At 70.7% G+C, this 115,343-nt stretch carries 93 protein-coding genes and 3 pseudogenes (1 of these 96 running past the window's edge); 44 read left to right on the forward strand and 52 right to left on the reverse strand.

The annotated features are described in order from the left end of the window. A pseudogene (locus tag ABZT04_RS24655) lies at positions 1-272 on the forward strand (DinB family protein); the annotation flags it as partial. A gap of 12 nt (positions 273-284) precedes the next feature. Here the strand turns inward: ABZT04_RS24655 and ABZT04_RS24660 are convergent. Beyond that, positions 285-1,277 carry a phospholipase D-like domain-containing protein gene (locus tag ABZT04_RS24660; RefSeq protein WP_356059136.1) on the reverse strand — a complete coding sequence of 331 codons (993 nt, stop codon included), beginning with the start codon at positions 1,275-1,277 and terminating at the stop codon, positions 285-287. Positions 1,278-1,549: 272 nt separating this feature from the next. Here ABZT04_RS24660 and ABZT04_RS24665 point away from each other — a divergent pair, with 272 nt between their 5' ends. Further along, entirely contained in the window at positions 1,550-2,092 is a 543-nt protein-coding gene (locus ABZT04_RS24665) for an FABP family protein (protein ID WP_356059137.1), read from the forward strand. A 158-nt stretch (positions 2,093-2,250) separates the two neighbouring features. Continuing rightward, a complete protein-coding gene (locus tag ABZT04_RS24670; RefSeq protein WP_356059138.1) occupies positions 2,251-3,660 on the forward strand; it encodes a condensation domain-containing protein in 1,410 nt (469 codons plus the stop codon). 10 nt (positions 3,661-3,670) lie between these two features. Here the strand turns inward: ABZT04_RS24670 and ABZT04_RS24675 are convergent, their stop codons facing one another. Continuing rightward, on the reverse strand, positions 3,671-4,618 hold the full coding sequence (locus ABZT04_RS24675) for an ADP-ribosylglycohydrolase family protein (protein WP_356059139.1): 948 nt from the start codon (positions 4,616-4,618) through the stop codon (positions 3,671-3,673). Between the two features lie 56 nt (positions 4,619-4,674). Between ABZT04_RS24675 and ABZT04_RS24680 the strand changes: the two genes are divergently transcribed. Continuing rightward, the gene (locus tag ABZT04_RS24680; RefSeq protein WP_356059140.1) at positions 4,675-5,196 is read left to right on the forward strand and encodes an adenylate kinase; all 522 of its coding nucleotides are present in this window, start codon (positions 4,675-4,677) and stop codon (positions 5,194-5,196) included. A 4-nt stretch (positions 5,197-5,200) separates the two neighbouring features. On the opposite strand, the gene ABZT04_RS24685 is transcribed toward ABZT04_RS24680, so the two are convergent. Then, on the reverse strand, positions 5,201-6,385 hold the full coding sequence (locus tag ABZT04_RS24685; protein ID WP_356059141.1) for an acyl-CoA dehydrogenase family protein: 1,185 nt from the start codon (positions 6,383-6,385) through the stop codon (positions 5,201-5,203). A gap of 91 nt (positions 6,386-6,476) precedes the next feature. Then, positions 6,477-6,968 (reverse strand): hypothetical protein, encoded by a 492-nt coding sequence (locus tag ABZT04_RS24690; RefSeq protein WP_356059142.1) that lies wholly within the window; start codon positions 6,966-6,968, stop codon positions 6,477-6,479. A 199-nt stretch (positions 6,969-7,167) separates the two neighbouring features. Here ABZT04_RS24690 and ABZT04_RS24695 point away from each other — a divergent pair, with 199 nt between their 5' ends. Both ABZT04_RS24695 and ABZT04_RS24700 read left to right on the forward strand, forming a co-directional pair. Beyond that, on the forward strand, positions 7,168-9,321 hold the full coding sequence (locus ABZT04_RS24695; protein WP_356059143.1) for an MMPL family transporter: 2,154 nt from the start codon (positions 7,168-7,170) through the stop codon (positions 9,319-9,321). A 224-nt stretch (positions 9,322-9,545) separates the two neighbouring features. Then, the gene (locus ABZT04_RS24700; protein WP_356059144.1) at positions 9,546-9,881 is read left to right on the forward strand and encodes a hypothetical protein; all 336 of its coding nucleotides are present in this window, start codon (positions 9,546-9,548) and stop codon (positions 9,879-9,881) included. A 292-nt stretch (positions 9,882-10,173) separates the two neighbouring features. Here ABZT04_RS24700 and pepN read toward each other — a convergent pair whose 3' ends face one another. Continuing rightward, a complete protein-coding gene (pepN, locus tag ABZT04_RS24705) occupies positions 10,174-12,606 on the reverse strand; it encodes an aminopeptidase N (protein WP_356059145.1) in 2,433 nt (810 codons plus the stop codon). Positions 12,607-12,923: 317 nt separating this feature from the next. Next, positions 12,924-13,673 (reverse strand): helix-turn-helix domain-containing protein, encoded by a 750-nt coding sequence (locus tag ABZT04_RS24710; protein WP_356059146.1) that lies wholly within the window; start codon positions 13,671-13,673, stop codon positions 12,924-12,926. Between the two features lie 171 nt (positions 13,674-13,844). Here ABZT04_RS24710 and ABZT04_RS24715 point away from each other — a divergent pair, with 171 nt between their 5' ends. Further along, positions 13,845-16,715, forward strand: a complete 2,871-nt coding sequence (locus tag ABZT04_RS24715) for a BTAD domain-containing putative transcriptional regulator (protein WP_356059147.1) — start codon at positions 13,845-13,847, stop codon at positions 16,713-16,715. On the opposite strand, the gene ABZT04_RS24720 is transcribed toward ABZT04_RS24715, so the two are convergent. Then, positions 16,693-17,931, reverse strand: a complete 1,239-nt coding sequence (locus ABZT04_RS24720) for an MFS transporter (RefSeq protein ID WP_356059148.1) — start codon at positions 17,929-17,931, stop codon at positions 16,693-16,695. The genes ABZT04_RS24715 and ABZT04_RS24720 overlap by 23 nt on opposite strands. A 131-nt stretch (positions 17,932-18,062) precedes the next feature. On the opposite strand from ABZT04_RS24720, the gene ABZT04_RS24725 reads away from it, so the two are divergent. After that, positions 18,063-18,548: an Lrp/AsnC family transcriptional regulator gene (locus ABZT04_RS24725; protein ID WP_356059149.1), complete on the forward strand. Its 486-nt coding sequence runs from the start codon at positions 18,063-18,065 to the stop codon at positions 18,546-18,548. Between the two features lie 14 nt (positions 18,549-18,562). Here ABZT04_RS24725 and ABZT04_RS24730 read toward each other — a convergent pair whose 3' ends face one another. After that, positions 18,563-19,111 (reverse strand): CGNR zinc finger domain-containing protein, encoded by a 549-nt coding sequence (locus ABZT04_RS24730; RefSeq protein ID WP_356059150.1) that lies wholly within the window; start codon positions 19,109-19,111, stop codon positions 18,563-18,565. 106 nt (positions 19,112-19,217) lie between these two features. Here ABZT04_RS24730 and ABZT04_RS24735 point away from each other — a divergent pair, with 106 nt between their 5' ends. Then, positions 19,218-20,411, forward strand: coding sequence for an MFS transporter (locus ABZT04_RS24735; protein ID WP_356059151.1), 1,194 nt, complete (start codon positions 19,218-19,220; stop codon positions 20,409-20,411). Between the two features lie 143 nt (positions 20,412-20,554). Continuing rightward, positions 20,555-22,945 carry an excinuclease ABC subunit UvrA gene (locus ABZT04_RS24740; protein WP_356059152.1) on the forward strand — a complete coding sequence of 797 codons (2,391 nt, stop codon included), beginning with the start codon at positions 20,555-20,557 and terminating at the stop codon, positions 22,943-22,945. Between the two features lie 43 nt (positions 22,946-22,988). On the opposite strand, the gene ABZT04_RS24745 is transcribed toward ABZT04_RS24740, so the two are convergent. Together ABZT04_RS24745 and ABZT04_RS24750 are read right to left on the reverse strand one after the other, a co-directional pair. Then, positions 22,989-24,758: an MFS transporter gene (locus ABZT04_RS24745; RefSeq protein ID WP_356059271.1), complete on the reverse strand. Its 1,770-nt coding sequence runs from the start codon at positions 24,756-24,758 to the stop codon at positions 22,989-22,991. A gap of 68 nt (positions 24,759-24,826) precedes the next feature. Next, a complete protein-coding gene (locus ABZT04_RS24750) occupies positions 24,827-25,255 on the reverse strand; it encodes a MarR family transcriptional regulator (protein WP_356059153.1) in 429 nt (142 codons plus the stop codon). 114 nt (positions 25,256-25,369) lie between these two features. On the opposite strand from ABZT04_RS24750, the gene ABZT04_RS24755 reads away from it, so the two are divergent. The 3 genes from ABZT04_RS24755 to ABZT04_RS24765 all read left to right on the forward strand — a co-directional run bounded on the left by ABZT04_RS24755 (position 25,370) and on the right by ABZT04_RS24765 (position 28,111). Beyond that, complete coding sequence (locus ABZT04_RS24755; protein ID WP_356059154.1) at positions 25,370-26,251, forward strand: PfkB family carbohydrate kinase; 882 nt, start codon at positions 25,370-25,372, stop codon at positions 26,249-26,251. An 80-nt stretch (positions 26,252-26,331) separates the two neighbouring features. Beyond that, positions 26,332-26,523, forward strand: a complete 192-nt coding sequence (locus ABZT04_RS24760) for a hypothetical protein (RefSeq protein ID WP_356059272.1) — start codon at positions 26,332-26,334, stop codon at positions 26,521-26,523. A 121-nt stretch (positions 26,524-26,644) separates the two neighbouring features. Beyond that, positions 26,645-28,111, forward strand: coding sequence for an FAD-binding protein (locus ABZT04_RS24765; protein ID WP_356059155.1), 1,467 nt, complete (start codon positions 26,645-26,647; stop codon positions 28,109-28,111). On the opposite strand, the gene ABZT04_RS24770 is transcribed toward ABZT04_RS24765, so the two are convergent. From ABZT04_RS24770 to ABZT04_RS24780, 3 genes are read right to left on the reverse strand one after another with little or no spacing between them, the layout of a single operon-like run. Next, positions 28,096-30,897 carry an AAA family ATPase gene (locus ABZT04_RS24770; protein WP_356059156.1) on the reverse strand — a complete coding sequence of 934 codons (2,802 nt, stop codon included), beginning with the start codon at positions 30,895-30,897 and terminating at the stop codon, positions 28,096-28,098. The two genes, ABZT04_RS24765 and ABZT04_RS24770, sit on opposite strands and share 16 nt — an antisense overlap. Before the next feature lie 38 nt (positions 30,898-30,935). Then, the gene (locus tag ABZT04_RS24775; RefSeq protein WP_356059157.1) at positions 30,936-31,718 is read right to left on the reverse strand and encodes an SDR family oxidoreductase; all 783 of its coding nucleotides are present in this window, start codon (positions 31,716-31,718) and stop codon (positions 30,936-30,938) included. A gap of 27 nt (positions 31,719-31,745) precedes the next feature. Beyond that, the gene (locus ABZT04_RS24780; RefSeq protein WP_356059158.1) at positions 31,746-32,945 is read right to left on the reverse strand and encodes an acyl-CoA dehydrogenase family protein; all 1,200 of its coding nucleotides are present in this window, start codon (positions 32,943-32,945) and stop codon (positions 31,746-31,748) included. Between the two features lie 215 nt (positions 32,946-33,160). Between ABZT04_RS24780 and ABZT04_RS24785 the strand changes: the two genes are divergently transcribed. Then, positions 33,161-34,414 (forward strand): FAD-dependent monooxygenase, encoded by a 1,254-nt coding sequence (locus ABZT04_RS24785; protein ID WP_356059273.1) that lies wholly within the window; start codon positions 33,161-33,163, stop codon positions 34,412-34,414. Between the two features lie 249 nt (positions 34,415-34,663). On the opposite strand, the gene ABZT04_RS24790 is transcribed toward ABZT04_RS24785, so the two are convergent. Beyond that, positions 34,664-36,067, reverse strand: coding sequence for a DHA2 family efflux MFS transporter permease subunit (locus ABZT04_RS24790; protein ID WP_356059159.1), 1,404 nt, complete (start codon positions 36,065-36,067; stop codon positions 34,664-34,666). 193 nt (positions 36,068-36,260) lie between these two features. On the opposite strand from ABZT04_RS24790, the gene ABZT04_RS24795 reads away from it, so the two are divergent. Continuing rightward, a complete protein-coding gene (locus tag ABZT04_RS24795; RefSeq protein WP_356059160.1) occupies positions 36,261-36,692 on the forward strand; it encodes a MarR family transcriptional regulator in 432 nt (143 codons plus the stop codon). 9 nt (positions 36,693-36,701) lie between these two features. Here the strand turns inward: ABZT04_RS24795 and ABZT04_RS24800 are convergent, their stop codons facing one another. The 6 genes and pseudogenes from ABZT04_RS24800 to ABZT04_RS24825 all read right to left on the reverse strand — a co-directional run bounded on the left by ABZT04_RS24800 (position 36,702) and on the right by ABZT04_RS24825 (position 42,351). Beyond that, a complete protein-coding gene (locus ABZT04_RS24800) occupies positions 36,702-37,064 on the reverse strand; it encodes an NUDIX hydrolase (RefSeq protein WP_356059161.1) in 363 nt (120 codons plus the stop codon). A 138-nt stretch (positions 37,065-37,202) separates the two neighbouring features. Beyond that, positions 37,203-37,724 (reverse strand): annotated as a pseudogene (locus tag ABZT04_RS24805) (YciI family protein); the annotation flags it as partial. A 51-nt stretch (positions 37,725-37,775) separates the two neighbouring features. Beyond that, on the reverse strand, positions 37,776-38,765 hold the full coding sequence (locus tag ABZT04_RS24810) for an alpha/beta hydrolase (protein WP_356059274.1): 990 nt from the start codon (positions 38,763-38,765) through the stop codon (positions 37,776-37,778). 90 nt (positions 38,766-38,855) lie between these two features. Continuing rightward, positions 38,856-39,497 carry a molybdopterin-dependent oxidoreductase gene (locus ABZT04_RS24815; RefSeq protein WP_356059162.1) on the reverse strand — a complete coding sequence of 214 codons (642 nt, stop codon included), beginning with the start codon at positions 39,495-39,497 and terminating at the stop codon, positions 38,856-38,858. Between the two features lie 89 nt (positions 39,498-39,586). Then, positions 39,587-41,734 (reverse strand): tetratricopeptide repeat protein, encoded by a 2,148-nt coding sequence (locus ABZT04_RS24820; RefSeq protein ID WP_356059163.1) that lies wholly within the window; start codon positions 41,732-41,734, stop codon positions 39,587-39,589. Positions 41,735-41,931: 197 nt separating this feature from the next. After that, entirely contained in the window at positions 41,932-42,351 is a 420-nt protein-coding gene (locus tag ABZT04_RS24825; protein ID WP_356059164.1) for a TOBE domain-containing protein, read from the reverse strand. Between the two features lie 323 nt (positions 42,352-42,674). Here ABZT04_RS24825 and ABZT04_RS24830 point away from each other — a divergent pair, with 323 nt between their 5' ends. The 4 genes and pseudogenes from ABZT04_RS24830 (at position 42,675) to ABZT04_RS24845 (ending at position 45,797) form a co-directional block, all read left to right on the forward strand. After that, entirely contained in the window at positions 42,675-43,406 is a 732-nt protein-coding gene (locus ABZT04_RS24830; RefSeq protein ID WP_356059165.1) for a type 1 glutamine amidotransferase, read from the forward strand. A gap of 39 nt (positions 43,407-43,445) precedes the next feature. Beyond that, positions 43,446-43,949, forward strand: a pseudogene (locus tag ABZT04_RS24835) (methyltransferase domain-containing protein); the annotation flags it as partial. A 238-nt stretch (positions 43,950-44,187) separates the two neighbouring features. Continuing rightward, positions 44,188-44,877 carry a M24 family metallopeptidase gene (locus ABZT04_RS24840; RefSeq protein WP_356059166.1) on the forward strand — a complete coding sequence of 230 codons (690 nt, stop codon included), beginning with the start codon at positions 44,188-44,190 and terminating at the stop codon, positions 44,875-44,877. A gap of 56 nt (positions 44,878-44,933) precedes the next feature. Next, entirely contained in the window at positions 44,934-45,797 is an 864-nt protein-coding gene (locus ABZT04_RS24845; protein ID WP_356059167.1) for an MOSC domain-containing protein, read from the forward strand. 8 nt (positions 45,798-45,805) lie between these two features. On the opposite strand, the gene ABZT04_RS24850 is transcribed toward ABZT04_RS24845, so the two are convergent. The 5 genes from ABZT04_RS24850 to ABZT04_RS24870 all read right to left on the reverse strand — a co-directional run bounded on the left by ABZT04_RS24850 (position 45,806) and on the right by ABZT04_RS24870 (position 52,198). Further along, entirely contained in the window at positions 45,806-46,420 is a 615-nt protein-coding gene (locus ABZT04_RS24850) for a dihydrofolate reductase family protein (RefSeq protein ID WP_356059168.1), read from the reverse strand. A 116-nt stretch (positions 46,421-46,536) separates the two neighbouring features. Continuing rightward, the gene (locus ABZT04_RS24855) at positions 46,537-47,268 is read right to left on the reverse strand and encodes an ATP-binding cassette domain-containing protein (RefSeq protein ID WP_356059169.1); all 732 of its coding nucleotides are present in this window, start codon (positions 47,266-47,268) and stop codon (positions 46,537-46,539) included. Further along, complete coding sequence (locus tag ABZT04_RS24860; protein WP_356059170.1) at positions 47,265-50,060, reverse strand: branched-chain amino acid ABC transporter permease/ATP-binding protein; 2,796 nt, start codon at positions 50,058-50,060, stop codon at positions 47,265-47,267. Before ABZT04_RS24860 ends, ABZT04_RS24855 begins: the two co-directional genes overlap by 4 nt. Positions 50,061-50,091: 31 nt before the next feature. After that, positions 50,092-51,366, reverse strand: coding sequence for an ABC transporter substrate-binding protein (locus tag ABZT04_RS24865; RefSeq protein WP_356059171.1), 1,275 nt, complete (start codon positions 51,364-51,366; stop codon positions 50,092-50,094). 364 nt (positions 51,367-51,730) lie between these two features. After that, positions 51,731-52,198 carry a hypothetical protein gene (locus tag ABZT04_RS24870; protein WP_356059172.1) on the reverse strand — a complete coding sequence of 156 codons (468 nt, stop codon included), beginning with the start codon at positions 52,196-52,198 and terminating at the stop codon, positions 51,731-51,733. A gap of 99 nt (positions 52,199-52,297) precedes the next feature. On the opposite strand from ABZT04_RS24870, the gene ABZT04_RS24875 reads away from it, so the two are divergent. Beyond that, a complete protein-coding gene (locus tag ABZT04_RS24875; RefSeq protein WP_356059173.1) occupies positions 52,298-52,768 on the forward strand; it encodes a cupin domain-containing protein in 471 nt (156 codons plus the stop codon). A 56-nt stretch (positions 52,769-52,824) separates the two neighbouring features. On the opposite strand, the gene ABZT04_RS24880 is transcribed toward ABZT04_RS24875, so the two are convergent. Together ABZT04_RS24880 and ABZT04_RS24885 are read right to left on the reverse strand one after the other, a co-directional pair. Then, the gene (locus ABZT04_RS24880; protein WP_356059174.1) at positions 52,825-54,252 is read right to left on the reverse strand and encodes an aromatic ring-hydroxylating dioxygenase subunit alpha; all 1,428 of its coding nucleotides are present in this window, start codon (positions 54,250-54,252) and stop codon (positions 52,825-52,827) included. Positions 54,253-54,289: 37 nt separating this feature from the next. Next, a complete protein-coding gene (locus ABZT04_RS24885; protein ID WP_356059175.1) occupies positions 54,290-54,610 on the reverse strand; it encodes a ferredoxin in 321 nt (106 codons plus the stop codon). 188 nt (positions 54,611-54,798) lie between these two features. Here ABZT04_RS24885 and ABZT04_RS24890 point away from each other — a divergent pair, with 188 nt between their 5' ends. Continuing rightward, positions 54,799-55,782 carry an NAD(P)/FAD-dependent oxidoreductase gene (locus ABZT04_RS24890; RefSeq protein ID WP_356059176.1) on the forward strand — a complete coding sequence of 328 codons (984 nt, stop codon included), beginning with the start codon at positions 54,799-54,801 and terminating at the stop codon, positions 55,780-55,782. 59 nt (positions 55,783-55,841) lie between these two features. Here ABZT04_RS24890 and ABZT04_RS24895 read toward each other — a convergent pair whose 3' ends face one another. Next, positions 55,842-57,431 (reverse strand): FAD-dependent oxidoreductase, encoded by a 1,590-nt coding sequence (locus ABZT04_RS24895; protein WP_356059177.1) that lies wholly within the window; start codon positions 57,429-57,431, stop codon positions 55,842-55,844. Between the two features lie 32 nt (positions 57,432-57,463). After that, entirely contained in the window at positions 57,464-58,027 is a 564-nt protein-coding gene (locus ABZT04_RS24900) for a VOC family protein (protein WP_356059178.1), read from the reverse strand. A 153-nt stretch (positions 58,028-58,180) separates the two neighbouring features. Between ABZT04_RS24900 and ABZT04_RS24905 the strand changes: the two genes are divergently transcribed. The 4 genes from ABZT04_RS24905 to ABZT04_RS24920 all read left to right on the forward strand — a co-directional run bounded on the left by ABZT04_RS24905 (position 58,181) and on the right by ABZT04_RS24920 (position 60,765). After that, entirely contained in the window at positions 58,181-58,648 is a 468-nt protein-coding gene (locus ABZT04_RS24905) for a HepT-like ribonuclease domain-containing protein (RefSeq protein ID WP_356059179.1), read from the forward strand. A 9-nt stretch (positions 58,649-58,657) separates the two neighbouring features. After that, the gene (locus ABZT04_RS24910) at positions 58,658-59,164 is read left to right on the forward strand and encodes a MarR family transcriptional regulator (RefSeq protein WP_356059180.1); all 507 of its coding nucleotides are present in this window, start codon (positions 58,658-58,660) and stop codon (positions 59,162-59,164) included. 77 nt (positions 59,165-59,241) lie between these two features. After that, positions 59,242-59,859, forward strand: coding sequence for a TOPRIM nucleotidyl transferase/hydrolase domain-containing protein (locus ABZT04_RS24915; protein ID WP_356059181.1), 618 nt, complete (start codon positions 59,242-59,244; stop codon positions 59,857-59,859). Between the two features lie 261 nt (positions 59,860-60,120). Next, positions 60,121-60,765 (forward strand): class I SAM-dependent methyltransferase, encoded by a 645-nt coding sequence (locus ABZT04_RS24920; protein ID WP_356059182.1) that lies wholly within the window; start codon positions 60,121-60,123, stop codon positions 60,763-60,765. A 37-nt stretch (positions 60,766-60,802) separates the two neighbouring features. Here ABZT04_RS24920 and ABZT04_RS24925 read toward each other — a convergent pair whose 3' ends face one another. From ABZT04_RS24925 to ABZT04_RS24940, 4 genes are all read right to left on the reverse strand, one after another. Beyond that, the gene (locus tag ABZT04_RS24925; protein ID WP_356059183.1) at positions 60,803-61,606 is read right to left on the reverse strand and encodes a class I SAM-dependent methyltransferase; all 804 of its coding nucleotides are present in this window, start codon (positions 61,604-61,606) and stop codon (positions 60,803-60,805) included. Between the two features lie 170 nt (positions 61,607-61,776). After that, positions 61,777-63,225, reverse strand: a complete 1,449-nt coding sequence (locus ABZT04_RS24930; RefSeq protein WP_356059184.1) for a glycosyltransferase — start codon at positions 63,223-63,225, stop codon at positions 61,777-61,779. A 12-nt stretch (positions 63,226-63,237) separates the two neighbouring features. Continuing rightward, a complete protein-coding gene (locus ABZT04_RS24935) occupies positions 63,238-64,056 on the reverse strand; it encodes a glycosyltransferase family 2 protein (protein ID WP_356059185.1) in 819 nt (272 codons plus the stop codon). An 81-nt stretch (positions 64,057-64,137) separates the two neighbouring features. Then, positions 64,138-65,298 (reverse strand): glycosyltransferase family 2 protein, encoded by a 1,161-nt coding sequence (locus tag ABZT04_RS24940; RefSeq protein WP_356059186.1) that lies wholly within the window; start codon positions 65,296-65,298, stop codon positions 64,138-64,140. 460 nt (positions 65,299-65,758) lie between these two features. On the opposite strand from ABZT04_RS24940, the gene ABZT04_RS24945 reads away from it, so the two are divergent. From ABZT04_RS24945 to ABZT04_RS24965, 5 genes are all read left to right on the forward strand, one after another. After that, the gene (locus tag ABZT04_RS24945; RefSeq protein WP_356059187.1) at positions 65,759-66,433 is read left to right on the forward strand and encodes an ABC transporter ATP-binding protein; all 675 of its coding nucleotides are present in this window, start codon (positions 65,759-65,761) and stop codon (positions 66,431-66,433) included. Next, a complete protein-coding gene (locus tag ABZT04_RS24950; RefSeq protein ID WP_356059188.1) occupies positions 66,430-67,110 on the forward strand; it encodes a hypothetical protein in 681 nt (226 codons plus the stop codon). Before ABZT04_RS24945 ends, ABZT04_RS24950 begins: the two co-directional genes overlap by 4 nt. Before the next feature lie 150 nt (positions 67,111-67,260). Beyond that, positions 67,261-68,346, forward strand: a complete 1,086-nt coding sequence (locus ABZT04_RS24955) for a hypothetical protein (RefSeq protein WP_356059189.1) — start codon at positions 67,261-67,263, stop codon at positions 68,344-68,346. A 43-nt stretch (positions 68,347-68,389) separates the two neighbouring features. After that, on the forward strand, positions 68,390-69,205 hold the full coding sequence (locus tag ABZT04_RS24960; protein ID WP_356059190.1) for a geranylgeranylglyceryl/heptaprenylglyceryl phosphate synthase: 816 nt from the start codon (positions 68,390-68,392) through the stop codon (positions 69,203-69,205). Next, complete coding sequence (locus ABZT04_RS24965; RefSeq protein ID WP_356059191.1) at positions 69,202-70,020, forward strand: Moenomycin biosynthesis protein MoeN5; 819 nt, start codon at positions 69,202-69,204, stop codon at positions 70,018-70,020. Before ABZT04_RS24960 ends, ABZT04_RS24965 begins: the two co-directional genes overlap by 4 nt. Before the next feature lie 4 nt (positions 70,021-70,024). On the opposite strand, the gene ABZT04_RS24970 is transcribed toward ABZT04_RS24965, so the two are convergent. Genes ABZT04_RS24970 through ABZT04_RS25000 form a run of 7 tightly spaced genes read right to left on the reverse strand, consistent with a single transcriptional unit; the run spans position 70,025 to position 80,126 of the window. After that, complete coding sequence (locus ABZT04_RS24970) at positions 70,025-71,620, reverse strand: carbamoyltransferase C-terminal domain-containing protein (protein WP_356059192.1); 1,596 nt, start codon at positions 71,618-71,620, stop codon at positions 70,025-70,027. Then, positions 71,620-72,885: a hypothetical protein gene (locus ABZT04_RS24975; protein ID WP_356059193.1), complete on the reverse strand. Its 1,266-nt coding sequence runs from the start codon at positions 72,883-72,885 to the stop codon at positions 71,620-71,622. The genes ABZT04_RS24970 and ABZT04_RS24975 overlap by 1 nt, the downstream gene beginning before the upstream one ends. Continuing rightward, a complete protein-coding gene (locus ABZT04_RS24980) occupies positions 72,875-74,392 on the reverse strand; it encodes a radical SAM protein (RefSeq protein ID WP_356059194.1) in 1,518 nt (505 codons plus the stop codon). The genes ABZT04_RS24975 and ABZT04_RS24980 overlap by 11 nt, the downstream gene beginning before the upstream one ends. A 47-nt stretch (positions 74,393-74,439) precedes the next feature. Further along, positions 74,440-75,948 (reverse strand): asparagine synthetase B family protein, encoded by a 1,509-nt coding sequence (locus tag ABZT04_RS24985; RefSeq protein WP_356059195.1) that lies wholly within the window; start codon positions 75,946-75,948, stop codon positions 74,440-74,442. Continuing rightward, positions 75,945-77,156 carry a Moenomycin biosynthesis protein MoeGT1 gene (locus ABZT04_RS24990; protein WP_356059196.1) on the reverse strand — a complete coding sequence of 404 codons (1,212 nt, stop codon included), beginning with the start codon at positions 77,154-77,156 and terminating at the stop codon, positions 75,945-75,947. Before ABZT04_RS24990 ends, ABZT04_RS24985 begins: the two co-directional genes overlap by 4 nt. Then, positions 77,146-79,086 (reverse strand): asparagine synthase (glutamine-hydrolyzing), encoded by a 1,941-nt coding sequence (gene asnB / locus ABZT04_RS24995; RefSeq protein WP_356059197.1) that lies wholly within the window; start codon positions 79,084-79,086, stop codon positions 77,146-77,148. The genes ABZT04_RS24990 and asnB overlap by 11 nt, the downstream gene beginning before the upstream one ends. A gap of 17 nt (positions 79,087-79,103) precedes the next feature. After that, complete coding sequence (locus tag ABZT04_RS25000) at positions 79,104-80,126, reverse strand: NAD-dependent epimerase/dehydratase family protein (RefSeq protein WP_356059198.1); 1,023 nt, start codon at positions 80,124-80,126, stop codon at positions 79,104-79,106. A 384-nt stretch (positions 80,127-80,510) separates the two neighbouring features. Here ABZT04_RS25000 and ABZT04_RS25005 point away from each other — a divergent pair, with 384 nt between their 5' ends. The 3 genes from ABZT04_RS25005 to ABZT04_RS25015 all read left to right on the forward strand — a co-directional run bounded on the left by ABZT04_RS25005 (position 80,511) and on the right by ABZT04_RS25015 (position 86,621). Then, entirely contained in the window at positions 80,511-82,238 is a 1,728-nt protein-coding gene (locus tag ABZT04_RS25005) for an ABC transporter ATP-binding protein (RefSeq protein ID WP_356059199.1), read from the forward strand. Between the two features lie 12 nt (positions 82,239-82,250). Continuing rightward, entirely contained in the window at positions 82,251-83,972 is a 1,722-nt protein-coding gene (locus ABZT04_RS25010; RefSeq protein WP_356059200.1) for an ABC transporter ATP-binding protein, read from the forward strand. Between the two features lie 345 nt (positions 83,973-84,317). Continuing rightward, a complete protein-coding gene (locus tag ABZT04_RS25015) occupies positions 84,318-86,621 on the forward strand; it encodes an FUSC family protein (protein ID WP_356059201.1) in 2,304 nt (767 codons plus the stop codon). A 91-nt stretch (positions 86,622-86,712) separates the two neighbouring features. On the opposite strand, the gene ABZT04_RS25020 is transcribed toward ABZT04_RS25015, so the two are convergent. After that, entirely contained in the window at positions 86,713-87,306 is a 594-nt protein-coding gene (locus tag ABZT04_RS25020; protein ID WP_356059202.1) for an NAD(P)H-dependent oxidoreductase, read from the reverse strand. Positions 87,307-87,417: 111 nt separating this feature from the next. On the opposite strand from ABZT04_RS25020, the gene ABZT04_RS25025 reads away from it, so the two are divergent. Beyond that, complete coding sequence (locus ABZT04_RS25025; protein ID WP_356059203.1) at positions 87,418-88,254, forward strand: helix-turn-helix transcriptional regulator; 837 nt, start codon at positions 87,418-87,420, stop codon at positions 88,252-88,254. A gap of 283 nt (positions 88,255-88,537) precedes the next feature. Next, positions 88,538-88,984: an ATP-binding protein gene (locus ABZT04_RS25030; RefSeq protein WP_356059275.1), complete on the forward strand. Its 447-nt coding sequence runs from the start codon at positions 88,538-88,540 to the stop codon at positions 88,982-88,984. 52 nt (positions 88,985-89,036) lie between these two features. On the opposite strand, the gene ABZT04_RS25035 is transcribed toward ABZT04_RS25030, so the two are convergent. The 8 genes from ABZT04_RS25035 to ABZT04_RS25070 form a co-directional block, all read right to left on the reverse strand. Then, complete coding sequence (locus tag ABZT04_RS25035) at positions 89,037-89,813, reverse strand: alpha/beta hydrolase (RefSeq protein WP_356059204.1); 777 nt, start codon at positions 89,811-89,813, stop codon at positions 89,037-89,039. Beyond that, positions 89,813-91,402, reverse strand: coding sequence for a glycoside hydrolase family 43 protein (locus ABZT04_RS25040; RefSeq protein WP_356059276.1), 1,590 nt, complete (start codon positions 91,400-91,402; stop codon positions 89,813-89,815). Before ABZT04_RS25040 ends, ABZT04_RS25035 begins: the two co-directional genes overlap by 1 nt. Before the next feature lie 25 nt (positions 91,403-91,427). Beyond that, complete coding sequence (locus tag ABZT04_RS25045; protein ID WP_356059205.1) at positions 91,428-92,609, reverse strand: alginate lyase family protein; 1,182 nt, start codon at positions 92,607-92,609, stop codon at positions 91,428-91,430. A 107-nt stretch (positions 92,610-92,716) separates the two neighbouring features. Further along, positions 92,717-93,886, reverse strand: coding sequence for a hypothetical protein (locus ABZT04_RS25050; RefSeq protein ID WP_356059206.1), 1,170 nt, complete (start codon positions 93,884-93,886; stop codon positions 92,717-92,719). Then, positions 93,883-95,667, reverse strand: coding sequence for a hypothetical protein (locus ABZT04_RS25055; RefSeq protein ID WP_356059207.1), 1,785 nt, complete (start codon positions 95,665-95,667; stop codon positions 93,883-93,885). Before ABZT04_RS25055 ends, ABZT04_RS25050 begins: the two co-directional genes overlap by 4 nt. A 10-nt stretch (positions 95,668-95,677) precedes the next feature. Next, positions 95,678-96,559, reverse strand: coding sequence for a carbohydrate ABC transporter permease (locus ABZT04_RS25060; protein WP_356059208.1), 882 nt, complete (start codon positions 96,557-96,559; stop codon positions 95,678-95,680). Then, a complete protein-coding gene (locus ABZT04_RS25065; RefSeq protein WP_356059209.1) occupies positions 96,556-97,509 on the reverse strand; it encodes a sugar ABC transporter permease in 954 nt (317 codons plus the stop codon). Before ABZT04_RS25065 ends, ABZT04_RS25060 begins: the two co-directional genes overlap by 4 nt. A gap of 39 nt (positions 97,510-97,548) precedes the next feature. After that, positions 97,549-98,871: an extracellular solute-binding protein gene (locus ABZT04_RS25070; RefSeq protein ID WP_356059210.1), complete on the reverse strand. Its 1,323-nt coding sequence runs from the start codon at positions 98,869-98,871 to the stop codon at positions 97,549-97,551. Positions 98,872-99,224: 353 nt separating this feature from the next. Here ABZT04_RS25070 and ABZT04_RS25075 point away from each other — a divergent pair, with 353 nt between their 5' ends. After that, positions 99,225-100,238 carry a hydroxyacid dehydrogenase gene (locus tag ABZT04_RS25075; RefSeq protein WP_356059211.1) on the forward strand — a complete coding sequence of 338 codons (1,014 nt, stop codon included), beginning with the start codon at positions 99,225-99,227 and terminating at the stop codon, positions 100,236-100,238. 1,287 nt (positions 100,239-101,525) lie between these two features. On the opposite strand, the gene ABZT04_RS25080 is transcribed toward ABZT04_RS25075, so the two are convergent. Further along, positions 101,526-103,718, reverse strand: coding sequence for a glycoside hydrolase family 36 protein (locus ABZT04_RS25080; protein WP_356059212.1), 2,193 nt, complete (start codon positions 103,716-103,718; stop codon positions 101,526-101,528). Positions 103,719-103,828: 110 nt separating this feature from the next. Between ABZT04_RS25080 and ABZT04_RS25085 the strand changes: the two genes are divergently transcribed. The 3 genes from ABZT04_RS25085 (at position 103,829) to ABZT04_RS25095 (ending at position 107,302) form a co-directional block, all read left to right on the forward strand. After that, on the forward strand, positions 103,829-104,935 hold the full coding sequence (locus tag ABZT04_RS25085) for a LacI family DNA-binding transcriptional regulator (protein ID WP_356059213.1): 1,107 nt from the start codon (positions 103,829-103,831) through the stop codon (positions 104,933-104,935). Between the two features lie 85 nt (positions 104,936-105,020). Next, entirely contained in the window at positions 105,021-106,577 is a 1,557-nt protein-coding gene (locus ABZT04_RS25090) for a DUF4038 domain-containing protein (protein WP_356059214.1), read from the forward strand. Further along, positions 106,574-107,302, forward strand: coding sequence for a DUF6193 family natural product biosynthesis protein (locus ABZT04_RS25095; RefSeq protein ID WP_356059215.1), 729 nt, complete (start codon positions 106,574-106,576; stop codon positions 107,300-107,302). Before ABZT04_RS25090 ends, ABZT04_RS25095 begins: the two co-directional genes overlap by 4 nt. 157 nt (positions 107,303-107,459) lie before the next feature. Here the strand turns inward: ABZT04_RS25095 and sigJ are convergent, their stop codons facing one another. After that, entirely contained in the window at positions 107,460-108,398 is a 939-nt protein-coding gene (gene sigJ, locus ABZT04_RS25100) for an RNA polymerase sigma factor SigJ (RefSeq protein ID WP_356059216.1), read from the reverse strand. A gap of 148 nt (positions 108,399-108,546) precedes the next feature. Between sigJ and ABZT04_RS25105 the strand changes: the two genes are divergently transcribed. The 4 genes from ABZT04_RS25105 to ABZT04_RS25120 all read left to right on the forward strand — a co-directional run bounded on the left by ABZT04_RS25105 (position 108,547) and on the right by ABZT04_RS25120 (position 113,365). Continuing rightward, positions 108,547-109,632 (forward strand): nuclear transport factor 2 family protein, encoded by a 1,086-nt coding sequence (locus ABZT04_RS25105; RefSeq protein WP_356059217.1) that lies wholly within the window; start codon positions 108,547-108,549, stop codon positions 109,630-109,632. 220 nt (positions 109,633-109,852) lie between these two features. Next, on the forward strand, positions 109,853-111,589 hold the full coding sequence (locus tag ABZT04_RS25110) for a diacylglycerol kinase family protein (RefSeq protein WP_356059218.1): 1,737 nt from the start codon (positions 109,853-109,855) through the stop codon (positions 111,587-111,589). After that, positions 111,590-112,543: a YihY/virulence factor BrkB family protein gene (locus ABZT04_RS25115; RefSeq protein ID WP_356059219.1), complete on the forward strand. Its 954-nt coding sequence runs from the start codon at positions 111,590-111,592 to the stop codon at positions 112,541-112,543. It begins immediately after the preceding gene. Positions 112,544-112,546: 3 nt separating this feature from the next. Then, on the forward strand, positions 112,547-113,365 hold the full coding sequence (locus ABZT04_RS25120; RefSeq protein WP_356059220.1) for a phosphatase PAP2 family protein: 819 nt from the start codon (positions 112,547-112,549) through the stop codon (positions 113,363-113,365). Positions 113,366-113,546: 181 nt separating this feature from the next. Here the strand turns inward: ABZT04_RS25120 and ABZT04_RS25125 are convergent, their stop codons facing one another. After that, positions 113,547-114,203: a ScbR family autoregulator-binding transcription factor gene (locus tag ABZT04_RS25125; RefSeq protein WP_356059221.1), complete on the reverse strand. Its 657-nt coding sequence runs from the start codon at positions 114,201-114,203 to the stop codon at positions 113,547-113,549. Between the two features lie 273 nt (positions 114,204-114,476). On the opposite strand from ABZT04_RS25125, the gene ABZT04_RS25130 reads away from it, so the two are divergent. Then, positions 114,477-115,343, forward strand: partial view of an NAD(P)H-binding protein gene (locus ABZT04_RS25130; RefSeq protein WP_356059222.1) — the 5' portion only. It continues 15 nt past the right edge of the window; 867 of the gene's 882 nt are visible here — the first part of the coding sequence; it begins with the start codon at positions 114,477-114,479; its stop codon lies beyond the right edge, outside the window.

Consider the following 115,343-nt stretch of genomic DNA (forward strand, 5'->3'; position numbering starts at 1 on the left):
GACCGAGCCGAGGGCGGAGACGGCGGTGGACATCCACACGGGGGAGTTGTTCAGCGGTCGCGGCCTTCGACGCCGCCGCCGGTGCCTGGCGGAAGGCACTGCTGAGCGTCGACGACGCCGCGCTCGACACCGTCGGCTACTGCACCTATCCGCACGGCAGCGACGCGGAGGAGCCGTTCATCGACATCGTGTGGTGGGTCAACCAGGAAGTGCTGTACCACGGAGCCGAGATCGCCCTGCTGCGCGACCTGCACTACGCGGGGCAGCACTGACCCCACCCGGTCCTAGGCGGCCGTGCCGCCCGCGTAGTCGTTCTTGAACGTGGTCTCGATGGTGGTGGCGACGGACTGGGCCACACCCGTGCCGGTGAGGATGATGCCCAACTCCCTGTTGTTGGAGAGCGAGTTGCTGCTGATGTTCATCGAACCCGCCTCCACCTCCTGGGTGGACAGCCCGTAGTCGGCGACCATGGCCTTGGCGTGGATGTAGAAGCCGTTGGGGTCGGAGTAGCCGACGACCGTGCCGCCGGCCGCCTTGATCGCGGACACCTCGCTGGAGTAGCTCGACGGGGTCTCCAGCACCACCCGCACGGTCACGCCCGCCTTCGCCCTGGCCACGATCGCGTTGACCACCGTGCTGTCGCTGAACTCCAGTTCCTCGACGTCCAGCGTCTTGGTGGCCGCGTTGATCACGGTCAGCAGCCGGCTGCGGGAGTCGGTGGGGGACCAGAGCAGATGGTCGCCGTCGGTCGGGGTGACCGAGGTGCCGGCGTAGTCCGCGTTGAACACCTTCTCGATCGCGGCGACGTCACGGGTGTCGTCGGTGAAGACGCCGTAGTCCCGGCCGGTCGCGTAGTACTGCGAGGTCAGATTGCCGGTCAGGACAAGGGACTTGGTGCCGTCGACCGTGATCGTCTTCTGGTGCGTGTAGACGAAGCTGGACGGCGACCACACCACGCCCACCCCCGCGTTGGTGAGGGAGGTGTAGGCGGAGTTGTTGGCGCTCTTGTGCGCCTGGTCCAGGACGACCCGCACGGTGACGCCCTTGTTCTTGAGGGCGATGAGGTCGTTGACGGCCGTGGTGTCCTCCAGCTCGTACATCGTCATGTCGAGCGAGCTGGTGGCCGAGTTGATGAAGTCGTAGATCGCCGGTTCGCTGCTGCTCTGCGAGAACGCGAACGCGGTGTAGGTCGCCGCGTTCGCGGGGACGGCGGTGACGAAGACGGCGGCGCCGGCCACCAGGGTGACGCCGGCACGGCTGAGGAAGGTCCTCAACATGCGTGACTCCTAGTCGAGTTGTTGCCCACGTGGGGGGTGGTGAGCGTGGGCATGACACCACGCGCGTAGAACGCTGAGGAAGGGCAACCCGGTGAACTCGGGATTACCTCTGCCGAGTGGGAGCGGACAAACGGGACTTCGCACAGGTGGGACCCGGTTCATGGAGTCCCCGCGAGTTCGCAAAAACTTCGTAGTCCGCGGAGTTCGGCGAGCGCGGGCGCGGACGCCTAGGCTGCGACCCGGCACCCGTATCGACCACAGGAGCGCACCTCGTGTCCGACCCCGCAGCGACACCCCCGTACCCCGACGCCCACGGACCGGACGCGAACCCCGCACCGCACCCGTTGCTCGCACCGGTACTCGGGCTCCTCGGCCACTGGCACGGCCGGGGCGAGGGCGAATACCCCACCATCGAAGGGGACTTCGCCTACGCGCAGAACGTGACCTTCAGCCACGACGGCCGCCCCTTCCTGCACTACGAGGCCCGCGCCTGGCTCCTCGACGCCGACGGCGCGCCGCTGCGTCCGGCTGCCCGCGAGAGCGGCTGGTGGAGACTCCAGCCCGACGGCCGCGTGGAGGCGCTGATCACCCAGCCGACCGGCATCGCGGAGATCCTCGTCGGCCGTGTCACCGGCGCCACGGTCGACCTCTCCACCCACGAGGTGGCCCTCGCCCCCACCGCCAAGAAGGTCACCGCCAGCCGCCGCCGATACGCGCTGACCGACGACGGCGCGCTCACCTTCGAACACGACCTGGAGGCGGTGGGACAGCCGCTCCAGCACCATCTTTCGGCGCGCCTGCGACGCGGGGACTGAAGTGGATTGATCAGCAAGCCTGTTCACATCGTTGCTTTCCGATTATCCCCTCGTTGATCTCCTCATGCAGTGATCGGTGCCCCAGCGGCATGGAGGCGTGGATCGACAGTGGTGCCCGGCGGCCTCCCGTGGGCAGGCGAACGGAGAGCCCTGTGCGCATGACCGACCTTCAGCGGTGCGAGATCCGGCCCGGACGACTCGTCGAATGGACGCTGCACCCGGCGGCCGTGGGGAGCGCGCGGGCCCTCCCGGACGACGTGCGGCCACCGGCGTACGTACAGGAGTCCCACATCCGTACGGCGCGTTCGGTGCGCGAGGACGGGCTGTTCGTGCCGACCTGGCTGGGCACCGCCTTCGACATGCCGGGGCGGATCGAACTCGATGTGCTCCAGGGCGCGTTGCGGTCCTGGATGCTCCGGCACGAGACCCTGCGCAGTGGCTTCCGGTGGGCGGGTGACGAGATGCGGCGCTTCACCCTGGACGCCGACGCGGTGGCCCTGCACCGGGAGGACGTCGGGGAGTTCGCGGACGCGGTGACGCTGACCCGGTATCTGCAGGACCGTTTCGATGTGACGGCGGACGCGCTCACCTGGCCCAACTTCCTTTTCGCCGCGGTCGTCCGCGACGACGGCACGAGCGTCTATCTGGCGTTCGACCACAGCAACGTCGACGCCTACTCGCTCCACCGCATCGCGGGCGAGGTCCACGAGCTGTACGCGGCAGGCCTCGCCGGGAAGGCGGTCGAGTCCGAACCCGTCGCCAGTTACATCGACTTCTGCGCGGGCGAACGCACGGACGCCGACCAGATCGACGACACCCACACCGTGGTGGCTCGCTGGCGCGAGTTCATCGCCCGCTGCGACGGCAAACTGCCGAACTTCCCCGTGGACCTCGGCCTCGACCCCGAAGGGCCGCTGCCCACCCAGAAGTTCCTCCAGGAGATGCTCGTCGACGACACGGACGCGGCCGCCTTCGAGGCGCACTGCCGCCCCTACGGCGGAAGCCTCGTCGGCATCCTGGCGGCCGTCGCCCTCGCCGCCCGCGAGGTCAGCGGACTCGACGTGTACCGCACCGTCGTCCCCTTCCACACCCGGGCCAAGTCCCGCTGGGCCGACTCGGTCGGCTGGTACGTGGGCGGCGCGCCGATCGAGATCCCCGTCCAGCACGCCACGGACTTCGACCACGCCCTGCGGATGGTCCGCGCCACCCTCCGCGAGAACCGCCCGCTGGCCCGCATGCCCATCGCCCGCGTACTGCGCCTGCTCGGCGCCGACTTCAGGCCCACGTCCCCCGACCTGTACTCGATCGTCTCGTACGTCGACTCGCGTGCCCTGCCCGGTTCGGAGCGCTGGCAGGAGCTGAAGGCGTACGGACTGATCCGGGTGTCGTACGGCGACCAGGTGTGCGCGTGGGTGACCAGGGTCCACGAGGGGCTGCAGTTCGCCTGCCGCCTCCCGGACAACGACATCGCGGACAAGAACATGCGGCTGTGCATGGAGCTGGTGCGGGAGCGTCTCGTCGCGGTGGCCCGGGGAGCCTTGTCGGCGGCGGCCGCTACGACCGTGTAGGGCCCGTGTATCAGCGCCCCGCCCGCGCGCCGGTCTGGCGGGCCGCCATGGGCGCGTCCCAGCCGCTCCAGGCGGGGATCGGCTCCCGGGCCTCCCGCCAGGCGGTCGGGAGGCCGGACGTGCCGGTGCGGGCCGCGACGACACCGCCCACGATCGCGCAGGTCGTGTCCCGGTCGCCCCACCCGGCGATGGTCTGCCACAACGCCTCGGCCAGGTCGTCCGGTTGACCGGCGGCGGACCACAGGGCGAAGGGCACGGTGTCCGGTGCCGAGATCAGGATTCCCGAACCCAGCACGGACGCCGCGTGCCGCACCGACGTCCGCTCGGAGAAGTTCGCGGCGACCAGCAGCCCGGAGCGGACATCGCTGTCGGGTACGTGCGAGGCGACCTCGCGGAGAAACTCGGCACGGGGGACGGCCTCTTGACCCGCACCCGCGGCCGCCAGTCCGGCGGCGACCGCCACGGCCACCGCCCCCGCGACGGCCTCCGGGTGGGCGTGGGTGGTCAGCGCGGACAGCCTGGCCTGTTCGGCGGCGGCCGCGAGATCGTCCCGGAACCATGCCCCCAACGGAGCGACCCGCATCGCGGCGCCGTTTCCGTAGGACCCCTGTCCGCCGAACTGCCCCGTGGTGACCGCCCGCCAGTCCTCACCGTCACCGATGCGGCGCAGCACACTGTGCATCGACGGACCGTACTTGCGCCCAGGATCCCGCGCGTACTCGGCGGCGAACTCCCGTGCCAGGCCGTCCGGTTGCACCTCTCCATGCGTCACCAGATGCGCGAACAGCACGAACGCCATCGCGGAGTCGTCCGTCCACAACCACGGCACCGGGCGCAACTCCCTCGCGGCCCACAGCTCTTCGGCGGATTCGTCGGACCGGGTGAACCAGCCGTCACCGAACGCGTCGCCCGTCACCAGGCCGTCGAGGGAGGCGTGAGCTTGGTCCGGGCTGTTCACGGTGGGGCTCCTGTCGATGATCGGCTGGTGAGCCACATCGTAGGTAATGTGCCCGCATGGAGCGGATCTTGGTGGTCGGAGCCACGGGCGCCGGCAAGTCCACACTCGCCCGGGCCGTGGGAGAGCGCCTTGGCCTGCCCTACTACGAGATGGACGCGCTGTACTACAGCGGCCCCGGCTGGGCCGTCAACGAAGGCCTCACCGAGGAGGTTTCACAGCTCACGGCGGCACCTCGCTGGATCGTCGACTCGATCGGCTCGCCCGAAGTCCGCGACCTGCTCTGGGAGAAGGCCGACACGGTGCTCTGGCTGGACTACGCGAGACACGTGATCATGCCGCGTGTCCTCCGCCGTTCCGTGCGGCGCACGGTCACCCGCGAGCGGCTCTTCGGCGGCAACAGGGAGACCTGGAAGGGCTGGTTCAGCCGGGAGCACCCGGCCTGGTGGGCCTGGTCGCAGCACGCGGGCAGGCGCAGCGAGATCGAACGCCGTACCGGCGACCCCCGCTTCGCCCCGCTCGCCACCCACCGCTTCGCGCATCCCCGCGACACCGCTGCCTGGTTGGCCTCCCAGGGCTGAGCCGTCAGAGGAAGGGCGTGCCCGCGTCGAGTCCGGCCAGGACCCGGCCGTACAGCTCCAGGTTGGTGGTGGGGTTGACGAAGGAGTGCAGGCTGAGCGCGTGCAGGTCGCGTACCGCCCGCTGGACGGGGACGTCCCGGTGCAGTGAGGACGCGCCCGACGCGGACGCGATGAGGTCCACGGCCTCCTTGCACAGTCGGGTCGTATAGCCGCTCTGTGGGCGGATCTTGGCGCGTTCCTCCTGTGTGTACGGCGTGTCGTGCTCGGCCGCCGACTCGATCCGCGCCACGAACTCGGCGGTCAGCAGCTCGGCGCAGGAGATCTTCAACGCGGCTTCGGCGGCCTGGAGATGCGTGACGCCCGCCTCGAACTGCCGCTCGTGGAAGGTGTAGGTGATGCCCCGCCGGTGGATCCGCTCGGTGAACTCCGCGAGCGCCGCCCGGGCCAGGCCCAGCGCGTTCGGTGCCGTCCAGGCGCAGAACAGCATCAGGACCGGCATCCGGTAGAACGGGTCGTCGGCGTTGGCCTTGGAGGGGAAGTCGCCGCCCAGCAACGGCCCGACGGGCAGAACACGGTGGGCCGGCACGAACACATCCCGTGCGACGACGCTGTTGCTTCCGCTGCCGGCCAGCCCCGACACGAACCAGTCGTCGAGGATCTCCAGGTCGGACACCGGTACGGCGGTCCACAGCACCTCGGGCGGCCCGCCCGCGGACTCCACCCGGGCCGTCAGCAGATGCCAGTCGGCGTTCTGACAGCCGGTGGCGAAGGCCGAGGTGCCGTTGACGACATACCCGCCGTCCACCGCCACCGCGAGGGCATCCGGGATGAGCGTGCCGCCGACCCGCACATCGGGACCGGTGAAGATCTCGTCCTGCGCCTCGTCCGGGAAAAGCGCGGCGACATAGGAACACCCGGCCTGGATCAGCGCCATGAAACCGGTGGAACCGCACCCGGCGGAGAGCTCGCCCAGCACCTCCACCTGAGTGCTCAGCCGGCTCTGGTAACCGCCGTACCGCCGGGGCACGTTCATCCGGTAGACCCCGGCGTCCGTCAGAGCGGACACGACCTCGGCCGTCACCCGCCGCTCCTGCTCGGTGCGCAACGCCTGCTCCCGGAGGAGCGGTTGCAACGCCCGTACGCGTTCGACGAGGCCGGCATCGGACGGTGGCGCTGCGGACGGAGCCATGGACGACCTCCGGGCACGACGGGCCCTCACCGTGACGCGGATCGCACGCAGTGTCAACGCCCGTGCTCGGACAGGGGTGTTGGGGGAGCGGCTAGGTGTCGCTGCCCGTGGTCGGCGGCGCCGACGGCCACTGCGCGAGGGAGATCATTCCCAGGACCCGGTGTATGAGGTAGAACGCCAGCGGCAGTTCGGCGAAGACCGCGAGGGCCGCCGCGAACCACACGTCCGAGGTGCCGAAGGCGAGCGACACGTCGAACCACGCGTCGCAGATCAGCAGCACCGCCGTCGCGAGCGCCGCGATGATCACGGCGCGGTGCCGCTGCCAGCCGAGCACCGCGGTGGACGCCATCGCGACCACGAGCAGGATGTCGAACCCGACCCAGGTCAGCCGCCACTGGTGGACCTCGTAGGCGGACGGCAGCGTGAACGCCAGCAGGACCGTCCAGGGGACGAGTCCCACGGCGCAGACGGTGAGCAGTTCCAGGGTGTTGCGCCGGTGCCGCCGAATCCGCTCCAGTTCCTCCGGCGTCGGAGCCGGGGCCTCTGTCTCCTGGGGTATGGCGGCCTTGGGCGCGTCGTTCACCTCGGCTGCTCCGTTCTCGGATGTCCGGTGACGATCCGGTGCCGACAGGCTAATACCCGCCGTTTCCCGGCCACCTGCCGAGGGGCGCGAGCGCGGATTCCGCGCTTCCGTATCCCGGCAAATCGGAAGGACCATCCCGATAGCGGAGGAAGGGGCGGCGGGCTAGGCTCGTGCAACCTACGACGTGGGGAAGTCCGGCATGGAACGGTGGGCCGAATTCGTTCTGCGGCACCGAAAGGCGGTCGTGGCGTTCTGGGGTCTGGTGCTGGTCGCCGGCATTCTGCTGGCGGGCCGGACCACGGACCGGCTGACCATCGACTTCTCCCTGCCGGGCCAGCCCGGCACTGTGACCGCGCACAAGATCGAGCATGCCTTCGGTAGCGGCGGCGACACCAATCCGTATCTCGTGGCGGTCACTCTGCCGGCCGGGCAGACGATCACCGGTCACGAGACGGACGTGGCGCGCGGGTTCGCGGCCGTCGGTACGGCGGTTCCGGGTGTGCGGGTGATCGACGAGGCGAACACCGGTGACAAGGCGTTCCGGACGAAGGACGACCGCAGCGCCTACGCGCTGGTGTTCTACCGGTTCAACCCGTCCCCCAGCCAGACCCTGCTGACCGGTCCGATCAGGGCGGCGGCCGAGAAGGCCATGCCGGCGGGCGCGACGGTCGGAGTGACGGGCGAGGACACGCTGGCCTCCGGCGGCGACGACGGCGGCGGGCCCGGCGTGCTCGGCGAGACGCTCCTGGGCGCCCTCGGCGCGCTGGCCGTCCTCGCCTTCGTGTTCGCCTCCTTCCTGGCGCTGCTGCCCCTGCTCGTCGCCGCCGTGTCGATCCTCGCGACCTTCGTGATGCTGCTGCCGCTCACCTACGTGACCGACGTGTCGTTCATCGTGCAGTTCCTGGTCGCCCTGATCGGCCTGGGCGTGGCCATCGACTACTCGCTGCTGTTCGTCACCCGCTGGCGCGAGGAGCGCGACCGCGGCCGGGACAACCACGAGGCGGTCGTGGTCGCGATGCGGCAGGCCGGGCACGCGGTGGTGTTCAGTGGTGTCACGGTGGCCATCGGCCTGCTGTCGCTGGTGGTTCTGCCGGTCCCGTTCCTGCGCAGCATGGGTTACGGCGGCGCGCTGATCCCGCTCGCGAGCGTGCTGACGACGCTCACCCTCACGCCCGCGATCCTGGGCGGCATCGGGCCCAAGGTCGACTGGCCGAAGATCCGGCACGAGAACCGGGCGAGCCGTTTCTGGATCCGCTGGACCGCTGGCGTCGTACGGCGCCGCTGGATCGCGGCCGGCGTCGCGCTGGCCGCCTTGTTGGCCCTGACGGGCGTCTTCCTCGGCATCAAGATCGGCCTGGCCTCCTCGGCGTCGCTGGCCAAGAACGGCCCGGCCTACGAGACTCTGCAGACCCTGGAGCGCGGTGGTGTCCCGACCGGTGCGCTGACCCCGATGGAGGTCCTGGTCTCCACCGACCGGGCGAAACCGGTCGCCGTCGAACTGGCCAAGGTCGACGGCGTGAGCAGTGTGTCCGTGCCGACCGGGCCCGCGGGCCAACGGGGCGGACAGAGCATCGTCGTCGTCATCCCCGACAACGAGACGGTCAACTCGAAGAGCGTCGACGTGGTCAGACGGGTCAAGTCCGTCACCGAGCACCTGCCCGGGGCCATCGGCGTCGCCGGTGTCGGCGCGGCCCAGATCGACTTCCTGCACGCCGTCTACGGCAACTTCCCGCTGATGCTCACGATCATCGCCCTGTTGACGTACATCCTGCTGGTCCGCGCCTTCCGATCGCTGCTGCTGCCGCTGAAGGCGGTCCTGCTCAACCTGATCTCGCTGGCGGCGACCCTGGGCCTGATGGTGATCTTCTGGCAGGACGGTCACGGCTCCAACGCGGTCTTCGGCATCGCCGCCACCGGCGCCGTCACGTTCTGGATCCCGATCATGGTCTTCGCGTTCCTGTTCGGACTGTCCATGGACTACGAGGTGTTCATCCTGTCCCGCATCAGGGAGGAGTACGACGGCGGCCGCTCGACCGACGACGCCGTCGTCGAGGGCATCGGCCGCACCGGCCGCCTCGTCACCAGCGCCGCACTCATCCTCTTCCTCGCATTCGCCGCACTCGCCTCGGGCCCGGGCACCGACCTCAAGACCCTGGCGACCGGCCTCGGCATCGGCATCCTCCTGGACGCGACCATCGTGCGGATGCTGCTCGTCCCCTCCCTCGTCTCCCTGTTCGGCGGCTGGAACTGGCACCTGCCCGGCTGGGCGGCCCGCCCGCTGCGCGTGGAGCCGTCCGTTCCCCACTCCGAACGGCCCGCGCCCGCGCCCGTGCCTACGACACCGGCCGACTGAGTCTCCGTCCGAAGCGGAACGGTGTCAGCGTTTCGGGGCGGTGGCTGGTGCGGGCGTACTCGGCGAGCCGGTGTCCGGTGAGGGGCCCGGGGGCGACGCCGAGTATCCCGTGCTCGGCTGCTGCAAAGCCGTTGTTATGTCCGCGCCCGCGCCTATGCCGCCGGCCGATTGCCCTCTCGCCCCGGCCCCCGTCCGAAGTGGAACGGTGTCAGGACTTCGGGGCGGTGGTCGGTGCGGATGTACTGGGCGAGCCGGTGTCGGGGGAGCGGCCCGGGGGTGACGCCGAGTGTCCCGTGCCGGCTGTTGAGGACGTGTTGTTGTGCCCCCTGGCCCTGGCCCTGGCCCTGGCCCTGGCCCCGGCCCCGGCCCTCGGCGGGAGCGGAACCCTGCGCCGGCTCCCCGCTGGCCGCTCCACGGCCTCCCTCGTCGCCGACTGCCGACGGGTCACCGACCTCATCGCCGCGCAGGACGGCCTCGCGGCCCGCTGCGCCTCGGCGCCCGGTTCGCAGACATCGACCCCGTCCACCTCATCACCGACCTGCCCGTCCACCAGGTGGTGACGGCGGTGAGCCAGTCCGCCCGCAATCGGCTGCTGCAACTCACCGCCACCGAACTCCGCGCCCAGACCGACTGGCCGGCCCTCTGCGACACGTCACCGCCCGGTGCGAGAGCGGCTTCAACCTCGTCCGCGCCGCCGAGGCCCTGCACATCCGCCGCAACACCGTCGTCTACCGATGAACAAGATCGAGCAGATCACCGGCCGCGCGCTGCGCGAGTACCGGACGGCCATGGCGCTCCATCCCGGCTGCCTGGCCGACCGGTTGGGGCGCTGAACGCCAACGGCCGCGCAGGTCAGGCCAGTTCGGCTCGTGCGCGGAGCATACGGCTCACCTCGTCCGAGCGCTCCAGCAGCGTGGTGCGGACCACCGGAACCGCCTCTTGTGATGCCTGCCGGGCCTGTTCGATGTACCCGGGATCGATGGCGTGCAGCGGGAAGAGGTGGTTCGTGCAACTCATCGCCAGGATCATTCCCCCTTGGTGCAGCTTCGGGATCGCCTCCAGATAGCGCTGTGCGTACGGCGCCAGCAGCGCGTCCTGGCCGGGACGCCAGAAGGCCGCCGCCACCAGGCCGACCGAGTTCACCGGGACCGTGCGGTCCACGACCAGCCGCTGCCAGACCTCCGCCTTCGCGGCGGCGTCGGGCAGCGCGGCCCGCACCGTGAGCGCGCGGGTCCAGGCGTCGGGGTCCGGGTCGCGCGCGAGCAGGAGGTCCGACTCCGCCGTGACGTCCCCGCCCAGTTCGGCCTCGCGGACGAGCGCACGCCAGCGCAGGTCCACATCGTCACCGGCCTGCTCGCGCAGCCAGGCGAGATCCTCCGCGGTCGTCGCGGTACGGGCCAGCCCCCGCAGCGCGACCTGACGCCGACCGGGGTCCCCGGCGAGGCGACGACACACCGCCGCCACCCCCGCAGACAGCGCGACACGCTCGCCGGCCGGCGCCCACAGTTCCGCGATGTTCGCCGCGAGGGTCAGATACGGCTCGATCACCGCGTCGGACGTCTCGGCCGCCAGCACCTCGGTGAGGCAGCGGCCGGCCTCCGCCGCCGTGGCCTCGCCGGTCGTCAGCATGTCCCACACGGTGGCGGAGGCCACGCCCCGGGAGATCGCCGTGGGCAACCGCGCCGCCGTACGGAAGAGGGCGTCCCTGGTGGTGGGGTCCGGGCGGGTGGTGGCGAAGGTCAGGTCGTCGTCGTTGATCAACAGGACGTCCGCCGCCCGCAGTTCGGGCACCGGGGTCCGGGTCCCCGTCACCTCGACCCGCACCAGCGCCTCGCGTTCCAGCGCATCGCCGTTGTCGGTGTACGCGCCCACCGCCAGCACCTGCGGACGCGGAGTTCCGGCGGCCACCAGCGTGACGGAGTCGCCGTCACGCTCCAGTGAGAAGCGGTCGGTGCCCGCCGTCGCCAGCCAGGCCGTGCGCCAGGTGTCCAGGTCGCGGCCGCTGGCCTCGGACAGGGCGTCGATCAGGTCCTGGAGCGTGGTGTTGCTCCACGCGTGGCGGGCGAAGTACGCGGCCATGCCGGCCCTGAAGTTCTCTTCGCCGACGTACGTCTTGAGCTGCTGGAGGACGGACGCGCCCTTGGGATAGGTGATGTTGTCGAAGATCGACGCGGCCTGGGCGACGTCGTGGATGGGCTGGTGGATCGGGTGCGAGGCGGGGCCCTGGTCGGACAGGTACGCGCTGATCTTGCCGATCATCAGATGGCTCGCCAACGCGTCGGTGTGCCGGGTGGCGCGCTCGGCGGCCCAGTGGCAGGCGAACTCCGCGAACGCCTCGTTCAGCCACAGGTCGTCCCACCAGCGCATGGTGACGATGTTGCCGAACCACATGTGCGCCATCTCGTGCAGCAACACCCTTGCCAGCAGCCCGTGTTCGGCCGGAGTGGGCACGGCCCGCCGAAGGAACGCGTCCGACCAGGTCACACAGCCGTAGTTCTCCATCGCCCCGCCGAACTCGGGCACGAACACCTGATCGTAGCGACGCTGCGGGAACGGCATCGCGAAGGCATCGGCGTAGAAGGCGAGTCCTTGGACGGTGAGGGTGAAGATCTCGTCGGCGTCGCGGTCGAGGACATCGGCGAGTGAACGGCGGGCGTACAGGCCCAAGTTGTGGCCGTCGCTCTCACGCCGTACTTCATGGAAGGGGCCGGCGTTGATGACCGTGTTGTACACGGACAGGGGAGGGGTGTCCGGGAAGGTCCAGCGGCGGGCCGCGCCCAGCTCCTCGACGTGAGCGTCGCCGGAGTTGCTGGTGACGGTCCAGGCGGACGGGGCCGTGACGGTGAAGGCGTGCGGGGCCTTGAGGTCGGGCTGGTCGAAGCAGGCCCACACGAAGCGGGCCTCGTCCGGTTCGAAGCTCATCCACACGTAGACCTCGCCGTCGGCAGGGTCCGTCGCCTTGTGTACGCCCCCGCCGGAGGTGGTGTCGGCCTGGACGCTCTCCACGCGCAGCACATTGTGCTCGGCGAGCCCGGTGAGCGGGATCCGTCCGTCCTCGGCGGGGGCGAGTTCGACACCGTTCAATGTGGCGCTCAACACCCGTGCCGCACAGTCCACGAAGGTCTCTGCGCCCGGCTCGCGACAGATGAACGTCACCGTGGAGACACAGCGCACCTCCGGCCCGTCCGGCAGCGCGGTCAGATCCACGTCCACGTCGCACCGCTCGACCGCGACCAACTCGGCCCGGCGCTCGGCCTCGATACGGGTCAGGCTTCGAATCCCCATGCGTCCTCCCTCGGCAGACAGCGGCCGTCAGCGTACGACGGAGACCGACGGGGAGCGCGGGGTTTTCCCGGCGCTTCGCCCTAGGCATAGTTCGCCGTAGGCCCAGGTGGATCGGGGGTGTTGGGCGGAGGGCGACAGGGGGTGCTGCTGGAGGGGGTGGGCGAGTCGAGGCGATCCTGCTCGGCCGCGCACGCGCAACGCTCCACCGGGCGCTCGCCTCCCGCGCGAGCGCCCGGCGTCTTCCTGAAGGGGGGGCCGCCGGTGAGGGTGATGCTCGCGCCCGCCCGAGCGTCCGGCCGCCCCGGCGGCCCCGGTCCTCACCGCCCCCGTAACCCCGCGCTGATCACCCGGCTGGTGCGGCGGGCGGTTTCCGCGAGGCGTTCCAGATGGTGGGCGGGGTCGGTGAGGACGCACAGGGCTGCCACGGGAATGCCGCGCGCTCCGAGCAGCGGAACCGCCGCGCAGCACACCCCGGTCACCACTTCCTCCCGGTCGAAGGCGGCACCCCGCTCCCGTATCGCCGCGGCGTCCCTCGCCCAGGACGCGGGAAGCGGACCGAGCAGCGGTGCCGGAGCGGTCAGGGCCACCAGTACCTTGCCCGCCGCGGTGAACCACGGCCAGGTCATACGGGTCTGGAGTGGATCGGGGCGCAGGGCGTCGTCGGGACACCAGTCCACCATCAGCGTCTCGCCCTTCCACAGCACGGCGAGCCCCACCGTCGTACCCGTGAGCCGAGCAAGCCGCAGCATGGGGTCGCGCGCGGCGGAGCGCAGCCGGGGATGCGGCTGCCAGGCGCGCCCGAGGCGGAACATCCGCGGGCCGACCCGGTAACTGCCACCTTTCCGCTCGACCGCACCCAGCTCCGCCAGTTGTTCCAGCAGCCGGTACGCCGTCGTCTTGGGCAGCCCGCAGTCGGCCGCCAGTCTTGTCGGGCCGGCCTCCACGGCCCGCTCCACCGCCTCCAACAGTGCGAAGGCGCCTTCCAGAACACTCCTTCCGCCCGCGTTCCCCGAGGCGGCCGGCAAGGCTTCCGGCCGCCGCATCGACACCCGCGTTCCAGGTGTCATCACTCCCTGTGTGATCACACGTCTCGCCCCCGTTTTGCCTGTTGCGCAGCCGCCAGGCGACGGCCCTGCTGTCGTGCTCGGACGGGACGCGGTCAGCGCCCGTCCGCTCCCCAGCAGACTCGCACCGGGGTGTGGCGGGAAACCTTGTCGAAGGCTTGTCGCTTCGCACACATGTCCGCGAAAAAAGGAGGACGCTTCGTCCAGGGGGAGGCGAACACCATGGTGGACGTGCAGTTGCTCGGTCCTGTCGAACTGTCGGTGGGGGGCCGCGCGGTGGAGGTGGGCCCGCCCCAACGCCGTACCGTGATGGCGGCCCTGGCCGTGGACGTCGGGCGGCCCGTCGCGGTCGACGTGGTCATCGAGCGGGTCTGGGGGCCGCGGGTGCCGGACGGTGCGCGCGGCGCGGTGCACGCCCATGTCGCCCGGATCCGGCGCGTGTGCGAGCAGGCGGCCACGACCGCGCGGGACTCCTTGTCCCTGGTGCGCCGTTCAGGCGGGTATCTCCTGGAGGCCCGCCTGGACCAGGTGGACGTGTACCGGTTCCGGCAGCTGGTCGACCAGGCGCGCGCGGCGGGGCCGACCGAGCCGGCGCGGGCGCGGCTGCTGCGCGAGGCACTCGACCTGTGGCGCGGGGAGCCGCTGTCCGGTCTGAACGGGGAGTGGGCGGCCCGGATGCGGGAGGCCTGGCGGCGGCAGCACCAGGACGCCGCCGTCAGTTGGGCCCGCGCGGAGCTGCGCCACGGCGAACCCGCCTCCCTCATCGGCCCGTTGACCGCCCTGCTCGGCGAGTACCCGCTCGCCGAACCCCTGGCCGAGGCCCTGATGCGGGCCCTGCACGAGACCGGCCGCAGCGCGGAGGCCCTGGACTGCTACGCCGCCGTACGCAAGCGGCTGGCGGAGGAACTGGGCACGGACACCGGACCCGCCCTGAGCCAGTTGCACCAGTCGATCCTGCGCGGCCACCGCTCCACCACGGCCCCACGCCCCGAGCCGCCGACGATGCCCCGGCAGACCGAGCTGCCCGCCCAACTCCCCATGGCCGTAAGGGGATTCACCGGCCGCGACACGGAACTGGCCCGGCTCGCCACGATCCTCGCCTCGGCGGAAGGCGAGTCCGCCTCCGTCGTCATCTCGGCGGTGTCGGGCATGGCGGGGGTGGGCAAGACCGCGCTCGCGGTGCACTGGGCGCGCCGGGTGCAGAACGCGTTCCCCGACGGGCAGTTGTACGTGAATCTGCGTGGCTTCGATCCGCAGGGTTCGGTGGTCGCTCCGACCGAGGCGGTACGAGGGTTCCTGGACGCTCTCGGGGTGCGGCCGGAGCGGATACCGCTGGGCCTGGAGGCCCAAGTCGGCCTGTACCGGAGTCTTCTGACGGGGCGACGGATGATGGTCGTCCTGGACAACGCCCGGGACGAGGAACAGGTCCGCCCGTTGCTGCCCGGGGCGGTCGGCTGCATGGCCCTGGTGACCAGCCGCAACCGGCTGACCGGACTGGCGGCCACCGAGGGCGCCCATCTCCTCGCGGTGGACCCGCTGCCGCCGGACGCCGCCCGCGACGTACTGGCGGAGCGGCTCGGGTCGGCCCGGGTCGCCGCCGAACCGGAAGCGGTGGCGGCCCTCGTCACCTGGTGCGCCGGACTGCCCCTGGCACTGGCCGTGGTGTCGGCCCGCGCGGCCGCGCAACCGCGGCAGCCGCTGGGCGCACTCGCGGAGCAACTCCGGGAGAAGGGCGGCCGGTTGGACGCGCTGGACGGCGGCGACGAGGCCAGCCAGGTCCGGGCGGTGTTCTCCTGGTCCTACAGCGCGCTCAGCCGGCCCGCCGCCCGACTGTTCAGACTGCTGGCACTGCACCCGGGGCCCGACCTGGACCAGCGTGCGGCGGCCGCCCTCGCAGGGGTGGAACCGGAGCGCGTCCGCGGCCTGCTCGCCGAACTCACCGGTGGGCACCTGCTGGTGGAGCACGCCCCGGGCCGCTACACCTACCACGACCTGTTACGGGTGTACGCCGGAGAACTCGTGACCGCGTACGACGACGAGTGGGACCGACGGGCCGCGCTGCACCGGATGATGGACCACTACCTGCACTCGGCGCGGGCGGCCGACATCCTGGTGACCCCGCAGCCCAATCCGGTGGCGGTGACCGCGCCCCGACCGGGCGCGAACGCCGTACAACCCGAGGACTACGGACAGGCGATGGCCTGGTTCCTCGCCGAGCATCCGGTCCTGCTGGAGATCGTGCGGCAGCCGCCGCCCGGCTACGACGGCCATGTGTGGCGGCTGGTCACCGTGCTGACCACCTTCCTGGACCGGCACGGGTACTGGCAGGCACTGCTGACCGCCGCGCGCGGCGCACTCGTGGCGGCCGAGCGGGACGGCGCCCCGGCCGGCCGGGCCGCCGCCCACCGCGGTCTTGGGCTGGCCCTGGACCGGTTGAAGTGTCCGGAGCCGGCCCGCGAGCACTATCTGCGGGCCCTCGAACTCTTCGCCGCGCTGGGCAGCGACGCCGGACAGGCCCGGACCCACCAGCATCTTTCACGGATGTCTGCGGCCCAGGGCGGTCTCGAACTCGCGCTGGAACACGCCTACCGGAGTCTGGAGCACTACCGGGCGGCGGGCGACCCGGCAGGACAGGCCGCGGCACTCAACCACATCGGCTGGCGGCAGGCGAAACGCGGCGACCATCTCCGCGCGCTGGCCCACTGCGAACAGGCCCTCGAACTCGCCCGCGCGGCCGGGGACGTGGACGGACAGGCCCACATCTCCGACAGCCTGGGCTACATCCACCATCAACTGGGCCGCTACCAACAGGCGGTCGACCGCTACCGGCAGGCGGCCCGGCTGTTCCACGCCACCGGGGAACGCCACAGCGAGGCCACCTGCCTGCGCTGCCTCGGCGACAGCCACCACAGCGCCGGACAGCCCGAGGCCGCCCACGAGATCTGGACCCGGGCCCTCGCCCTCACCACCGAACTCGGCCTGCCCGACGACGATCCCCTCCGCATCGACCTCCAACACCGCATCAGGGAACGGCCGTTGAGGTAACGGGTGCGGATGCTGAGCGCTTGCCGAGGCGGAGCCTGAAGCTCAGGGCGATGCCCGTGGCCGTGCAGGCACAGGTGATCCACCAGGTGGAGTGCCAGCCCCCGGTGCGGGTGGCCAGCCATGCAGCGACGGCGGGGCCGACGAAGCTGCCCGCGTTGAAGAGCTGCTGGATCAGGCCCATCGTGGCGGGCAACGAGCCACCGTCCGGCGTCAGTTCACCGATCATGCGCAGCAAGGTCGCCGGTACCGCGCCGCCGGTCAGCGAGAAGGCCACCACACACAGGAACTGCCAGACGGTACCCGCGGGGAGGTCGCGCCAGTCGACGGCGAAGGCAAACACGGAGGCGGTCGCCATGAGAACGAAGGCGGGGACGAGCAACGCGCGAGCGGGCAGCCCGCGTCGCACAAGAGCCGCGGTCGCGATCGAGCCGACGGCGTTCGCCGCGCCGACCACGGCACTGAGGACACCCGGCCAACTCCCGGTCATCCCGCCGTCGCGGTAGATGGTGGGCAGGAACCCGACCACGGCCATCCACGGAAGCGTGTAGCAGGCGAAGACGAGGCCTGCCGTCCAGGGGCCCGGAGCCCGGACCGTACGGCCGATACGGGAGAGGGCTGCCGCCGCACCGCGCACACCACCCGCGTCGTCACGCGGAACCCGGGACAGCACCCACGGCAACGGCGCGAGCGCGAGCACGGCCATGCCCCACCACCACACCCGCCACGACACCACCTGGAGAACCAGCGCCCCGACCACGAGCCCGGCGAACGTGGACATGCCTTGATAGGCGCCCCAGAAACCCATGGCCGTGGTGAAGCGGCCGGGCGGGGTGACACGCCGGATCAACCCCGGGCCGGTCACGGCCACCAGGATGAAACCGGCGCCTTCCACCGCCCGGGACGCCAGCAGCGGAGCAGCCGACCCGGCGAAACCACCGCCGGCCGATCCGAGGAACAGCAGCACCAGCCCCGCGCTCAAACAGCGCCGCTCACCTATGAGTTCGGCCAGCAACGAGACGGCGAGCCCGCCGAGCATCCCGGCCAGTTGGACGATCCCGAGCAGAGTCCCCGCCTGGACCAGACTGAGCGACAGGTCGCTGCGCAAATACGGCAGCGCGGGCGGCAGCTTCCACACCTGCAGCCCGGCGGCGACCCCGGCGGACACGACGACCATCCAGGAGCCCGTGGCGCAGGCGGGGCGCGGAGGCAAGTCCATGGCGGCGGTCCTTCAGCAGGGCGGAGGAGGCGTGGAACGACTCGCCACCTTCGCCCCACGCCGGGCATCAGCGCAATACAGACTCCATTCAGTGCGACAGATGCTCAGTGAGACCGAGGTGAGATGACAGAATGACCACCATGACTGAGATGGACCCTCTGGACGCCCGGATCGTCCTGGCTCTGGACGACGACCCGGACGCGACGATCCTGGCCCTGGCGCAGACCCTGGGCGTGGCCCGCAACACCGTGCACGCCCGGCTGCGCAGGATGGCCGCCGACGGCGCGCTGAAACCCTTCAGCCGACGCGTCGACCCCGCCGCCCTGGGATACGGCCTGGTGGCGTTCATGTCGCTCGCGGTGAGCCAGGCCGAGCCCGAGAGCGTGCACGAAGGTCTGCTCGACCTCCCCGAAGTCGTCGAGGTCCACTACACCACCGGCGACGCCGACCTCCTCGCCCATGTCGTCGCCAAGGACACCGCAGACCTGCACCGCATCACCAAGGCGATCCTCGCCATCGACGGGGTCGACCGGACCAGCACCGCCATCTCACTGGCCGAGGTCATCCCCTACCGGCCCCGGTCCCTCCTGAGCCGCCTGGCGAAGGGCCGTAGCTAGAGGTCGAGTTCCAGTCAGGCCGTCCTGCCGCGCAGAGTCTCCTTCTTGGCGCGGTTTCCGCAGGTGCCCATGGAGCACCAACGGCGGTTTCCGGGGCGGGAGGTGTCGAGGAACAGGGCGCCGCAGGTCGGGCCCGCGCAGTTGCGGAGGCGGGTGAGCGACGGGGAGGCGATGAGGTCGAGGGCGTCGCGGGCGACGAGGGAGAGGGTGGCGCGGACGGAGTCCTCGGCTTCCCAGCCGAGCTGCCCCGTGGGGTCCAGACGCGGCACGGGCACGGGGTGCGCGGCGGCCTCGTTGACCAGGTCGCGCGAGCGAGCGTCGGGCATCCGGTCGGCCCGGACGGCGGTGATGAGGGCGTGCACGGCCTCGCGCAGTTCGCGGGCGCGCGCGGGGTCGGGATGCCCGGTGGCGGTGCAGGGGCCGCACTGCTCCACCCACGCCAACAACGCCTCGGCGTCGGGGAGTTCCTCCACCTCGTCCGGTGAACCGCGGTGACGCAGGGTGCGGATGAAGTCCAGGCAGAGGCGGCCTGCGCCCTGTCGGAAGCGGGGAGTTGTCGCCATGGATCCAGGCTACTCCAGTGGAACCGGTTTAAGCGGTGCCATGAGAGCGACCTGCCTGCTACCTTCATCCGAACCAGTCAAACCGGTTCCTACGTGAGGTGTGTCCGTGCCCCGCTGGGTGATCCTCGTTCTGTCCCTCGCCTGCGGTGTGGGCGTCTCGACCATCTACTTCCCGCAGGCGACCAGCTCGCTCGTCGCCGCCGACCTGGGTGTGTCCGCGGGCTCGGCGGCCCTGGTGGTGACCGCCGCCCAGTTCGGCTACGCGGCCGGCATCTTCCTCCTGGTCCCCCTGGGCGACCGGCTCCCGCATCGCCCCCTGATCGTCACCCTGTTCACGCTCACCGCCGCCGGCCTGCTCACGGCGAGCGTCGCGCCCTCACTCCCGCTGCTCGTCGCCGCGAGCGCGGTCACCGGCGTGACCACCGTCGTGCCCCAGATCATCATCCCGATGGCCGCCGGACTCGTACCCGCCGAACGCCGTGGAACCGTCACCGGCACACTCCTCAGCGGTCTGATCGGCGGCATCCTGCTGGCTCGGACATTCAGTGGCACCCTCGGCGAAGCCTTCGGCTGGCGGGCTCCGTACGTGGTGGCCGCGGTGATCGTCCTGGCTCTGGCCGCGATCCTGGCCCGGGTCATCCCGGACACCACGCCGTCCACGCGGCAGAGCTACCCGTCGCTGATAGCCGCGCCGCTGCGCCTCCTGCGCGCCGAACAGGCGCTCCGCCGTTCCTGCCTCTACCAGGCCACCGTCTTCGCCGGCTTCAGCGCCGCCTGGACCACACTCACCCTCCTTGTCACCGGGCCGACGTACGGCATGGGAGCCCAGGCGGTGGGCGTCCTCGGGCTGGTCGGCGCCGCCAGTATGTTCAGCACCCCGCTCGCCGGGCGCCTGGCAGACGTCAGGGGGCCGGACACGGTCAGCCTGCTCGCCATGCTCGGCACCATCGCCTCCGCGGCGGTGCTCGTACCGGCTTCCGCGGGCGGCACGACCGGCCTGCTGGCGCTGGCCACGGGCATGCTGCTGCTCGACGTGGCCGTCCAGTCCGGCCAGGTCGCCAATCAGGCCCGCATCTTCGCGCTACGGCCCGAGGCCCGGGCCCGTATCAACACCGCGTACATGACCTGCGCGTTCCTCGGCGGCAGCACCGGCTCCTGGCTGGGCGTGCGCGCCTACGACAGGTTCGGCTGGCAGGGCGTGACGAGCCTGGTCGCCACGTTGGCCGCGGTGGCGCTGGGCCGCCACGTGCATCACCTGCGGCAGGCGCGGCACGCCAAGAGCCCCAGCCACTTCTCGTGATCCGGTCAGGATTCGAGAAGCGCGGGCGCTCGCCTCGCGGCTAGCGTGTGTCGCCACGAGGGTGATCGCCATGTACGTCGCGTCTCCTGGCGATGCCGCCGAGGGACTGCGGGCGGTCCGGCGCACAGCGGAGGGAAGGCACGATGAGCATGGCCACGAGGACGGAGACGCGGTCGTCCGCGCCGCACGCTGCCGACAGCCACGACATGATCCGCGTGCACGGGGCGCGCGAGAACAATCTCAAGGACGTCAGCATCGAGATCCCCAAGCGTCGGCTCACGGTGTTCACCGGTGTCTCCGGCTCGGGCAAGAGCTCGCTCGTGTTCGACACGATCGCCGCGGAGTCGCAGCGGCTGATCAACGAGACGTACAGCGCCTTCGTGCAGGGGTTCATGCCGACGTTGGCGCGGCCCGAGGTCGATGTCCTCGACGGGCTGACGACCGCGATCATCGTCGACCAGCAGCGGCTGGGCGCCGACCCCCGCTCCACGGTCGGCACCGCCACCGACGCGAACGCCATGCTCCGCATCCTCTTCAGCCGGCTCGGCAAGCCGCACCTCGGCTCGCCCAAGGCGTTCTCCTTCAACGTCGCCTCGATCAGCGGCGCGGGCGCGGTCACCATGGAGCGCGGCGGACAGAAGGTCAAGGAGCGCCGCAGCTTCAGCATCACCGGCGGCATGTGCCCCCGCTGCGAGGGCCGGGGCTCGGTCACCGACCTCGACCTCACCCAGCTCTACGACGACTCCAAGTCCCTTGCGGAGGGCGCGATCACCGTCCCCGGCTACACGGGCGGTGGCTGGAACTCGCGGCTCTACATCGAGTCGGGCTTCTTCGACCCGGACAAGCCGATCCGGAAGTTCACGAAGAAGGAGCTCCAGGACTTCCTCCACCGTGAGCCGACCCGGATGAAGATCGCGGGCATCAACATGACCTACGAAGGTCTGATCCCGCGCATCCAGAAGTCGATGCTCGCCAAGGACCGGGAGGGAATGCAGCCGCACATCCGCGAGTTCGTGGACCGGGCCGTCACCTTCACCACCTGCCCCGACTGCGACGGCACCCGCCTCAACGAAGGCGCCCGGTCCTCGAAGATCAAGCGGATCAGCATCGCCGACGCCTGCGCGATGCAGATCAGCGACCTCGCCGAGTGGGTCCGCGGACTTGACGAGCCGTCGGTCGCGCCGCTGCTCACCGCTTTGCTGCAGACCCTCGACTCGTTCGTCGAGATCGGTCTCGGCTACCTCTCCCTCAACCGGCCGGCCGGCACGCTGTCGGGCGGCGAGGCACAGCGCGTCAAGATGATCCGTCATCTCGGATCCTCCCTCACCGATGTCACGTACGTCTTCGACGAACCGACCATCGGCCTCCACCCGCACGACATCCAGCGCATGAACGACCTGCTGCTGCGCCTGCGCGACAAGGGCAACACCGTGCTCGTCGTCGAGCACAAGCCGGAGACCATCGCGATCGCCGACCACGTCGTCGACCTCGGCCCGGGCGCCGGTACGGCTGGCGGCAGCGTCTGCTTCGAGGGCACCGTCGAGGGACTGCGCACCGGCGGCACCATCACCGGCCGGCACTTCGACGACCGCGCCTCCCTCAAGGAGTCGACGCGCAAGCCCACCGGCACCCTGGAGATCCGCGGCGCCGCGACCAACAACCTCCAGGACGTCGACGTCGACATCCCGCTCGGCGTCCTCGCCGTCGTCACCGGTGTCGCGGGCTCCGGCAAGAGCTCGCTCGTGCACGGCTCGATCCCGGCCGGCGAGAACGTCGTCTCGGTCGACCAGGGCGCCATCCGCGGCTCGCGCCGCAGCAACCCGGCGACGTACACCGGACTCCTCGAACCGATCCGCAAGGCGTTCGCCAAGGCCAACGGCGTGAAGCCGGCCCTGTTCAGCGCCAACTCCGAGGGCGCCTGCCCCACTTGTAACGGCGCAGGGGTCATCTACACCGACCTGGGGATGATGGCTGGCGTGGCCACCACCTGCGAGGAGTGCGAGGGGAAGCGGTTCGACGCGTCGGTTTTGGAGTACCGCTTCGGCGGCCGTGACATCAGCGAAGTGCTCGCGATGTCGGTGACCGAGGCCGAGGAGTTCTTCGGCACGGGCGAGGCGGCCACCCCGGCCGCGCACCGGATCCTGACCCGCCTCGTGGACGTGGGTCTCGGCTACCTCAGCCTCGGCCAGCCGCTCACCACCCTCTCCGGCGGCGAACGCCAGCGCCTCAAGCTGGCCACCCACATGTCGGAGAAGGGCGGCGTCTACGTCCTCGACGAACCCACCGCCGGCCTCCACCTCGCCGACGTCGAGCAGTTGCTCGGCCTGCTCGACCGGCTCGTCGACTCCGGCAAGTCCGTCATCGTCGTGGAACACCACCAGGCGGTCATGGCCCACGCCGACTGGATCATCGACCTCGGCCCCGGCGCCGGACACGACGGCGGAAAGATCGTCTTTGAGGGCACCCCGGCCGACCTGGTCGCCGCCCGCTCCACACTCACGGGCGAGCACCTGGCGGCGTACGTCCGCGCCTGAGGTCTCGCCGTCCGATGCTCAACTTCTCAAACCAACTCGGCTCCTACGACGCCCCGTTAGGCCCCGCCTGTGAGGTCTCCGGAGTCTCCGCCGGGGTCGGCGGCCGACCGGCCGGTGTCGGTTCCGGTCCGGGCTCCGTCTGGTGGCCGCCGCGCAGGGCCGAGGCGATCGCGGAGACCAGGGCCATGCCCGCGGCGACGCTGAAGACGATGGCCAGACCGTGGTGGAACGGGCCGGAGACCAGCCGGGGGAAGAAGGTGTGGCCGGTCAGGACGGCGCGCTGGGCCGCGGTGACGTGGTCGAGGACTCCGTTGGCCGAGAGCAGGTGCTGGATGGGGTTGTTGCCGAGGAAGGTGGCGAAGAGCGTGCTCACCGGCGGCAGCGACGCGGCCTGTCCGGCGGCGCCGGCCGGTACGCCGTGGGCCTGGAGTCCGTGGCTCAGCGTCCCGGGCAGCGAGGATGCGAGCCCGGACACCATCAGGGAGAAGAACACGCCGATGGACAGGGCGGTGCCCGAGTTCTGGAAGGTGGAGCGCATGCCCGAGGCGACACCCCGGTACTCGCTGGGCACGCTGCCCATGATGGAGGACGTGTTCGGCGCGGAGAACATGCCCTGGCCCAGGCCGTTGAGCAGCAGGAGCGCCGCGAACATCCCGTAGTCGAAGTCGATGGGCAGCGCGAGCAGGCCGAGGAAGGAGAGCGCCACGACGACCAGCCCCACCGTCGAGAACGCGCGCGCGCCGAACCGGTCCGACAGATAGCCGGACGCGGGCCCGGCGATCAGGAAGCCGACCGTGAGCGGCAGCATGAAGATGCCCGCCCACAGCGGGGTGTCCTCGTAGTCGTAACCGTGCAACGGCAGCCAGATGCCCTGCAGCCAGATGATCAGCATGAACTGCAGCCCGCCCCGCGCGATCGCGGTCAGCAGGGCCGCCAGGTTGCCCGCGGCGAAGGCGCGCACTTTGAACAGGGCGAGGTTGAACATCGGTTCGGCGATGTGCGTCTCGATCCAGCAGAAGAGCAGCAGCAGGACCGCGCCGCCGATCAGCCCGCTGAGCACCCACGGGTTCCCCCAGCCGGTGGCGCTGCCGCCGTAGGGCTGGATCCCGTAGGTGATGCCCGCGAGGAGGATTCCGGCGCCGGCCGCGAAGGTGAGGTTGCCCAGCCAGTCGATGCGGCCGGGGCGGCCCGCCGAGGTCTCGCGCAGGCTCAGGTACGACCAGATGGTGCCGGTGACGCTGATCGGCACGCTCACCCAGAACACGGCGCGCCAGTCGACGACGGCCAGCAGACCACCGGCGAGCAGACCGAGGAACTGGCCGGCGAGGGCGGTGATCTGGTTGACGCCGAGCGCCATTCCGCGCTGCCGGGCGGGGAAGGCGTCGGTGAGGATCGCGGCCGAGTTGGCGGTGAGCATGGAGCCGCCGAAGGCCTGCACGATGCGCCAGAGGATCAGCCACATGGCGCCCGCTCCCGCACGGAAGGGATCGAGGGACAGCGCGACGGACGCACACGCGAAGATCAGGAAGCCGAGGTTGTAGATCTTCACCCGGCCGAACATGTCCCCGAGCCGGCCGAGCACGACGACGAGTACGGCCGAGACCAGCAGATAGCCCAGGATCATCCAGAGCAGATAGCCGATGTTGCCCGGCGCCAGCGGATCGAGGCCGATACCGCGGAAGATCGCGGGCAGCGAGATGATCACGATGGAGGCGTCCATCGTGGCGATCAGCACGCCGAGCGTGGTGTTCGACAGCGCGACCCACTTGTAGTTGGGCCCGGGAGGGGTCTCCTTGCGACGGCCCGAGCGCACGGCACTCAGCAGGGACGACCTGCCGCGGCCGAGGCTGTCCCCGTCGTCGGGTATGTGTGCGCGCTCGGTCACAGTCGCTCCGCCAGTCGGTCGAGGAGGGGAAGGGCGGAGGCGAGGGTCGCGCGCTCCTCCGCGGTGAACTCGTCGAGGACGGCTCCGAGGCGGTGGACCGACTCGGAGCGACGCTCGGCCAGCATGGCGCGTCCCTCGTCCGTGATCGCCACGATGCTCCGCCGCCGGTCCGCGGCGTCGGGGCTGCGGCCGACGAACCCGCGCTGTTCGAGCAGGGCGAGCGTGCTGGCCATCGCCTGCGGTCGCACCCGCTCCATCTCGGCGAGGGCGGTCGGTGATTCGGATCCGTCGCGGGCGAGCCGGGCCAGCACCGAGACTCCGGAGAGCGATACGTCCCCTACGGCGTGTGCCTGACGCAGGCGCCGTGTCACACGGCCCACCGCGAGTCGTAGATCGGACGCGAGCTGAGCGGAGTCGTTCTTCACGGTTACTGACACTAGATTTAGCAGCCTGGACTGCTCAACCAATTGTTAGTAAATGGCGAAGCCCGTGGTCCATGGTTCGTAGACTGACCACACGTTCGTGCACAGGGAGGTGCGGTGCGTCCTGAAGGTCTGTTCGTCGGTCTGTGCACCCTGGACGTCATCCAGCTCGTGGACCACGCGCCGGCCTCCAACGAGAAACTCACGGCCCGACGGCAGGTCGTCGCCGCCGGTGGCCCGGCGACGAACGCGGCCGTGACCTTCAGCCACCTCGGTGGCGCGACTTCGCTGCTGACCGCAATCGGCGCCCACCCGTTGGGAGTTGGGGTGGCGGCCGACCTGCACGCGCTGGGCGTCACCGTGTCCGACCTGGCGGCCGACTCGCCGGAGCCGCCCTCGGTGTCGTCGGTCCTGGTGACCGCGTCCAGCGGCGAACGCGCCGTGGCCTCGACCAACGCGACCGCGCACCGACTGGTCCCGCCCGACGATCTCGACGCACTGGTGGCGGCCTGCGACATCGTCGAATTCGACGGCCACCACATGGATCTGGCCGTCGCCACGGCCCGCGCCGCCCGCGCCGCCGGCCGTACGACCCTTCTGGACGGCGGCAGTTGGAAGACGGGCACAGAGGACCTGCTGCCGTTCATCGACATCGCCGTCTGCTCGGCCGACTTCCACCCACCGGGCGGGACCACAACGACGGATACCTTGCGCTTCCTGCGGGAGCACGGAGTCATCTGGTCGGCGGTCAGCGGGGGAGCGGACCCCATCATGTGGACGACCCCGGACGGCGAAGGCACGGTGGCCGTGCCCACGGTCCAGGTGGCGGACACCCTCGGCGCGGGCGACGTCCTGCACGGAGCCCTCGCCCACCGGCTCGCGCTACGGGACGACCGGCCGACCACGGAGAACTTCGTCGAGGCGTTGCGCGAGGCGGCGGCGGTGGCTTCACGGGCCTGCGCGTCGTTCGGTACGAGGGAGTGGATGCGGAGGGGGTGAGCGCACTCGGCTCGTCCACGGCTGAGAAGATCACCAGGACGTACGAGTCGCAGGACCGTACGGACCAAGGGGGAAACGTGATCGTTGTGCTGCTGCTCGGAGTCTTGGCGCTCCTCATCGGCGGGTGCGCCTGTGTGGTCTGGGCCGAGCGTGGCGGACCTCGCTGGGCCCGCGTCGTGGCGACCATCACGCTCACCATGAGCGAACTGCTGCGCAGCTCCGACAAGAAGCGGCGCCGGGGACTGAACCGGAGCGACGGGGGCGACGACTAGCCACGTCAGGTGGCGAAAAACGGTCATGGGACTCGCCGGTACGGAACGTCCTTCCGCACCTCAACCTCCCTAGACTGAGCCGCCGTTGATGGTCACATCCGGTCGGTCTCGGGAGGACCGTATGCCTCGCACGCCGTCTCGACGTACTGCACTGCGCGGCCTGGTCGCGGGTTCGGCCGCCGTCGTCGGGTTTGATCCCTTCAGCCGTAGCTGGGCGGTGACCGGTGACGGTCGGGCGTTCAGCGGCATCCCGCGTCTCGACGGGACGCTGGTTACCGACGAGGCCTCGCTCGGCGCCGACGCCGACGACTTCGGGCATATCGTGCACCGCCGTCCGGCCGCCGTGCTGCGGCCCGGCTCGGTGCGGGACGTCGTCGCGATGGTGCGGTTCTGCAATGGCCACGGCCTGCGCGTGGCCCCGCGCGGACAGGGGCACGGTACGAACGGGCAGGCGCAGGTCGAGGGCGGTCTGGTCATCGAGACCGAGCCGCTCGCCTCCATCGGCCCTGTAGGGGCGGGGAGTTCACGCGTCACGGTCGGGGCCGGCGCCAAATGGAGCGACGTCGCCAAGGCCACCCTCGCCCACGGTCTGACGCCGCCCGTCTTCACCGACTACCTCGAACTCTCCGTCGGCGGCACCCTGTCCGTCGGCGGACTGGGCGGTCAGAGCCACCGGCACGGCGCACAGGTCGACAACGTCCTGGAGCTCGAAGTCGTCACCGGGGCAGGGGAGTTGCTCCGCTGTTCGCCGACCCGTCACCCTGATCTCTTCCACGCCGTGCTCGCCGGTCTCGGGCAGTGCGCCGTGATCGTCGGAGCCACCCTGCGCCTGGTGCCCGCCCCGGAGACCGTACGGCACTACCTCCTGCCGCACGACGACCTGGAGACCTTCCTCGACGACCAGCGCCTCCTCGTCACCGAGCGGCGCTTCGCCTATGTCGAGGGCCAGGTGAGTGCCGACACCTCGGGAGCCTTTAACGAGTTCGCCATCGAGGCGGTCGCCTACGGGCCGCCCGTGGGGGACACCCCCGACGACACCGCCCTCCTGCGCGGGCTGCGGTACGTCCCGTCCGGCGTTCAGATCACCGACCTCGCGTACTACGACTTCCTCGACCGGCTCGCCCCCTCCATCGCCGCCCTGAAGGAAGCGGGGCTGTGGACCTACGCCCACCCCTGGCTCAACCTGCTGCTGCCCGGCCGTAGCGCCGCCGACGTCACCGCGACCCTGCTGGACGCACTCACCCCGGCCGACCTGGGACCCGGTGTCGTCCTCCTGTACCCCCTGCTGCGCGACCGCCTCCACACCCCGCTGCCGCGCATGCCCGACGACCCGGTGCCCTACCTGTTCGCGGTCCTGCGCACCACACCGCCCGAGGACACGGCCACGGTACGGCGGCTGCTGGAGGCCAACCGGGCCGCGTACGACACGGTCGCGGCGGCCGGCGGTACGCAGTACCCGGTCGGCTCGATCCCCTTCCAACAGGCCGACTGGAGACGGCACTTCGGGCCGTACTGGAGCCGGTTCGCCGAGGCCGGGAGGACGTACGACCCGAAGGGGATCCTGACACCGGGTCAGGGCATCTTCTGATCGTCGCCGCTCTGGTCCGCCAGCGCGTCGCGCAGCGCCGCGCGGGAGGCCACGCCCAGTTTGGGGAAGAGCTGGCGCAGATGGGCGGCGACGGTGCGGGGGGAGAGGAAGAGGCGTTCGGCGATCTGCTTGTTGGTGAGGCCGGCCGCCGCGAGCAGGGCGATCTCGCGTTGCTGTGGTGTGAGCGACGCCGGTCCGGTGACGCCGGTGGCTGTGACGGAGAGGCCGGTCGCGCGCAGCTCGTTGCGCGCCCGGGCCGTCCAGGGGTGGGCGCCGAGCCGTTCGAAGGTGTCGATCGCGTCGGCGAGACGGGTGCGCGCCTGAGTCGTGGACTTCACCCGTCGGAGGCGTTCGCCGTAGGCGAGTGAGACTCGGGCCAGTTCGAAGGGCCAGCGGTCGGTGCCGGGTAGGGCGAGCGCCTCCTCGAACAGGCCGATCGCCTCGTCGTCGTCGGCCGCGATCGCCGCCGACGCCGTCACGAGCAGGGCGAGCCGGGGCGAGATCGCGGCGATGCCGGCCTCGCGCGCCGCCGTGGCATGGGCGGACGCCTCCGCAGCCCGGCCCGTCCTGACCGCCGCCTCGACGAGATCCATAACGACGAACAGCGCCGGGGGAACGTGCGAGGCCAGCTCCCCGGCGCGGCTGATGGCGCAGGCGTGCCGGTACGCGTCCTCGAAGCGGCCCCGGCCCAGCGCGGCGAGCGCCCTCGCGTGCGCGGCGCACGACAGGTAGGAGCCCACCCCGCGCGGTGTCGCCCACAGGATCATCTCGTCGGTCAGCGCCCGGGTGGCGGCCTCGTCGCCACGGGCAGCGGCGACCAGCGCCCGCTGGTAGAGGAACTCCGTCGACAGCAGTTGGTAGTCGTGGGCCTCGCCCAGGTCCCGGCCCCGCGCGGCCTGTGCCTCCAACTCGTCCCACTCGCCTGCCGCGAAATGGTCTCTGCCCAGGTACACCAGTCCCTGGATCTCCACGGTGAGCGAGCTGTGGTCCCGCCCGTCGCGGAGCACGCGCCGCAGCGCCGTCCTGCACGCCGGGAGCCGGTCCACGTAGAGGGAGGTCATCGCGATCCGGATGATCCGGACCGGGTCGGCCTCCTGGTCGAGAGAGGCGATGAGCGCGTCGAGCCTCCCGAGCGCGGGCGCTGCCGTGCGCGCAGGATCGGCCATCGTGCCGACGGTCAGGGCGAGTTGGTCCGGTACCTCCGGCTTCAGCAGGTCGAGCGCCCGGTGCAGCGGCTTCCACAGCTCGGCGCGCTGACTGCTCTGGCACAGCCAGGCGAGCGTGTAGAGCGCGTCGATCATCGTCGCGTCGGTGGCGTCGTACGGCTGGTGCTGCATCTCGATCGCGCCGACCAGCAGCCGGTGGGCGGTGTCGAGGTCGCCCTCACCGCTGAGGAGGATGTGGTGGGCCGCCGCGACCGCGGCGACCAGCGGCCCCGCCCGTCCACCGTCGGCGAGACGGGCCTCTTCGAGGAGCCGGGGCACATCACGCAGATCGCCGGTCAGATCCGCCCCGAGATAGGCCGCCTCGGCGATCCGCCGACTGCGCTCGTAGCCGCGGGGACTCAGCTCCGCGGCGCGCAGCAGGGCGGCGATGGCGCCGCCCGCGTCACCGCGCCGTACGGTGTCGCGCGCCACCTCCTCCAGGAGACTCGCCACGTCCTCGGTGGGCTCGACCGTGGCACGCGCGAGGTGCCAGGCTCGGCGCTCGGGCAAGTCCGCCCAGTACTCCGCCAGGGCGCGATGCACCTCGCGACGCTGCCCGCTGGTGGAGAGTTCCACGACGGCCGAGCGTGTCAGGGGGTGGCGGAACGTCAGCCGGCCGGTGGCCGCGTCCACCTGTACGAGGCCCGCCCGCTCGGCGGGCGCCAGGTCTTCCACGTCGGCGTGCTCGGCAGACGCGAGGATATGCAGATCACCGGTGCCGTCCAGGACCGCGTAAAGGAGAAGGAGTTGGGTCGGAGCGGGCAGCGTCTCGACCCGGGACGCGAACACGGTCTGGAGCCGGCGGCCCAGTGGCAGGAGCTCGGGCACCGAGGCACCGGAACGCTGGGGGCCGTTGAGGGCGACGGGCAGTTCGAGCAGGGCCAGCGGGTTGCCCTGTGCCTCCGTCAGCAGCCGCTCGCGAACACGTGGCGCCAAGGAGGGGGAACGCTCCTGGATCAACGCCGCCGCGGCCGTCGTGTCGAGCGGGGGTACGTGGTGCCGGGGCACTCCGCCGCGTTCGAAGAAGCTGCCCTCCCCGGACCGGTAGGCGCCGAGGAACCCGACCCGGCTGCCGCCCAGGCGGCGGGCGACGAAGCCCAGCACCACGGCGCTGGCACGGTCCAGCCAGGGGAGATCGTCGACGATCACCAGCAACGGACGCTCTACGGCGGCCCGCACGAGCAGTGTCAGCACCGCGTTCGACACCAGGAGCTGATCGGACGGCGCCCCCCGGTCCAGACCCAGGGCGACGCTCAAAGCGGTGCGGTACGGGTCGGCCAACCGGTCGAGGTCGGCCAACAGCGGCTGAAGGACCTGGTGGAGTCCCGCGAAGCTGATGGTGCTCTCGAACTCCACGCCCCCGGCCCGTACGACCCGCGTGCCCGCGCCCTGAGCCCGCCCGGCCGCGCTGTCCAGCAGCACCGTCTTGCCCACGCCCGCGTCGCCGGACAGCAGCAGCGCCCCGCCGGAGACCATGGCCTCGTCGACGAAACCCCGGATCACCCCGAGGTCGTGGTCGCGCCCGATCAGCCGGTCGGCCGGAGCCGACGGCGCAGGACCGTCCCCGTCCAAGTACCTCACCCCTTCCGACCTCGGAACCTTATGCCCGGCCTCCACCGTCATCGCATGAACAAGCCGCCGTTGACGTCCAGTGTGGCGCCGGTGATGTACCCGGTGTCCTCTCCCGCCAGATGCCCCACCAGCCCGGCCACCTCCTCGGGCCGCCCGAACCGGCCCACGGGGATGCGCTCGGCGGTACGCCGCAGTGCCTCGGCGGGGAGATCGTCCATCACGGGCGTCCGTACGGCTGCGGGAGCCACCGCGTTGACGGTGACACCGTAGGGAGCGAGCTCCTGTGCGAAGACCTTGGTCAGCACCAGCACCCCCGCCTTCGCCGCCGCGTAGTGCGGGCCGGCGACCAGCCCGCCCTGCTGCCCCGCCAACGACGCCAGGTTGATGACGCGCCCCCAGCCGCGCTCGCGCATCGCCGGTGCGCAGAGGCGGGTGAGTACCAGGACGCTGCGCAGATTGGTGGCCATGAGGGCGTCCCACTCGTCGAGTTCGACGTCCCACACCGAGCCGGCCGCCGTACGCGCCGCGTTGTTGACCAGCACGTCGGGGCGGCCCCACGCCGAGGTCACCGCCTCCACCGCGCGCCGCGTCTCCTCGGGGTCGCCGACATCGGCAGACACCGCCATGGCCGAATCCCCGCCGGGATCAAGCGACTTGGCCCGCGCATGCGCACCGGTCCCATCCTGGTCCATCAGCGCCACCCGTAGTCCGCGCCGGTGCAGTTCGCCGGCGATCGCGGCACCGATGCCTCGCGCCGCCCCGGTGACCAGAGCGACCCTGCGTTCAACTACCGCTGGGACAGGGCCTGTTGATGACTGGGGTGTGCTCATCGGGTCGGGCCTCCTCGGTTGCTGGGATCAGACGACATCGGTATGGGGGAGCGGCCGGCCGAGCAGGACACGGCCGTAGAGCTCCCGGCTGGTCTCGACGCTCAGTGCCGCGTGGCGGGAGGCCGTTCCGATGTCGCGCCACGCGCGTTGCAGCGGTGAGTCGTCGGAGAAGCCGCTCGCCCCGGCCGTGTCGAGCAGGAGGCTGACGGCCTCGCGGGCACAGCGCATGGCGTGGCTGCCGTCCATCCGCAGCCGGGCCCGGGTTTCGAGATCGGGGCGGCGTCCGGCGCGTGCGGCCTCGTCGATCTCGTCGGCCGCGCGTCGTACATGAAGCGTTGCCGTGTCGATCAGGGTGGCGGCCTGCGCGACATTCAGTTGGTGGGGAGGCGCGTCCGCCGTGTGGGAGTGGAGCGGGGAGACGGAGCGCTTTCCGCCCGCGAGGTCCCGGACGACGTGTTCGAGCGCGCCGCGGGCGATGCCGATGCCGGTGCCGACCAGCGGCAGGTTGATGGACAGGGGGAAGACCACCCGCGCCTCGCCCGGATGGCGCCGGATGCCGATCCCGTCGGCGATCTCGGCGAACGACACGAACCGTTCGTCCGATACGAAGAGCCTCCGCGCGACGGCTGTCTGACTGCCTGTGCCCCGCATTCCGGCCATGTGCCAGGTGTCCGCCACCGTCAGCTCGGACGCGCGGACGAGGCCCAGCCCGCGCTCCGGTCGGCCGCGGTCCTCCCGCACGATGCCCAGCAACACCCAGGCAGCAAGGTCGATGCCGGATATCCACGGCCACCGCCCGCCGAGTTCGAGGCCCCCGGGTGCGGCCGTGACCGAACCGGAGGGGTTGGCGGCCCCGCAGACGACGGCGTCGGGATCCGACTCCCAGATCGCGACGCGGACCGCGTCGGGCAGTTGGGAGGCGAAAAGGGCGCCCCCGTACGCGATGCCGACGAGCCATGAACTCGACGCGCACCCCGCGGCCAGCTCGGCACACACGTCGACGGCGGTGCGCACACCGGCGCCCCGGCCCTCGTAGGAGCGCGGAGTCCCCAGGGCGAAGAACCCGGCCTCGCGCAGCGCCTTCAGGCTCGCCTCGGCCGGCGTGCGCTGCCGCTCGGTGTGCTCGGCGTGGGTGGCGAGGACCGACGCCAGCTCCCTTGCCACCAGGGCGAGTTGAGCCTCGGCGGCTCCGTTTGGCAGGTCGCCCCGGCTGTTCCGGTGAGTCATCGGGGGTGCCCTCTCTGTGGTCCGGTCCACGACGAGCAGCGCTGCTTTCGGCGGGGTCAAGCCGCCGCGCAACACCGGCCACCCTACCTGGAGATGATTCCTCCGGTTAAGCTGGTTCGGGAGTCCGTACCGGGTAGGGGTTTCCTGCCGTGTCCGCTGAACTGGTGGGCGCCCAGGCCGAGTTGCCACCGGAACTCCAATGCGAGGGGGAACACTTGAAGATCGTCGTGGTGGGTGGCGGCGTCGCCGGACTTGTCACCGCGCTCAGCCTGCACGCCGCGGGAATGACCCCGCTCGTCTACGAGTCCGCCCGCGAACTGACGGCGCTCGGAGTCGGCATCAACGTGCTTCCCCACGCCGTACGCGAACTCACCGAACTCGGGCTCGGCGACGCGCTGGACGCCATCGGGCTGGCGCCGGAACGGCTCGTGTACTGCGATCGCCAGGGGCGCCCGATCTGGGAGGAGCCGCTCGGTCTGACGGCCGGATACCGGTGGCCCCAGTACTCCGTTCACCGGGGCAGGTTGCAGATGATGCTGCTGGACGCGGTCCGCACGCGTATCGGACCGGATGCGGTCCGTACGGGCATGGCCTTCGAGCACTTTGAAAGCTCTGGGGATCAAGGCCCGGGCGCAGCGCACTTCGTGGACCGGCGAACCGGGGCGCCCGTCGTGGTCGAGGCCGATGTTCTCGTCGGCGCCGACGGCATCGACTCCCGCCTCCGGGCCCAACTCCACCCGGACGAGGGCCCGCCGCGCGGGAACGGCGTCCAGATGTGGCGTGGCATGAGCCGTTATCCGCACATACTCGGCGGCCGGACGATCGTCGTGGCCGGTGGCCGCCCGGGGGCCAAGTTCGTCGCCTACCCGGTCGAGGACACGGCGGTGGAAGACGAACCCACGCTGATGAACTGGGTGTTGGAGATCCGTCGACCGGGCTCGGCCGACGCACCGGACCACCGTTCCAGCCGTCCGGTTCCGCCGACCGAGGCACTGGCGGAGGTGGCCGACTGGAATCTGCCCTGGGTCGACCTGCCCGAACTGATCCGCGGCTCAACCGACATCCACGAGTATCCGATGGTGGACCGGGATCCCCTGCCGCGCTGGAGCTTCGGACGGGTCACCCTGGCCGGCGACGCCGCCCACCCCATGTACCCGATGGGCATGAACGGCGGCTCCCAGTCGATCGTCGACGCGCGGGTGCTGGCCTGGGCCCTCTCGAGGTACGACGATCCGGTACGGGCCCTGGAGCGTTACGACCACCTGCGCCGGGAACCACTGAACCAACTGGTGCTGGCCAACCGCGAGTTGGGCCCGGAGAGGATCATCGCCATGGCCGAGGAGACGGGCGGCCCGGTGCCGGCGGAGCAGGCGATGGCGGTTTCCCAGGGCTACAAGCGGCTTGCCGGGTGCACGACCGCTGTGCTCAACGGCAGGGATTCCTGGTCGGTTTTGCCGGTAGTTCCCTGAGGGGTGGGGCGGGTCTCCTCGTGCTGTCCGGCGGGAGCGGGCCGGCTCGATACGGTCGTGGTGTGGTCAGGGAGGGTGAGGGGGACTGGGCCCGGAGAAGACCATCGCCGCGGCCGAGGAAGCCGGCGCCGGGTGCCCAATGGAGCACGTGACGGTGGTCCCCCAGGGCAATGAGCGGCTTGCCGGGTGCTCGACCGTCGTCCTCAACGGCAGGGGCTCCTGGTCGGTCTCGCCTTGCGGAATGGGGCCTCAGTGTGCCTCCTCGTGGCTCCTGGTGGGAGCGGTGCGGCTCGATACGGTCGTGCCGCGGGCGGCCGCGCGGGCCGGGCCGTCGGGGAGGGTGAAGGCGAACGCGGAGGTTGCCGCGGCGAGGGCGGCCAGGGTCAGGTAGGCGTGCTGGTAGGCGGTGACAGGTGGGTTCGCCGCGGCTGTCGCGGGGGTGCTCAGGACCAGGGCCGTGGTCACCGCCGCAGGCGCGAACGCGCCCCCTGTCTGCCGTACGACCGTGTTGAGCGTGGAGGCCTGGGCCAGGTCCTTCCGGGAGAGCGTCGCCAGCGAGGCGACCGTCGTCGGCATGAAGACCCCGCCCATTCCGATGCCGAGCAGGAACATGTACGCCCGGAAGGTCCACAGGCCGGTGTCCTGGTCGCAGGTGGAGAAGAGCAGCAGGACCGCGCTCACCATGGCCAGACCCGAACCGATGATGATCCGGGGGCCGACCCTGGAGTACAGGATCCCGGCGATCTGGACGGTCAGCAGGACGCCGAAGGCCTCGGGGAACGTGCTGGTGCCGGACTCCAGCGCGGAACGGCCCTGACCCTGCTGGAGGAAGAGCGGGCCGAGGTACATGGCGCCGAGGATCGGCACCAGGCCCACCAGGTTGATCAGGTTGGTGTCGCGGAAGAGCCGGTCCGCGAACAGGCGGAGCCTCAACAGCGGCTCGGCGGTGCGTAGTTCGAAGAGGACGGTGGCGGTGAGCAGGACCGTGCCGAGGGCGAGGGCGGTGACCACGGAGAGGGAGGTCCAGCCCCGGTTGGGGCCCTTGCAGACACCGAACATCACGCCACCCAGCGCTGCCGCGCTCAGCAGCAGCCCGGTGAGGTCGAAACGGCCGGCCCGGTGGCCGCGGTGCTCGGCGAGGAACAGCGCCCCGAACGCGACGGCGGGCACGCCCAGCGGCAGGTTGACGTAGAACACCCAACGCCAGGACAGGTGGTCCACCAGCAGCCCGCCGAGGATCGGGGCGGCGGCCGGTGCTATCTGCTGCGGGATGATCATGTATCGCGATATCCGCACCTGCTCCCAGGAGTTGAAGGTGCTGAAGAGCAGCGAGGACGCGGCGGGGAAGAGCACTCCGGCGGACAGCCCCTGCACCGCGCGGGCCGCGACGAGCTGACCGAGACCGGCCGCCGCGCCGCACAGCAGGGACGAGCCGAGGAACGCGGTCAGGGCGGCCAGCAGCACACGCTTGGCGCCGAGCCGTTCGACCAGCCACGCGGAGGCGGGGATGGCCATGGCCAGGCAGACCGGATAGACCACGACCACCCCGTCCAGCGCGGCCGTCGTCAGCCGGAACTGACGGGCGATGGACGGGAGCGCCACGGTCGTGATCGCTCCGTCGACGATCGCGATGAACGTCACGCAGACGCACATGACGGGGACGACCAGACGCTGACCGGGACGGAGGCGCCGGGAAGGTCGCGGAAGGCGGGGAACTCGTCGAAGGGCAGAGGGGACGGGACGGCGTCGGGACAGCAGCACATGCTGAGCATACTCACTATGTGAGTGCTCACTGGTACCGGCCGGGGACCGTACAATCGGCTCTCACCGCGGAACGGGGAACGCCATGGCAGTGCACGGCAGCAGCGACATCCTGGTCGACGAGCTCTACGAGACGACGCATCAGCTACGGCAGTTCGTGGAGACCCGGCTGCGCGCGAACGGAGCCTCGGTCGCCCGGCTGCGCGCCCTGCGCATGCTCGCGCATGCCGAACAACCCCTCCGGATGCGGGACTTGAGCGAGATGACCGGTGTCGCGGCGCGGACCACCACCAGCATCGTCGACAGCCTGGAGCGCGACGGACTGGTGGAGCGCCTACGTCATCCGCACGACCGGCGGGCGTTTCTGCTGCGTCTCACCGACAAGGGCCGGAAGTGCCATCGCGAGGCCGAGGAGGTCGACGGCCTCGCGCTCGCGGAGGCGACGGCCGAGCTGGACGCCGAGGACCGGGCCCAGTTGCGGACCCTGCTCGCCCGCATCCGGAAGGCGACTTCCTGAAGTCGCTGCCTACACCGGTGTATGACCCTGCAAATAGGTGCGCACGGGGGCCGGTAGCCCGCTGTCGATGGCTTCGGCGAACGTGGCCCAGCGGAGTTGTCCGGCCGTGAGCTGAGCCTCCCCCGAGGGGTCCTCGCTCAGCAGGTGGCACACCACCGCCGGCGGTCCTTGCGTTTCCAGGAGACTTGAGCCGTCCACGAGGTGGCCGGTGAGTTCGTACACCACCCGGGCAGCGGTGGCCTGCGGGGTTTCGGCCTGGTCGGGGACACCGGACGGCAGGCTCCAGCCGGCCTGGACGTTCACCAGCAGCAGGTGTCCGTCGTTCACGACGACCGCGTCCACCGCGTTCTCGGCAGCCTGCTCCAACGTCATGTCCCAACCGTCCCTTCACACAAGGCGCGACCGTCCGTCCAGCCGCATCCGATCACGTTTCCTACCCGGGACACATCGGTTCACGCGGTGCGAAGGCGGCCGGCGGAGCGGCGGCCGCCATCGTCCCGATGACCCGGGTCAGGACGGTCGGCCGCCGAACTGCCAGTTGTGCACCTCGATGTCGGCGTACCTGTCCTCGGTCAGGACGGCGCGTGCCGTCTCCTTGTCGGGTGCCCGGAGCAGTGCCGCGGTGCCCAGCCAGGCGGTGCCGTCGTCGGACAACAGCGGTCCGTAGGCGATGAGTTCGTCCCGGCCGGGCGGTACGGCGAGGTCCGCCGCGGGCTGCCGTCCGGCGCCGAGGCCGAGCACCAGGTACCGGTTGCCGCCGTCCCGGCCGCCGGCGAAGTCCCACATGGTGCGGCCCAGGGTGTTGCGCCAGCGCCGTATCAGCACGTCCCGGTAGACCCCGGCCTGGTAGGTCGGCTCGTCGAAGGCGAACGCGCGGGCGGCGGCAGCGTCGAGCAGGTCGAGGAGGTGCACGCTTCCGGTGGGGGTGTCACCGTCGTCGGCCAGCGTCGGACCCCGGGCGATTATCTCCTTCGCGTACCGGTCCATGTAGGACCAGTGCTCCTCCAGCAACTCCTCGCGCAGGGCGAGGGAGTTTCCCCGGCCGACGGCCCGCGGCCCGACCCGGTCGTGCGGCTCAGGCGATCACGCGTCGGCCGGCCCCGTTCCCGGCACACCGTCGACACCCTCGCGGCACGCCGTGAGGAACTCGACGAGCGCCGCGTTCACCTCGTCGGGGCGCTCCTGCTGGGTCCAGTGCCCGCAGTTGGCCAGCTCGATCGGCTTGCGCCACAGGCTCGGCATCAAGTCGGGCAGTACGTCGATGAGTTCACGCGCGCCGGGGAAGGCGGGCACCAGGTCACGGTCGCCGTACAGGTAGAGGGACGGCCGGGTGACGACGGCGTTGTCCCAGGCGGCGGTCAGGTCCCAGTTGCGGTCGAGGTTGCGGTACCAGTTCAGGGCGCCGGTGAAGCCCGCGGAGAAGCTCTCGGTGAGCGCGTCCAGGTCGTCCTCGGTGAGCCACTCCGGCAGCACCTCGGGGTCCTCCATGACCGCGAGCCAGCCCCGCTCGGGGTCGACCAGCGGCTGCATGATCTCCCCGCTGGGAGAAGCGGCGGCGGAGGCGGAGTAGAGGAACTTGCGCAGCGTGGTGCGGGTGTCCCGCGCGAACTCGGCGTCGGCGACACCGGGCCGGTTGAAGTAGTTCCAGTAGAAGCGGTCCCCGAACCGCTCCTCCATCATCGCCAGCGGACGCTGCGGTCCCCGGAACGGCGGCGGCACGCTCAGCCCGGCCACCCCGAGCACCATGTCCGGTCGTAGCAGTGCGGTGTGCCACGCGACCGGAGCGCCCCAGTCGTGCCCGACGACGTACGCCTTCTCCTCGCCCAACTCCTTGATCAGGCCCACGACATCGCCCACCAGGTGAAGGATGGTGTACGCGTCCACGTCGTCCGGATGGTCACTGCCGCCGTAGCCGCGCTGGTCGGGCGCCACCACCCGGAAGCCGGCGTCGGCCAGGGGGCCGAACTGGCGGTGCCAGGAGTGCCACGACTCGGGGAAGCCGTGCAGCAGCACCACCAGCGGGCCCTCGCCCTGCTCGGCGATGTGCAGCCGGACACCGTTCACGTCGACCATGCGATGCGCAACCATGAACAGGAGCGTACGTGCCGTGATCCACTCCCGGCAGGGCGGGTTTTGGACGTGAGGACGGGTGATCCCGGACCCTCAGTCGCGCTGCCCCGAATCCTCGTGGTCCTGCTCCTGATAGGAGTAGCGCTGCTCTTTCCAGGGATCGGCGATGTTGTGGTAGCCGCGCTCCTCCCAGAAACCGCGCCGGTCCTCGGTGAGGTACTCGATCGCGCGCAGCCACTTGGCGCTCTTGTAGCCGTACAGATGTGGCACGACCAGGCGGAGCGGGAAGCCGTGTTCGGCGGTGAGGGGTTCCCCGTCGTGGTGCGTGGCCAGGAGGGTCTGTGGGGCCGTGAAGTCGGCGAGGCGGAGATGGGCGGAGTAGCCGTACTCCGCCCACGCCATCACGTGCGTGACCTCCGGCGCGGGCGGGGCCAGATCCAGGATCGCGGCGGCGGGGATGCCGTACCACTCGTGGTCGGTGGAGGTCGGGCCGGACGCGCAGTGCAGGTCGGCGACGACCGTGAGGTGCGGCAGGGGCGCCAGTTCGTCGAACGTCCAGGTGTGCTCGGTGCCGTCGGCGGTGGCTCCGTGGAGCCGCAGGTTCCAGCGATCGGGGCGGAAACGGGGGACGGGCCCGTAGTGCGAGACCGGCCGGCCGTGCACATGGCGCTGGCCGGGCGGGATACGGCGGGACGCGTCCGCGGCCTCGGCCGTGCCCTGTCGGTCGCTTGCCACGCGTGACGCCCCTCTGCGCTGGTGACCTGGTTACAGCTACCTTCCCGAGCAGCGTAGGCGCTCACACCCGGCGCGATCGAGGCCGGGTGCTAGTGCAGGTGGCCGTAGACCTCGGCGGTGGTTCCGGCCCGGGCCGAGGCGTCGACCGCTTCGGCCCTGGCTTTCGATGCCTCGTCGGGACGGCCGGCGGTTTCGAGAGCCAGGGCGAGATTGTTCAGGGTCAGGCCGGTCGCGTACCAATAGTCGTACTCGCGGCGGATCTTCACCGACTCGCGGTACGTGGCGATGGCCTCGTCCACCCGCCCCACCGCGTGCAGGGCCCAGCCCAGACTGCTCAGTGAATCGCCGTGGAGGACCCGGTCACCGGTCGCGCGGTGGATCTCGCAGGCTCGGGCGAAGGCGCTGACGGCCTCTTCCGTCCGGCCCGCGGTGTCCAGGGAGAGGCCGAGGTTGTGCCACGCGCGCCCTTCGAGATGCAGGTCGCCCGTGCTGCGGAAGCGGTCACGGGCTCGGATGTGGCTGCTGATGGCCTCGTCCAGACGGTCCGACCTCCGTAGGGCGAGTCCGAGGGTGTTCCAGGCCATCCCCTCACCGGTCAGGTCGCCGAGGGAGTCGAAGAGGCCCGCGGCGCGGATCAGCGGTTCGATCGCCTCGTCGGCCCGCCCCGCCCGCAGCAGCGCACCGCAGAGGTTGTTGCACACGGTCGCCTCGCTGTGCCGGTCCGCCAGGCGATGGGCGGCGCCCCGGGCGGCTCGGCCGACGGCGATCCCGTCGTCGAAGAACCGGCGCCAGCGCAGAAACTCGGCCACGCTCAAGGCCAGGCGGACGGAATCCCGCGCGAGACGGTCGCCGGTCCACTGGGCCGCGGCGACCAGGTTGACGCGCTCCGCGTCGAGCCAGGCCAATGCCTCCGCACGCCCCGCGAAGACCTCCGGTACGGATTCGCCCCGCGGCGACCGCAGTTGGCGGTCCGCGGCCTCCGCCAGAGAGCGGTAGAAACTCAGCAGGCGCTCACGCGCCCGTTCGCCCTCCTCCGCCAGCGCGGGGTCGTCGGCCGTCAGCGTCGCCGTGTAGCCGCGGACGAGGTCGTGGATACGCCACCGCTCGGACATGCCCGTGGGCGCCGGTAACGCGGTGATGAGGTGAGCGTGGGCCAGGTCGTCCAACAGGCGCAGCGCCGTGGCAGGGCGCAGGCCGGTCATGGCCGCCGCCGCGTCGGTGCTCATCTCGGTGCTGGGTGCCAGCGCCACCGCGCGCAGCATCCTCGCCTGGCCGGTACCCAGCCTGCCGAACGACACGTCGAACACCGGAGGCAGGGCCAGGGACTTGCTGTACTGGTCGACTCCCTCACTGACCAGAGCGCGTGTCGTGTCGGTGGCCGTCCGCAACTCGTCCACCAGCGAAGCGATCGGACGGTCCGGGCGACGGCGTACCAGCATGGCGGCGGCGATCTGCAGCGCCAGTGGCAGATGGCCGCACAGTCGGGCCAGGTCCCGCACGGCCCCGGTCTCTTGGAAGGGCCGGTCGTCGTCGGGGTCGCGCAGACGCAGAGCGGTGGCGATCAGGGATACGGAGTTGTCCGGACTGAGAGCATCCAGGGCGAGCTGCCGGGCGGGCAGGGAGTCGAGGCGATCACGGGAGGTGATCAGGACCCGGTGCCGATCGCTTCCGGGAAGCAGCGGGGAGACCTGCTCCGGGGTGGAGGCATTGTCGAGCAGAAGCAGTACGGACTGATTCCGGTCGGCGAGATTGGCGAGGCGGCTCCGGTACAACGCGTACGGGTCGACGTCCTCGGTCGGGAGTTGGACGTGCCCCACGCCGAGCGCGTGAAGGAGAGAGGTGACGGCCTGCTCGGCGGTCAACGGAGTGTCGTTGTAGCCGCCCAGGTCGATGAAGAGAGTGCCGCCCGGAAACCACTTCCGGGCGCAGGCGGTGTGCGCGGCATCCAGCGCGAGCGCGGTCTTGCCGATGCCCCCCAGCCCGGTCACGGCACAGATCACGGCCGACCTCGGGGTGGTCCCCGGGTCGGTGGGGCGCAGGACGTCGAGCAGCTTGGTCATTTCGGTACGCCTGCCGGTGAAGCCCGCGGGGGCCGCCGGCAGGGCCGAGAGAGCGGTGAGCGGAGCGCAGCGGCACTGGTTGACGACGACTTTTCCGGTGACCGGGCCTCGGAATTCGCTGCCCCGGAAGTCGACGTGGTCGTGGTGCCCGTCTTCGTTCGGAGCCGCCTTCTCCACCCGTTGCCCCCGCGACCGTGCCCCGCGCTAGCCTTGCGCTTCGGGCATTCAAGGTAGGGCATCTCGGGCTGCTGGTGAATGCAATGAGGGGTTTTGTCGCGACCTCTCGATTTATCGGCGAGGTTCGACCATCGGCCGGGCGCGGGTCCCGCGTGAAGGGCCCGCGCCGATCAACACCGGACCATGACGGCCGTGGGTCAGACGGTCGCCAGGGACACCTCCGTCGATTTGATCAGCGCGACGACCGGCGAACCGGTCCGCAGATCCAGGTCGCCGACCGCGTCCTTCGTGATCGCCGCGGTCAGCTCGCCCCCGTCGACCGTGACCTTGACGACGGCCATCGCCCCGCCGGCGGTGACATCGCTGACCGTGCCGGGCAGTTGATTCCGGATGGACAGCCCCGCCACACGGTCAGTGGCGAGCGCGACCTCGGTGGACTTCATCATCGCGCGTACGGCCGTACCCTCGGCGAGACCCAGATCCTTCACCGCTTCCAGCGTGATCGCCGCGGTGAGGTCCTGGCCGCCGTCGAGGCGCACCTTCACGGTCGCCATCACCGCGCCGGGAGTGACCGCGGTGACGGTGCCGGGAATCTGGTTGCGAATGCTCAAGCTCATGACGGAACGCCTCACAGAGAAATGGTGCGGAATGCCGGATTTCTCACCGACTGTGAGTCCACAAGCTAGTCGCTTCGGCCGCGCCCGTCACAGACCTCGTCGCATACGCCACCTGGGAGTTGACTTCGTCCTGGTACTTCGGAGGAGTGCGCGGACGGAGGCGTCGAGTGCCGGAATACCGCCATGCCGACTGGGTAATTCGCGTTTGCCGGAGCAATGCGGGAAATGGTCTCGCACATGCAGGGTGTTCCGACCGCCTGCTCCCGTATCCGCGTTTGGGTCCGACCACCGTCCGGGTACGGTCGTGCGGGAGGTGATGGCTCGTGATCCAGATCGTGGAGCACGCACCGCACGAAGGCCCCTACGCCATCGGCGCCGCGCTCGACGCGGCCGGGCTGCCGACCCGCGTCTGCCGGACCTGGGTGGGCGACCCCGTGCCGGAGACGGCCGACGACCTGGTGGGCCTGGTGGTGATGGGCGGAGCGATGGCCGCCTACGAGGACTTCCCCGGTCGTAGCGCGGAACTGGCGCTGCTGCGTGCCGCGTTGGCGGCCGAGGTCCCCGTCCTGGGCGTGTGTCTCGGCGCGCAGTTGCTGGCCGTCGCGGCCGGTGGTGCGGGGCGGCCCGGCAGTGGCGCGCAGATCGGCTGGGCCGACGTACGGATGACGGAGGCCGCGCGCACCGACACCCTGTTCGCCGCCGTGCCCGAGCGGCTGCGGGTGCTGCACTGGCACGGCGACACGATGGACCTGCCGGCCGGGGCGACCCTGCTGGCCTCGTGCGACCGCTACCCGGTACAGGCGTTCCGGATCGGCGGCTCGGCGTGGGGAACGCAGTTCCACCTGGAGGTGGACGAGGCCGCGGTCGGCGCCTTCGCCCACGCGTTCCCGCAGGAGGCGTCCACCGCCCCGGGGCTGGTGGACGCCGCACCCGCCGAACTGGCCGCACTGGCCCGCCATCGTGACGGGGTGTTCGAGCGCTTCGCCGCCTTCGTCGCGGAGCGGGCCCAACAGTCGGCGACCCGCGCCTACTTCACCCGGCGAGCCGCGGGCTAAGAGGAACAGTTCGCGCAGGACGGCCCCCGGTACGCGGCGGCGGTCGACCGCATGGGACTCCGCCCCGGCCTGCGCGTCCTCGACCTGGGCCGCGGCACCGGACGCGCACTGCCCGCGCTGCGCGCCCGGGTCGGCGACGACGGCCTCGCCGTAGGCCGACCTCACGCCCGCGATGCTCGCCGCCGCGCTCAGAGAAGGCCGCGACAAGGACGGCCGGCTGCTCCTGGCCGACGCCTGCCGACTCCCGCTGCCGCCGCCGCGGTGGACGCGGTCTTCAGCGCGGGCCTGGTCAACCACGTACCCGACGTGGTGACCGCCCTGCACGCATGGGCCCGCGTCACCGCCCCGGACGGCCCCCTGCTCCTGTTCCACCCCTCCGGCCGCGCCGAACGTGCCGCCCGCGACGGCCGCCCCCTCGACCCGGACGGCCCCCTCGCCGAGGAGAACCTCCGCCCGGCCCCGCGGGCGACCGGCTGGGACCTGTCCCGCTACGAGGACGCGCCGCACCACTTCCTGGCCCGGGCGTCCCGGGTCCCCGGGTGACGTATCGAGAAGTACGCCCTCGAACCCGGCGTCGAGGAGGACACCCCGCCTGATCCCGGTCACCTGGCACAGCGCCGGTGCCCGCCCCGCCTTCCCGCACGGCGCCGCCCTCGCGGTCGTGGCACCAGGCTGGTGGGCGGGACGGCCGGCACCCTGATCCTGCTCACGTGGTGAAGCGAGCGAGCGGGCCTGGCGGAATCCGATTGCTGAGAGTGATCCGGCTGATTAGGTTCACCGCATGGCTGATGACGAACCCACGCGGGCCGCGCGCCTGCTCGATGCCCAGGCCAAGGCCGCCCTGCTCTTCACGGCGATCGAGGAGCGCGGGCTCGTGGCGCCCGGCGAGGGCGAGCGGGCGGTCAGCGACCGGGTCCGCGACCTCGCCAACGAGATGTTCGGCACGACCCGGCACTGGCACAAGCGGATCGTGCGCTCCGGCCCGAACACCCTCAAGCCGTACAAGGAGAACCCGCCGGACCGGGTGATCGGCACGGACGACATCGTGTTCGCCGACTTCGGACCGATCTTCGAGGAGTACGAGGCCGACTTCGGCCGGACCTTCGTCCTGGGCGACGACCCGGTCAAGCACCGGCTGCGCGACGACCTGCCCAAGGTGTTCGCGGCGGGCAGGCGCATCTTCGAGAACACCCCGGACATCACCGGCCGGCGCCTGCACACCGAGATCTCCCGCCTGGCCGACAAGGCGGGCTGGGAACTGGGCGGCTGGCACGCCGGACACCTGGTCGGCGAGTTCCCCCACGAAACGATCGAGGGCGCCCACGTCGAGTCGTACATCACCCCCGACAACGACACCCCACTGCGCCGCACCGACAAGGCGGGCCGCACCTGCCACTGGATCCTGGAGATCCATCTCATCGACAGCGCACGCGGATTCGGCGGTTTCTACGAGGAGTTGCTCACCCTCTGAGCCCTTTGCTCCCTCTGACGCCGAGTGAGTGCCTTGTCGGCGGCCATAGTTGATCCATGGGAACTGTCGTGGCGCTGTACCGGTATCCGGTGAAGTCGATGCTGGGCGAAGCCGTGATCGCGGCGACGGTCACGGAGAGCGGGCTCTCCGGGGACCGGGTGTACGCCGTTCTCGACGGGACGGGCGCGGTCGGCAGCGCCAAACACCCCCGGAAGTGGGGGCAGTTGCTGCGCTGCCGGAGCCGTTTCGACGAATCCGACGCGGTCCGGGTCGTCCTGCCGGACGGGACCGCGCTGCCGGTCGAAGACCCGGACCTGGACGGGGAGTTGTCGGCGCTGCTGGGCCGCCGGGTGTTCGTCTCGGCCGTCGTACCGGAGCAGAGCAGACTGGAGCGCGCGGTGCCCGCGTACGAGGGCGGGGTCCCGGAGGCCGTGCGGGAGTCGGCGACCGTGGACGCGACGGGGGAGAGCATCACCACGGGCGGGGTCGCCCCGGGGACGTTCTTCGACTTCGGCCGGGTCCATCTCGTCACAACGGCTGCCCTGGACCGGATGCGGACCGTGTACCCCGCGGGGGACTTCGACGCGCGCCGCTTCCGGCCGAACCTGGTCGTGAACACCCTTGACGGGCCCGGCTTCCCGGAGGACGCCTGGGTGGGGTCGCGCCTGCGGGTGGGGGAGGCGCTGTTCCGGGTGCTGGTGCCCACACCCCGCTGCGTGATCCCCACCCTCGGCCACGACGAACTGCCGCCGGACCCCGGCATCATGCGTGCCGTCGCCCGCGACCACCGGATACCGGTCTTCGACCTGGGCCGACTGTCGTGCCTCGGCGTCTACCTGGACGTACTGGAGGCGGGCACGGTCCGGGTGGGCGACCCGATCACGTTGGAGGCGACAGGCCGCCCACGCGACCCCCTCTGACGGACCGGTCACTCCACGAAGCGGTACTTCAGATGGGTGGCGAGTGACGTCTCGACCACCCTGACCTGCTCGACGCGCCGACGTCCGGTGGCCGGCCCCTCGAAGAGCCGGAGTCCGTCGCCGAGGAGGGCGGGCACCACGTGCAGTTGGAGTTCCTCGATGAGGCCGGCCCCGAGGTACTGCCGTACGGTGCTCGCGCCGCCCGCGATGTCGACGTTCCGGTCGCCCGCGACCGCCTTCGCCCGACTCAGGGCGCTGTGGATGCCCTCGGTGACGAAGGTGAAGGTGGTGCCGCCCTCCTTGACGAGGGTGGGCCGGGGGCGGTGGGTGAGCACGAAGACCGGGGTCCGGAAGGGCGGGTCGGCGCCCCAGAACTCCTCGCCGGTGTCGTACATCGTCCGGCCCATCACCACCGCACCGGTGGCGTCGAACCACTCCCGCATCAACTCGGAGTCGCGGTTCTCCTCCCCACCGGTCATACCCTGGCGCTCCCGCCAGCTCGCCAGGTTGTGAATCCACTCGAAGAGCGGCTCGGCGCCGTCGCCTCCCGGGTTGTCGACGGTGACATCGGTGCCGGCGATATAGCCGTCGAGGGAGATGGCCAGATCCGCGGTTACGGTCACGGTGGTGCTCCTGAGTCGTGGAGGTCGTGCCTTCACTCTCACGTCGATCGGGAACCGGCGTATTCGACACACCGCCGACCGGGGATCTCCCGGACGAGGGCCTGCGCAGCAGCCAGTCACGAAACAGACTCCGCCGCCCCCTCGCCAAGATAAGCCCGCTCCAACAGACCGGGATCCGCCGCGAGTCCCGCGGCAGGCCCGCTCCACACCGTCGTGCCGTGCACCAGGACCACCGCCCGGTCCGCCACGTCGAGTGCGAGCCGGACGTGCTGCTCGACCAGTACGACAGCCGTGCCCGTGTCCTCGGCGATCCGGCGGACGATCGGCAGCAGTTCCTCGACGATCACCGGTGCCAGCCCCATGCTCAACTCGTCGACGAGCAGCACCCGGGGGTCCTGGATCATGGCCCGGCCCAGGGCCAGCATCTGCTGCTCCCCGCCGGAGAGCATGCCTGCCGCGACCTTCAGCCGTTTGCCCAGGGCGGGGAAGAAGTCGAGCACCTGGTCCACGCCGCTGCCCCGGCGTCGCCGCGCGAGGACCAGGTTGTCGCGCACGGTGAGCTGGGTGAAGAGGGACCGGTCGTCGGGCACGAGGACCAGGCCCCGTCGGGCGACCTCACGTGCCCGGCCGCCACGGATCTCGCGGCCGTCGAGGGTGACGGTCCCGCCCAGGCGTGGCAGCAGTCCGGCGAGTGTCGTCAACAGGGTTGTCTTTCCGGCCCCGTTGGGCCCGAGCAGGGCCGTGACCTCGCCGGGGAGCAGCTTCAGGTCGAAGCCGCGCACCACCGGCCGTCCCTTGGTGTAACCCGCGTCCACGCTCTCGCACGTCAACAGTTCCCGCCCGGTCACTGGACGACCTCCCCATGCACCTGGTCCGTATCCGCGTCCACGTGTGTCGCGCCGAGGTAGGCGGTGGCGACCCGTGGATCCGCCTTGATCTCGGCGGGCGTTCCGTCCGCGATGACCTTGCCGATGTCCAGGACGACGATCCGGTCGCACACGTCGAGCACCAGCCCCATGTCGTGGTCGATGAGCAGGACCGTCACGCCGTCCGCCCGCACAGCGCGCAGTCGGTCGCCCAGCCACCGGCTCTCGTTGCTGTCCAGGCCGGCCGCGGGCTCGTCGAGCAGCAGCATCCGGGGGCGGCCGGCCAGGGCGCGTGCGATGGACACCAACTGCCGCCTGCCCTGGGACAGTTCACGGGCAGGTTGGTCCCGGAAACGGCTCAGGTGCAGTGTCTCGAACAGCCGGTTGCGCAGATCGAGCCCTCGCATGGTGCCGACGTGGTCGCCGCCGTGCCGGGCCGCCGCCTCCCCGACCAGCACGTTCTCCTCCACGCTGAGGTCCTCGTACAGCTCGATGCCCTGGAAGGTGCGTCCGAGGCCCGCCCGTCCCCGCTGGTGCGGCTTCAGCGAGGAGATCGTCCGGCCGTCGAACTCGACCGTCCCCGTACTGCGGTGGTAGCCGCTGATCGCGTCTAGGAGGGTGGTCTTCCCGGCGCCGTTGGGTCCGATCACGCCCACGATCTCGCCCGAGCGCACCTCGAAGGAGACCGCGTCGACGGCCACCACACCGCCGTAGCGCACCCCGATGTCGCGGACCGCGAGGACCACCTCGCCGGGATCGGGGACCGGTGGTCGGGCGGCTGGTGCCGTGCCGTTGAGGGCATCGGTGTCCTGGTCGTCCCCGGTGTCGACGGTCGCGGGGCGGCGCAAGCGCCGTAGCCGGGCCGTCAGTTCGTGTGCCGGGCCCACGACGCCTTCGGGGTTGGTGATCACGGTGAGGACGAGACCGATGCCCATGATCACGTCGTACCACTCGCCGATGGACAGGGCCCGGTCCAGGAGGACCGGCAGCAGGCCGCCGGCTCCCATCACCCCGGCGACGAGACCGCCGGACAAGGAGGTGATGCCGGCCAGGTAGGCGGTCGCGAACAGGCCGAGACCGCCGATCGCGGTGAACATCTCGGCGTCGGCGACCGTCTGTTGGTAGCCCATGAGGGCGCCGCCGAGTCCGGCGATGAACGCCCCGATCGCGAAGGCGACGATCTTCGTACGGGCGACGTCGATACCCGCCGCAGCGGCCGACCGCTCGTTGGCGCGCACGGCGAGCATCGCGGCGCCGAGCCGGCTGCGGCGCAGCCACGCCACGCCCAGGCCGACCAGCAGCAGCACGACGAGACACAGCAGCGCGAAGGGGATGCGCGGATAGTCCTCGCCGGACCCGATGCCCAGGTCGATGCCGAACAGGTGGGGCGAGGGCACCTTCGAGCCGCCCAGGCCGCCGTTCAGTTCGGGGTTGCGGAACCAGAACGCCTCCAGTGCCACCGCCAGCGCGACCGTGACCACCGCCGCCGGCAGGCCCCGGATCCGCAGTGCGGGGAGCCCGATCACGACGCCGATCGCCGTTGCCGCCAACGCCGCCAGCAGCGGGGCGATCGGAAAGGGTATACCCCATCCGACGCTCAGTTTGCTCAGGCTGAACGCGCCGACCCCGGCCAGGGTCAACTGGGCCAGCGAGATCTGCCCGGCGAACCCGGTGACGACCACCAGCGACAGCGAGATCACCGCCAGGGTCAGCGAGGTGATCACCGCGGCGCGGATGCTTCCGGTGGTCGAGAAGAGCACCAGGACGGCCAGGGCCGTGCTCGCGAGGGCCGGGACCAGGATGCTGTCGGGCCGTGGTGCCCGGCCCAACGCCTGCTGGATCAGTGAGCCGCGGGTGGGCAGCGGCCGTCCCCGGACCACGAGGTAGGCCAGGATGACGGCCAGCGGCACCAGTTGGGCCAGACCGGTCTGCGGGAGCCACGACCATTTGCCCTGGAGGAACTGCACCTCCGACTGGAGCATCCCGATGACCAGACCCGCCCCCACGGCCGGGATCAGCGCGGTGAAGTTGCCGACCAGCGCCGCCGCCAGGGCCGGCACGATGAACAGCGTGTAGGAGACCGGGACCAGCGGCACGATCGGCGCGATCAGGATGCCGGAGAGACCGGCGACGGCCGAGCTGAGCGCCCAGTTGGCGACCGCGATCCGCTCCGGCGAGAGTCCGCTGACCAGAGCGCCCTTCTCCGACTCCGCCGCCGCCCGGGCCGTGAGACCGAAGCGGGTCAGCCGGAACGCCAGCGCCAGGACGACGGTCAGTACGACGATCACCGCCGCGAACCACAGCCGGTCGCCGGGGATGAGCGAACCGCCCCAGGACACCGGGTCGTTGGGCAGGATGGCCTTGACCGACACCGCCCCCGTCCCCACCCCCGCGGCGAGCACGGCCTGGACCACCAGCATCACCCCGATCGAGGCGACGGCCTTGGCCACCGGCGGCGCGGTCCGCAGCGGCCGGAAGACCAGTCCGTACAGCACCACCCCCAACACGGCGGCCAGGACAAGGGAGATGACCACCGCCGGGAAGAGGCCGAGCGGACCGCCGATCCCGATCTTCTTCGGTACGCCCGGCAGCGGCACCAGCAACTCGCCCTGACGCAGGAAGGCGTAGGTGTACGCGCTGTACAACGCGATCGCCCCGGTGGCGAAGTTGACCACTCCGGAACTGCGGAAGGTGAGCACCAGTGCCAGCGCGAGCGCGCCGAACACCGCCCCACTTCCCAGCCCCAGCAACAGAAACACGACGTACTGGCTCATCGGCTGGACCGTCCCCTCCGGTTGCTCCGGACTACTGCGCGAACAACGGGCTGGGATCGACGAGCCGCGTCTTCCCCAGCTTGCCGTCGGACGACACCGTGCCGGTGACCTCCTTGGCCGAGCAGGCGGCGGGCAGCCCCGGTACCGCCTTGGAGTCGCAGCTGAAGGTGATGCCGTGGCCGGCGGGCAGCACGACGTTCTTCGCCGAGCGCAGCGCCGCGGTGATCGTCTTCGGCGTGACCGTGCCGGTCAGGCCGTGCAGGGCGCGGACCAGACCGAGCACGCCCTGGTACCCGATCGCCGCGTACCCCTGGGTCGGGGTGTCGGGGCTGTACTCCTTCATCACCTGCCGGTAGAGCCGCGCTTCGAGGTCGTCGCTGGCCACGTCGAAGCTGCTGAAGACCTGCACGCCATCCATGCCCGCGCCCACCGCGTCGACGACCTCGGGGGACACGCACGACTGGACGGTCATCCGGGCGATGCCGGCGCCGAGCGTTCCCATGGCCTGGAGCACGGAGGTGCACACGGTCGGATCCGCTACGACGGCGACGGCGTCGGGCTTGTTCCGCAGAGCGGCACTCACCTGCGGTGAGGCGTCCGGTGTACCCGCCGCGACGGTGACGATCTGGAGGCCGACGCCCGCCTTCGCGAAGACCGGTTTGCCGATGGCCTCGATCCCGCTGACCGCGGCCGGGGCGTCGATCACGAACGCGGCGACCTTCTTGTACCCCTTCTCCTTCGCGTAGGCGGCCATCGACGTCATGGTCGTCGGGAAACCGCCGGTCCACGAGAAGGCGTTGGCGGTGGTGCCCTCGGAGTTGCTCGCGGCGATGGACGTCGTCCAGGGAATGCCCGCCCGGGTCACGATCGGCACCATGGAGTCGCCCAGACCACTGCTGGTCAGGACCACCGCGTCGACCTTCCGCTCGACCATCTGGTTGGCGCAGTCCCGCGCGGTCGCCGGCTCCTCCTTGGTCTTGCAGACCACGAACTCGACCGGCCTGCCCGCGATCCCGCCGAGGTTGGCGTTGACGTACTTCCGGGCCGCCTCGGCGGCCTCCCTGTTCTCGGGCTGGCTGATCGCGGAGCCGCCCTCGTTGGTGATGAGCCCGATCGTGACCGGCGCGCCGGTGGCCTTCTTCCCGGGGAACGCGCTCGCCAGCGCGGCCGGGATCTTCGTGCTGTCCGAGGCGGTGGCACCACCGGCGCTGCCACCGCATCCCGCCAGCAGGAGCGTGGCCGACACCAGCGCCACCGAGGCGCGCGACCGGGGTGAGGAGATGACTCGTCCGACCGACTCGATCATGTCTGCGTCCCAACGTGTCGGCGAGTGCCCGGCACTCGCTGCGATCAGCGACCGGCGGCGCCGTGGGCCGAAGCCGCGGCGACGCCGCCGTCCGAGAGGGTGAAGAGAGAGCCGCGAGTGGAGGTCGATCGGCACACGGCCGGCCGCCGCGGCGGACCAGTGCCGGCCGGCGTGCCGAGGACTTGACGTAGCAACTGGGCCCGCAAGCAAGAAGAGTATACGTAATTGCCTGCCGCTGGAATGGGTCGTACGGGACTTGTCGTCGTGGTCGGCGTCCCTTGTGGTCTCGCGTCTGGAATGAGGGGCCGAAATGCAAAGACGCAGCAGGCCGGGTGGGCTGCTGCGTCCGAGCGGGTGCGCCGGTTCAGTGACCGCGATGGACCCAGCCCTCGTCGTGCCAGTACGTCCTGAGGTTCGCCATCGGCTCGGGCCAGGTCTCGATGTAGGTGACGCCCTCAGGTCCGGCCGTCATGAGATAGGGGGTGCCGGCCTCGCTGATCCAGAACTCGCCCGGACCGATGGTCCGGCTGCCCTCTTCCCCGTCCTTCCCCCAGGAGACGTGGAACTCGCCGCCGAAGACGATGATTAACTCGTCGAGGTTGTGATGGTGGCGGGGCACCGGGAAGCCCGGCGCGCACCGCAGCCCGTTGAGGTTGAACGACGGGTCCACCTTGGTCGACCACCACATGTTCCCTTTGAAGGTCTGCTCCATGTCGACCGGCGCAGCGGCCAGGAGTCCGCCCTCGTGCCACAGATACGTGGGCTCGGACTGGTCGACCGGCAACTCGATCCAGCCGTCGTCCGACAGCAGATTGAAGAACTCGATTCCCATGCCCCGATACTGGGGACCGGGCTGGGACGTGTCATACGTGAATCCCGATGAGCGGAACCTGTCCACGACACGGCGCACGGCCGCGCATACGGTCACCGCGTGACTCTTACATTCGGTGATCTGGTGGACGACGCGGACTGGGTTCCCATGGGCCTGGAGCAGCAGGGCCATCCGAAGTACTTCTGGAACGACGGCGGTCTGCTGCGGGACGCGCCCGTGGACTTCGCGGCGACCTTCGACGGGGCGATGTGGGTGACCACCAAGCCCATCGACATCCCGCGCTTCAACCGCAACCCGCTGCGCGTGCGCCCGAACTTCACGGTGCCCCGGCACCACCACAACGTCGACGAGATGCTGTTCGTCTTCGCGGGCGAGTACAGCATCGAGCACTACGAGGCGGGCGAGCCGCAGACCGTACGGGTGGGCCCGGGGGACATCTTCCTCAGCCGGGCCGGCACGCCGTACACGATGACGGCGGGACCCGAGGGCGTCACCTACATCGAGACCTGGCCGAAGCCGGTGACCGAACTGGAGACGTACTGGCACGACGTCGGCTGGGTCCGGCGGTAGACCGCCGACACGGCCGTGTCCCGGCCCCTGCGGGCCGGGACCACAGACGGGACGGGTCAGTCCGTCCAGAGGAACCGGTCGGCCACCCGGTGGTGGTTGTAGATGGTCATCTCCTGATCCTCGCTCAGCCGGTGCCCGTCGAAGCTGGGGGAGTGCATGCCCACGGTCACCTCCTTGGCGTTCAGCAGATCCTGCGTGAAGATCTCGCCGAGGTCCGCCTCGCGGAAGTCCTCGAAGAACTGGGGCTGGAAGTCCCGCTTCTTGTCGTAGTCGGCGACGGGGACCTGGTCCAGGCTGAAGATCTCGAAGAGGCAGCTGTCCGGGTCCATGCCGTTGGGCCGCGCCCGGTAGCCGAACACCGAACCCTGGTTGGGCAGCAGGATCGTGTTCGGGAACACGTTCCACGCCGTACCGGCCTCCGCCCACTGCTGCGGGGTGATCTCCGGCCAGTCGTAGCCCTCGGCGATCGACAGGTCCCGGTAGAGCTGGAGATAGTACTGACCGGCGGTCATCCCCTCCGGCACGTCCGCGGTCTTGAGCGCCTCGGCCGCCCGCCAGCTCCGCTCGTTCTCCAGGCCGCGCATGTCGTCGGCGATGTACTGCACGCTCAGCGCGACACTCAGCCGTTCGTCGGTCACGCCCCCCGTACCCCGGTTGGCCGGGTCCTTGCCGACGTCCTTCTTCTTCGGACCGACACTCGAATAGTGCGCATGCCGCTCGTACACGGTCGTGGGCGCCCACATCCGCGATTCGAGTTCCTTCATCGAGGCGATGTTCGTGTTCGACTTGTCGAAGCGGTAGAGCTGCGGATGCGTCCCCGCCACGTGATACGCCTCGAGGAAACCGTCCAGCGCGGTCTTCCAATTGCACGGCAGCAGCACGCTCTTGTGCCACCGGTAGCGCATGTTCTCGAACTGGAACGGCGCGAAGATCCGCGGAATCGGGTCGAGGTATTCGAGCAGCGGCTTCGCGTCCGGGTCCATGTTGATGAACACGAACCCGCCCCACTGCTCCGCCCGCACCTGGACCAGGCCCAGGTCGTCGTCCGAGCGCGGCACGAACTCCTCACGGTCGAGCACCAACCTGATGGAACCGTCCAGGTTCCAACGCCAGCCGTGGAAGGGGCAGATGAGCGAACCGACCCGGCCCCGGCCGCGCGCCAGCCGCGTACCGCGATGCCGGCACGCGTTGAAATAGGCGCGGATCGAGTCCTTGGCCTCCCGCACGATCAGGATCGAATGACCACCGATCTCGTACTCCACGAAGCAACCCACACCCGGCAGTTCCTCCAGCCGACAGGCCATCAGCCACGCCCGGGTGAAGACCTTCTCCAGCTCCAGTTTGAGGAACTCGGGGTCCAGATAACGGCCCTTGGGCACGAACGCACGAGAAAGCCGGTACTTCTCCGGGACCTTCTCGGGAGGCACATCGCCCTCGAACCAGGGGACACGACGGCCCAGTTGCGGCTCAACCACGGCAGACACCGAACATCACTCCTTCCACTGCTCACGCACAGTCATGTCAGCCGGCGTCGGGGCCGGCGACCTCGGTCCCGTCGGCGCTCCGCACCACATGGATGCAGTTGCCCGGGCACTCGTCGGCGGCGTCGATCACGTCCAGGCGCAGCCGCTCCGCCACATCGGCCTGCGCGCCCTCGGGCGTCAGCAGTTCCCCGTCCTCGCCGTTCTTGACGTAGGCCAGTCCGTCGTCGCCGAACTCGAAGACATCGGGGGCGTATTGAGTGCACAGGCCGTCACCCGTGCACAGTTTCTGATCGATCCACACCCGCACTTCATCGCTCACGAGCCTCGCCCTCCTCGTCCGCAGAAAGCCGTCCGTCATCGCGGTGGCCCGTGAAAACGACTCTCCACGCGGCGTCCCGGGCCGTCCAACGGCCGTCCCATCAGCCGGGACCGGAGCCGACGGCCCTGATCGCAGCCGCCCTACACTCGGCCGGTCGACCCCCGCCGATCACTGCCGACCACTGCGGTCTGGTGCCCACACTCCCCATCACCCCAGGAGGCCGGCCCGTGGCCGAGACCGTGACCACAGACATCCTCATCGTCGGAGCCGGCCCGATCGGGCTCTACGGCGCCTACTGCGCGGGCTTCCGCGGACTGCGGACCGTCCTGGTCGACGCGTTGCCGCAGTGCGGCGGCCAGATCACCGCGCTCTACCCGGAGAAGGAGATCCGCGACATCGCCGCCGTCCCCGGCACCCGCGGCCGCGACGTCGTCGGCGCTCTCAAGGAGCAGGCCGACGCGTTCGACCCGACCTACCTCCTCGGCCGCCAGGCCGTCGACCTCGCCCACACGTCCGACGGACGCCCGCAGGTGACTCTCTCCGACGGCACCACGGTCGACGCGGGAGCGGTCGTACTGACCGCCGGGATCGGCACGTTCACCCCGCGCACCCTCCCGGCCGGGGAGGAGTTCCTCGGCCGGGGACTGAGCTACTTCGTCCCGGACCCGGCCGAGCACTCCGACCGTGACGTCCTCGTCGTCGGCGGCGGGGACAGCGCGGTCGACTGGGCCCTGGCCCTGCACCCGATCGCCCGCTCGGTGACCCTCGTGCACCGGCGCGGCACGTTCCGCGCCCACGCGGCGAGCGTGCGCGAACTGTACGACCGCGGAGTCGACATCGTCATCAACGCCCAGGTGGAGACACTGTCCGGCGACGACCTGCTGCGCCAGGCGCACCTACGGGTCGATCGGGAGACGGAACCCCGTGTGCTGAAGGTGGACGCGGTCGTGGCCGCGCTCGGCTTCATCAGCAACCTCGGACCGCTCGCCGACTGGGGCGTCGCACTGGAGCGGCGCACCATCGTCGTCGACACCAGGATGCGCACCACGGTCGACCGGGTCTACGCCGCCGGCGATGTCACCGCCTATCCGGGCAAGGTCCGGCTGATGTCCGTCGGCTTCGGGGAGGTGGCGACCGCGGTGAACAACGCTGCCGTGGCCCTGGACCCCGCGCTGTCGCTGTTCCCCGGTCACTCGACCGAGTCCGCCTGAACACAGCACTCCCTCTCGAAGAGACCGTCTTCGAGAGGGAGTTGAGACGCTCCTCGTGCCTACCGACCGCCGTCGGCCATGTCGACGGCGGCGATGTAGGAGAACGCCATCGACGAACCCACGGGACCGCCCGCGCCCGGGTAGATCCGGCCGGACATCGGCGCCATCGTGTTCCCCGACGCGTACAGACCGGAGATCACCGAGCCGTCGGGCCGCAGTACACGCGCGTGCTCGTCCGTCTTCAGGCCCCCCTTGGTCCCCAGGTCGGACAGAACGATCGTGGCCGCGTAGAACGGCGCCTTGTCGATCACCCCGAGGCAGGGGTTGGGCCCGTCGGTGTGGGCCCCCGCCATGTGCGTGATCATCAGGTCCCAGGGATCCTCGCCACGGCCGAACTGCTCGTCCTTGCCACCCCGGGCATACCCGTTGAACCGCTCGACGCTCTCGGTGAGCGACCCCGCGGGCAGGCCGATCATCTCCGCGAGTTCCTCCAGCGTGTCGGCCCGCTTCAGGACACCCGCGGCGAGGAACTTGTCGACGTCGAACCAGCCGGGAACCTGCGGCGCGACCGGCAGCCCGGCGAAGGCCCGCTTGTTGTCGAGTTGGCGCTGGTCGAACACCCAGTGCGTGGGAAGGTGCGACACGTGCGAGGAACGGTGCGCCCTGAGCATCTCGTGGCCGGCGCGGTCGTAGGGGAGACGCTCGTTGAGGTAGCGCTGACCGGCGGAGTTGACCCAGATGCCGCTCCAGACCGAGGTGTAGAACACCGGGCGAGTGTCGGGGACGACCAGGCCCGGCGCGAACCACGACTCGTCGAGCAGATCCGTCGCCGCGCCGATGTCGATGCCCGCGGTGAGGGCGTCGCCGGTGTTGCCGGGGCAGCCCTGGGTCCACTCGTCGGCGATGCCCGGCTGGAACCGTTCACGCAGCGCGCCGTTCCGCTCGTAACCGCCGGCGGCCAGGAGTACGCCCCGGTCGGCACGGAAGGTCACCAACTCGCCCTCGCTTCGGGCCTCGACACCGACGACCGCGCCGTCCACCACGAGGAGGCGCTCCAGTGCGGTGTTCGTCAGCACGGTCCCGTTCCCGGTCTCCATGAACGCGAGCAGCGCACGGCCGATGAGGGCCTGCCCGCCGATCATCTCCGAGCCCGGATCGACACCCCAGCGCTCCGTCCACAGCGGCCTGCGCACCAGCGGTTCCAGGTCGCCGAGTTCGGACCGGTCGAGGTTCTCGGGGAAGATCGTGCGGCCCTGGGGCAGGCTGCCGGGCCGGCCGGCGAAGTAGTCGGGCACGCCCTGCCAGAAGAACCGGCCGAACCGCGGGTTCTTCTCCAACTCGTCGATCAGTGTGGGCCCCGCCTGGAGGAAGGCCTCCCGTAGCGCGGTGGGCGAGTCGTCGCCGACGATCGCGTCGAGATAGGGACGTGCGACGTCGGGACCGTCCTCGACGCCGGCCCGCTGCTCGGCCGCGTTGCCGGGCAGCCACATTCCGGCGCCCGAATAGGCCGTGGTCCCGCCGACGTACTCCGTCTTCTCGATGACCAGCGTGCGCAGCCCGCGGGAGGCCGCGGCGTACGCGCCGACCAGCCCCGCGCCCGAGCCGACGACGATGACATCGTAGGAATCAGTTGTGCCTTCGCCGCTCATGACGGTTCCTCTCCTCGGGTGTCGAGCAGGATTCAGCGCACGTGGTTCCGGCCCGCGTTCGACGCCGCCTCCAGGTGCGCGAACCCCTGGGCGGCCTCCTCGTCGAGTTCCATCACCTCGACGAAGTGCCCCAACTCGGCTGTCATGTCGAGGTATCCGAAACGGATGGCACCGCTGTCCCCGTACTGTTTCCACGACCTGCCGCTCGCGGCGACGATCGCGGACGCCTCGTCGAAGTCGTCGACGCGGAAGCCCAGATGATGCAGCGTCGCCGGTTGCCCGGCCCTGAGGGCGCCGCGATAGAGGTCGACCATGCCGCCGACCGGGCGGATGATTTCGAGATTGGTCGGACCGGCGTTGACCAGGGCGACATCGATGACCCACTCGTCGGCGGGCACACCGTCCACCACGACGAAGGTGGAGCGCGGGTCGTCGGCACCGGCGGGGGGCCGGCCGCCTCCCAGCGACGACTTGAAGTGCTTGACGCACTCGACCGTCCCCAGCTTCGACTCCAGGAACGCGGACGCGGCGTCGATGTCGTCCGTCACGTACCCGAGCTGCATGAAGTTGCGGAAGAGATCACTCAACGATCGCACTCGGTACCCCCTTGATCCGGTGATCCGGTGATTCGGTTGGCCCGACGGACCACGGGGCACGACTGTCCCCCCGCCTCCGGCGGTCGTCCATCGCAAGTCCCACCAGACGGAATCGGCCGCGTCGGCGCGGCTGCGGCGTGGCACGATGCGCCGATGACCACATCGAGTGCGGGGACGGCGCCGGTGACCGTGGACCGGGCGGCGATCGAGCACCGGCTCATCACGCTGCGCAAGTCGGTCGTACAGCTTGAATCGCTCGGTTCGCTGGACCCTGCGCGTCTGGAGAACGACCCGGGCACGGGACTGGCCGTCGAACGCGTCCTCGCGCTCCTGCACGACCTCGCCCTCGCGATCAACCGGCACGTCTCCACGGCGGTACTGGGCGAAGCACCGGGGACCCTCGCCGGCTCGTTCGACGCCGCTGTGGAGGCCGGGCTGATCGACGCCGGACTGGCGACCGCGCTCGCACCGGAGGACGGTCCGCACCACATCCTCGTGCAGTTGTACCTGGACGCCGAACCCGAACGGGTCGAGGCGGTCGTGGCCGCCGCACGGACCGGATACCGGGAGTACGCAAGCCAGGTCACCGACTGGTGTGAAGGTTCAAACGGCGGCGGCTAGAGTGCGACCATGACCACGACGCCACGCTGGCTGGATGCCGAGGAGCGGCGGGCCTGGCTCGCCTATGTCGAGTTCTCCACGCTCCTCTCCGACCACCTGAACCGCCAGTTGCGTCGCGACGCGGGGATGACCCACGCCGACTACATCCTGCTGGCCCATCTGTCCTCGGTTCCGCAGGGCACCCTGACCATGTCGGAGCTGGCCGAACGCCTCAAGATCACCCGCAGTCGGCTGACGCACGCGGTGACCCGCCTCCAGGAGGCCGGTTACCTCGACCGCTACGAGGACCCCGCGAACCGGCGCAGCCAACTCGCCGAACTCACCGCGCAGGGACGCGAGTTCCTGGAGCACGCGGCCCCGGGCCACGTCGAGGCGGTACGCCGCGCGGTCTTCGACGCGCTGACGCCCGAGCAGGTGCGCCAGTTCGCGGAGATCGGCGAGGCGATCAACGCAGCGCTCCATCGGGAGGAGGAGGCCGGGGACGACCAGGAGTCGCTGCCCTGGCGCCGACGTTAGTGTGGATCGACGCACTGAGCTGACGTCCCGACGGAAAATGCCTCGCGGCGCGGCCGGGACGGCCTGAGACTCATGTCATGACCGACATGGAGGCGTTTCGGGACGCGGTAACGGTGTGGGCGACCGGTGGCCCCGGCGATTTGGCGTACGAACTGGCCACTCAGTTGCCCGTCCGCACGGCCGTCCTGCTCGAAGGACCGAGCGACGTCGCGGCGGTCGACGCGCTGGCGCGGAGCCGTGGTCGGAACCTGGCGGCCGAGGGGGTCTGCGTCCTGTCGATCGGCGGCGCGATGAGCGTCGGGCACTACGCCCGCCTCCTCGGTTCACCCGGCCTGGGCCTCCGCCTCACGGGACTCTGCGACGAGGCGGAACGCCCCTACTATGCCCGGGGTTTCGAACAGGCCGGTGCGGCGGAGCAGAACTTCTTCGTCTGCGCGGCGGATCTGGAGGACGAGCTGATCCGCGTACTGGGCGTGGCACGGGTGGAGGAACTCGTAGGCGCGGAGGGCGACTTGCGCGCCCTGAAGACCTTCCTGCGCCAGCCGGCTCAGCGGGGCCGCGCCCCACAACAGCAGTTCAGGCGCTTCCTCGGCACGAAGAAGGGACGCAAGATCCGCTACGGCCGCGTCCTCACCGAGGCCCTCGACCCTGAGCGGGTCCCGGCGCCGCTCGACGGATTGTTGTCCAGCGTCTGACCGCTTCAGGCGCTGCCGCCCCAGGGGGTAACCGCACTCTGGACACGTCGTGGTCGGGAGGGGAGGGTACGAGGGCGGCATGCCGCGTATGCCGGGAGGGCGCCCGCGCCGTCGTTTCTACTCGATCACAGCGGACGGAGCGAAACTGGCTCGCACCGCCCTGGCGAGCGCCTAGCGCGTCCGTAGGCAGCCGGTAACCGGATGAGTCACCGCCCTTCCAGGGGCGTCGTAGAGCAGATGGCTCCGAGGAAGGTATCCGCCGTGTCCGATCCAGGCAGCCAGATTCCGTACTGGGACACGGCCGCGGCAACGAAGACCTTCACTCATCCACTCCATCTGCCTTGGCTGGCCGGCCTCAGCAGGCACGCCGCGATTCTCGACTACGGATGCGGCTACGGCCGCACCATGGGAGATCTCGAACAACACGGCTTCGACAACCTGACGGGCACCGACACCTCGCCGGCAATGATCAAACGGGCCCAACACCTGCACCCCAGGCTGCACTTCGCCGTCCTGGACAACCCACCGATGTGGCCTTCCCCGCGCGCCGAGTTCGACGCGGTACTGCTCTTCGCCGTGCTGACCTGCGTCCCCGCCGACGAAGCCCAACACCGTTTGATCGCCGAGCTGAACCGCATACTCAAGCCCGGTGGAATCCTCTACGTCAGCGACCTCCTCCTCCAGGACGACGAACGCAATCGCCGCCGCTACGACCGCTACGGTGTGTTCGAGACCGACGACGGCGCAGTTTGTCGGCACCATTCCCGTGAACGGCTCACCTCACTGCTGAGCGGCTTCGAGACCATCACCTCTCGCACCATCGTGGTGCCCACGATGAACGGACATGCCTCGGTGGGGATCCAGATCCTCGCCCGCAAACCCAGTCGGTCGCCTTTGGACGTCTGAACATCCGCGGCAACGCTCGGCCATAAGTGCCGAGTTGCTAAGTATCCACGTCCGGGACCTGTCCGACGAGCATGGTCACCCGCACCTCCTCGGCGAACCGCTCGTCCGCGGGGAGCGCGCGTCGGATGCGTTCGGCGAAGGTGGCGCGCTCGTCCGGTCCTGGCAACCGATCGGCAGGAATCGCCGAGCAGACTCCGCCGAAGAGTTGGTCGAAGTCCATCTCGTCACGGTATTCGACGACGATTTCCCGCACCCCGTCGAAGCCCGCGGACCGAAGCGCCTCCCCGTACCGCGACCGGTCACTGCTGCTCGTGCCGCAGGTCGCTGTCAGGGTCGTGCCCAGCCACTGTTCGAGGCAGCCGCGCAGGGCCTGGGACCAGGGGGTGTCCTGCAGCCACAAGGGGGTTCCGTTGGAGATCACCGCGATGCCTCCGCCCGTGCGCAGCAAGGGCGTGACGGTGCGGAAGAGTTCCTCGTGCCGCATCCAGTGGAGCGCCTGCCCGATGACCGTCAGCGCCACCGAACGCTTTCCCAACAGCGCGCCCAACGCGGGGAGATCGGCGTCGGCACCGAGCATCCAGGTCACGTTGCGAATGCTCTGGGACTCCGCGGAGTCCCGGGCCAGCCGCAACATGTCCGGCTCCGGATCGACCCCCACCACCGAACGGACTCGGGAGGCGAAGGGAAGAGCAAGCTGACCGGTGCCACACCCCATGTCGAGCACGACATCGGTGTGCGTGAGCCCAAAGGATTCCTGCAAGGCGTCGAAGACCGGGGGAGGGTACCCGCGTCGGAACTTGCTGTAGTACTCGGCCACGGCACCACTGAATCCCAGGGTCATGGCTCTACTTTGCCGGGCGTCCGCGAGAGCTGACCCCGTTCGTGCGGGATCCTGTTGCGCTCGATGTCCTCGCCGTCTCCCTGGACGATGGCTGTGGCGATCCCGTCGGCGTGGTGTATTGCGAGGAGTTGGGCGAACACCGTCGACAGTGCCCCGGGCACCATCGTCGCCTAGAGGTATCTGACGCCCTGTTCCGCGCTGCCCGCCAGGAAGCCGGAGAGCCGGGCGCCGTAGCGGATCCAGCGGCGGCGCAGGCTCGGGGAGCGGGCGAGGTCGGGGGAGTGCAGGAGCAGCCAGGACCAGTTCATGAGGACCGTACGGTTGTCGCGGCGTTCGAAGCCGGCGTGGTGGTAGGCGGCGTACAGCCGGGCGCCGGATCTGCCGTAGTTCCACTTCTGGCGGGCCAGCGCGGAGAGTTCGGCGCGCAGGCGGTAGTGCATGCGGGCGTCGTGGGCGTAGCCGACGCGGTAGCCGCACAGGTGGGCCCGCCAGGACAGGTCCATGTCCTCGCCGCCGCCCCGGTAGTTCTCGTCCCAGCCGCCGATTGCCGTCAACACGTCTTTCCAGGCAGCGCAGTTGGCGCCGCGCGCGAAGGGCAGGAAGTCGGTCTGTTCGGTCATCGGCACCGGCTGCTCGTCGGCGTACCCAGGGCTGAGCACACTGCTGTCCAGGCTGCCGCCGATCAGGTCGGCGTCCGGGGCCGCGTCGACCAGCGCGGCGAGCCAGCCGGGGTCGGCGACGTCGTCCGCGTCGCAGAAGGCGATGAAGTCACCGCGGGCGGCGGCGATCCCGCGGTTGCGGGCGTAGCTCTCGCCCGGGCGCTCAGGGGCGTCGATGATCCGCAGGCCGGGCAGGTCGGGACGCGCCTTCTCGGCCACCTCGCGCGTCGCGTCGGTCGAACCGTTGTCGATGACGAGAACCTCCCAGGGGGCGGTAAGGGTCTGGGAGGCCAGCGCGCGCAACTGTGCCGGCAGCGTGCGCGCGCCGTCGCGGACGGGGATCACGACGGAGACGAGGTGCGGAGTGCGGCCGGGGCCGGGCGTGTCCACCGGGGGTGTGTCGACGCGGGGGGTGAGGTGCGTGTCCCGCACCAGGCGGGCTCCTGCCGCTCGGGCGGCGGACACGGTGGCGGCGCTGTCGTCGGTCCGCCGTCGCACCAGCAGTCGCGGCACGGTCACCCACGAGGCCGTACGGCCGCTCGTGCCCAACAGGTCGTGTCGTACGGCGTATGCGGCGCCGTCGAGACCCGGGGTCAGGGCGATGCCCTCGACCAGTGCGTCCGGCCGCAGCCGGAGCGTGCCGCACTGGACGAGGCCGACGTCGTCGCGAGCGGCCAGGCCGAGGTGCCGTAGCCAATCAGGGAGCGCCTCGTCACGGCCTTGGAGAAAGGCGACGTGGGGGGTGCGCATGGCGCGCGCGGACTCGACGCAGGTCTCGGCGGCGGTGTCGGGCGCGCAGCGCGCGAAGCGCGGGCCTGGGTCCGGAGGCGGTGCCACCGGGGTGACGACCGTGATCGCGGCGGGCGGCAGGGACTGGCGCAGCAGGCTGTGCACCGCGGGTTCCCACTCGCCGTCGGGTGCCGCGACGACCACGCCGATCCCGGGCAGGGTTGCTTCCACGCTCGTCACCCCTCACCCGCCCACCGCGACCGGGTCCAGCGTGAAATCGATGTCGTTGGGCGGCGCGACCAGCAGGGGCAGCAGTTCCTCGCGGGTCGTCGCCTCCCGGCGGCGGCGTTCCTGGGCGTTCATGGCCTCGGTGTAGGAGAGGCGTTCCGCCGAGCCGAAGCCCGTCGTGGGCGCCTGGGTCAGCGACTGAGGCCAGACGCGGTAGCGGTACAGAACGTGGCGCACGCTGCGCAACCGGTACAGCCGGGCCGCCCGGAGATGGAAATCGGTGTCCGCGCCCAGCCGGACCGTGCCGTCGAAGCCGCCGAGCCGCTCCAGCACCTCGCGCCGTACCACCGACGACGGGTGCAGCACCACCGTCGACCGGCCCAGCCGCATCCACAGATTGCCGTTGCGGGGCATCCGGCGGCGGCCCGTGCTGTGACCCGCCGCGTCGATGTACTCGTAGGCACAGCCCACCAGGTCGGCCTTGTCCCGTTCCAGCAGGGCGAGTTGATGGCGCAGCCGGCCCGGCAGGCTGATGTCGTCGGCGTCCTGGAAGGCGATGTACGGAGTGTCCGCGAGCTGCAGGACCTTGTTCTTGATGCGGAGATGGCCGACGTTCTCGGAGGTGCGCAGGACGGTGAGCCGGGGGTCGTCGGCGTAGGGACGCAGCGCGGCCGTCCATGTCTCGTCGGGGGAGCGGTCGTCGACCACGATCAGGCGCAGGTCGGTCCGGTCCTGGGCGAGGACCGAGGCGGCCGCCGCGCCCAGGTAGTCGGCGCAGTCGTAGTGCGGCAGGACGACGGTGACCGCCGCCTCCTTGTGTGCCGAGGTCCGCACGGCGTCTCCCTTCCCGGGCCGCCGCGCTGGGCGGCCTGTGTCGGCGTGCGGACGGCCGCCGTGACGGGCGGCCGTCCCGTGTCAGCGTCCGGTGTGTGCCGCCGCCCGCCGCCCCTCGGCGGCCGGGCTCATGAAGTCACCGTCGTCGCCCCACGGCACGTGCCGCAGCGGACGGCCCGCCGCACCCCGCACGGCGAGACCCGCGGCGACCCAGCAGAACCAGCTCAGGTGCACGGCCTTGACGGTCCACCGCTTCAGTCCCCGGACGGGGCCGCCGCTGCCGTCCCAGGCGGCGAGCGGCCACAGGCCGTGGAAGAGCGTGCCGGTGAGATAGGTCCGAGCCGTCGGCCACGGGTAGTCGGCCGTGGAGGTCACATGGCTGTAGAGGGAACGGCGCAGCCGGCGCAGCGTGTCGTGGGTCCCGGAGACCCGGTAGAAGGCGCCCCTGGCGTCCGGCACCACTTCGAGGTCGTGCAGCGGGTCGGGTGCGTCGGGGTCGAGGAGTTCGAAGAGCACATGACCGTCGTCGGCGAGCCGGCGGACCGGGATGCCGTCGGCGACGACATCGCCCGCGACGAGCATGCAGGCCGCCGCGGGGTAGGCGCCGGGCGGCACGGTGACGCCGGAGACCCGGTCCATTGTCCGCGCGGCGGCCGTCGTACGGGGCAGGGCGACCAGATGGGCGCCGACCGCGCCGGTGCAGCCGCGTTCGTGGAAGCGGTCGACGAGCCGGGCGAGACAGCCGGGGCCGAACTCGACGTCGTCGTCGGTCCACAGCCAGCCGGTGTGACCGAGCGGCCTGGACAGAGCGAGCGCTGTGTTGACCGTCCGGATCTTCCCCCGGCCCGGCAGGGCGAACCCGACGACGGGCAGGGCGGCTGTCCCGGCCCCGGTCAGCGCGCGCAGCCGGTCGACGGCCTCCGCCTGCTCGCCGGGGCCGTGCTGCATGCCCAGCCAGACCGTCAACGGCAGCTCGGGACGGGCCAGTTGTACGTCGGTGAGGGCGTCGAGGAGATGACGGAGCGCGGTCTCATGGGCCGTCAGGTCGCAGCGCGCCACGTAGGTGGGCAGCAGCACGCCGAGTCCCCCGGTGGGCAGTTGGGCCTCCAGCGTCGCCGAATCCGGCAGAACCTCTCCCGACCCGACCAGTGTCACTGGAGTGTCCGAGGGAGGCAGTGGGGCGAAGCCGCGGGCCACGGCGCGCTGCCACCATGTGCGCCCGCCTCCGGTGCCGCCTGGCATGCGCGTCCCTTCGCCGGCCGAACCGTGCTCCACCCGTTCCGGCCCTTCGCCGGATATCCGCGGACGAAGGGGAATTCACTGCCGAGATGCGCGTCGCGGAATGTGCGGAGTGCGGCGATTTCGACGCGGCGTACTCTAACCGCCGCCTCGAAGTGATCACAAGACGGCGGTCCGCTTTCGAGTCGGTGGCCGGGACACCGACGTTCCGCTTGCACTGACCCGGTTAATCCACCGGAGGCAGACGTGCCGGAATCATGCGGTGGGCTGGCCGAATTCCATCGGCTTTACGGGGAGTTCCGCTCGGCCCCGCATCCGGGAAACGGCCGAAAACAGTCGACCGGAGTTTTCGATTCCACTCCGTGTGTCGGCGGTGTGCGGGGTCGGCCCGCTCGTCTGTGGCAGGCTGATGCCACGGTATTCCGCGCCATTCGTCGCGGGCGGCGGAAGGAAGGTGTCTCGGATGAGGTATTCCGCACGTGCGGAACAGCAGTCGGGGGAGTTGACCGGGCCTGCGCCAGGGCGGGAGGTCCTGCTGCACGCGCAGGGGATCGTGAAGCGCTACGGCCGCCGCCGCGTCCTGAACGGAGTGGACCTCGCGGTGCGCGCCGGCGAGGTCGCGGCGATCGTGGGCAGCAACGGAGCCGGCAAGTCCAGCATGCTCAAGATCTGTGCCGGGCTGCTCGCCCCCGACGAGGGCCGGGTGACCATCGCGGGACGCCTCGGCTACTGCCCGCAGAACGCCGGTGTGATGGGCTTCCTCACCCCGCGCGAGCACTTCACGCTGTTCGGCACGGGCCGGGGCATGGGCGGTCGCGACGCGGATCGCCGGGGGCGTGAACTCGCCGCGAAACTCGACTGGCAGGTCGCGCGCGGCACCCTGGCCAAGGACCTCTCCGGCGGTACCCGGCAGAAGCTGAACGTCGTCCTCTCCGCCCTCGGCGACCCCGACGTCCTGCTCCTCGACGAGCCCTACCAGGGCTTCGACCGGGGCTCCTACGTGGACTTCTGGCAGAACGTCTGGGGCTGGCGCGACCAGGGCAAGGCGATCGTCGTGGTGACCCACATGCTCAACCAGCTCGACCAGGTCGACCATGTGCTCGACCTCAGCCCCAGGAAGCCGGAGGCGGCCCGATGATCCGGACCCTGCGCATGGCCGAGATGACACTGCGTGAACTGCTGCGCCGGCGCGGTGTGCTGGGCCTGCTCCTGCTCGTGCCGCTGGTCTTCTACCTCGGTCGGCACGACCAGCCCGGCCAGGCCATCCGGTTCGTCAGCCTGGGCGTGGGGTTCGCGGTCAGCACCGCCGCCCTCTTCTCCGCGGTCGGCGGACGAGAGATCGAGCCCCGGCTCACCCTGTCCGGCTTCCGGCCCCGGCATCTCTACCTGGGCCGCATGCTCGCCCTGCTCACGGCGGGGATGCTGATCTCCGCACTGTACGCCGTGGTGGTGATCGTCGACCAGGACGTGGCGAACCCGCAGGGGGTCGCCCTGGAACTCGCTCTGACCACCCTGGTGGCCGTCCCGCTGGGGCTGCTCCTCGGCCTCGCCGTACCGCGGGACCTGGAGGGCACTCTGCTGCTGATCTCCGTCATCGGCGCCCAGATGGTCATCGACCCGGCCAAGGACGCGGCCAAGGTGCTGCCCTTCTGGTCGACCCGGGAGATCATCACGTACGCCGTCGACGGCGCCGGCGACGGTTCCCTCGCCTCGGGCCTGACACACGCCGTCGTGGTGACCGCGCTGCTCATCGTGGTGAGTGGCGGTGTCATGGCGATGCGATTGCGCAGGCGCACCCACATGCAATTCGTGTGAATCCGCCGCGCGTCCGTGCGGTGCGTCGGGGAAAGCGCCCTGTCTCGCCGATACGAACACGTGTAGGGTTGGCGAATCGCCCTGCCGACGCGGTGTCCACGCGTCTGTGTGGTGGCCCGGCTCGTCGCCTCTCCCCAGAAAGGAGACTTCGTGAACGGTGCACAGCGATTACCCTTCGGCGAATCCACCGAACAAGCCCTCGCAAGGGCAACGGAATTCCTGCGAACCGCACGTGACGCGGACGGCTGGTGGAACGACTACGAAGTCCGTGGCCCAGGCCAGTTCTGGGCCACTGCCTTTGTCGGCGCCTCCCTCGCGGAATTTCCGGAGGGCCCCGGCCGATCGGCCGCCGAGTCCGCCTGGGAACTGCTGAGACAGGCCCGCGGCCCCACGGACGGCTGGGGCTACTGCCCCCAGGTCCCCGGCGACGCCGACATCACCTCCTGGGTACTGCGACTGGCCGAGGCGCTGGGTGCCGACAACGACCCCCGAGCGGACGAGGGATACCGCTTCGTCGCCGCGCACCTCCAGGACGACGGGGGTATCTCCAGCTATCTGCCGCAGCACGCCGCGCCCTTCCTGGACCGCGTGGCCCCCCGTTGGGACGCCTGGTACGCCAGTCACGCGTGCGTCACCACGGCCGCTGCCGGACTGCTCCGACTGCCCGTCCGCGAACGGCTGTTGACACGGCTCCGTGAGATCCGGCGGCCCGACGGATCGTGGCCCGCCTACTGGTGGCCGGACCGCGAGTACCCGACCGCGCTGGCCGCCGAGGCACTCACCGCCGACGCCCCAGCAGGAGACCGCCCCGAGGCGGCGGCCGCCGCCCGCTGGGCCGCCGCCAGGATCGCCACGGACGGCGCCGTACGCACCGAATGGGAGCCCGAGGGATCCGCCTTCGCCACCGCCTTCGCCCTGCGCGCCGTCCTGGCCGGCCGGCGGCCCGAGGACGACGACACGGTCCGCCGGGCGGTCTCGTATCTGATCGACTCCCAGGAGAAGGACGGCAGTTGGCGGCCCTCCGCGTGGTGCCGGGTGCCCGGCCCCATGGAGTTCGACCCCGACGCACGGCAGCACTGGGAACGCGGACGGCGCGGCAAGGCCGCGCTGGGCTCCGTCGTCCTGGACACGAAGGCGCTCTACACCACCGCGTCCGTCGTGGCCGCACTGGCCAGGACGAGCACCGCGACGGTGACTTCGGCGGCGGCCGAGTCGAGCCGCGCGCATCTCGCATGACGGCGTGCACCGCGCCGCGACCGGACAACGAGGGGGAACGCAGGTGAACACGTCACCGCAGTTGGTCCAGCGTACGGAAGTCCCGGCCACACCACCCCTGTTGGGCCCAGGAGCCGTCCTCGGACGGCTGCGGGACCATCAACGGGGGCCCGTCCACATCATCGACCCGTTCAAGGTGCCGCAGGCCGAGGCCGTCGAGAAGGCGAAGATCCTCGACGACCTCGACTGCCCCGCCCTCATCCTCGCCAGCACCGACTACGTGTCGTTCGAGTCCCGCATGGACCCGTACGTGGCGGCCATCAAGGAGGTCAGCTCCCTGCCCGTGCTGCTGCACTTCCCGCCGCGCAAGGGCCTCGGCTTTCCGTTGGCCCGGGGAGCCGACGCCGTCATCCTGCCCGCGCTGCTCGGCTCGTGCGACGACTACTACGTGTGGAAGAGCTACCTGGAGACCCTGGTCAATCTGCCCGGCCGGAGCGACCGCGAGGACTGGCCGGAACTCCTGCTCACCGTCGCTCTCACCTTCGGCGAGGACCACAAGACGGGGGACCTGCTCGGGACCGTCCCGGTGGCCACCGTGGACACCGAGCAGATCGACCGGTACATCGCGGTCACCCGTAGCTTCGGCTTCGACATGGTGTACCTGTACTCCCGCTACGCCCAGGTCCCCGCCGACGTGGTCCGGCACTTCCGGCAGCGGCTCAAGCCCGAGCAGATCCTGTTCGTCAGCGGCAATGTCCGCCGGCGGGAGCACGTCACCGCCTACCTGGAGGCGGGTGCCGACTACGTGGGCTTCGCCGGGGCGCTGGAACATCCCGACTGGCGCTCCACGCTCGCCGAGATCACGGCGGCCCGGCCGTGACCGCGGCACTGCCCGCGGCCTACACCACGTCCATGCTGGTCACCGAGTCCGCCAACCGCGACCACCTCACCGACTTCGTCGCCCGCAACGGCGGCTCACCCGAACTCGTCGCCCACACGGCCGCGTTGCGCCTCTACCTGAGGGTGCCGCACTTCCTCACCGAGTGGGTCACCGAACCGGGGCGGCGCGCCGCGGTGGCCCGGGCACTGGCCATGGACATCGTGGCGATGAAGCTGCTCGACGACCTCATGGACGACGACACCGGGCTCGACCGCGTCGAACTCGCCTGTCTGTGCCTGCATCTGCACCTGACGGCCCTGCACGAGATGTGCGCGCTCGCCGCGGACGCCCGTGCCGTGACCGATGTGCTCGAACACGACTTCACCGAGGTCTGCACCGGCCAGATACGCACCAAGAGCCGCCGTGCGCGGAACCTCGACGAGTGGTGTGTCAACGCCAGCACCTACGGCGCCACCTTCCTGGGCTGCTACGGCTCGCTTTCGGCGATCTGCGGCCGGCAGGAGGACTCCGTCGATCCCGCACGGCGTTTCGCCGAGGCGTTCGGCACCATCATCACGATCGCCGACGATCTGACGGACTACGACCGCAACGGTGAGCGGGAGGGAAATCTCGGCCACCTGATGCGCACCGGAGCCGTACCCGCCCCCGACGTGGAGGCCCTGCTGGAGCGGCTGCGCACGCAGGCGCTGGACGCGGTGCGGGAGCAGCCGGCCTCCTCGGGGCTGGTCCCCGTCGTCGGCCTGTACACCGACGACGTACTGGACCGGCTGCTGCCTCTGCACCTCGTGCACTGACGCCCTACGACGTGCTGGTCTGCCGGGGTTCGCTCCGGTAGGCCATCACGTCGTCGAAGACGAACAGGTCGACGGCGCTGTGCGCGAAGTCGTCCAGCACGTGCCCGGCCGTGTGCGCGATGGCCCGGCCCGGCCCGTTGAGCGAGGTGTTGATCAGCGCGGGGACACCGGTCTGTGCCTCGAAGGAGGCGAGCAGCCCGTGCAGCAGCGGCTGGTCGGCGCCCAGGGTCTGGATCCGGCAGGTCCCGTTGATGTGCCGGGCCTCCGGCGCGGTGCCCTCCGGCAGCTGGTACTCGAAGAGCATGTAGGGCGACGTCCGGCTGCCCGGGTAGAGCTCGGCGAAGCGTTCGTCGCGCATCACGGCCCCCAACGGGCGGTACCACTCGCGTTGTTTAAGGTCCTCGCTCATCCGCTTGCGCATGCCGGACACATCCGGGTTGCCCAGCAGCGAGCGGTGCCCGAGCGCGCGCGGCCCGAGTTCGGCCGCGCCCTCCGTCAGGGCCACGACACCGCCGTCCGCCAGCAGCCGGGCGACCGCCCCCACGTCGTACGGCACGGCCTTCAGTCCTGCCGCGTCCAAGGTGGCCAGGACCTCGGCGCGAGGTTCGCCGGTGCCGTTGCCGTACACGCTGAGCGGCTCGGGCCGTTGGCCCAGGAGGTAGGTGAGGGCGTAGATCCCGGCGCCCGCCAGGTGGCCCGCGTCACCGCAGGCCGGCGGGATGGCGATGTCGCGGCCGAAGGCCTCGCGCAACGTCGAGTTGGCGACGATGTTCAGGGCGCAGCCACCGCCGAGGGCGATCGGTCCCACGCCGGTGGCGGTGCGGGTGACGTGCCGGTCGAGCACGGCGTGCACGGCCTCGGTGAACAACTCCTGGAAGGTGGCCACGACATGGGCCGCCGTGTCGAACTCGGGGCGCTCCACCAGCTCGGCGCGCACCCGTTCGGCCAGCTCCAGATCGTGCATCACCCGGGGGTCCACCGCCCGCAGTTGCTCGCGTATGCCGATGTCCGGCTCGCCGTAGCCGCCGAGGGCCATCACCTTGCCGGTGACGCTGGGACTCCTCCCGAAACCCAGCAGGTGGCCGATCGCCGTCCAGCCGAAGCCGTTGCCGTACCAGGGCAGCGGGTCCTTCGCGATCCACTCCAGCCGGTCCTGCTCGACCCGGAACAGGGAGCTGCGGGTGAGTTGTCCGCGGCCCTCGTTGACCAGGACGAGGGTGCCGTCCTCGTGCCCCGCGTAGTGGGCGGCGAGCGCGGCGTGCGAGACCTCGTGCGTGACGACCACGCAGTCCACGGTCCGGCCGAGGAGGTCGCAGGTGGTCCGGTGGTGGAGCGCCCCGGCGTTGATCCGCTCCATCGCCCGGTCCAGGTCCGGAATCCGTAACAGGGCGCTGCGGACCGGGGTGCTGACCGCCACCAGGTCGATCCCGTCGGTGTCGACGGACTCCTGGGACAGCACGTGTTCGAGCGCGATGTCGCTGCGGTGGTCGTGCTTGACCCGGGTGAGCCGCTCGGTCTCGACGGCGAAGACCAGCCGCCCGTCCTCGAAGTAGCCGACGCCGGTGTCGTGTCCGGCGGAGTGGAGGGACAGTACCTTCATCAGGACTCCTGGTCAGCGGGTGTGAGGGGGTGGACGGCCGAGTACGCGGCCCACTCGACGGCGCGCAGCGGCCGGCCGGTCAGCCCGCGCAGGTACAGCTCCGCCCCCACCCCCGCGAACCACGCGAAGTAGACCCATTTGATCAGCGCCTTCTGGGCGCCGAGCCGCTGTCCGCCGGAGGCGTCGAAGCCGGTCAGCGGCCACATGCCGGCGAAGAGCACATGCCGGAAGTAGTGGCGGGCCACGGGCAGGGGCCAGTCGGCGAGGTCGACGAGATGGTTGAGGAGGATCCTGCGGATGCGCCGACGGGTCTCGCCCGCAGGACCGGCGACGTGATAGTGGCAGCGGGCGTCCGGTATGAGACGCAGCCGGGCCATCGGGTCGGGCAGGCCGGGATCGAGGAGCCGGAAGCAGACGTAGCCGTCGTCCGAGACATAGCGGCCGGGCAGTCCGCCGGAGACGACGTCGGCGGCCACCAGGATGCAGCAGCCGTGGGGGTAGTTGGTCGCGGGTGCCGCGATCGCCTTGGCGCGGGCCAGCAGGCGCGAGGTGGCGAACGCCTTGGTGTGCGGGATCTTCGTGGCACCGACCGCGCCTCGGCAGCCGGCCGCCAGGAAGTCCCGCGCCAGCCACGACAGACAGCCCGGGTCCAGGACCACGTCGTCATCGACCCAGCCGACGCCCGCGCAGCCGAGCAGTTCGGCCACCTCGATCGCGGCGTTGAGCGTGCGGGGCTTGCCGGGACCGGGCAACGAGAGCCCGCACACGGGGAGTCGGGGCAACCGCGCGCGGGCCCGGAGCAGCAGCTCCCGCAGCCGTCGTACGGACTCGGTCTCCTCCTCGGCCGTGGACCACTGCATGCCCACGAACAGCACGACGGGGGCGTCCGGCCGTTCCTCGGTCAGTTCGGCGACGCGCTCCAGCAGGGCGTCGAGGCGCTCCGACTGTTCGCCGAGGGTGCCTCTGGAGACGTAGGTCGGGGCGATCAGGGCGAGGACGGGGGAGCCGGCGCGCAGGGCGTCGGCCGCCGCGCGGGCGTCGGAGAGCGGGGGAGTCGGGCCGGACGGGTCGTCGGGCAGGAGGTGGCGCACCGGTACCGACCAGGACGTCGGTGGGCGGAAGCCGCGGGCGACGGTGGCGCGGACGTGGTGGGTGAGGAACGGTTCGCCGCGCCGCCGTCGGCCGTGGGCCGGCAGCGGGGTGTTGAGGTGGACGGCGGGGCCCGGCCGCAGCGAGCCGGCCGGGCGGGCGGTCTCAGAAGTCACGGTCGGTGTTGGAGGTCGACCGGGCCAGGCTGCGCAGACCGTCCAGCGTGTTGCGCCACTGGCCGGTCGAGGCCATGTGGGACAGCAGCGGCTTCGCCATGGAGCGGCGCAGGAAGAACGCGCGGTAGGCGGCCTGGGCGCGCCGCTGGGCGTCGGGCACCAGATAGCCGATCCGGGCGTCGAACTCGCCCCGCACGAACCGGTCCCAGTAGTCGGCGGGGATCTGCCCCGCGGCCACGGACTCGGTGTGCAGCGGGGTGCCCGGCAGCGGGGTCGCGGTGTAGAAGCTCGCGTAGTCCAGCGGGATGCGGCAGGCGAGGTCGATGGTGGCGCGGAACTGCTCGCGGGTCTCGCCGAGCCAGCCGACGATGAAGTAGCCGAAGCCCTTGATGCCGGCCTCGTGCGCCGAGGTGACGGCCCCTTCGATCTTCTGGATGTCGCTCTCCTTGCGCATCCGCTTGAGGATCTCCGGGTCCCCGTGCTCGATGCCGAACCGCAGCCGGACGCAGCCCGCCCCGGCCATGGACTTCAGGAGCGGCTCCGGCACCAGGTCCACTCGGGTCGGCGCCTCCCAGCGCACCTTCAGACCCTGTTCGCCGATGAGCGCGCAGATCTCCCGGACCCGGCCGCGGTGCAGGGTGAACACGTCGTCGTAGAACATGATCTCCTTCACCCCCCACCGGTTCTTCAGCTCCGTCATCTCGCCGACGACGTCCTCGGGGGAGCGGTACATCGACTTCTTGTCGACGGCCTGCTTGAAGCAGAAGCTGCACTTGAAGGGGCAGCCGCGGCTGGAGATCATCGTCGCGAAGGGACGCGGGGCCATGATCGAGTAGTAGCTGTTCATCGGCAGACCGTCGCGGGTGGGCCAGCCGACCTCCTCCAGGTTCACCATGGGGGCCGCGCCGCCGTCGTGGTCGCGGGTCACCAGGCCGCGGATGCCCTCCGGCTTCTCGCCCTGTTCCAGCGCCTCGGCCAGCTCCGGCATGATCGTGATGCCCTCGCCGACACCGACGTAGTCGATCGCGTCGTGGAAGAGGTTCTCCTGCGCGTAGACCTCGGTGTGCGGGCCGCCGAGGATGACCTTGGCGCCGGTGGACTTGGCCGCCTGGCAGGCCTCGACGGCGCCGGGCAGGCCGGGGGTGGTGGTGCTGACGCCGACGAGGTCCGGCGCGAAGTCGGCGAGCAGCTTGCGCAGTCCCTCGCTGTCCAGGCCGAGCGCGGGGGTGTCGACCTGGATGACGTTGTGGAAGCCGGCCGACTTCAGCGCGGTGTGGATGTAGCCGAGCCCGAGGTGCGGCAGGACACCGGCCCGCTTCTGTATCTGGGTGATCTGGCGGGTGTTGAGGCACAGGTCGTGGTGGCGGACCAGGGCGATCCGCAGGTTCCGCTTGCGCCAGCGCGGCAGGGCGGGGCGGCCCGGTGCCTCGGCGACGGCCGTCGAGCAGCCGCCCGACGCGCTCCCCGGCGCCACACCGGTACTGATGACGGGCAGTGTCTTCCGCATGATGTCTCCTCCTTCTGGGATCGTGCGGGCGGTGGTGTCGTCCGGACTCACGCGGTTCTCCCGGCCGCGAGGGACTCCAGTTGGAGCAGGTAGAGGGCCAGCGGCTGGAGCCGGCTGACGCGCTGCGGTGCCCCCGGACCGCGCCCGGCGGCCAGCAGCCGGCGCAGGACCCGGTCGTCCTCGCGCCACCAGTCCCGCTCCCTGTACAGGGAGTGGCCGAGCAGCCGGGTCAGGTACGCCAGCCGGTGCCCCACCAGGACGAGCCCGTGGCGCTGCGGAACGGCCGAGGCGAAGCCCAGGCCGGCGTGTTCCGGGAACGCCTTGTGCAGCGCCCGGTCGTGGAAGGTGCCGTCGATCAGGAAGCGGTGCGGCACCGAGGCCAGGTGGTCGACGAGCGCGTGGTCGAGGTAGGGGGTGTGGATCAGCGCGTGGCCGTCGCCGAGGGCGAAGGTGGCGAGGGAGATGGAGCGCCTGGTCCGGTTCCAGAAGAAGAACGAGCCGAGCGGGAAGGCGGCGTCGGCGTGCCGGGCCAGTTCCCGCACCAGCCGGGTGCGGGCCCGTTCGCGGCTCCACAGGACGCGGGTCCGGGGACCCAGCAGGTAATCGACGCGTGCTCCGGTGCGGCCGGCGGCCAGCAGCCGGTCCGCGAGCCCCGGCAGGTCCGTCACGTCGTACGGGTTCTCCCTGATCAGCTCGATGCTGGGGTTCTGTATCAGCTCGCCGCCGCCGACGCCGTCGTACCAGAGGGGGCTGTTGCGGCGCAGGAAGGCCCGCAGGGACAGGGTCCAGGCACCGTTCAGGGTGGCCATGCCCTGGGCCGGGTTGGCGATACGCTCCGCGTGGAACTGCGAGCGCGGCCGGGCGAGGGTGCGGTGCGGCAGGCCGAGGCGCCCGGCGAGCGTCGCGGCGACCCGGGCGTCGGCGCCCGGGTCCGGCGGGAACTTGGCGCCGCTGACGCAGAGCGCCGGTGGGGCGCCCTGACGGCAGAGCTCCATCAGGATGTGCCGGGAGTCCCGGCCGCCGCTCAGCGGAAGGACGTACGACCGCTCGGGCAGCCGGCGGGCCACGGCGGCGCGGAACAACTCGACGAATCCGTCCACTGCTTGAGCCGGGGTGAGGTCCGCTGCACCCGGCACGGGAAGTGCGGGCGAGTTGACCTCGGGCCCGTCGCGAGTCCACGTCAGTGTGGCGGCGGGCGGCAGTGCGCGGATCGCGGCGAAGGGGGTGTCCTCGGCGAGGAAGAAGCCCAGCCGGATGAAGACGGCCAGCGCGTCGTGGTCGAGTTCGGCGTTCTCGCCGGGCCGAAGCAGAGCGAGCGGATCGGTCGACAGGGCCAGGGAGCCGGTGTCGGCGCGGTAGTACAACGGGTGCATGCCGTACCGGTCGTTGCGGGCCAGGAGGCGTGCGCCGTCCCAGCGCCAGGCGGCGAAGATCCCTTCGGGCGGCGGACCTTCGGCCAGCGGGTCCCCGCCGAGGACGTGTCCGGCCAGGGCCTCGCCGTCGCCCTCGGCCCGCACTCCGCGTGCCGTGGCCACGAGCCGTAGCCGGGGCTTCACCGGGGCTCCAGCAGAGGCCGTACGGCGGCCCCGATCCGGGCGGCCACCGCGTCCTGGTCGAGCACCGATTCGGCGAACCCGATCGCGGACTTCTTGTGCATCTCGATCGCCGACGGGCGGGCCAGCCAGTCGTCGACGGTACGGAACAGGTCCTCGGGCCTGGCACACGCCCGGCCGAGGTTCTGTTCCTGGATGAGCCCCGGCACCCACTGCTCCATCGGCAGCCCCGACTCCAGCATCAGCACGGGAATCCCGAAGTAGGCGGCTTCCAGAGTGGTGTTGGGGCCTGCCTTCGAGACGAGCAGTCCGTACGGCGACCTGGAGGCGCGGTCGATGTAGTCGAAGTACTCGGCCTGGGTGAGCCGGCTGTGGAACCGCCAGTGCGCGAGCCGCGAGGCACCGGCGGCGGCACGGCGTGCCAGGTCGGGGTCGTCGTAGCCGACGAACACCAGGTCGGTGTCCGGATGGTGGGCGGCGATGTGGTGCACCAGCTCCAGATAGACGTCTCCGCCGCGGTTGCAGAAGATGATCAGCCGGGGGCGGCCGGAGTCGGTGTCCCCGCCCCAGGGGCCGGATGCCGGAGCCGCGGTCTCGTCGGTCATGAAGTCCCGCAGATCGTGCTGGGCGACCAGCGGTCCCACCACCCGCACCCGGTCCGCCTCACCGCCCGCCTGTGCGAGCAGGTACTCCTTGGCCCAGGGGAAACCCACCAGCGTCAGATCGGGATGCGGACTGCGGTGCAGCGGCAGTTGCAGGAGTCCCGGGTTGGTGACATGGCTGGCGACCCGGGTGGGCAGCCCCGCCAGTCGTACGGCGGCCACGCACAGCCGCGCGACGAAGCCCTTCGTGCCGACCACCACGTCCGGGGCGGTGGCGCGCAAGTGGGCGGTGAGCGGGCCCAGTTCGGTGATCTGCTCAGGAGTGGGGTCGGTCTCGAAGCCGGTGGGGAAACGTTCCTGGAGGCGGGCCATCAGGCCCATGTAGCGCCGGGTGCGCTCGGTCGCGTCCGGGCTCTCCAGGGAGATGGTGCGGATCTCGGCGCCGGCCTCGCCCAGCCAGGGCAGGATCGGTTCCGCCTCCAGCAGGGTCACCTCCGCGTCGACGGCGCCGCGCAGCACCCGGGAGAACCGGGTGGCGGCGAGGTAGTTGCCGAACTCCCCCCAGGTCCGGGGGGACAGTACCTGGATGTGCGGTCGGTCAGGGCGCACGGTGGGACTCCTCGGTGAGGTCGAGGCAGGCGGGGGCCGGGGTGGGCGTGGACAGCGTCTGGTGCCAGAGCTGGTAGGCCAGCAGGGCCCACAGCTTGCGCGAGGTGTCGCGACGGCCGCTGAGGTGGTCGTCGGTCAGCAACTTCACCGCCTGCGCGTCGAACAGGCCGCCGCGGTCCAGTGCGGCCGGGGACAGGGTGTCCAGGAGCAGTGGACGCAGCTCGTCGCGCAGCAGTGCGGCCAGTGGGGCGCGGAAGCCCAGCTTGGTGCGCCGCACGATGTCGGTCGGCAGCCAGTCGGCGGCCATCCGGCGCAGCAGGTACTTGCCGGTGAGGCGGCGCAGCTTCAGCGCGGTGGGCAGTGTGTTGCCGTACTCGACGAGGTCCAGGTCGAGGAAGGGGGCGCGCAGTTCGAGGGCGCTGCGCATGCCGCCGCGGTCCGTCTTGGTGAGGATCACGTCGCGCAGGAAGTGGGCGACGACGGCGAGTTGGCTGCGCTGTACGCCCGTCAGGCCCCGATGGCTGTCCAGCAGCCGGGAGATCTCGGCGAAGGGGTCGTGACCGGACAGCTCCGCACGGGCCTCAGGCCGCAGCAGTCCCGGCACTTCGGCCGGGCCGAACGGGGCGGTGGACAGGTAGAACCGGTGCTCGGGCGCCGCGCGCAGTCCGCGTGCCAGCAGACCGAGGGCCGCGGCGGCGGGCAGGTTGCCGGACCGCGCCGGCAGCGCGCGTGCGAGGGTGCGTGTCAGGGCTTCCAGCCGGGGGGCCGGCATCAGCCGCAGCAGCAGCTCGATCGCCCGCTCGGCCTGGAAGTACCGGTAACCGAGGAGCAGTTCGTCGGCACCGTCCCCGGTGAGCGCCCCGCGCACATGCCGCCGCGCCGCCCGGCAGACGATGCGGGTGGGCAGCAGGGAGGGGTCGGCCAGCGGCTCGTCGGCCCGGGCGTACTCCGACTCCACCACGTCGGCGAGGTCACGTCCGCCGATGCGGACGACATGGTGCTCGGTGCCCAGGTGCCGGGCGACCGCGCGGGCATGGGCGCTCTCGTCGAAATCGGGGTGCTCGAATCCGGCACTGAACGTCAACAACGGTTGCTGCGGAGACAGTTGCTGGGCCACGGCGGCCACCGCGCTGGAGTCCAGCCCGCCGCTCAGCAGCACCCCGAGGCGGCGCTCCGTGCTGGTGACGCGCCGGGCGACCGCGGCCCGGAACAGCTCCTCGAAGCGTGCCGTGGCCTCCCGGACGCTCGGCGCCGGTGCGGACGGCGTCAACCGGGGCCGCCAGAACTCGACTTCGCGCAGCTCGCCGTCGCGGTACTCCAGATAGCTGCCGGGGCGGACCTTGTGCACACCGGACACCGCCGAGCCGGGGGCGCAGAACGCCTGGAGCGTCAGATAGCCGGCCAGGGCCCGGACATCCGGGGCGGTCGGGGCGTCGGGATGGCACAGCAGCGCGGTGAGTTCGGACGCGAAGGCGATCCCGCCGGGGACACGCGTGTAGTAGAGCGGCTTCTTGCCCATCGGGTCGCGGACCAGCGCGGTCGTCGCGGTGCGCGCGTCGTGCAGCACGAAGGCGTACATGCCGCGCACCTTCTCCAGCACCTTCATGCCGTACCGCTCGTACAGTTCCACGAGGACCTCGGTGTCGCTCCTGGTGCGCAACCGGGCGCCCGCGGCGCGCAGTTCGCGGCGGAGTTCCTCGTGGTTGTAGATCTCCCCGTTGAGGACGAGCGCGGTGGCCCCGCTCGCGGACACGAACGGCTGCCGGCCCCCGGCGGGGTCGACGAAGGTCAGCGCGCAGTGCGCGAAGGTCACGCCCCGGTGGTGGCACCAGTTGCTGCCGTCGGGGCCGCGGTGCGCCACCGCCGCCAGCATCCGTCCGGCCGTGGCCCGGGCGGCCTCCCCGCCGCCGCTGAGATCGCTGAATCCCACGAAGCCGCACATGGCGGCTACGACCGGTGGGTGGGCGCCATCCCGGCCGACGAGGCGGTCTCGCGCGACGGGGTGCGGGCGAGCGACCGTCGGGTCCACTCGATCTGGGTGGCCAGCCCGGCGCGCAGATCCGTCCGCGCGGTGAAACCGAGGTGGTGGAGCGCCCGTCCGACGTCGGCCGTCGTGGCCCGTACGTCGCCGATGCGCGCCGGACCGTACCGCGCGTCCGGCGTTCTTCCGGTCAACTCGCCGGTCAGGGCGAGGACTTCGTTCATCGACACGGCATGTCCCGTGCCGATGTTCAGGACGCGGCTGCTCGTGCCGGGCGCCGTCGCGGCGAGGGTCAGCGCGCGCACGATGTCCGAGACATGGACGAAGTCGCGGATCTGGGTGCCGTCGCCGTAGACCTCGATCGGCCTGTTCTCCAGGGTGGCGCGGATGAGCCTGCCGATGAACATGTCCGGGCGCTGTCCGGGGCCGTAGACGGTGAAGAACCGCAGAGCACTCACCGACAGGGCGGCGTCGCGGCGGGCCGCGAAGGCGAGGGCGAGCCGCTCGGCGGCGAGTTTGGTGACCCCGTAGGGGGACAGCGGACGGGGGAGGTCGTCCTCGTTCATCGTGCCCTCGGCGCCGCCGTACACGCTGGAGGACGAGGCCATCACCACGCGGGGCACTCCGGCCCGGACACAGGCGTCCATCAGTCGCTGGGTGGCCAATACGTTGCAGTGGAGATACTCCGGGAATTGCGTCCAGGACGGCCGCACGCCCGGCAATGCGGCTAAGTGAAAGACCGCGGCGGCATTTTCCAGACAGGCCGAAAGATCGGTACTGGCGAGGTCGGCACGGATGCGATGGAGAGAACCCAGCTCGGCGGATGGCGGGATTTCACCGGTGCCCCAACTCGCTTTCCGGTCGATGCCCACCACGTTTGTGCCGCCGCGCCGCAACGCCTCGACGAGATGAGATCCGATGAAACCCGCGGCGCCGGTGACCACCGCCTTTCTCGCGGCCGAGACCCCATCCTGTGCGTCACCCGACATGGAGAATCCCCCTTGGTTCCGTTGGTGTCCGGTCGTTCAAGGCGGTGCTCTGCGCTGGTGCCGTCTCCGGGCTCCGGTCCACTGCGGGTACGACAACTCGTCCGACCCGGAAGCACGCGGGTGTCGGCGGAATATGGCCGAGAAGAGTTGGTACGCAGTGACGGCAGGCAAGGGTGAATTGCCCGGAAGACCCGAGGATACTAACAGCGCGATGAATCAGCGGCAACGGTGTTGTGTAGTGCGTAAGTCCGGCATGAAGCGGCCGTTCGTATTCCGTATGTGTACGGCGGTCTCCCTATGACGAGTTCGGCGGGGGACGCGCCATTCCCAACGCCCGGTAATGGACTTTATGCTGAGGCCTTCCGCAGCCCGGGGAGGGACGCGTTGGCAGCCAGTCCGTTACGACAGCTCTCCGTCCTGTTCCGCTATCTGCGCGGGGAAAAGCCGTCCGTCCTCCTCCTCGCGGTACTCGTCCCCCTGGGCGTCGGACTCCAGCTCGTGGCACCGCAGATGCTGCGCCGGTTCATCGACCACACGCTGTCCCGGAGCCCGTCGGGCGCCCTGGTCGCGGTGGCCGCCTGGTATCTCACGGCGGCCGTCGGGCTGCTCGTGGTGACCATCGGCTCCGACGCCGTCGGCGCGCGGCTCGCCTGGCGCGCCACCAACCGGCTCCGCGCCGACCTGGTGGCCCACTGCCTGCGCCGCCCCTCCCGCTTCTACCAGCGCCACCCGCCCGGCGAACTCGTCGACCGTGTAGACGGCGACGTCACCCGCCTCGCCGCCGTCATGTCCGCGCTGGTCCTGGAAGTGCTCGCCCAGATCCTGCTGGTCGTCGGCATCCTCGCCGCCCTGCTCCTGCTCGACTGGCGGCTCGCGCTGCTCTTCGCGCCCTTCGCGGTGGGAACTCTCCTGCTGCTGCGCCGACTTGTCGGCCGGGCCATGCCCTTCGTCGCCGCCCGGCAGGCCTCGGCCGCCGAACTCCTGGGCTTCCTGGAGGAACGCCTGGCCGGCGCCGAGGACCTGAGAACCAACGGCGCCTGCGCCCACACCCTCAGCGCCCTGGAGACACGGCAGAGCGACCTGTACCGGCGGGCGCGACACGCCGCGCGGGTCTCCGTGCGCTGGCCCGCCACCGTGCAGGGCCTGTCCACACTCAGCGTGGTCCTCGCCCTGGTCGTCAGTGTCTGGCTGCACGGCCGCGGCCAGCTCTCCACCGGCACGGCCTTCGCCTGCCTCTCCTACGCCATGCTCCTGCGCCGCCCGCTGCTGGCTGTCACCACCCGCTTCCACGACCTGGAGGAGGCCGCGGTCAGCGTGCAGCGCCTCAACGAACTGCTGAGCCAGGACGACGACGTCGTACGCACCGGCACCCACCGCCTGCCCGAGGGCCCGCTGGGCGCCCGGCTGGACCATGTGTCCTTCGCCTACGACCCCGGTGAACCGGTGCTGCGGGACGTCTCCTTCCGGCTGCGCCCCGGGGAACGGCTCGGCATCGTCGGCCGCACCGGCAGCGGCAAGTCGACCGTCGTACGGCTGCTGTTCGGACTCCAGCATCCGGTGACCGGCGCCGTCACCGTCGGCGGACAGGACGTGGCCGGACTCGACACCCGGGCGCTGCGCGGCAGGGTCGCCCTGGTCACCCAGGAGGTGCAGATCATCCACGCCACGCTCCGCGACAACCTCACCTTCTTCGACCACTCCGTCGACGACCGCCGCGTGTGCGCGGCGCTGGAGGACGCCGGACTCACGGACTGGCGGCACGCACTGCCCGACGGCCTGGACACCGTGCTGGGCGCCGGCGCACGGGGCATGTCCGCGGGACAGGAACAACTCCTCGCGCTGGCAAGGGTGTTCCTGCGAGACCCGGCCGTGGTCCTGATGGACGAGCCGACCGCCCGGCTCGACCCGCACACCGAGCGGCAGCTCATGCCCGCGATGGAGCGGCTCCTCGAAGGCCGCACCGCCGTCGTCGTCCAACACCGGCCGCACGCGCTGCGCACCGTGGACCGCGTTCTCGTCCTCGACGCGGGCACGGTGGTCGAGCACGGCGAGCAGACCGCTCTCGCGGCCGACCCGACCTCGCACTTCCACGAACTGCTGCGAGCCGGCTGACGGGGCGGGAAAGTGGCCGACATCGACGTACGGGGCACGCTCGGGCGGCTTGGGACCGTGCTGCGAGGTTCGACCGGCGCCTACTGGACGCTGACCGGACTGTGGGTCCTCCTGCGGGCCGGGACACTCGCCGTCGGGCTCCTGTTCCAGCAGCTCTTCGACGCCCTCGGAGCCGACGGCGGGGTCTGGCCGCTCATCGCCTGGGTGGCCGCGATCGAGGGCGCCCGGCTGTGTCTCCAGTTCGGCGTGATGATCAACCGCCTGGAGCCGCGCGTCCAGTACGGCACGACGGCTCGGCTACGGCGGGAACTCCTGGACTCCGCCCTGCGCGGCCGGGGAGCCGCGGCCCGTACCACCCCGGGGGAGGCCCTGCGGGTGGTGGGGGAGGACGTCGAGGAGACCGGCTTCTTCGTGGCATGGGCGCCGACCGTCGTCGCGCAGTGGCTGTTCGTCGGCGCCTCGGTCACCGTCATGATGCGGATCGACGCCCTGGTCACCGGTGCGCTGCTGGTGCTGCTGGTCCTGATCACGGTGGTCACGGCGGCCGTCCACGGCCGGTTTCTCCGCCACCGGCGAGCCACGCGCACCGCGTCGGCCGAGGTCGCGGGCGCCCTGCGAGAGGCTGTCGGAGCCGTGCAGGCGGTGCAGGCGGCCGCCGCCGAGGAGCATGTGGCCGCGCACATCGACCGATTGAACGCCTCCCGCGCGAAGGCGGCCGTGCGCGAGGAACTCTTCGCGGGCCTCCAGCGGACCGTGATCGGCAACGCGGCCCCCATCGGCATCGGCGTCGTCCTGCTGCTGGCGGCGGGCCGCGCGCACAGCGGGGCGTTCAGCATCGGCGACCTCGCCCTGTTCACCTTCTATCTCCAGATCCTCGCCGAGGCACTGGCCTCGATCGGCATCCTCTCGGTCAGGCTGCAGCGGGTCTCCGTGGCCCTGGGCCGCATCGCCGACTTCCTCGGCGAACGGCTCCGGAGAGAGGCCGAGGAACCGGCGCCCGTCCCTCAACGGGCGGATGGGCTACGGGAATTGACCGTCCGCGGGCTGACCGCACGCCATCCCGGATCGGGACGCGGCATTGAGGACGTCGACCTGACCGTCGTACGCCACTCCGTCACCGTGATCACCGGCGGCGTCGGCTCGGGCAAGTCGACGCTGATACGGGCAGTCCTGGGCCTGGTGCCGCACGAGCGGGGCATCGTGCTGTGGAACGGGGAACCGATCGCCGATCCCACGGACTTCCTGGTACCGCCACGCTGCGGCTACACCCCCCAGGCCCCACGCCTGTTCAGCGGATCGCTGCGGGACAACGTCCTGCTGGGCCTGGACACCCAGGGCGGGATCTTCGAGGGCGTCGCGCACACCGCGGTCCTCGGCCCCGACGTGGCGGCCATGCAGGACGGCGCCGACACCGTCGTCGGCCCGCGCGGCCTCAGACTCTCCGGCGGCCAGCTCCAGCGGACGGCGATCGCCCGGATGCTGGTCCGGCGTCCCGAACTCCTGGTGCTCGACGACGTCTCCAGTGCCCTGGACCCCACGACCGAGCAACTCCTGTGGGAGCGGCTGCTGGACGGCTCGGTCACTGTCCTCGCGGTGTCGCACCGGCCCGCGCTGTTGCGCGCCGCGGCCCGGGTGGTGGTGCTGAAGGAGGGGCGCGTGGACGCCGCGGGGACACTGGACGAAGTCCTGGCCCGGTCCGCCGAGATGCGCCGGATCCAGGCCAACCGGGCGTAGAGGGCGGCTGGTTGGGGCCGCGGACGACGATCGAGACGTGCTGGACGAGAACGTCTCCTGTACGACGTCCTCGGCCTGTTCGAGCACGCTCCACTCAGTTCGTGCCCACCGGTGCCGCCTCCGCGCTCTTGTCGGCGGGAGTCAGCGTCAGCCAGGCCAGTTGCGCGGTGGTGGCCATGTCCTTCCTCACGTTCGTCATGGCGGGAAGGTCTGGGGCCGGCTCACCGGGGCGAGCGGGCCTTCGTCATCGAACCGCGATCGAGCAGTGTGCGGGCAGCGTGAATGTCGGATACTCGTGATCGGCGGGGCACGTGGGTGCTGTGTCGACAGGAGGTGCGTGGGCGCATGGCGATACCTTGGCGCGTCCTGGCCGGACGGGTCCCCACCTGGTTGCGCGACCATGATCCTGGGCTCGCGGCGACCCGCCGGGCCGCGCGCACCGCGCTGGTGATGCCCGCTCTGTTCGCCCTGTGCAGCCAGGTGCTGGACTCCTCGACGATGGCGACCTACGCGGCGTTCGGTTCGTTCTCGATGCTCCTGCTGGTGGAGTTCACCGGCCCCATGGTGCAGAGGTTGCGGGCGCACGTGGGGCTGGCCGTGGCCTGGGCGGTCCTCATCTGCCTCGGCACGCTGGTGGCCCGGACGACCTGGCTCGCGGTCACCGTCATGGTCCTGGTGGGCTTTCTGGTGCTCTTCTCCGGCGTCGTCAGTTCCGTTCTCGCGGGCGCGACGACCGCGCTGCTGCTGGCCTTCATCCTCCCGGTGACCTCACCCGCCCCGCCGGCACAGTTGCCCGACCGTCTGGCCGGAGCGGGCCTCGCGGCGGCGGCAGCCATGCTCGCGATCTCCCTTCTGTGGCCCCGGCCCGCCGCGGACCCGCTCAGCGCACCCGCCGCCCGGGTCTGCCGCGCGGCCGCGGCGCAACTGCGTACCGACGCCTCATGGCTGGCCGGCGGTTCGGACGCGCCCACCACCCGGCAGTGCGAGGTCACCGCCGGCCTGGCCGCCACGGCGGCGGCGGACCTGCGGACCGCCTTCGACGCCACGCTCTACCGGCCCACAGGTCTGTCCTCCGGATCCCGCGCACTGGTCCGGCTGGTCGACGAACTGACCTGGCTGAGCGCGATCGTGGCGGACAGCGGCCCGCCACTGGAGGACCGCCGTGACTGCGACGCCGACGCGCATGCCGTACGGCGGGCGGCGGCCACGGCCCTGGACGAGGCGGCCGACATGCTCGACGCCCCGCGCAACGCGCCCGACGCCCTGCGCGCCGCTCTGGTGAACCTGCGCAAGGCCATGGACGGCATGGAACTCCGGGCCACGCACCGACTGCCCGTGCACGAGCCGAAACCCGGCACGGAGTCGGAGGTCCGCGCCTTCATCGAAACCCTCGATCTGTCGTTCCGAGCCCAGGAGTTGGGGTTCGCCACCCTCCAGATCGCCGGCAACGTGGACCTGGCGGCGGCCGCCGAGCGCCGTAGCTGGCCCGAGCAGTTGCTCGGCACGGAACCGGGCGCGCTGACGCAGCCGCTGGCAGCCGCCGTCGAGCGCGCCGCCGCACACCTGGAGCCGCGCTCGGTCTGGCTGCACAACAGCCTCCGGGGTGCGCTCGGCCTGGGCATCGCGGTGGCCCTGGCGGACCTGACGAGTGTCCAGCACTCGTTCTGGGTCCTGCTGGGGACCCTGTCGGTGCTGCGTTCCAACGCCCTCAACACCGGGCAGAACGCGCTGCGGGCGCTGGGCGGCACGCTGGTCGGCTCGCTCATCGGGACCGGACTGCTCCAGCTCATCGGGCACCACAGCACCGTGCTGTGGTTCCTGCTCCCCGTCGCCGTGCTCGTCGCCGGCATCGCCCCCGCCGCCATCTCCTTCGCGGCGGGTCAGGCGGCCTTCACCGTCACCCTCGTCATCCTGTTCAACATCGGCCAGGACCCCGACTGGCACATCGTGCTGCTGCGGATCGAGGACATCGCCCTCGGCTGCGCGGTGAGCGTCCTGGTCGGCCTGTTCTTCTGGCCGCGCGGCGCCGCGGCCGCCGTCGACCGGGCGCTGTCGGCCGCGTACACCGAAAGCGCCCGCTACCTGGCCGACGCGGTGGAGTACGCGGCCAGCCGCTGCAGCATCGGCTGCGTCCCGACCGACGCCCCGGTGGAGGCGGGCCGGCGGGCGGCCGCCGCGGCCCGCCGACTCGACGACGCCTTCCGCAGCTACCTCGCCGAACGCGGCGCCAAGCCGGTACGGCTGTCCGACATGACCACCCTGGTCACCGGGATCGTAGGACTGCGCCTCGCCTCGGACGCGGTACTGGGACTGTGGCAGCGCAACGGCGGTGAGGAAGGGGAGCGACGGATCGAACCCGATCGCTCCGAGGCTCGGCTCACGCTGCTCGATACCGTCGGCCGGGTGGCCGACTGGTACCGCGATCTGGCCGCAGGCCTGGGTCGGCACACTCCCGTGCCCGTTCCGCTGTCCCGCGACGCCGACGAGGAGGCACGCCTGGTCCACTCCTTGCGCCGCGACCTGCGCGACGACGACGGACATGCCACCGCGACAGCCGTCCGCATCATCTGGACCGCCGACCACCTCAACGCGGCGCGCCGCCTCCAGCCGAGTCTGGCGGCCGCGGCGAAGCCGAGCGATCCGGTGTGAGGAGGCGGGTGGGGTTCAGAGTTGTGCGGCCGTGCGGACCAGTCCGGCGAGCGCGACGGAACGCGATGTGGGGCACGCCCAGGAGCCGCGCTCACCCCGGGTAGGGAACGGCGTCGCGTGCCGACCGGAGTGCGGTCGCCCACCAGGCCAACTGGTCGAGCACGGTCCGGGCGTACACAGGGGATTGGGGATCCAGCGGGCGGCCGTCCTGCCACGCCGTGAAGTAGTTCGGGAAGGTGAGACCGTCGCGGATCGTCACCGCGTGCAGTTCGGTCAGCACGTTCTCCAGATGCAGCACCGCGTGCCGTCCGCCCGCCGCGCCCCCGTAGCTGACGAAGGCGACCGGCTTGGCCGCCCACTGGGTGAAGTGCCAGTCGATCGCCGCCTTCAACGACGCGGGATAGCTGTGGTTGTACTCCGGCGTGACCACGATGAACGCGTCGGCGCTCGCCAGGGCCGACGTCAGCGCCGCCATTCCGGCCGGGCGCGGGTAGTCGTCGCGGGCGTGCTTCGGCGAAGCCGCGGGCAGCGTCAACGGGATGTCGAACTCGGCCAGATCGACGACCTCCGCATCGAAAACCCCGTGCAGGCCGACCTGTTCGGCCACCCACGAGGCCACCAACGGGCCGAACCGTCCTTCACGCACGCTTCCGACGACGATCACCAGATGAGGTCTGTTCTCCATGCCCACCACGTTCGGACAGCCCCGCGCTCCCAGCCAGACCGTGCCCAGGCTGGCCCCCGCAGGGCCACTCTGAGCACTCCGCGAGGAGCGGCACCGCCGTAAGCTCACGCCATGGGTTCGCCGTTGGGGGATTTCATCCGGACCAAACGAGACAGCATCCAGCCCCAGTCGCTGGGGTTGCCCGATCGCGGCCGGCGCAGGTCACCCGGCCTACGGCGCTCGGATCTCGCCACGCGGGCCGGTATCAGCGTCGAATACCTCACCCGCATAGAACAGGGCCGTGACCGCAACCCCTCGGTGGCGGTGGTCCGCGCCCTCGCCGACGCGCTCGGCCTCGACTCGGCGGAGCGCGACCACCTGCGCTACCTCACGAAGATCACTGGCGGCACATGCTCCGCTCACCGTCGACCCGGGCCGCCGCCCCGCGAGGTCCGTCCGTCGATCCTGGAGACGCTCCGCCTCCTCGAACCCGGGATCGCCCTGGTCACCAACCGACTTGGGGATGTCCTCGCCCACACCAGCGGTTACGGGTCGGTGGCGCACGGAACCGGACTGCTCGACGCCGACACCCCGAACCTCACGCGCTACGTCTTCACCGACCCCCGCGCCCGGACGTTCTTCGCCGACTGGGACGACGTCGCCGACGAGCAGGCCTTCGACCTGTGGCTCGGAGCGTCCGCGGGGAACGCCGAGTGGTTCACCACGGAACTCGCCCGGACCGCCGGCCCCGATTTCACGCGCCGCCTGAACCGGCACATGGTGCCCCGACGCGGGGCACTCCGCCTCAACCACCCTTCCGGGTGCGAACTCCACCTGCTCCGCGAGACGCTCGAACTCCCCTCGGACGCCCAGCAGTTGATCGTCCTCCTCCCCGCGGACGACGACACGGCCCAAGCGCTCGACGAACTCCGCCGCCGGTCGCACGGTCCTCTCCGCGCCATCTCCTGACACACCCGGAGGGTGCCCCGCACCAGGCGACACGGCTGAGCCGACGGGGCCGGGGTACCCGAGACAGTGATGAACGCGGTGCTTTGAGAGAGGAGCGTCATGTCGGACGTGATGGAGCGCATCAAGAAGTTCGCAAGGAGCCCGCAGGGACGGCGCACAGCCGAACAGGTACGCCGAGCCGCTGCCGACCCACGCCGTCGGGCCCAGGCGCAGCGCCTGCTGGCCAAACTACGTGGCCATCGCTGAGCACACCCGCCCACGCTACCGAGGGGAATTGATCGCTGTGGAAGGTTCATCACTCCGGGCAGTGGGCTGGGCCCGCACGCTTCCATTGAACAGCGAAGTGAAATCGGCCCGGGACTGGGCACGCAAGCACCTGGACGCGCTGGGCTGGACCACCTCCGCGCCGGAAACCGCGGACGCCGTACTGCTCACCGTCTCCGAGCTGGTGACCAACGCGCACAGGCACGCCCACAGCAGCGCCCAGTTGGTGATGACGTGCGACGACCACTGTCTGCATGTCTCCGTGCACGACAAATCCCGGGAGCTGCCCACTCCCCGCGAGGCCGACACGGAGCGTCTCGGCGGACGCGGCATGCTCCTCGTGGACGCCGTGGCCGATACCTGGGAAACGCGGCCCTGTCCGCACGGCAAGTCGGTCAGCGCCTGTTTCCACGTACCCGACGCGGGGCCGCAGGCGGCGCCGCGGGACACGCCGGGGCCGAACTGAGCTCATCCCCGCCTACGGCGTCACCCGCAGTGGCGCCCCGCCCCTGGAAGACTCACTCGCCCGTCGCCCACTCCCGGATGAGCCGGACGGTGTCCTCGGGCCGCTCCTCGTGCACGTAGTGGCCGACCCCCGGCCAGTGTTCCACGCGTGAGCCGGTGACGTGCAGGGTGCTTCTCTCCCAGGCGGCCATCTCCGCCGCCGTCCACACCGTCAGCGCCGGCTGGGTGCGGCGGCGCAGGTACGCCTCGCTGTGCGGGCGAACGCCGACCGCCTCCGGATCGGTGTACATACCCGCGTACGCCTGGGCGATGACGTGGTCCGGGGTGCCCAGTATGGTGCGGACATGGGCGGTGCGCAGTCCGGGTGGGGCCTGGTCCGAGAAGGCTCCGGCGACGAACTCGGCCGCCGCGCGGGCCCCGTGCTTCCGGTACTCGGCCAACCGCCCCGGGATTCCGTCCACTTCGGCACCGTGCGCGCCGTGGGCCGGGTCGAGGGCGACGACCGAGCGGACGAGGTCCGGGTGCCGTACGGCGAGCAGGTTGACCACCTGGACGCCCATGGAGTGGCCGACCGCCACGACCGGGCCGGTGCCGAGCGTCTCCACCAGTGCGGCCAGGTCGTCCGCCATCTCCACCGGCGTGTTGCCCTCGTCCGGTACCTCGGAACGGCCATGACCTCGCAGATCCGGGACGACCACCCGGAACTCCTCCGCCAGCGCCTCGGCGTGCGGCGACCATTCGCGGCCGTCGCCGCCCCAGCCGTGCACCAGGAGGAGGGCCGGGCGGTCGGGGGAACCCAGGCTGGTGGTGAACAGCCGGATACGGCCCATCAGTTGTGGTCCTCCTGGTACTCGTAGGTGGCGTAGGCGAAGTCGGCGTGCGCACCGGCGCCGTCGAGGTCCTGGACCCACAGGCCCAGCATGGCTCCGGTGAACCCGAGGACCCGGAGCTGTCCGTCGTGGAACTCGTCGGCGTGTTCGTCGGACAGGACGGTGGCGTCGAGGTCGAGGGGCAGGGGGTGGGGCGCGCCGTCGTCGCCGGTGCCGTACGCGAATCGTAGGTGCGGGCCGTCGAGTTCCGCGCGCAGCGTGACCGCGCGTGCCGGTTCGAGCGGGATCTCCACCGGGTGCGCCGTGATCCGACCTGCCGCGCAAGTGAGAGCCGCCAGTACCGGACGGCCCTCGTCGTCCGCCGTCACGTACAGGTAGTGCCAGTTACGGGTGTTGTAGTAGGCGGTCAGTCCGGCCAGGTGGTCCGGGGTGCGGGGCGCGAACGTCACGCGGGTCTCGAAGGAGCACCGCTGTGCGGTGACGCGGCGGGCCACCAGGCTGGGGGTGCGGCGGCCGGCGGGGGACTGGCCGCCGTGGATCCGCAGCCGCCCCGGCGCGGGCTCGACCCAGTCCGGGGTCGCCGGGCGGCGCAGCGTGGACCAGTCCGGGCCGAGCCCGTCGAAGCGGTCGGTGGTGGACGCGGCCGACACCGGCGCCGAAGGCAGGTCGGGAGCCGGTACGGTCGGCGCCGGTACCCCGCCCGCGATGCGCGGCCAGCCCTCCTCCGTCCAGCTCACCGGTTGCAGGGCCGTCTCCCGGCCGAGTACGCACCGGCCGCGTTCCGTGTACGGGCGGGCGGTGATGTGAGCGGCGTACCACTGCCCCTTCGGCGTCTCGACGAGCGAGCAGTGGCCGGCCTTCTGCAGTTCCAGGGAGGGGTCATGACGGGCCGTCAGCAAGGGCCCCGACGGGTCGGGGAGGTAGGGGCCGAAGAGGTCGCGTGATCGGGCGGCGGCGGCGCCGTGCTCGTAGCCGGTGCCGCCCTCCGCGTGTACGAGGTAGTACCAGCCGTCCTTCTTGTACAGGTGCGGTCCCTCGGCGACCCCGGCCGCCGTGCCGACTGAGATCGTGCGGGGCTCGCCGAGCAGGGTCTGTGTCGCGCGGTCGTACTCCTGGATCTCGATACCCGCGAACGACTCCCGCTCGGGCCGCCAGTCGAACCGCATGTTCAGCAGCCAGCTCCGTCCGTCGTCGTCATGGAAGAGGGAGACGTCGAAGCCGCGGCCGTGCAGTGGCACCGGGTCGGACCAGGGGCCGTCGATGGAGGGCGCGGACGTGACGTAGTTGGGGAGGTCCTTCCACCCCTCCGCGTAGGTGTCGACGACCGTGAAGACCAGGTGGAAACGGCCGTCCGCGTACGACAGTCCGGGGGCCCAGATGCCTCCGGAGTCGGGTACGCCGGTCAGGTCGAGCAGGCGTCGGCTGTCCAACACCCCGCCCAGCGCACGCCAGTTGACCAGGTCCCTGGAGTGGTGGACGCGCACGCCCGGGTACCACTCGAAGGTCGAGGTGGCGATGTAGAAGTCGTCGCCGACGCGCAGGATCACGGGGTCGGGTTCGAAGCCGCGCAGGACGGGGTTGTGGATCAAGGGAGTTCCGATCACGAAGGGAACGTCAGAGCGAGAACAGGAGGGTGCCGAAGCCGGGTTGGTCGCACTGGGTGGGCGCGCCCTCGGGACGCAGGTTGCTCGCGACCTGCGCGGTGTAGGGGGCGGACTTGCCGGCTCGTTTCACGTAGTGGTTGTACGCCATCTCGTAGATGGGCTTGAAGGAGCCGCGCCCGTCGGTGCCGAGGGCCGACCAGTGCCAGTTGCAGCGGCCGAAGGTGGCGTCGTACGGGACGGTGTTGCCGAGGTTGTACTTCGCCGTGTACTCGAAGCCGGACAGCAGCAGCGAGCTGGAGGCGCCGTACAGGTCGAGGCCCTGGATCCAGCCGGTCTGGCAGATCTCCGCGAGCGAGCCCAGGATCAGCTGGGTGTGGCCCTGGTCGCGGCCGGACTCGCAGCACTGGCCGGTGCCGGACTGGATCAGCTTGGTCAGCGCGCAGCAACTGTTCGTGTAGAACGCGTTGTAGGCGTCGTTGAACAGGGTGAGGTTGTTGCAGGCGACCGCGATCTGCATCATGCCCTTGAGGCCCATCAGGCCGTAGCCGCCGTCGCCGTAGATGTTGATGAGCGGCACGAAGATGTTCTGGAACATCGCGACGGTGGCGTCGAGTTCGGACTGCGACCAACTGCCCGCCGGACCGGTGTAGTGCATGATCTCGACGGCGGCGGCCAGTTTGGCACCGTAGATTCCGGCGGCCAGCTCGGCGTCGGCGCCGTTGATGGTCTGCAGCGCGTTGGTCCAGGACTTGATGATCTCCAGGGCCTTGTAGGCGTGCGCGGTGTCCTGGGTGATGTACCACATGAGGGCGTTCTGGTAGGCCGCGTTGCAGTCGTACCAGAGTTCTCCGTTGCCGCTCTCGGGGCTGGTGCCTCGGGTGACGGTGGCCCGGCCGCCCGCGACGACGTACGAGGACGAGGAGAAGAAGTCGGCGGCGAAGGCGGTGTAGGCCCCGGCCCAGGGGGCGGTGCCCGCCGCGACCTTGCTGCGCATGCGGTTCAGATCGGCGAGGCTGTGCAGGACGCCGGGGTGGGTCAGGCTGGTCAGGCCGGAGGTGACGGCGGCGGCCTGGTTCGCGCCGGCCAGGGCTCCTGCGCCCGCCAGGCCCGCGGCGCCAGCGCCGACGGCGGTGAGCTTGAGGAAGCGGCGGCGGGTGGGCGGGGTGGCGGGGACGGACTGCGGCTCGTTCAAAGGAGGGTCCTCTCGCACTCGGCGTTGAGTGGTGAAGAAGGGGAGGGGGAAGGGAGCGGGCCGGTGCGGTCCCCTGTACTGCACCGGCCCGAGTTGTGGGGGGAGGGTCAGCCCCGGTACAGCACGAGCGTGCTGTGCGGGCCGATCTTGGGGCAGTGGCCTGCGCCGATCTTCTTGCCGGTGGCGAGGTCACGTGCCGGGCCGAAGTCGGTGCGCGCCGGCAGGGTGAACACCTTGTCGCTGCTGGTGTTCATGGCGATCAGGTAGTCGCCGTACTCGCAGAGATAGAAGGGCGCGCGGCCCACGAGCATGGTCTCGACGCCGTCGAAATGGACGCCGAGGGTCGGGTCGGGCACGTCGGCCGGGATCGGCGCGAGGTGGTAGACGTCGCCCGCGAGGGCCTGGTGGAGCGTGTCGCCGGGGGGCGGGAAGCCGCCGGGCGGGATCCCCGCCGCGCCGGGGTCGTTGATGGCGTAGTCCCACAGGATCCAGTCGCGGGCGGTGAACGTCTCGGAGGTGGTGCCCGCGGTGCGCTGCCGGATGGTGGCGGAGCGCTGGTCGGTGGGAGTGACCTGGTGGACACGGGCGTAGTTGTTGACGCCCTGGCGCGCCCGCCAGTACAGCGAGGCGAAGAGGAGTTCCTTGCCGTTCTTGATGGCCACGCAGCCGTTGTCCTCGTCGGTGACGACGAAGTCGGGCCGGTCCCAGCCGGTCGGGATCCGGGCGGGGCGGGCGGCCAGCGTCTGGAAGGCGTCCCAGTCGTGGGAGACGAACCGCAGGGCGTTGAGGCCGACGCGGGTCCAGGTGTGCTCTGCCTGGAGGCTGAGCTGGGTGTAGAGCTGGCCGTCGGCGATCATCTCCTGGGTCCAGCCGACGATGTCGGGGTCCTTGAAGGCGACCGCCGTCATGAGGGGGTTGGAGTCCCAGGCGGTGCGGGAGGCGTAGCCGATCTCGCCGGGGTAGACCTCGTTGCGCCAGCCGATGACGGTCTCGATGCGGGAGATGCGGCAGCCGTCGCCGTCGACGTCGATCACCCGGAACGCGCCGCGTGCTTTGGTCATCTTGACCATCTGCTCGCGGAGTTCGGGCGCCTCCTGGCCGCCGTAGCCGCGCGTGACGGACTCGTACATCATCACGAGCCAGTCCATGACCTCGCCGTAGTTGCCGACGAAGCCCAGTTCGCGGGTCAGTCCCGCCTTGGTCACCTGGTAGTAGCTCTCGCCGAGCGGCTTGGTCGGGTTGCCGTCGGCGTCCTCCGGGCCGAGGTAGGGCGTCATGCCGAGCGACTGGTACAGGTAGTCGCGCGCCTTCGCCTCGGACAGGGCCAGGCTCGGGGCGAGGAGACCCAGCCCCGGTTGGTCTGGTAGAGGCCGATGGCGCAGATCTGGGACTGGTTGCTGTAGTGCGGGAAGTGCTGGCGCCAGTAGTCCCGGCTGGACTTGAGCATGTCGATGTACGCGTCCTTGCGCACCGGCGGCACGGGGGTGTCCGTGGTGGTGGGCGCGACGAGGGTGACGTCGTCGAACCAGGCGCTGCCGGGGCCGGTCAGACGCAGATGAAGCTCGATCTGGGTGGCGCCGTCCGGGGTGGCCAGGTCGACCGACACGTACTCCCAGTCGTGGGTGCCCGTGCTCGCGTACACCTTGTGGTCGCTGCCGACCAGAGTGCCGCTCGCGTCGAAGAACAGCGGGTCGATGTGCGCGCCGAGACCCGTGACCCCGTCCGTCTTGATCCAGGCGCCGTAGGTGTAAGTGCCCGCGCCCACACGGGTCCTGGGCGCCGAGTAGACGTAGCTGTAGTCGTCCGCGCCGGTGGCCGTCAGCTTGAGGGAGGCCGAGCCGGAGCGGGCCACCGTGGTGTCGCGGGCCCACGTTCCACCGGGCGCCCAGCCGGGCTTCTCCCAGCCGGTGGGGGTGTCGGCGCCGTCCTCGAAGCCGGGGTTGGCTATCGCGTACGGCGAACCGGTCACCTGCGTGTCGAGGCGGTCGCCCAAGTGCTCCCAGAGCAGGGCCAGTACGAGCCCGACCCGGCCGAAGCCCTGCCACTGCTGGTCGGAACCGGTGAGGACGGTGGCGTCGGCCTTCCACGCCAGATAGCGGCCGTCGATCGCCTGGAGGACCCGGTCCACGGCGGCGTCCTGCTGGTAGGCGGGGCTGCCCGACCAGAGATAGCCCTCGGCGAGGGACTGCATCGCCCAGCCGTCCAGGGTGGCCGGGGTCGCGCCGGTGAGGAGGTACGCCTGGTCCTTCTGCACCCGGGCCTTGATGGAGTCGAGGATCTCCTCGCCGCCGGTGCGGGTCTTCGGCGTGGGCGCGGGGCCCTGGACCTCGCCCTTCGGCGGGACGAAGCGGGGCTCGGTGTGGGTGTAGAGACGGTAGATGCCACGCGAGGGCGTGGTCATGTTGTAGTAGAGCTGGTCCTGGTTCTGGCCGTAGGACCAGATGCGGCCCAGCGCGCGGATCTCCAGCGACACCTTCTTCTTGCCGGCCGTCATCTTCTCCGGCAGCGGCAGGGTGTGGAAGAAGAAGCGGCCCGGCGCGCGCGGCGCGGTGTCCAGGATGTCGAGGCTGTCGACGGCGCCCTGGTCCTGGTGGCCGACCTGCTTGCCCTCGCAGAAGAGCTGGAGGCGCCACATGTTCGTGCCGGAGGCGGCCTCGGGCGAAGTGTCGTCATAGTCGTCGCCCCACAGGCGGACGGTGACGTAGGTGGTGCCGGTCGGGCTGACCGCGACCTCGAACTTCAGGGTGCCGCCCGCGTACGAGGCCGGCTCGGTCGGGTTGAGGACACGGGCGCGCTGGCCGAGGCCGCCGGTGACCGTGTCGGAGAGGGCGGCGGTGAGCTGGTGCGCCGTCTCGGAGCGCGCGTCGCCGAAGACGAGGACGTCGAGCGGGGCGCTGCCTCGCGCGGCTGAGGTGTTCTGCTCGGCCGCGAAGGCGGGTGTGCCGGCGGTGACCGGTAGGCCGATGACGGCGGCGGCGACACCGGTGGCCCCGGCGTACTTGAGCACATTACGTCTGCCGGGTGCGCTGGGCACGGTTGTTCTGGGTGCGTCGGGCACGGTGGTTCCTTTACTTGAGGCTGCCCATGAGGATTCCGCTGCGCCAGTACTTCTGGAGGGCGAACATGAAGACCGCCAGCGGAATGATCGACAGCAGTGACCCGGTGAGGACGAGGGTGTTCATGTCTCGGGACTGCTGCGCCTGTTGCACCCAGGAGAAGAGACCCAGGGTCACGGGGAAGGAGCGCTCGCCGTTGAGCATGAACAGCGGGAGGAAGAAGTTGTTCCAGATGTTGACGAAGTCGAGCATGAAGATGGTGATGCCGCCGGTGGTCATCAGCCGGAGCGCGACCGAGAAGAAGATCCGTGTCTCGCTCGCCCCGTCGATGCGGGCCGCTTCCATCAGCTCGGTGGGCATCGAGGTCTCGGCGTAGACCTTGCCGAGATATACCCCGAAGGGGTTGATGAAGTACGGGATCAGCACCGCCCACACGGTGTTGGTCAGGTGGATGTCCGCGAAGACGAGGTAGAGCGGGAACGCCAGGAGGGTGCTCGGCAGCAGCGAGGCGCCGACGATGACCCCGAACAGGGCGCCCCGGCCCCGGAATTCGAACTTCGCCAGGCCGTAGCCGGCGGCCAGCGAGATGAACGTCGAACCCGCGGCGCCGACCGTGGAGTACAGGACGGAGTTGGCGATCCAGCGGCCGAAGACCCCGTCGTGGTAGGCCCAGACGGCCTGGAAGTTGTCGGCGATGTGGTTGGCGGAGAACCACAGGCCGAAGGTGGAGTACAGGTCCGTCTGGTTCTTCGTCGACGCCACCAGCAGGAACCAGGTGGGCGCCAGCGAGTAGAGCAGGAAGACGACAAGCAGGCCGGTGGTGAGGACCACCGCGCGGCGGGTCGGGCGTGCACCGCCGCCGGGGGCGGAGGCCGCGGACGAGGCGCTGCTCATGACACTTTCCTGTTCGTGACGCGGTAGAAGACGAAGGCGAGCACACCGGTGACGGCGGCCAGGACCAGGGATTCGGCGGCGGCGTACTGGTAGTCGCCGGTCTTGAACGCCCGGTCGAAGATCTCCAGCATCGGGGTGAAGTTGGTGCTGATGGACTGCGGCGCCACATAGCGCAGGAACAGCGGCTCGGTGAACAGTTGGAGCCGGCCGATCAGGGAGAACATGCCGGTCAGGATCAGGATGCCGGTGATGTTGGGCACCTTGATCGACCAGGCGATCCGCCACTCCTTCGCACCGTCGAGACGGGCTGCCTCGAACAGCTCGCGGGGCAGTGCCTGCAGCGAGGCGGAGATCAGGATCATGTTGAAACCGATGCCCTGCCAGGTGAGCAGGTTGCCCAGCGAGAGGTAGGTGTTGATGCCGCCGAAGAAGGTGACGTTCAGGCCCACCTTGTCCCCGATGTCGATGATCGGGGAGGCCGTCGGGCTGTAGAGGAACAGCCAGATCAGCGTCGACACCACGCCCGGGATGACGTACGGGATGAGCAGTCCGGCGCGGAAGAAGCGGACCGCGCGGGCCGCCACGCCGTCGAGCAGCAGGGCCAGCAGCAGCGAGATGCCCAGCATGACGGTGATCTGGACGGCGCCGAAGAGCAGGGTGCGCAGCATGCCGACCCAGAAGGAGCCGTCCGCCAGGATCGAGGCGAAGTTGGCGAAGCCGGCGAAGACGACCTTCGTGGGGCCGAAGCCGATCCCGCTGCTCTTCTTCTCCTGCAGGCTCTGGCTGAACGCGTAGCCGATCGGCACGACGTAGGTGAGGACGAAGCCGGCGAGGAAGGGCACCATGAACAGCAGGCCCTTGTAGGCTCCCCGCCTCCCGGCCCGGCGGGGGGAGGTCCGCCGGGCCGGGGAGTCGCCCGCGACCTCGGGGGGTCGTGTGAGGGTGGACACGGATGTCTCCAGGTGAGATGTGCTGAGGGTCGTTGGCTGTCAGTTCGCGGCGACGGCCTTGACGCCCTTCTTCTTCAGGTCGGCGAGCACCCAGCTCTGCAGGTGGGTCAGCATGGCCTTCACGGTCATCTGCTTGTTCATGACCTTGCCCCACTGCTTCTGCATCTCGGAGTACATGGCCGCGTAGTCGGGGCCGTACTGCCACTGCTCACCGACCCGGGACGCGGCGGTCTCGATCACCTGGGCGCTGTCGGACTTCCCGTTGAACATCTCCGCCGGGATGATCTTGTCGACGTACGGGGAGACGTTCTTGACCGCGGGGAAGAGCCCCGACTTGGACGCGGGGTCGGTGAGCGCGGTCAGCGACTCCTTGCTGCTGGACAGCCAGGACGCGAACTCGGCCGCCCGGTCGGGGTACTTGCAGCCCTTCAGTACGGCCGTCACGTCGAAGTTGCTGGACGTCTGCGGGTGGGCCGTGTCGAAGACCGGCGCGTCGGCGAGCTGCCACTTGCCCTTGGACTTGGGGAAGTTGGTGTCGTAGATCGGCAACTGCCAGGTGGAGGTGGTCATCAGGATCGTCTTGCCGAGGTCCCAGGTCTTGAAGACGCCGGGGTCGGCGTAGGAGGCGTTGGAGGCGAGGTTGTTGTCGACCAGTTGCTGGACGACGTCGCCGGCCTTCAGCGCGTCCGGGGAGTCGAGACCGATCTCCCAGTGGTCGCCGGCGACCTTGTACCAGGCCGCGCCGGCCTCCCAGGACAGGTCGACGAGGGTGCTCGGGTCCTCGCCCGCCATGTTGAAGATCTTGACGTTCTTGTCCTTCTTCTGCACCGCCTTGCCCGCGGCGATCACATCGGCCCAGGTGGTGGGGGCCTTGATGCCGTACTTCTGGAACAGGTCCGCGCGGTAGGCGGTGAACAGCGGGGAGGAGCCGGTGGGGATGCCGTAGGTGGCGCCACCGGGGCTGACCGCGTTCCAGGCGGGCGTGGTGTAGCGGGACTTGTACGGTGCGGCGATCTTGCTGATGTCGGTGAGCAGTCCGTCCGCGGCGAAGTTCGCCAGGTTCATCCCGTCCATCTTGGACAGGCAGGGCGCGTTGCCGGACGTCACGGCGGCGCGCAGCTTCTGGTAGACGGTGTCGCCGGCCGCGTTGACGTACTTGACCTGGGTGTCGGGGTGGCTCTTGTTCCACACCGCGACCTGCTGCTGGATGCCCTCGGTCCAGCTCCAGAACTCCAGTTGCACCTTGCCCTTGGTGGTCTTCGTCGCCGAGTCGTCGCTCCCGCCGCCGCAGGCGCTCAGGACAAGGGAAAGGGAGAGGGCAGTGGCCGCGCCGGCAAGGGCTCTCGTACGGATGGTGCTCATCGGTCCTCCGGAGAAGGGCGGACAGCGCCTGCGGCGGGGGGAGGACGCGGGCTGCTGAAGGCAAGGACAAGAGGGGGTGGCTACGAGTTTCAGTAACCGTTTCCCGTGGACGGTAGGACCTAGGAGGGCGACACCACAAGAGGGATGGGGGCATTTGTTTCGCCGATCTTGCGAGAAAGTTACCCAGAAGAGGACTTTGGCCTGTGCCTTTCGCGTTCGCCTCAGGTCAGAGGCGCGGCGTTCCCGAGCGAGTCACCTACGCAGCGACGTTGACCGACGCGCCTGGCGAGCTCTAGCGTGGAATACGTTTACTGCCACTGCCTCCATCCCACCTCGCTGCAAAGTGGAGTTCCATGCCCACGTCAGAGCTGCCACGTGCCGTGTTCGCCATGAACCCGGTGCACCTTCCCGAGCTCTTCCCGCCCCGGCTCATGACACGGTTGAAGGCCCGGGCCCGGATCGACCCCGCCGTGGTCGTACAGGACTTCGGCGATCCCGCGGTGGCCCGGGCACTGGCCGAGGCCGAGGTGCTGATCACCGGCTGGGGCTGCCCGCGCGTCGACGAGACCGTCCTGGCCGCGGCGCCCCGGCTGCGGGCGGTGCTGCACGCGGCGGGCAGCGTCCGCAACCTGCTCGCGCCCGAGGTCTGGGAGCGGGGTGTCTCGGTGTCAAGTGCCGTGCAGGCCAACGCACTTCCCGTCGCCGAGTTCACGCTCGCCGCGATCCTGCTGGCCGGCAAGGACGCCTTCGGGCTGCGGGAGCGGTTCCGCGCCGAGCACGTGTACCCGCCGCCCGCCGACCACGCCGCGATCGGCAACCTCGGCAGACGGGTCGGCATCATCGGTGCCTCCCGGGTCGGACGCCGCCTGCTCGAACTGCTGCGGCCCTTCGACTTCACGGTGACGCTGCACGACCCCTACGTCGACGCCGGCGAGGCCGCCGCCCTGGGCGCCGCGCTCGTACCGCTCGACGAACTGATGCGCACCAGCGACATCGTCAGCCTGCACGCCCCGGACATCCCGGAGACCTACCGGATGCTCGACCGCCGACGGCTGTCGCTGATGCCGGACGGCTCCGTGTTCATCAACACCTCCCGGGGCGCCCTCGTCGATCCCGACGCACTCGCCGACGAACTGCTCTCCGGACGGATCGGCGCGATCCTCGACGTGACCGAGCCGGAGCCGCTGCCCGCGGACTCCCCGCTGTACGAGCTGCCCAACGTCTTCCTCACCCCGCACATCGCCGGTTCCCTCGGCAACGAGTTGGAGCGCCTGGGCCGCACGGTCGTCGACGAACTGGCGCTGCTGGGCGCGGGCGCGCCGCTCGCATGCGCTGTGCGGCAGGCCGATCTGGTGAACAGCGCCTGATCGTCGGTCGCGGCCGCACGCAGGCCGCGGCGCCAGGGGCCAGCGGCCTCGGCACGGCTCGGAAGCCTCCCCCTGCCTTCGGCCGGGCCGGGGTGGACTTTCGTGAGTGTTCACCGGCGGTCGAGGGCGATCAGTACGGCTGAAGTGGCTGCGATGGTGACGCGCAGGGCTCCGGCGCCGGCGTCCACAGCGTGCGGGGGCGCGCCTCTTCGAGGATCTCAGGCAGCGGGACCGACGTGTGGCGGGTGGCTCCCTTGCGGCGCCACCGGTCCAGCAGAGTTGTGGCGTTGTCCGCCCTAGACCGGGCCCGGGGCGGACTGTCGTGGGTGCTGACTACTGGTCGAAGGCGATCAGCACGGCCGAAGTGGTCGAGATGCCGACGCGCAGGCCACGCGCGCGGGCGCCCCAGCCGAGGTCGGCACGGGTGCCGCGCTCGAACAGTCCTTCGGTGACCCGAGGGCAGTGGGACCTCCGCGTGCCTGGTGGCTCCCTTGCGGCGCCGCAGTGCCAGCGGGGTTGTGGTGTTGTCCGCCCTCGACGGGGCCGGGGCGCTTTTCTCGTGGGTGTTGACCGTCGGTCGAAGGCGATCAGTACGGCCGACGTGGTCGGGATGTCGATGTGGAGGGCGCCTCTGCGGGCGTTCTGGTCGAGGTCGGCACGGGTGTCGCAGTGGAACGGCGCGCGGGGGCGCGCTTGTTCGGGGATCCAGGAGACGGGCTCCTGGTGGCCTATTCGTGGCGCCGCAGTGTCAGCAGGGTTGTCGTGTTGTCCGGCCTCGTCCGGCCGGGGCGGACTCTCGCGGGTGCTGACTATCGGTCGAAGGTGACCAGCACGGGCGAAGCGGTCGCCATGCCGACGCGTAGGGCGCCCGCGCAGGCGTTCTGGTCGAGGTCGGCACCGGAGCCGCGCTCGAACAGGGTGTGGGGGCGCGCGGCTTCGGGGGTCCAGGGGACGGGCTCCTGGTGGCCTATTCGTGGCGCCGCAGTGTCATCGGGGTCGTGGCGTTGTCCACGCTCGATCGGGTCGGGGACGGACTGTCGTTGGTGCTGACTACTGGTCGAAGGCGATCAGCACGGCCGAAGTGGTCGAGATGCCGACGCGCAGGCCACACGCCTGGGCGCCCCAGCCGAGGTCGGCACGGGTGCCGCGCTCGAACAGCCCTTCGGTGACCCCGGGGCAGTGGGACCTCCGCGTGCCTGGTGGCTCCCTTGCCGCGCCAAAGTGCCAGCAGGGTTGTGGTGTTGTCCGCCCTCGACGGGGCCGGGGGCGGACTCCTATGGGTGCTGACTACTGGTCGAAGGCGACCAGCACGGCCGAAGCCGTCGCGATGCCGACCCGCAGAGCACCCGCGCGGGGATCCCAGTCGAGGTCGGCGCCGGAGCCGCTCTCGAACAGCACGCGGGGACGCGCCCCTTCGGGAATCCGGGGCAGCGGCATCGACACGCTCCCGCTGGCTCCCTCGCGGCGCCACACCGCCAGCAGGGTCGTGGCCTCGTCCGGGGCGGTCAGGGCGAGCGCGATCCAGTCGTCCCTCCAGCCCGGCAGGCCGAGTGGCCAGCTCGGGCGCGCGGTTGGCAGGAGGTGGCGGTACGTCTTGTATGTGTCCAACGACCTTTCTACGACGGCTAGTTGAGCCTCGGTCAGCAAGTCGGGGCGGCCGCTGAGGTGGATCCGGCCAAGCATGGCCGAGACCATCACCGTGCCGAGGTCCGCGTCGGTGTGCTCGGGCAGGGGGTAGGCCCACATCGCGCCCTGCTCCGGGGTGACGGCAGCGGGCGCGACGGCGGCGATGGCGGGCAGCAGCCGGAAGTCCTGCTGGTCGGTGACGGAATGGATAGGCAGCCGCGAGAGGATCGCGTGGTCCGTACGGCTGCCGCCGGCCGCGCAGCTTTCGAGCACCAGGCCCGGGTGCCGGTCGACGACACCGTCGAGCCAGTCGACGTAGGCGCGGTTGTGGCCGAGCAGACCGTCGCCGGGGCTGTCGCCGCCGTCCGGGCCGTCGGTGCCCGCCCCGATGTCGATGTTGTAGTCGAGCTTGAGATAGCCCACTCCGTAGTCGCGCACCAGCCGGTCCACGACCGCGTCCAGGTGCGCGCGGGCCGCCGGGTGCCGCAGGTCGAGCTGGTGGCGGCCCCACTCCGCCACCCGGACGCCGTCACGGCGGAAGAACGCCTCGTCGGGCAGCTCGGCGGCGATCGGGCTGCGCACACCGACGACTTCGGGTTCCAGCCACAGGCCCGGCACCATGCCCGCGCCGCGGATCCGCCCGATCACCTCGCTCAGCCCGCCGGGGAACCGGGATGCCGCCTCCCGCCATTCCCCCACCGAGTCCCACCAACCGGGAACCCCGCCCGGACCGACGGTCCCGGGCGGCTCGGGGTCGAACCAGCCGGCGTCGATGCAGAAGACCTCCGCTCCGGCTGCAGCCGCCGCGTCCACCAGCGGCAGCAGTGCCTCGGTGGACGGCTCGCCCATCAGGCTGTTCATGAAGTCGTTGAAGACCACGGGGAGTTGTTCGTGGTCCGGGTGCGGGCGCCGGGTGGCGCGCCGGTGCGCGGTCATCGCGGTGACGGCGGACTCGAAGCCGCCCTCCGGGACCATGGCGACCGCGACCGGGACCGTGCGGAAGGATTCCCCGGGCGCGAGCCGACGGCGCCACTGGTGTTCCCGGTCGGTGGGGCCGGACAGAGCCAGGTACAGGTCGTCGAAGCGGTCACCGAGTTCCGCGTGCCAGGAGCCGTTGTGCTCGATCTGCCACAGCAGCGCGCGGCCGGTGGACGGCTGCTCCAGGCAGCCCATCGGCAGATGTTCGCAGGAGGACCAGGAGCCGGTGCTGGTCACGGCGATCCGGTTCTTCGAGCCGGTCTGGCCGAAGGCGACCATGCCGACGTCGTACAGGCCGCGTTCGGCCAGGGTGGCCCGGGACCAACGGAACTCACCGCTCCACGGGTTGGCCGCCAGCCACAGGGACAGCCCGTCCTCCCAGCGCTCGGCGTCCGGGAGGTGGTGCGCCAGGTTGGACAGGGCGAGGGAGGACACGTACTCCAGCCCGACCGGGCGCGAGCCGGTGTTCTCCACCTGCGTCTCGGCGTGCAGGACCGGTATGCCCGCGCGCAGGGTGAACACGGCGGTGGCCAGCAGACCGGTGGCCTCGTCGGACATGCGCACGCGCAGTCGGCGGACATCGCCGCTCCGGCTCTCCTCGTGCCCGGCGTACCGCATGCCGCGCGACATCGCCCCGTCCACATGGCGCTTGCCCGAGGTGCCCAGCCGGCCGCCGTCCGTGGTCTGGATCTCCATCACGGGCAGGGCCCGCCGCGCGAGTGCCGCGCACCGCTCCGGCTCCGCCTCGGGGTCGGGCAGCGCGGACGCCTCGCCCGCGGCCAGCAGCCTCACCGGCCCGGTCGATTCCCAGGCAAGCAGGAGCGACAGGTCGTCCAGACCCCAGCGCAGGTGGGTGGCGGGCATGGCGGTGGGCATGGTGGCGGCTCCGTGGACTGATCGGTCGTAGAAATCGTTTACTGCCTGAGCACGCTAGTTTCTGCTGTGACCAGGCCGCAAGGGGTTGCCGATGCAGTAACGTCGGCCTTGTGACGGATAACGGGAACGGCGCCCGCAAGAGCTCCACGGCCAGCAGACCCAAACGGAAGGGCGCGCGGTCGGACAGGCCGAGCACCATCCGCGATGTCGCGGCGATAGCGGAGGTTTCCGTAGCAACCGTTTCCCGCACCCTGGCCGGCAACTACCCGGTGTCGGCGGAAACCAGGGCCCGCGTCATGGCGGCCGTGGAGTCACTGCACTACGTGGTGAACGTCCACGCGAAGGCCCTCTCCGGAGCCGTCGCCGGTCCCGTCGCCCTGGTCATCCAGGACATCACTGGCCCCTCGCTGGCCCATGTTGCCGCGGGCGTGGAGCAGGAGGCCACCAGCCGGGGCAGACTCAGCCTGGTCTGCTCGACCCGAGGCGACACCGCTCGCGAGAGCGACCTGGTCCAGCTCATGCGGGAGCAGCACGCCGCCGCGGTCGTCCTCGTCGGCGGTGTGGTACAGGACGACGCCTATCACCGCCGTATGTCCGAGTACGCCGAAGCCCTCGATGCCGCCGGCTCCCGTCTGGTGCTGGTCGGACGCCCCGCGCTGCCCGCCGGAATCCCGGCGACCGTGGTCGACTACGACAACCGGGGCGGCGCGTTCCAGGCCACCTCGCACCTCCTCGCCGCCGGACACCGCCGCATCCTCTTCCTCGGCGGTGCGCCCGGCTTCAGCAGCTCCGAACAGCGCCGCGACGGTCATCTCAACGCGCTGCGCGCCCACTCCGTCCCCTACGAGGAGGAGCTGGACCTGCCGGGCCTGTACACCCGCGCCTCTGGCTACCGCCGGGTGCGGGACGCGCTGGACGCCGGCCTGGAGTTCACCGCCGTCTTCGCCGGCACCGACGCGATCGCCGTCGGCGTGCTGGCCGCCCTGCGCGAGGCGGGCCTCCGGGTCCCCCGTGACGTGTCGCTCATCGGCTTCGACGACGTCCCCTTCGCCGCGGACCTGACGCCATCCCTCACCACGGTCCGCGTCCCGTACGAGGAACTGGGCCGAACCGCCGTACGCCTGGCACTCGACCGCGAGGAGACCATCACGGGCGACAGCCACGTCGTCCTGAGCACGCAGTTGGTGATGCGGGAGTCGGTGCGGCAACCGAAGTGACATGGCAGTGAACGGGGTCGCGCACGCCCCACCGCTCGAGGAGACGTGCCTCTGAGCTTCCCGCACACCCGAGGACCCCGGAACCATGAACATCCACGCCTGGCACCAGACCGAGCTGTCGTTCACCGCCGAACGCGGCCATCCCGATCCGTACACGGGCATCGAGCTGTGGGCCGACTTCACGCACATGCCCACCGGAACCGTCCTGCGACGCCCCGCCTTCTGGGACGGTGGCTCCACCTGGCGCGTGCGGTTCGCCTCGCCGACGGCCACGGGAGTCTGGAGCTGGCGCACGGACGGCAACGTCGACGACCCCGGACTCGTCGGCCGCACCGGTGAACTCACCGTGGTGCCGGCCGAGCCCGCCCACCGCTTCGAAGAGCACGGTTTCTGGCGCATGTCCCCGGGCGCCCGCAGCCTGGTGCACGCCGACGGCACCCCCGCCCTCCTGGTCGCCGACACGGCATGGGCACTGCCCTGGCGAGCCACGCTCGACGACGCGCGGGTCTACGCCGCCGACCGCGCCGCGAAAGGGTTCAACGCCGTCCTGCTGATGAGCGTGCAACCCGATATGCGCGTGAGGGGCCCCCGCGACCGCACAGTGGACGAAGGCTTCGCCGTCGGCTTCGAGGACCTGAAGGACGGTCACCTGACAGACCTCGACCCGGCCTACTTCCACTATCTGGACCAGCTCCTGGACATCCTGGCCGACCACGGCCTCGTTCCCGTTCTGCAGCCCGTCTTCCAGGGCTTCGGCTGGAAGGGCGGATCGGTGGCGGGCAAGGTGGTGCCGCCGGTGGAATACGCGCGCTACTGCCGTTACCTGGTGGCCCGTTACGGCGCTCGTCCCGTCATCTACCTGGTGGGCGCGGACGGTTCGGGCGACGAACCGCAGATCGCCGCGGGCGGGGCGGAGATCGAGGCATGGGACGCGTACGGCCAGCCCTGCGGCATCCACTACTACCCGCACGGCCGCAGCCGCGCCCACCAGGCCGCCGCCTGGCTCGACTTCCAGTGGTGCCAGACCGGCCACTCCGGCGAACACCTTCCCGAACGGGTCGCCGACATGCGCCGCAACGAACCGGCCAAGGGCGTCGCCAACGGGGAGCCCACGTATGAGAACTCGGGGGCGACGGGGAAGGGCGCGGGCTGGTGGCAGGGCCATGAGGCCTGGTCCAACCTGTGCGCCGGCGGCACCATGGGCGTCGTCTACGGCGCGGGGAGCCTCTGGCAGTGGCGACTGCACCCGGAGGAACCGGGCCACGAGCCGTACTTCCTGGCTCCGGGCTGCGGCTGGAGAGAGGCGCTGGACTTCGAGGGCTCTCGCTATGTGGGACTGCTCGGCCGCATCCTGGACGGCCTGCCGACCACCGACATGCGCCCCGACTGGGACCGCGCGATGGCCTCCAGAGCCCTGAGCGCCCCCGACGGCACTCTGTACATCGCCTACGTCGAACACGGCGGCCCACTGCGGCTGAACCCCCAATCCGCCGAGACGTTTCCCCGGTCCTACCGGGTCATCGACCCCCGCACGGGAGAAACGGTGACCCAGGGCGTGCGCCGAGCCGACGAACTGACCGTCCCTGACGAAGGCGGCGCGCCACGCGTCTTTGTCTGTTACGACGGCAGACTGTGTCGATGAATTCTGACCTCTACCCCGACCTGGCCGCCGCGGGCAGTCTGGTCGCAGCCATGGAACAGATGGCGGCCGGCCTCGATGTCCATCTCACAGTGGTTCTCCCGCGGGGAGGCTCTCTCCTTGCGGCGGGTATCGCATCGTCGGTCCCGCAACGCGATCCGCTGTGGGTCAACCTCGGGGCCGAGAGTCGCTTCTTCAGCGTCTCCGGCTGGAGCCAAGGGGTCGAACTCGTCACTGGGGCCACACCCGACCTGGCGGACGTCGTCAAGGCCGGAGCGTTGTGGGGGGAGGGCAGGGGCCTGCGGGAGCTGCGGGCAGAGCTGCCGTTTCTGCACTCCAGTGATCGTGCCGAGGCTCATGAACGGGGGCCGGCGGCAGTGGTGGAACTGCAGTGGCGGAAGATGCGGGAGCAGGCGGCCGGCGCCCCGGAGTTCCCTCAGTTCGGCGAACTCGTGGAAGCGGCGCACACCGAAGCGCGACTGCGACAGCTCTACGTGTTCTCCAGCCACTGGACGCTCGGCTTCAGCTCCTGCACCGGATATCCGTTCCGCGACGAGGTCGCCATCGCTCCCGCGCACAGCGGCAGCCCGTACCGCGTGATGAAGCGTCCCCACGACACCCTCGTCGGGGAGGCCGCCACGGCCGAGGAAGCTGTTGGCGTCGCGATATCCCATCTCCCCAACAGCCTTGGACCGGCCGTCGCGGGAACCGCCGAGCGAGCCGAGTGACCTGCGCGAGCCGAGTCACTGACAGCCATTTCCCGTGGCCGGTGGCCTCCAAAGTGCACTAGGACAGGCGAAGGCAGCAGACAGCCGTCCCAGCCCCGCGAACCACCGCGCTCATACGGCTCACGATTGGATTGCGTACGTATACGGAAGGCGCCCCTCAGCGGACGCCCCACGGACGGAGCTTCTCAGGATTCCGCACCGCCCAGATACGCCTGATCCGATCACCCGCGATCTCGAACGCGAACACCGTCGCGATGGTGCCGTTCTGCTGTGCCACCAGGCCGGGCAGGCCGTTGACCGTGCATTCCTGGAACGTCGTGCGGTCGCCGGACACTCGGGCGATCTCGGCGTAGGCATGCGCGATCTGCTCACCGCCCACGATCGGGTGCAGGTGGGTGACCGCCAGACCGCCCCCGTCGGCGGTCGCCGTGGCGGCGGGGTCGAGCAGGCCGATCAGGGCGTCGATGTCCTTGGCCTCCCACGCCGTCCTGAACTGGCGGACGATGGCGGCCTGTTCGGCGCCGGGGCCCGCCGGAGTCCGTGCGGTGCGGATGCGTCGACGGGCGGACGAGGCCAGTTGGCGGCAGGCCGCCGGAGTACGGCCGACGATCTCGGAGACCTCGCCGAAGGGATAGCGGAAGACGTCGTGCAGGACGAACGCGACGCGCTCGGCCGGGGTCATCGCATCGAGGACGACGAGGAAGGCCATCGTCACCGACTCGTCGAGGGTGATCCGATCGGCCGGGTCGTTCCCGCCGGCACCGGAGTGCCCGGTGATCCACTCGGTGGGCTCCGGCAACGGTTCCGGGATCCAGTCGCCCACATACGTCTCCCGCCTGACCCGCGCCGAGCCGAGCAGGTTCAGACAGATGCGGCCGGCGACCGTCACCAGCCAGGCGCCGGGTGACTCGATGGCCCGCTGTTCCTGTGCCGACATGGCGTACCAGCGGGCATAGGTCTCCTGCACGACGTCCTCGGCGTCGGCAAGGGACCCCGTGAGCCGATAGCCGAGGTTGATCAGATGGCGCCGCTCGCTCATGATCGCGCTGAGGCCCGGATCGCTCCGACCGTCGCCGGGCTCGGCACTGCTGGTCATGGTCGGCCCTCTCTCCCGCTCGCTTCTGTGCCTCTACCCGTTACGACAGGACAGCCGGTCGGAATGTGAGGCGACACCCCGCCTCACATTCCGAGCGGCCGCGTTGTCGTAACCCGTGAGGACGACAACACGACGGAGGAGCCACTCCATGAACGACTTCCAACTCATCGCGGACCGAGTCGAGATCGAGGCGCTGCGCGGCGAGTTCACCGACGCGGCCATGATGCGCGACCGGCCCCGCCTGGCATCGCTGTTCACCTCGGACGGCGTCCTGCGCATGCCCAACATCCCCGTCGAGCTGGTCGGCCGTGAGGAGATCCGAGCCGGGGGCGAGCGGCTGCAGAGCCAGTGGGACTTCTTCGTGCAGACCACGCACCCCGGCTCGATCCTGCTCGACGGCCACAGTGCGACCGGCCGCGCCTACATCCAGGAACTCGCCCGCACCCTCGACGGACGCCAAGGGCTCAACTACGCCGTTTACCACGACCGTTACCGACGCACCACGGAGGGCTGGAAGTTCGCCGAGCGGGTGTACGAGGTCAGGTATCTCGACACCTCGCCGCTGGCGGGCACGGCGCCCAGCCCGGCGCGGAGTTCCGGGACCGACCGAGCTGACACCACGGCCGCTTCCTTCGCCGACCCGGCTTCGGCCGAAAGGCTGGAGCGGGCAGCCGCCGCTCTCCGTGCCAACGGCTTCGCCGCCGAGATCCTCGACGACGCTTCGGCCGCACGCCTCCGCGTCAAGGAGCTGATCCCCGAGGGCGTCAGCGTGTTCACCGGAGCCAGCGAGACCCTCCGGCTGTCCGGCATCGACGAGGACATCAACACCGGCGGCCGGTACGACGCCATCAGGCCCCGTGTCCTGGGCATCGACCGCGCCACCGGCGCGGACGAGATCCGCAAGCTGGTCGCCGGCCCGGACTTCGTCGTCAACAGCGTCGCCGCGGTCACCGAGACCGGCTCGCTCGTGCTCGCCTCGGGCAGCGGCAGCCAACTCCCCGCCAACGCGGGCGGCGCGGGCCACGCCCTCTGGATCGTCGGCGCACAGAAGGTGGTGCCCGACCTGAGCACAGCGCTCCGCCGAGTCGAGGAGCACGCGCTCCCGCTGGAGAACGCCCGCGCCCAGGCGGTGTACGGGATGCCCAGCGCCGTCAACCGCCTGCTCGTCCTCAACGCGGAACCCCACCCGGGGCGCGGCACCGTCCTGCTTCTCCGGGAGAGCATCGGCTTCTGACCCGGCAGCGGCACACCGGCAAGCGACGAGGAGTGACGTCCGGCCCGGGGGCGTCGACCGACGCCTCACTGGCACCTTTCGGCGCGCACGGGACGCGGATTCGTGGATTGCCACGTCACAGAGGGTCTGCGCCTCCGTTTCGGGGGCAGACGGCGGTGCATCGGGTGCGAACGTCACCCGGCCGAAGTCCGCCGCGAGGCGCCGACCCGTGGGAGCCCCGATGCCGACCGCCGTGCCGGGAAGAGCCGTAGAAGCGACCGGGGACGAAGCCGAGGAGGCCCGGCCCGTCCGTTCGTTCGCGCTGCCTCGCGGTACCGGCACCACCGCGGCGCGCATCGGCGCACTGGCCGTCGGCCAGGCCGCCCTGATCGTGGGCTTCGGACTGCTGATCACCGGCCCGGCCCGGGAGGTGTGGCCGCTGACGGTCGAGGACCACGTCAACGAAGGCCTGGAGCGGATCCGTACGGGCCCGCTCACCACCCTGTCGTACTTCGGTTCGGAGGCGGGCAACACGCTCACGGTGATCGCCGTCACCCTGCTGAGCTGCGTGGCGCTGGTGCTCGTACCCCGGTTGCCGATGTGGCGTCAGGCGGTCTTCCTCGCCGTCGCCGTCTCGCTCCAGGCACTGGTGTTCCTGGTCGTCACCGAGTCGGTGGACCGCACCCGCCCGGACGTGCACCGCCTCGACGCCTCCCCGCCCACGTCCAGTTACACCTCCGGCCACACCGGTGCCGCCACCGCGCTCTACGCGGGACTCGCGGTCCTCGTGCTGTCCCGGGTGCGCAGGCCGTGGCGGTGGCCGCTGGCCGGGCTGTTGTTCCTCCTGCCGCTGGTCGTCGGCGTCTCCCGGCTCTACCGGGGCATGCACCACCCCACCGACGTGATCGGCGGAATCGCCAACGGCGCCCTGTCCCTGCTGATCGTCGGCCGTGCCCTGTTCACCGACGGGTCCGTGGCCGCCCCAACCGGGCGCAGGGGTAAGGCCGTTGACGTCGAGGAACATGAACCCGGCAGTGCCGCCCTGATCTTCAACCCCACGGTCACCGGCGAGGCGGACCGCGAGAAGCTGCGCCGCGTCCTGGAACAACACGGCTACCGCGCACCGGAGTTCATCGAGACCACCGTCGACGATCCCGGTACCGGCCAGGCGGCCGGCGCGGTCCGCGACGGAGCGACACTGGTCGTGGTCTGCGGCGGCGACGGAACCATCAGGGCGGCCGCCGACGCCCTGGCCGGCACGGACGTACCGCTCGTCGTGGTGCCCTGCGGCACCGGCAACCTGCTGGCCCGCAACCTCGGCCTGCCGCTCACCCCCACCGACGCGCTCGACGCCGCGCTGTCCGGCACCCCGCACCGCCTCGACCTCGGACGCATCGAGGGCGACGGCCTCACTCCCACCCACTTCGCCGCGATGTCCGGGGCAGGGCTGGACGCCGCGATGCTGGAACACACCGACGACCGCGCCAAGTCCGCCGTGGGCTGGCTCGCCTACGTCCTCGCCACCTTCGGCACCCTGCGCACGCCCCGCATACGGCTGACGCTCCGTCTCGACGACGGGCCGGTCCTGCACCGTACGGCCCGCATGGTGCTCCTCGCCAACGTCGGCACCGTACAAGGCGGTCTCACACTCGTCCCCGCGGCCCGGCCCGACGACGGACTGCTCGACCTGCTGATCCTCGACCCGCGCGGCCCCGGCGGATGGATGCGTGCCCTGGGCGTCCTGATACGCGGCCGCGGCCGCGACACGCGGCCCACGACCCTGGACACACTCGCCTCCGAAAGCGCCGGGAAGAAGGGCGTGCCGGTGGAGTTCCTCACCTTCCGGCGGGCCGAACTCACCTTCGCCGTACCGCAGTCGCGTGAACTCGACGGCGACCCGGTGTCCCACGGCCGGCGCCTCACCGCGGAGGTCAGGCCCGGCGCGCTCACCGTCATGCTGCCCAACCGGGAGAAGTGAATGGGCACCGCCACCAAGGTCCCCGAGACCCGCGACATGACCGGCGACGACCTCTCGGCCGACGAGGCCCTGACCTCACTGCGCCGCTACGGCCGTTGGCCGCTGCTGCGCGACTCCTTCGTCCGCTTCCGCTACGCCGACGGCTTCAGCCACTCCCGCGCGCTCGCCCTCCAGACGGTGCTGGCGGTGATCCCGCTGGCCATCGCCTTCGTCGGGCTCTCCACCGCGCTGCACACGGAGAACATCGGCAGACTCGCCGAACTCACCATCCACCGGATCGCGGAAGGACCCAGCGCCGACGTCGTCGACGACGCACTGGACCGCAGCCGCCACAGCGCGGGGGACGGCGACCAGCTCGCCCTCTGGTTCGGGCTGCTCTTCTCCCTGGTCAACGTCACCACCGCGATGTGCCAGATCGAACGCGGCGCCAACCGGATCTACGGCAACGAACGAGACCGACCCTTCCGCCAGAAGTACCTGCGCGGGCTCGTGATGTCGCTGAGCGCCGGGATCCCGCTCGGCCTCGGGTTCATCGTGATGGTGGCAGGCGGCGACCTGGCCGCCGCGGCGGTGACGGTGTATCACCTCGACGGCGGCGCCAGGACCCTCTGCGAGATCCTGCGCTGGCCCTTCGGCCTGCTGCTCGCCCTCCTCTCGGCCAGCGCGATCTTCCGCCGTTCCCCACGGCGCAGGCAACCCGGCTACACCTGGCTGGCCTTCGGCGCCGCCGTGTACCTCGTCCTCTGGACCGCCCTGACCTGGCTGCTGAGCCTGTACCTGGGCGTCAGCGGGTCCTTCGACGCGGTCTACGGCCCGCTCAGCGCCTTCATGTCCCTGCTGCTGTGGGCCTACCTGACCTCCATCGCCCTCTTCCTGGGCCTGTCCTTCGCGGCGCAGTTGGAGGCCGTACGGGCACGGCGACCCGGTCCGATCACCGACGACCCGGGAGTGTGAACCATGGTCCGCGCCACGGCCCAACGCGTCCGTGACCTCCGTCGCCGGCAGGCGGCCGACCGGAGATTCGGCATCCACCTGCTCGCCTCGGTCACGGTAGCCGCCTGCGCCGCCATCCCCTTCGGCCTGCTGCTCGTCCTGATCGAAGGCCACTGGCAGCCGCTGCGCCGTCTCGACGCGGGCGCCGCACGGCAGTTGAACGAGACCGCCCTCGAACACCCCGCGTGGACGGACACATTGCGCTTCCTGTCCGACTACGTCTGGGATCCGCTCACCCTGCGGACGATCGTCGCGCTGCTGACCGTGTGGCTGCTGTTCCGCCGGGCCTGGCGACTGGCCGCCTGGTCCGCCGTGACGGCCACGGCCGGTGGACTCATCGGGCTGCTGGTCAAGACGGTGGTCGAGCGGGCCAGGCCCTCTCTGGAGGACCCGGTCGCCCACGCACCGGGGTTCTCCTTCCCCTCGGGACACGCGATGACCGCGACCACCTCCTTCGCGATCCTGCTGCTGGTCCTGCTCCCGATGGTGCCGCGCGCCCTGCGGACCCCGTGCTGGTGCGTCGCGGTCGTGTCCGTACTCGGCGTCGGCTTCACCCGTATCGCACTCGGAGTCCACTGGTTCAGCGACGTCGTGGGCGGCTGGCTCCTGGGCCTCGCCGTCGTCGCCCTCACCACCTGGGCCTTCGAGGCCTGGCGCACGGACGCAGGACGCGGACCCACGGGGTTGACGGAGGGCCTGGAGCCCGAACTCACCGACGCCCACCCCGAACCCGGCCCCTCCTCCGGCCGGAAGCAGGACGACGGGTCCGTACGAGAGGGATGACCAGCCACGCCGCAGCCGTCGGCCGGTTCAGGCGGCGCCGGTGAGTCCGTGGGTGTCGAACCACGCCACGTGCATCTGACTACTCGTGTCGTGTAGCCCGGCGCTCGCAGGCGCACGGCATCGGCGTCAACTCCACAGGCCGGCAACAGGGATGACGAGCAGTCGGCAGCGGCAGCGTGGTTCAGGCCCCTTGCGGGTCGGTCCGCATCTCGGTGTGGACGGTGTGGCCGCGTTCGGTGGTGAGATCGAGAGAGGTGAGGATCGAGGAGTGGACGACGGAGGGGAGTGTGTGGCGAAGCAGGGCGGCGACGGCCTGGGGGAGGTTTTCGTAGGCGGTGGTGGCCTGGGACATCGCCCGGACACCGGCGAGGGCCCCGACGAGGACTTCGGCGGTTTCGCCGGGGTTGACGTGAGGGAGGAGTTCGCCCTGCTTCTGGGCTTTGCCGAGGAGGCCGGTGACGGTGGCGGTACAGCACTGGAAGGGGGCGACGCGGTCGAGGGCGTCCGCGCCCTGATCCAGGGCGAGGCGGGCACCGGCCCGGACCATGGGGTCGGTCTGGAGACGGTAGGCGTGGAGCATGGCGACGTCGACGAGTTCCTGGGTCTTGCAGGGGCGGACCGGGACGGCCAGCCCGCGGTCCTGTCCGGCGAGGACACCCTGAGCGAGCTGTTCCTTCGAACTGAAGTGGAAGTAGAGGGCGCCTTTGGTGACATTGGCCGCGCTGAGGATCTCGCTGATGGTGGCGGCCTGGTAGCCGCGCTCTTCGAAGACGCCGGCCGCTGCGACGAGGATGGCGTGTCGGGTGCGGATCGCCCGGTCCTGCTTGGGTTCTGGCATGCCCCGACCTCTTTCCTCGCGGGTGGGCTGAACGCCCTTAAAAAACCGTCCAGTTCGTATAGTCTACGGCGCTATGTCCGCGTCGAGACCCGGACGTGGCGGGCGCTGAACCGCGTGCCCAGCGAGTGTGCCGCAGGTGGAGCGAGGAACCCAGGTATCGACAAACCACCTGCGCTGTTTGTTATTGAAAGGTTTCGGCGCGCAGGGAGCGAGCGAATCCATAAATTACCGGTATAAAAGCGAAACGGTGATTGAGGTGTGGAGGAGGACCCGATGATCCTGGTGACGGGCGCCACCGGGACGGTAGGACGAGAAGTGGTCCGCGGCCTCCCCGAGGGCCTGCGCGTACGGGCCATGACCAGGAACCCGGCGAAGGCCGCAGGGATGTTCCCAGGGACGCAGCCGGTTGCCGGGGATTTCACGGACGCGCAATCACTGGCCCGGGCACTGGAAGGAGTGCACGCGGCATTCCTCCTGACGACCCGCGCAGATGTCGAGGACGACGCCCGTTTCCTGTCGGCGGCTCACACGGCCGGAGTGCGGCGGGTGGTGAAACTCTCCGCGGCGGCCGTCCTCGACACCCGGGCCGACGACCTCATCACCAGGTGGCAGCGCGCCAACGAGGAACAGCTACGCGCCTCCGGCATGCGATGGACCCTGCTGCGCCCGCGCGCCTTCATGTCCAACTCCCTTTCCTGGGCCGCCTCCGTCCGTTCCGAGCGCACCGTCCGCGCGCTGTACGGGATGTCGCCCAACGCCTGTGTCGACCCCCGCGACATCGCCGAAGCCGCCGTACGCGCCCTGACCGAGGACGGCCACGCCGGACACGCCTACACACTGACCGGACCGCAGGCCCTCACCGCCGTCGACCAGACCCACGAGCTCGCCCGACTGCTCGGGACCCCCTTGCGCTTCGAAGAACTGACCCCGGACGAGACCCGGGCCGCGCTGAACGACCGATACCCGCCCCAGGTCGTCGAGGCGCTGCTGGCGAGCGCGGAACGCCAGAGGGCCGGGGCCAAGGCCTACGTCGAGGACACGGTACGCAAGCTGACGGGTCGCCCGGCCCGCACTTTCGGACAGTGGGCCCAGGACCACATCGGAGCTTTCACGCCGGCGCCGGACGAGGCCGGGACGCGA

This window comes from Streptomyces sp. NPDC005492, from assembly GCF_040605995.1.
In the GTDB taxonomy this organism is placed as follows: domain Bacteria; phylum Actinomycetota; class Actinomycetes; order Streptomycetales; family Streptomycetaceae; genus Streptomyces.

Coding starts and splice junctions, on each gene's coding strand:
- ABZT04_RS24660 (WP_356059136.1), bottom strand. CDS start 1,277: ATGTTGAGGACCTTCCTCAGCCGTGCCGGCGTCACCCTGGTGGCCGGC.
- ABZT04_RS24670 (WP_356059138.1), top strand. CDS start 2,251: ATGACCGACCTTCAGCGGTGCGAGATCCGGCCCGGACGACTCGTCGAA.
- ABZT04_RS24680 (WP_356059140.1), top strand. CDS start 4,675: ATGGAGCGGATCTTGGTGGTCGGAGCCACGGGCGCCGGCAAGTCCACA.
- ABZT04_RS24685 (WP_356059141.1), bottom strand. CDS start 6,385: ATGGCTCCGTCCGCAGCGCCACCGTCCGATGCCGGCCTCGTCGAACGC.
- ABZT04_RS24695 (WP_356059143.1), top strand. CDS start 7,168: ATGGAACGGTGGGCCGAATTCGTTCTGCGGCACCGAAAGGCGGTCGTG.
- pepN (WP_356059145.1), bottom strand. CDS start 12,606: ATGGGGATTCGAAGCCTGACCCGTATCGAGGCCGAGCGCCGGGCCGAG.
- ABZT04_RS24710 (WP_356059146.1), bottom strand. CDS start 13,673: ATGACACCTGGAACGCGGGTGTCGATGCGGCGGCCGGAAGCCTTGCCG.
- ABZT04_RS24715 (WP_356059147.1), top strand. CDS start 13,845: ATGTCCGCGAAAAAAGGAGGACGCTTCGTCCAGGGGGAGGCGAACACC.
- ABZT04_RS24720 (WP_356059148.1), bottom strand. CDS start 17,931: ATGGACTTGCCTCCGCGCCCCGCCTGCGCCACGGGCTCCTGGATGGTC.
- ABZT04_RS24725 (WP_356059149.1), top strand. CDS start 18,063: ATGACCACCATGACTGAGATGGACCCTCTGGACGCCCGGATCGTCCTG.
- ABZT04_RS24730 (WP_356059150.1), bottom strand. CDS start 19,111: ATGGCGACAACTCCCCGCTTCCGACAGGGCGCAGGCCGCCTCTGCCTG.
- ABZT04_RS24740 (WP_356059152.1), top strand. CDS start 20,555: ATGAGCATGGCCACGAGGACGGAGACGCGGTCGTCCGCGCCGCACGCT.
- ABZT04_RS24765 (WP_356059155.1), top strand. CDS start 26,645: ATGCCTCGCACGCCGTCTCGACGTACTGCACTGCGCGGCCTGGTCGCG.
- ABZT04_RS24775 (WP_356059157.1), bottom strand. CDS start 31,718: ATGAGCACACCCCAGTCATCAACAGGCCCTGTCCCAGCGGTAGTTGAA.
- ABZT04_RS24780 (WP_356059158.1), bottom strand. CDS start 32,945: ATGACTCACCGGAACAGCCGGGGCGACCTGCCAAACGGAGCCGCCGAG.
- ABZT04_RS24790 (WP_356059159.1), bottom strand. CDS start 36,067: ATGTGCGTCTGCGTGACGTTCATCGCGATCGTCGACGGAGCGATCACG.
- ABZT04_RS24795 (WP_356059160.1), top strand. CDS start 36,261: ATGGCAGTGCACGGCAGCAGCGACATCCTGGTCGACGAGCTCTACGAG.
- ABZT04_RS24800 (WP_356059161.1), bottom strand. CDS start 37,064: ATGACGTTGGAGCAGGCTGCCGAGAACGCGGTGGACGCGGTCGTCGTG.
- ABZT04_RS24810 (WP_356059274.1), bottom strand. CDS start 38,765: ATGGTCGACGTGAACGGTGTCCGGCTGCACATCGCCGAGCAGGGCGAG.
- ABZT04_RS24825 (WP_356059164.1), bottom strand. CDS start 42,351: ATGAGCTTGAGCATTCGCAACCAGATTCCCGGCACCGTCACCGCGGTC.
- ABZT04_RS24840 (WP_356059166.1), top strand. CDS start 44,188: ATGGCTGATGACGAACCCACGCGGGCCGCGCGCCTGCTCGATGCCCAG.
- ABZT04_RS24845 (WP_356059167.1), top strand. CDS start 44,934: ATGGGAACTGTCGTGGCGCTGTACCGGTATCCGGTGAAGTCGATGCTG.
- ABZT04_RS24860 (WP_356059170.1), bottom strand. CDS start 50,060: ATGAGCCAGTACGTCGTGTTTCTGTTGCTGGGGCTGGGAAGTGGGGCG.
- ABZT04_RS24865 (WP_356059171.1), bottom strand. CDS start 51,366: ATGATCGAGTCGGTCGGACGAGTCATCTCCTCACCCCGGTCGCGCGCC.
- ABZT04_RS24870 (WP_356059172.1), bottom strand. CDS start 52,198: ATGGGAATCGAGTTCTTCAATCTGCTGTCGGACGACGGCTGGATCGAG.
- ABZT04_RS24885 (WP_356059175.1), bottom strand. CDS start 54,610: ATGACGGACGGCTTTCTGCGGACGAGGAGGGCGAGGCTCGTGAGCGAT.
- ABZT04_RS24895 (WP_356059177.1), bottom strand. CDS start 57,431: ATGAGCGGCGAAGGCACAACTGATTCCTACGATGTCATCGTCGTCGGC.
- ABZT04_RS24905 (WP_356059179.1), top strand. CDS start 58,181: ATGACCACATCGAGTGCGGGGACGGCGCCGGTGACCGTGGACCGGGCG.
- ABZT04_RS24910 (WP_356059180.1), top strand. CDS start 58,658: ATGACCACGACGCCACGCTGGCTGGATGCCGAGGAGCGGCGGGCCTGG.
- ABZT04_RS24915 (WP_356059181.1), top strand. CDS start 59,242: ATGACCGACATGGAGGCGTTTCGGGACGCGGTAACGGTGTGGGCGACC.
- ABZT04_RS24925 (WP_356059183.1), bottom strand. CDS start 61,606: ATGACCCTGGGATTCAGTGGTGCCGTGGCCGAGTACTACAGCAAGTTC.
- ABZT04_RS24940 (WP_356059186.1), bottom strand. CDS start 65,298: ATGCCAGGCGGCACCGGAGGCGGGCGCACATGGTGGCAGCGCGCCGTG.
- ABZT04_RS24945 (WP_356059187.1), top strand. CDS start 65,759: ATGAGGTATTCCGCACGTGCGGAACAGCAGTCGGGGGAGTTGACCGGG.
- ABZT04_RS24950 (WP_356059188.1), top strand. CDS start 66,430: ATGATCCGGACCCTGCGCATGGCCGAGATGACACTGCGTGAACTGCTG.
- ABZT04_RS24970 (WP_356059192.1), bottom strand. CDS start 71,620: ATGAAGGTACTGTCCCTCCACTCCGCCGGACACGACACCGGCGTCGGC.
- ABZT04_RS24980 (WP_356059194.1), bottom strand. CDS start 74,392: ATGCGGAAGACACTGCCCGTCATCAGTACCGGTGTGGCGCCGGGGAGC.
- ABZT04_RS25000 (WP_356059198.1), bottom strand. CDS start 80,126: ATGTCGGGTGACGCACAGGATGGGGTCTCGGCCGCGAGAAAGGCGGTG.
- ABZT04_RS25015 (WP_356059201.1), top strand. CDS start 84,318: ATGGCGATACCTTGGCGCGTCCTGGCCGGACGGGTCCCCACCTGGTTG.
- ABZT04_RS25020 (WP_356059202.1), bottom strand. CDS start 87,306: ATGGAGAACAGACCTCATCTGGTGATCGTCGTCGGAAGCGTGCGTGAA.
- ABZT04_RS25025 (WP_356059203.1), top strand. CDS start 87,418: ATGGGTTCGCCGTTGGGGGATTTCATCCGGACCAAACGAGACAGCATC.
- ABZT04_RS25035 (WP_356059204.1), bottom strand. CDS start 89,813: ATGGGCCGTATCCGGCTGTTCACCACCAGCCTGGGTTCCCCCGACCGC.
- ABZT04_RS25050 (WP_356059206.1), bottom strand. CDS start 93,886: ATGACGCCCTACCTCGGCCCGGAGGACGCCGACGGCAACCCGACCAAG.
- ABZT04_RS25060 (WP_356059208.1), bottom strand. CDS start 96,559: ATGAGCAGCGCCTCGTCCGCGGCCTCCGCCCCCGGCGGCGGTGCACGC.
- ABZT04_RS25070 (WP_356059210.1), bottom strand. CDS start 98,871: ATGAGCACCATCCGTACGAGAGCCCTTGCCGGCGCGGCCACTGCCCTC.
- ABZT04_RS25075 (WP_356059211.1), top strand. CDS start 99,225: ATGCCCACGTCAGAGCTGCCACGTGCCGTGTTCGCCATGAACCCGGTG.
- ABZT04_RS25080 (WP_356059212.1), bottom strand. CDS start 103,718: ATGCCCACCGCCATGCCCGCCACCCACCTGCGCTGGGGTCTGGACGAC.
- ABZT04_RS25090 (WP_356059214.1), top strand. CDS start 105,021: ATGAACATCCACGCCTGGCACCAGACCGAGCTGTCGTTCACCGCCGAA.
- ABZT04_RS25095 (WP_356059215.1), top strand. CDS start 106,574: ATGAATTCTGACCTCTACCCCGACCTGGCCGCCGCGGGCAGTCTGGTC.
- sigJ (WP_356059216.1), bottom strand. CDS start 108,398: ATGACCAGCAGTGCCGAGCCCGGCGACGGTCGGAGCGATCCGGGCCTC.
- ABZT04_RS25105 (WP_356059217.1), top strand. CDS start 108,547: ATGAACGACTTCCAACTCATCGCGGACCGAGTCGAGATCGAGGCGCTG.
- ABZT04_RS25110 (WP_356059218.1), top strand. CDS start 109,853: ATGCCGACCGCCGTGCCGGGAAGAGCCGTAGAAGCGACCGGGGACGAA.
- ABZT04_RS25115 (WP_356059219.1), top strand. CDS start 111,590: ATGGGCACCGCCACCAAGGTCCCCGAGACCCGCGACATGACCGGCGAC.
- ABZT04_RS25120 (WP_356059220.1), top strand. CDS start 112,547: ATGGTCCGCGCCACGGCCCAACGCGTCCGTGACCTCCGTCGCCGGCAG.
- ABZT04_RS25125 (WP_356059221.1), bottom strand. CDS start 114,203: ATGCCAGAACCCAAGCAGGACCGGGCGATCCGCACCCGACACGCCATC.